Here is an 86064-nt window from a genome sequence, read left to right as displayed (position 1 = left end):
GGAATGGAGCCGGAATAAAGAAAGAACAAGTATAAACTGGATGTTTAATGTTGAATTAGCTCGTGAAAAACTTCAGAGGGCTTATGGTGCCCTCAACTAGTCAGAACTTGTGTGATGAAGTACTAGGTGCTAGGTGCTTCAAGATTGCATGGTAATGTTTAGGGTTGATAGAGCTGTTTTATTGAGAGTGAATTTTTAGTAGTGAATTTTAGAAAGTAAAAAGCCGAGCATAAGCTCGGCTTTTTGGTGTCTTTACGACTTACTCTGCAGACTGCGCGTCTTCTTGAACTTCTTCGTTTGTCGCTGGGCGACCAACTAGTTCAATATAAGCCATTGGTGCATTATCACCAGCACGGAAGCCACACTTAAGAATACGAGTGTAACCACCAGGACGGTCTGTATTACGTGGACCGATTTCGCTGAATAATTTACCAACTACTTCATTATCACGCGTGCGAGCAAACGCTAAACGGCGGTTTGCTACACTGTCAGTCTTAGCCAGTGTGATTAAAGGTTCAATTACACGGCGCAACTCTTTAGCTTTAGGCAAAGTTGTTTTGATGATTTCATGTTTCACCAAAGAACCAGCCATGTTGCTGAACATCGCTTTGCGATGGCTGCTGTTACGGTTTAATTGACGACCACTCTTACGATGGCGCATGACCCTATCCTTCTAACTAAACTAATATAGTGATTTAGATTATTCAGCTAGGCTTGCAGGCGGCCAATTTTCTAGGCGCATACCTAGAGAAAGACCACGTGAAGCTAGCACGTCTTTAATTTCAGTTAGAGACTTCTTACCTAAGTTAGGCGTTTTAAGAAGCTCAACTTCAGTGCGCTGAACTAAATCACCGATATATTGAATTTGCTCGGCTTTCAAACAGTTTGCTGAACGTACTGTTAGCTCAAGATCATCAACTGGACGAAGCAGAATAGGATCGAATTCTGGCTTCTCTTCTTTCTCTTCTGGCTCAGTTACATCACGTAAATCTACGAATGCATCTAATTGCTCAGCTAAGATAGTAGACGCACGGCGGATCGCTTCTTCAGGATCTAGAGTGCCGTTTGTTTCCATATCAATGATTAACTTGTCTAAGTCTGTACGTTGCTCAACACGGGCTGATTCAACCGAGTACGCAATACGTTCAACTGGGCTGAATGATGCATCAAGCAGCAGACGACCAATTGGACGCTCATCGTCATCAGAGGATAAACGACTAGATGCCGGCACATAACCGCGACCGCGCTCAACACGAATACGCATGCTGATCTCGCTGCTATCTGTCGTAAGGTGACAGATAACGTGATCTGGGTTGGCGATAGTTACATCACCATCGTGCTGAATATCAGCCGCAGTCACAGGGCCTACACCAGATTTAGTCAGGGTCAGAAAAACTTCATCTTTGCCTTCTAAAGTTACTGCTAGACCTTTAAGGTTTAACAGAATTTCAATGATGTCTTCTTGTACGCCCTCTTTCGCGCTGTACTCATGCAATACACCGTCGATTTCTACTTCAGTTACTGCACATCCAGGCATAGATGATAACAGTATACGGCGTAAGGCATTACCCAAAGTGTGACCAAAGCCACGCTCTAATGGTTCTAAAACTACTTTAGAACGCGTTGGGTTGATAGCGTCGATATCGACTAACCTTGGTTTTAGGAATTCGGTAACAGAACCCTGCATTTTATCCTCTCTTAACTCTTAACTTTACTTAGAGTAAAGTTCGACGATTAGTTGTTCGTTAATGTCCGCAGACAGATCTGAACGCTCAGGTAGGCGCTTGAAGCTACCTTCCATTTTCTTACCGTCAACTTCAACCCAAGTCGGCTTTTCACGTTGCTCAGCCAACTCTAGAGCAGCGATGATACGTGCTTGTGTTTTTGACTTCTCACGAATTACAACAGTATCTTCTGGAGTAATTACGTATGAAGGAATGTTCACAACACGACCATTAACTAAAATCGCTTTGTGGCTTACTAACTGACGTGCTTCAGCGCGTGTGCTAGCAAAACCCATGCGATATACAACATTGTCTAAACGTTGCTCTAAAAGCTGTAACAAGTTTTCACCTGTATTACCTTTAAGGCGAGCAGCTTCTTTGTAGTAGTTACGGAATTGCTTTTCTAATACACCGTAGATACGACGTACTTTTTGCTTTTCACGTAGCTGTAAACCGTAATCAGATAAGCGACCTTTACGAGCGCCGTGCTGACCAGGTGCAGTCTCAAGTTTACACTTAGAGTCGATAGCTCTTACGCCGCTCTTAAGGAACAGGTCAGTACCTTCACGACGACTCAGCTTGAGCTTAGGGCCCAAATATCTTGCCATGTTATTTCTCCTAACCTATTGTTAAACGCGACGTTTCTTCGGTGGACGACAACCATTATGAGGGATTGGCGTCACGTCAGTGATGTTGGTGATACGGTAACCAGCAGCATTCAAAGCACGTACAGCAGATTCACGACCTGGACCTGGACCTTTGATGAAAACTTCTAGATTTTTTAAACCGTATTCTTGAGCAGCAGTACCTGCACGCTCTGCAGCAACCTGAGCCGCGAATGGAGTAGATTTACGTGAACCACGGAAACCTGAACCACCTGCTGTTGCCCAAGATAGTGCATTACCTTGACGGTCGGTAATTGTTACAATAGTGTTGTTGAAAGAAGCATGAACGTGAGCCATACCATCAGCAACTTGCTTTTTAACCTTCTTACGACGAATTGGTGCTTTAGCCATAATCTACCCCACCTTATTTCTTGATAGGCTTGCGAGGACCCTTACGAGTACGCGCGTTAGTCTTAGTACGTTGACCACGTAGTGGTAACGAACGACGGTGACGTAGGCCACGGAAACAACCAAGGTCCATAAGGCGCTTGATATTTAATGTAACTTCACGACGAAGGTCACCTTCTACAGTGTACTTGCCAACTGCTTCACGCAATACGTCAAGTGTTTCGTCTGAAAGTTCACCGATTTTTGTGGTCTCGGCGATACCAGTCGCTGCTAAGATAGCCTTAGAGCGAGTCTTACCTATGCCATAAATAGCAGTTAAACCGATAACTGCGTGTTTATGATCAGGGACGTTAATGCCAGCGATACGGGCCACTAACACATCTCCTATATTTGAATTTGGTAATCATCTGTTTGAAAAGCCCGTAAGGATACTCAAACGAAGACCAAATCACAACTAAAAACACAGGCCGAGTAAATAACTCAGCCTGCACGACTGTTTAATTAGCCTTGCCTTTGCTTGTGCTTAGGCTCACTGCAAATTACGCGTACTACACCAGCACGTTTAATAACTTTACAGTTACGGCATATTTTCTTAACGGAAGCACGTACTTTCATTGCTCAACTCCGTAAAATGACCTTATCGACCGTAGCCTTTAAGGTTTGCTTTTTTCAGCACAGAATCATACTGATGTGACATCAGATGCGTCTGTACTTGTGCCATAAAGTCCATGATTACAACAACGATAATCAAAATTGATGTACCGCCGAAATAGAATGGCGTTTGCCATGCCATAGTCATGAATTCGGGCACCAGACAGATAAAGGTTATATACAAAGCACCTGCCAATGTCAGGCGTGTCATCACTTTATCAATGTATTTAGATGTCTGCTCACCTGGACGAATACCTGGGATAAATGCGCCAGATTTTTTCAGGTTATCTGCTGTTTCACGCGGGTTAAATACCAACGCGGTGTAGAAAAAGCAGAAGAAGATAATAGCCGCAGCTAAAACCATCGCATATAAAGGTTGACCTGGAGTCAACGTTGTAGCGATTGCTTGTAGCACATCAGCGACCGGACCTTCACCCTGGCCGAACCAGCTTGCAATTGTACCAGGGAACAGAATTATACTGCTAGCAAAGATTGGTGGAATAACACCCGCCATGTTTACTTTCAGTGGTAAGTGCGTGCTTTGAGCAGCAAATACCTGACGACCTTGTTGACGCTTTGCGTAGTTAACGACGATACGACGTTGGCCACGTTCAAAGAATACAACTAGGTAAGTAACAGCGAATACGATTACAGCAATCAATAACAGTACAAGTACATTCAGATCACCTTGGCGCGCCATTTCGGCTGTCGAACCAATAGCAGACGGCAGGTTAGCTACAATACCAACAAAAATCAGAACTGAGATACCGTTACCGATACCACGCTCTGTAATTTGTTCGCCCAACCACATTAGGAACATAGTACCAGTTACTAAACTCACTACAGCAGTGAAGTAGAAACCGATACCTGGGTTAACAACTAACCCGTCCATCATGCCCGGTAAGCTAGTAGCAATACCGATTGATTGGATTGTAGCAAGCACAAGCGTGCCGTAGCGTGTGTACTGGCTAATTTTCTTACGCCCTTGCTCACCTTCTTTCTTAAGCTCTATAAACGGCGGATACATATGCGTTAATAGTTGCGTAATAATCGAAGCCGAGATGTACGGCATAATACCCAGTGCTAACACTGAAGCGCGCTCAAGCGCACCACCGCTGAACATGTTAAACATTTCAACAATGGTGCCCTTTTGTTGCTCGAAGAAATCGGCAAGTACAGCGGCGTCAATCCCAGGGATCGGCACGAATGAACCTAGACGGTAAATAATGATAGCACCTAATACAAATAGTAATCGACGCTTCAATTCCGAAAGCCCACTTTGTGCACTTTTCATATCTTGACCTGGTTTAGCCATTAGTACTTCCTTAGTCTTCTACCTTGCCTCCGGCAGCTTCGATAGCTTCGCGAGCACCTTTAGTCACTTTAAGACCTTTAACGGTAACTGCGCGTGAAACTTCGCCAGATTTAACTACTTTAACGAACTGGATGTTCTTTTTAACTAGACCAGCTGCTTGTAACGCGTTTACGTCTACTACATCGCCTTCAACTTTAGCGATTTCAAAAAGGTTAACTTCAGTAGATACTAATGATTTACGTGAAGTGAAACCAAATTTAGGTAGACGACGTTGCATAGGCATTTGACCGCCTTCGAAACCAACGCGTACTTTACCGCCAGAACGTGATTTTTGGCCTTTATGACCACGGCCACCAGTCTTACCAAGACCAGAACCAATACCACGACCTAGACGTTTCTTTTCAGTTTTTGCACCAGCAGCAGGTGAAAGTGTATTCAAATGCATCGAATTAACCCTCAACCTTTACCATGTAAGAAACTTGGTTAATCATACCACGCACACATGCTGTGTCTTCTAACTCAACAGTGTGATTGATACGACGTAGACCAAGACCGCGTAATGTAGCTTTATGCTTCGGTAAACGACCGATAGAGCTCTTTACTTGTGTTACTTTTACAGTTTTATTAGCCATGGTTTACCCCGTGATTTCGTCAACGCTAAGACCACGTTTAGCAGCGATTGACTCTGGAGAGTTCATGTTCTCTAGAGCAGCAATCGTTGCACGAACGATGTTGATCGGGTTAGTTGAACCGTATGCTTTTGACAATACGTTCTGTACACCAGTTACTTCTAGTACTGCACGCATCGCACCACCGGCGATGATACCTGTACCTTCAGAAGCAGGCTGCATGTATACTTTAGAACCCGCGTGGCGACCCTTGATTGGGTGCTGTAGCGTGTTACCGTTAAGGTCTACACTGATCATGTTGCGACGTGCTTTTTCCATTGCTTTTTGAATAGCAGCTGGAACTTCACGTGCTTTACCATAACCAAAACCTACTTTACCTGCGCCGTCACCAACTACTGTTAGTGCAGTGAAGCTAAAGATACGACCACCTTTAACCACTTTAGACACACGGTTTACCGCGATTAGCTTTTCAGCCAAATCAGGCTGTTGTTGCTTTGCTTCTACGTTAGCCATTGTCTACTCCTAGAATTGCAGACCGGCTTCACGCGCTGCATCAGCAAGCGCCTTCACACGGCCGTGATATTTAAAGCCACTGCGATCAAAAGCAATCTTTTCGATGCCTTTGTCAGCTGCACGTTCAGCAACCGCTTTACCAACTGCTTGAGCAGCTGCAACGTTACCTGTGCCTTTAACTGTTTCGCTAATTGCTTTTTCAACAGTAGAAGCAGCAGCCAGTACAGTACCCTCAGCAGTAACTACTTGAGCGTAAATGTGACGTGGCGTGCGGTGGATAACAAGACGCGTTGTGCCTTGTTCAATATAATTTCTACGAGTGCGCTTAGCACGACGTAGACGAGCTGTTTTTTTATCCATCGTCTTACCTTACTTCTTCTTAGCCTCTTTACGGCGTACATTCTCGTCCGCGTAACGAACACCTTTACCTTTATAAGGCTCAGGTTTACGGTATGCACGGATGTTAGCAGCTGTTTGACCAACTAACTGCTTGTCTACGCCCTTAACTAGAACTTCTGTTTGGCTTGGTGTTTCAATCGTAATACCTTCTGGTACTTCGAAATTCACTGGGTGTGAGAAACCAAGAGTTAAGTCTAATACTTTGCCCTTAGCTGCTGCACGGTAACCAACACCTACTAACTGAAGTTTCTTCTCGTAACCTTCATGCGTACCAACAACCATGTTGTTGATTAGAGCGCGAGCAGTACCTGCTTGTGCCCATGCATTAGCTACGCCTTCACGAGGTAAAGTTGTAATAACGTTGTCGTTAACTTGTACTTCAACAGCGTCGTTGATTGTACGAGTTAATTCACCGTTTTTGCCTTTAACTGTGATGTCCTGGCCTTTTAATGTAACTTCTACACCGGCAGGAACATTGATTGGTGCCTTTGCTATGCGAGACATAGTTCCCCTCCGATTAAGCTACAAAGCCAATGATCTCACCACCAACGCCGGCACTACGTGCTGCGCGGTCTGTCATTAGGCCTTTAGAAGTTGATACGATAGCGATACCAAGACCACCCATTACCTTTGGTAATTCGTCACGTTTCTTATAGATACGTAGACCAGGGCGGCTAACACGCTGGATGTTTTCAATAACAGCTTTGCCTTCGAAATATTTTAAATCGATAGAAAGCTCAGGCTTCGCTTCACCGCTTACAGCGTAATCTGCGATATAACCTTCATCTTTTAATACTTTAGCTACTGCTACTTTCAGTTTTGAAGTTGGCATCGTTACTGATACTTTCTTCGCTGACTGACCGTTACGGATACGTGTAAACAAATCCGCAATAGGATCTTGCAAGCTCATAGTCTTACTCCCGTGATACTATTACCAGCTAGCCTTTTTAAGGCCAGGAATTTCACCGCGCATAGCTGCTTCGCGAACTTTAATACGGCTCATGCCGAATTTGCGAAGGTAACCATGTGGGCGGCCCGTAACGTTACAACGATTACGTTGACGTGAAGAGCTAGAATCACGTGGTAAAGCTTGTAGCTTTAATACCGCGTCCCAACGATCATCGTCAGATGTATTAACATCACTGATGATAGCTTTTAGTGCCGCACGCTTTTCAGCGAACTGAGCAACTAATTTCGCACGCTTTGCTTCGCGCGCTTTCATAGAATTCTTTGCCATAACCCTACCCTTATTTCTTGAATGGGAAGTTAAACGCTTCTAACAACGCACGGCCTTCATCATCTGTTTTCGCAGAAGTAGTGATTGTGATATCTAAACCGCGAACACGGTCTACTTTATCATAATCGATTTCTGGGAAGATGATTTGCTCACGTACGCCCATGCTGTAGTTACCACGTCCATCAAAAGACTTAGCACTTACACCACGGAAGTCACGGATACGTGGGATAGCGATTGAAACCAAACGCTCAAAAAAGTCCCACATACGCTCGCCACGTAGGGTTACTTTACAACCAATTGGGTAGCCTTCACGCACTTTGAAGCCAGCAACTGATTTGCGTGCTTTAGTGATTAGAGGTTTCTGACCAGAGATTGCTTCTAGATCCGCAACAGCGTTATCTAGGATCTTCTTGTCAGCTAGAGCTTCGCCCACACCCATGTTTAATGTGATCTTTTCGATCTGAGGGACTTGCATGACAGAGCTGAAACCAAACTTCTCTTGAAGCTCAGCAACTACTTTGTCTTTATATACTTCATGCAGTTTCGCCATCATTCTACTCCAACTATTAGATAGTTTTACCAGTAGATTTAAAGATACGTAATTTCTTACCATCTTCAATCTTGAAACCTACACGATCTGCTTTACCCGTTTCCGAGTTGTAGATCGCAACGTTTGATACGTCGATAGACGCTTCTTTCTCAACAATACCGCCAGCTTGGTTCAACTGAGGAACAGGCTTTTGGTGCTTCTTGATTAAGTTGATGCCTTCGACAAATACTCGACCAGATTCAGCAACAACTGAAAGCACTTTACCGCGCTTACCTTTGTCTTTGCCTGCTAGTACGATTACTTCGTCATCACGACGGATTTTTGCTGCCATGATAGACTCCTTATAGTACTTCTGGTGCTAGTGAAACGATTTTCATGAACTTTTCAGTACGAAGTTCACGAGTCACAGGGCCGAAGATACGAGTACCAATTGGCTGTAAGTTATCGTTTAAGATAACAGCCGCATTGCTATCGAAACGGATCAAAGAACCGTCCGGACGACGAACGCCTTTTTTAGTACGCACAACTACCGCGTTTTTAACATCACCTTTCTTCACTTTACCGCGAGGAATAGCTTCTTTTACAGAAACTTTGATGATATCGCCAACCGCTGCATAGCGACGGTGCGAACCGCCAAGGACTTTAATACACTGCACTTTGCGAGCGCCGCTGTTATCAGCAACGTCCAGCTGAGTTTGCATTTGGATCATGTTAATGACCTCCGGTGTAGAAATTACAACGCGCCTTAATTTTGTTTAAAATCAAGACATTTCGGTTAAATTCCACTCAAAAAACAAGCAAGTTGTCTCTTAAGGGCGGGCAATTGTAGCAGCAATGGCAAGGAAGTGGTAGGTTATTTTTTAATTAATTTGGAATTAATCGCAATGCTTGCATTGAGGAATTACAGCAGCTTGCTGGTTTGTTATTGATTATAAAACAAACAGGACGCAAATGCGCCCTGTTTTTGACTTTAATTAAATTTTTATTAATTACCAAATAGACCTTTTAATTTGTCTTTGATTTTATCTTTAGCTTTTTCTTTGACTTCTTCTTTAGCCGCATCACTGACATCTAGGCTATAACCAACATCATGGAATGGACCTTTGATACGCAGTGGAATTTTAAAGCCGGTACTGTCATCGGTCGTGCCTTGCCCTTCGATTGAATCAACAATCCCCGTTACCAAGCGATAGTCTACATTCGTCATAGGTAAATCAACTTTACCTGAGCCTGTAATGCGAATAAGCGGGCTAAGTAGTGATAGGTCTTTATTTTCACCAACACCGTTAGTGAATACAAAACTGCCCTGCAATGCCGAGAAGTCTGTTTGCTGTGAGTTATCAAAGCCTGTATCTAAACCTTCTGATACTGCACTCAAGTTACCTTTGATAAGCTCTTTTGCTTTACGAACCATCTCTGCAATGTTGGCCCCTTTTACCGCACCATCAGCAAACTCAAAGCCTAACTTACCATTTAAAGCATTGATAAAGCTCTTTTGGCTTTGACCTGTGGTCGTTAGATCCCAATTTAGAGAGCCTTTACCCATTAACTTATCGAAACCAGCCGCATCAGTTAGTAATGGCTGTGCATCAATTTTATCTAAAGAAAAGTTAGTACTAATTTTATAAGGTGTTTGCTTGGCGTTAACGGTTATCACACCTTTACCATTGCCTTCATAAGCAACAAACTTGTCTAGACTGATTTTTGCCACTGCATTTTTTAGGTTCACCGTTAACTGGTTTTCACCAAGGGTAATATCATTTGCTTGTAAGCCACTTGAACGCACGACTACATTTGCATCAAGTGCATTTAAGCCGCTCATATCAATTGCAGTATCATCCCAAACAATTGGTTGTGCTGGCGCATCTGCTGCAGGCTCTGCTTGCTCTTGTTTAGCTACGCCTTCTGGTAGGTAAGGGTTTAAATCAAGCATGCCCAAATCAATATCGGCATTCACAGCTAAACGTTCACCAAGCTTAATATCGCTTTTACCTTTAATTTGCAGCTCATCGAGGGTGGCAAGTAGCTCAGTAAGCTTAAACTGCTGTCCCTTTAGGTGCATCGAACCTTTTACATTAAAGGCATTAAACGCATTTTCTTTTGCATTAAGCTCAACACCTTGCCAACTCGCAATATTTTTTACTGAGTCACCACTGACAGAAAGAAGCCCTTGCACGTCATTACCCATTTCTGCAATTGCACCTTTAAAATTTAAATCGACTAAACGTGAATCAACCTCAGTGCTTACATTAAAGGTTTCGCCTTCAATCGCTTTAACAGGTGTATCTAGGGTGACATCTAAATCAAAGCGCTCACCCATATAGGTAATACCGCCTTTTAATTCTAAGGTCTTACGAAGAGAAGGTAATAAGATGGCTAACTCTAAATCGCTTATCTGTTGCTTTGCCCCGGTTTTACCATCTAGATAAGTGAAAGTACCACCGTAGATTGCTACTTCACCAAGTTCGATATCAAAGTTATCTGGTAAGTTAACAGCGCCAGAACTCTTTTGCTGCTCTGTCTGTGGTTGCTCAGCAACCGCATCAAATAATTGCCAGTTTGCTTTACCATTTTTATCGGTTTCTAACAAAATTGTTGGTTCGTTAATAACGAATTTATCGAGCTTAAACTCACCGCCAAATAACGACATCCACGGGATACGGATAGCAAGTTGCTGCATGCTTGCCATATCTTTTTGCGAGCCAGTTTGCATATTGGCAAAGTGCACATCATTCAATTCGAGTTTTAATGATGGAAATACCGACAGTTTTTTATCGCCATTAATAGTCAGACTACGACCTGTGGTTTGTTCTACTTGCTCCGATACTTTATTAAATATCGCGTCTGTAGGTATTAGGAATGGTGCTGCGACTACCAATGCAATCAGTAATACGAAGATGACACCAACAATTTTCAGTAAGGTTTTCATAATCATCCTTAAAAATGGGCAAACAATGTTCTTATCATAGCGGGAGTTAGGCGCAATTGCATTGCCGAACACACAAAAAGGTTTGTAAACAAGCTTAGGTACAAGAATATGAATCAGCGCTGAAACTTTTTGATACCTATAGGTTACAAAAAGATCTTGACCGTATGATACCCTAGGGTTACATTGATACCTGTAGGTTACATTTGAGTTTAAAATAAAAGGAAACGATTATGTCTAAGCAAGATATCAAAACGGAAGAAAAGTTTATGAGTCATAACGAATGGTTTTCAATATTCATGGGAGTCACGTTATTAATTATTAGTGTTTACCCAATGCTCAAGCAAACATCTGTATTTTTACTATTTATTGGTGTTGCCGCATTTTTAGGATCTTTCTTTATGTTTGTGATTAGAGGGGGATTTACATGGAAACTTGGTTATCGCCTTACTTATAAGGATGAATTTTTAAATACGATTGATACCATCGCTTATAAACATGTTGTGCTTGGATTACTTTTTAGCATGGGGGCTATTTTTTTATTGTCTGATGAACTTGCTTTAAATGTATCTCATAGCATGATGGCCACATTTTACCTTGCCTTGATGTGTTTGATATATGGCGTATCAATTCTTTGGCAAAGTAGAGACTAGGTATAAAAGTGCAAAATAATATCGCTAAATTCCGCAAAGAAAAGGGATTATCGCAGCAAGAACTTGCTGATGCTATTGCAGTATCACGTAAAACCATTAGCACAGTTGAAACAGGCCGCTTTATACCCTCAGTGATTATCGCGTTAAAAATCGCTGCTCACTTTGAACTCAGTGTTGAGCAATTATTTACACTCGATGACCATGATTAATAAACCACGTCAGTCGCAATCTTACTTATAAATTATCAGTAAGATTGCATCATTTCATTACTTCGGTATGATGCACGACCCTGTTGTTTTTGCACCCTGTGTACTAAAATTAAACAACCCAATTTGGTCAAAACTGGAGTATCGATTAAGCATGAAGAAACTGCTTATTTCACCGTCAAAAATGGCGCTTGGCGAGCAAGAAAGTCAAATTTATCAAAATATTCTCAAGCAAGCCTCTGATATCAGCTTAAACCTTATGGCAGTTAAAGTAGAAAACCACCCTGAAGACTTTTTAGGTTGGTGCTATGAGCTATTAAGTGCAAGCCGCGATCGCATTAACTACGATCTGTTAGAAGATAAGCAATTACCCACTCTTAAAAAACTTCATGACTTATTAATTTCTGCAATCAGCTTTTTGCAGCTAAAAACATTAAGGGTTGCGCCATGGCCTGTTATTGCAGGCTTCATCGAGCAGCATAAAGAGCTTGTAGCCCTTGATGAGCAACTACGCTTAGCTAAGTACATTGCTGCAATTAAATCGCAATCCCTAAAAGAGATGATCCCAGAAGACCGTTTAGCGTTTTCAGGTAAACACAGTGCCTCGCTTGATCCAAGTAGCTATAACTTCGACGTTGAATGGTTTGCTTCTACTAAGAACGCGAAAGGTTTCCACCAAATGTTGAGTGATTTACCAGGTGCGTTCGATGAGGCGCTTGCACACATTCCACTTGAGGGTGAAGTAACGCAAGAACATTATCAGCATTTTATGGTTGCTTACTTCATGGCATTTAATGGCAGCGATGAAAAGCCAACGCTTGCTCCTGCTACTCGCTTGCTTGCGATGCGCCGACCTGACGTGTTTACACCAATCGTAAATAGTAAACTTGATGCCCTTTGTGCGGCATTAGGCATTACTAAGCTTAATAACCGTGATTTTGAGCGCTACTGGCAAGATGTTGTCGAAGCAATACATAGCATGCCTTGGTTCAAAATGGCCAGTGCAGCAAATGAGCTTGAACAATCTCTGGTTGAAATCAAAGCCCTATTGCCTAACTTGTTTTATTATGCAGATAAAAGTACCGCTGATAACTCTAACTATATTAAGTTGTTAAACAAACCTAAGAGTACCACGAGCTCAGCAGGTAAAAAGACCGTACGCCGTGGCAAAGAATCAGCAGAGATACTGGTAGACCGAGCATTAGCAAATGATGATATCCCTGAACATATCAAAGCTAAGCGCGATTCAATCATCAGTGAAGTAGAAAAAGGCCGCAGTGTTGAAGAAACCATTAGTCTAATGCGTGCAATTTTCGGCTAAGTTACTCTCAAATAAGCAAAACCCGGTTGCTTCGCAATTGTGCAACCGGGTTATTTTTTGCACCACACATGTGCGCATGAACAATTCAAATAACCATCCTTTTCACAATTAAACAAGTTTAAAAGCCTGTTTTTAAAGCCTTTAAGCATAAAATATCCCGTTAGAAATTAACTTGGCACAACCAGTGCAATATCGTATCCAGACAACACATAGAAAATGTCCTCAAATAATAACCAGACTGCAATCTGAAAATGGGACAAAATCAACATAACAACAGGATACAGAAACATGCTAAAACTAAAAAAAACGGTCGCAGCAAGCGCCCTTGCGCTATTAACTTTGAGCTCAACATATAGCTATGCAGAAGTCACAGCAAACGCTGCGGCAACTTCAAACTACTTATGGCGTGGTCAAGAGCAAGGCGGTGGTGATGCTGCAATCCAAGGTGGTATCGACTACGCAAGTGAATCTGGCTTTTATGCGGGTACTTGGGTATCGAATGCTAGCTGGGCTGACGACATGACTTACGAGCTAGACCTTTATGCTGGTTTTGGCGGTGAAATCAATGAAACCTTTAGCTACGATGTTGGCTACATTTATTATGCATACCCAGATGCAGCGTCTTACACAGATGCAGACTTCTCAGAAATCTACGGTAGCATTAGCATGGGTAGTTTCACCTTTGGTGCAGCTGTCCTAGCAACATCAGCAGCAAGCGGTGACGGTACAGATTTTGGTGATTCACTTTATTTAAATGCTGACTACAGTTTCCCAGTTGGCAGTACCGGTGCAGAAATGGCCCTTCACTTAGGTCATTACTCAGGGGATTTCATTGGTGATGATGACATCATCGACTACGGTGTTTCAGTGTCGAAAGACGGCTTTACTTTCGGTCTTTCAGACAACGACATTGATGGTTCAGATGTAAAAGTGTACGTCGCTTACGCGGTTGACTTCACTTTATAAAGAATGTGTTACTTGCTGCAACACGAAGGGCCGTTAAGGCCCTTTTCTCATTTATATCAATACACTTATGGTACACTATGACCAGTTGAGCCTTGCCAAATGCGATACCATTGTTCACGGTTCATAGTAAGCTGCTTAGCGTCAACAGCTGATTTAACACGCTCAATATTACCCGTACCAAGTACCACAGACGGTGCACTTGGGTGCATTAACAGCCAAGCATAAACAACCTGATCAATGGCTGTGGCGCCAATTTCAGCCCCAACCTGCTCCAACACTGCACGTAAACGCACCGCTTTTTCATCTTCACTTGAGAATAAGCGACCCCCAGCTAATGGAGACCAAAGCATAGGTTTGATATCAAGTAATTGGCATTGGTCTAAGCTGCCATCATCAAGGGCTTTCATCTCGTAAGGTGAAAACTCAATTTGATTAGTCACAAGCTCAAAGTCTAAACGCGACTGCAACAAGCTAAGTTGCGATGGGGTAAAATTAGATACACCAAAGTCAAGCACATCACCATTTGCTTTTAGGGTATTAAATGCTTGTGCCATTTCATCGGCGTTCATCAAGTAATCAGGGCGATGAATAAGTAATACATCTAAACGATCAGTGCTGAAGTTTTTAAGTGACTGCTGTGCCGAGGCAATAATATGCGCGGCACTTGAATCATAATGATTTGCTTTGCCTTGTAGCCCTAGGCTTGCAAACGCAGGCTTGATACCACACTTTGTGATTATTTTGATTTCATCACGAATACTTGGTTTTAGTTTAAGTGCTTTACCAAATTCAGCTTCACAACCGTATTCACCGTAAATGTCAGCGTGATCGGTATGTGACACCCCCATTTCAATTGCATTTTCTAAAAAACTTAAGCATTGCTGGGGCGTTATCTGCCAATCTAGCAAACGCCAGAACCCTAATACCAACTCATCAATACAACGATCATTGTTATTCACCATAACGACCTACTTTTCCTAATAAATTCGACTCAAATTAACTCTTTAACCATATCACAGATTTACCAATCACAGCTGTTAACATACAGTTACAAAATAGATTGCTAATTTGTTACTAAACAGGATATTTTAGTACCTAAAAACAAATGTTATAAAACAAGGAATAAAAAATGAAATCGTCAAATGTTATGACTGCTTTGGTTGATATTTTTATCAGCCCAAGCAAAGCCTTTAATGGTTTAAAAGAAGCAAAAGGTTGGTCTTTTGTTGCCTTTATTTTACTTGCCGGCATTCTCGCTGCCAGCATGTTTGCTTTTTACAATAAGGCTGACCCGCAGTTTTTAATCGATCAACAAGTGGCAGCGGCCAGTGTTGATGCCACCATTGCAGAACAAAAAATGATTCGCCAAAGCATGGAGCAAACCATAGATATGCAAGTATGGTTTGCTATGTTTGGTGGCATTATTGGTTTGGCTGTTATTAATGCTCTAATGGCAGGCTACTACCTATTTGTATCTAAGCAAGACCCAGAAGCTAATTATGGCTATGGTGCGTGGTATGGCTTTGGTGTGTGGACTATGATGCCAATGATTATTTCAAGCCTAGGTTTACTCATCTTAGTATTAACTGCGAGTACCGACCAAATCTCACAGACGTTATTTAACTATGCTTCGATTAACCAACTTTTAATTGGTTTAGAAATTGGCCACCCATTCTACACCTTACTTGAAAGTCTCAATATCTTTTCTATTTGGGGTATTTTCATCGCAGCTATCGGTTTAAAGAGCTGGACTAATTTCACTTTCAATAAGGCGCTACTGTTTGCAGCCTTACCAAGTATTGTTATTTACGGTATTTGGACTGTAATCGCTCTCGTTTAATTCTGCTTTGAGCGGCAATATGCCGCTCTTAACTTCCAAGGAAGAAAGATGAAAAAAGCCATTATAATTGGCCTCGCTGTTACGGCATTTGTCGCTTTACTAATCTCAAAACAAGTCACAGGCAATAAAGATGCACCAGAAATGCATATTGCAGAGGTTGAACAAGGCAATATTGCCGATTCAATTTTAGCCTCTGGTAACCTAGTTTTTAACACCCAAGTGCAACTGCGCTCAGAAGTGACTGGCCGTGTAGCTAAAGTATTTGTAGAAGAAGGTGAAAGTGTCACTGAAGGCGATATTCTTATGCGCTTAGATACGACCGCGTTTGAATCTGAAGTTGCCCGCAATAAAGCCGTGCTTCGTGCGACCGAAATCGATATTAAACATAGCGAAACCCGATTAAAAAATATTGAGCGCCAATTAAGCCGCCAAAAAGAGCTTTATGAAGTTGGCCTTGCTGGCCAAGAAGTGTATGAAAACCTACAAAATGCCCGCGATTTAGCAAAAATAGATATTGAAGCAAAACGTGAAGCTTACAACCAAGCCCAAGCATCACTATTGATTGCTGAAGACCGTTTAAATAAAAGCGTGTTTCGCGCTCCAATGAGTGGCCTACTTGCTTCGGTAAATATTAAAGAAGGTGAAACCGTTATTGCGGGAACAACCAACATTATTGGCTCAGACTTGATGCTAGTAGCTGACCCCAGCGCAATATTAGCCGAACTTCGAGTGGATGAAACCGATATTGCCGGTATCAAACTAGACCAACATGCAGATATCTATGCTGCCGCTTACCCAAATCAACCTTTTACTGGTAAAGTCATAAACATTGGCACATCAGCAAAAAATCAAGCTGGTTCACAAGGCTTATCATTTAAAGTCAAGGTACTGCTTGATGCCACTGACCGCCAGCTTTATGCCGGAATGAGCTGCCGCGCAGAAATCGCCACAAGCATTGCCGAAAACGGCTTAAAACTGCCTATTGAAGCTATTCAAAAAGAGGATGATAGCTACTTTGTCTGGAAGCTTAACGCAGATAACACAGTAACTAAAACAGCTGTTACGGTAGGTATTTCTTCAGATATCGAACAAGCACTAACCAGCGGTGTTGCAAAAGGAGATCGTATTGTTATCGGCCCAGCTAGACCACTTAGCTCACTAAAAGAGGGTGATACGGTAGCCGTTAAAAACAGCCCTGAAAAAGGTGCTAGCTAATGTCTGTGGTGATCAAACTCAGTAATATCAATAAACAATACAAAATGGGCGAACAAGTTTTCAAAGCCCTTGATGATATTAATATTGAAATTGCTCAAAATGAGTATGTTGCCATTATTGGCCCTTCCGGCTCAGGTAAATCAACCCTGATGAACTTGCTTGGCTGCTTAGATACTCCCACCAGTGGTGACTACTATTTAAAAGATAAGCTCGTAAAGCGCATGACCGAAACGGAGCTTGCTCATCAGCGTAATGAAAGTGTTGGCTTTATTTTTCAAAGTTTCAATTTATTACCAAGAGCATCCGCCCTTGAAAATGTTATGCAGCCCTTAGTGTATCGATTTATCTCAGCCAAAGAGCGAAAGCAACAAGCGCTCGAATCATTACAACGGGTTGGTCTTGGCGATAAGGTGAATCACCTTTCAAGCCAACTTTCTGGTGGTCAACGTCAACGTGTCGCTATAGCTCGCGCACTAGTTACTAAGCCCCATATTCTACTTGGTGATGAGCCTACCGGTAACCTAGATAGTAAAACCACCACTGAAATCATGGCGCTGTTTGATGAGCTTCATAACGAAGGACACACCATTATTTTGGTTACTCACGAACAAGATATTGCTGATCACTGCCAACGTGTTATTCGTTTAGTTGATGGCAAAGTTGTTAGTGATACCCGCAAAGGCGAAGGAGCAAGACAACATGTTTAAATCTGCTATCGCTGTAATGGAAGGCACAAAAGCAGCACTGATGGCAATTAAAGCCAATGCAATGCGTAGTGCCCTTACCTGCTTGGGCATTATTATTGGTGTTGCTGCAGTTGTGACCGTGGTAGCAGTAATGCAAGGGTTTACCAAGCAAATTAATGATCAGCTAGCTGATATGTCTCCAGATGTCACCAATATAAAGCCTTACACTAGCGTAGAAAAAGAAATGGTAGGGCAACAAGCAAAGTTAACCTACAGCGACTTTCTAACTCTAAAAGCACGCGTGAAAGAAGCTGAAACCTTTACTGCGCTTATGTTTACTTGGCGCTTTTCGGGTGCAGCAGAGTATGGCAATAAAAGCCATGCTTCACGGGTAATGGGCACAGAGCAAGACTACCAAAAAGCTTACCGTACCTACCCAGAACTCGGCCGATTTATTCGCGCAGAAGATGATGCAAAACGCCGTAGAGTGGCGTTTATTGGCCCTTCAATTATCGAAAAGCTTAACCTGCCAGAAAACCCTGTAGGTGAATATATCAAACTCGGTGGTGAGTGGTTTCGCATTATTGGTGTTGCTGAAAAACAAGGTAGTTTATTAGGTTTTGACCAAGACGATTACATCAATATTCCGATAAGTACCATGAGTGCGCTAGAAGGCGGCAGTGTTGATACCAATGTACAAATGATGTTTCGGTTGAAAGACGATGCTAACGAAGCGCAAGTACTGGCTAAAATTCGCCGCATCTTACGTCAATTACATAAACTGAAAGACGGTGAAGATGACGACTTTGAATTTGAAACCGCCGAAAAAGCCCGTGCTAATATCGATAAATTTACCGGAAGTGCAACCGCAATTACCGCGGGGATCGTAGGTATCAGCCTGGTAGTTGGTGGTATCGGAGTGATGAATATCATGCTGGTTTCGGTAACAGAACGTACGCGTGTGATCGGCACTTTAAAAGCATTAGGGGCAACACCTGGTTTTATTATGCTGCAATTTTTAGTTGAAGCTGTGGTGCTATCACTGTTTGGTGGTTTAATTGGTTTAGCGATAGGCTACGGTGCTGCGGCACTAATTTCAGTTTTAGTGCCGAGCATGCCAGATGCCTACATACCGGGTTGGGCGATTATGCTGTCATTTGGCTTTACTTCATTGATTGGTATTGTGTTTGGCTTAGCGCCCGCTATTAAAGCTGCACGCTTAAACCCAATTGATGCACTGCGTTATGAATAACTAGTCTGGCTTATAAGGTACTTGAGCGCAGCTTATTTCAACTGTTTTCGGGTACCAAATAGGCCCAACTTGGTTTACTGCAGCTTCAGCTAAACCATTGGTGAACGACTTATAAGTGTGAACAGTTTGCCATTCGGAATCAGGGCACTCCTCTGATAAGTCTACAGGCTCTGAACCTTCGTAAAGCGCCGCGGCAAAGTTATGATGCCATTGCTCTGTTGCAGGCGCTTTATTGGCTTGTGCAGCACTGCCATTATCAAAGTAGATATTTGTGCAACCACTTAAGGTTGCCACTAACACAGTTGTTGCTAGTAGGCTTTTCATAATTGTTGCTCCTGTGCTTGTTGCTCACACCATACTTTTACTGTGTGAGGAGCATAAATTCCGAGTGTAACGAGTCCTAATGCGCCATCAGCGAATGTTTGTTGCGATTGCATTTGGGCAACTTTTTTATCTTGGCAAATAGCCTTTACATCAACGCGCTCTTCACCAACGAGGCCCCACAAAAAGAATGGGCGGCTATCTTGGTAATCAGCTTTAGTGGCTAATTTATTGGTTGTTTTTTCTGGCACTATGGTGACTGATGAACACGCTGTCACCGATAAGGCAAGCAGCATACAGGCCATTTGTTTCATGAGTAGTTCCTTTGTCTGAGTTGTTAAGCTCAGTAAGTATAAGAATATGAGTACTCATTTTGGGTAAGAAAGCGTATAGAAATTGTAGAAAATACTACAGTTTCTAACATTTAGCCTTTGAACTAAACTGAGGCTAACAACGACTAACTCTCAAGGAACCTAACTAAAGGTCATTATGACGGCATATCTGCGTATATTTTTATTACTTGTGTGTTTGAGTGTGCTGTCTTGGTATAGCTTTTCAAGCGATCCTAGCTCTGATGAGCAACAAGGTATAACCAAAACCGCTGTGAACCTTGCTAATTGCCAACAGCAGTTAGCACAAAGTCGTATGCAAACTTACGCTGAGAATTATATTTTGCCCTATCAGTTCAAGTTATTGAGTTGGAATATCTACAAAGCACAAATAGATGGCTTACTCACAGATTTGCAAAACCTAAATGCCGGTGCTGATATTGTGTTACTACAAGAAGCTATCGAAGAACCTTCGCTTACAAAGCTCAAACCCTATTGGCGCTTTGCTAAAGGGTATAAGAGTGGCGGCGTGCAATCTGGAGTTATGACACTCAGCCGCTGGCCCGCCGCGGTGCATTGTACACTCACCCATAAAGAGCCTTGGCTACGTAGTCCAAAAGCTACCAATATTGTGGAGTATGCGCTGCCTGAACAACAGTTATTACTCAGTATTAACCTGCATGCCATTAACTTTACAATTGGCGTTAGTGACTTTAAGCAACAGCTCGACGATGCCGCCGCTATTATGCGAACGCATAAAGGCCCTATTGTATTTGCCGGTGATCTCAATACCTGGAGTGATGAACGCCAAGCCTTATTACAACAAACATTAACCCAACTAGGTTTGCACGAAGCGATTTATTTAGATGATAAACGTACCAAAGCATTTGGATTAGCACTTGACCAAGTGTGGGTGCGCGGTGTCAAAATAGAGACAACCATAGTACCTGAGCTTGCAAGCTCAGATCATAACCCAATTATTGCAACCCTGACGATAGAGCATCAAACGCTATGAGATTATGTATAAGAAGATATTGGTTTATCGCGTTAATATTATTGAGCATTAGCCAATTCAGTGATGCAGCCACCCCAGAACAAGAGATAAATCACCTCATTGATTTTGTAGCTAAAAGCGATGCCGTATTTATTCGCAATGGTACAGAGCACTCAAGCCAAGATGCTGCCGAACACCTTGCTATGAAGTATCGAAAAGCAACCCGCTATGCAAAAACTGCCGAAAAGTTTATCGAAAACCTAGCAAGTAAAAGTTCATGGAGCGGTAAGCCCTATAAAGTAAGACTCAGCAATGGGTCGTTACTCAATGCAAAAGATTGGTTGAGCAATGAATTAAACGAGTACCGCCGAAACCAACATATTCAAAATTAAAATCATCAACACACAAGAAGCGAAAAGCCATGCAAGAACACAAAAATCAGCCACTCAATGACTTTATTGAGTACCCTCATGACGAGATGCTAAAACGCGCCGAAGAGTTTTTAGCCGTGAGTCAGCGTCGCCACAGTATTCGCAGTTTTAGCGACCGCCCAGTGCCAAAAGAAATAATCGAAACCTGTATTAGAGCGGCTGGCACTGCACCAAGTGGGGCCAATCATCAACCTTGGCACTTTGTAGCAATACACAGCAGCGATGTAAAAAAACAAATTCGAGAAGCCGCTGAAAAACTAGAGCGCTCATTTTATGAAGGTCGTGCGGGTGAAGAATGGTTAGATGCCTTAAAACCACTTGGCACCGATGCCAGTAAGCCCTACCTTGAGCATGCACCTTGGCTAATTGCCGTGTTTAGTCAAAAGAAAGGCGGTATTTCTGCCGATGACAAAAATACCAATTACTATGTTCATGAATCTGTTGGCCTAGCAACCGGCTTTTTAATTCAAGCACTACACAGAGCTGGCCTTGCAACCCTCACGCATACACCAAAGCCAATGAGCTTTTTAACCGAAATTTGTGGCCGCGATAAAGATAATGAGCGCCCTTACATGCTGCTAATTGCAGGCTACCCAGGAACAGATGCAACCATCCCTGAGCATGCCTTAGTGAAAAAGTCGCTAGACGAAATAGCGACCTTTATTTAGCTTTAAAATCAACAGCCAGCACATCACCCGGGTTTAAACCTGAAACGATGTGCTGCTTACCATCGAGCATTTCGCCAAGGCGAACGAAGCGACGCACTATCTGATTATTTTCAAGTAAATAGACCATACTCAATTGGCCATATTGGTGCACCCAGCTTGACTCAATCAACACCCCTTTTTCAGTGGCGAGTGGTAATTGTAATTGTGCATAAAGACCAGGCATTAACCCAGTTTGGGTATCTGTTTCTAAACGGATTTCCATACTACGCGCAGCACTATCAGCAACGGGCACAATTTCTGTCACTGTGGCAGGCATTGACGTAGATAAAGCAGGTAATTTAACCGTTAGAGTTTGCCCAACATTCAACTTAATTGCTTGTTGTTCTCTGACATTAAATGCTAATTGCAATTGTTGTGGGTTATACAGTGCGAGTAATGGCGTGCCAGGAGTTGCGGTATCGCCAGGCTCTGCAAAACGTTCAACCACAACACCTGAAATCGGCGCTTTAATTTGCGTAAAACTCAGTGCAACTTGCGCTTGTGTTTGCTGCTGCTTAGCAATCGCTAGGTTCGCTGTTAAGTTATCGAACCTTGCTTTTGCATCGTCGTATTCGCTAACAGATACCAAGCCTTGCTTGTATAAATCGTTAATACGCTTTAGTTGTTTCTCTGCTTGAGTCAGCGAGGCATTAATTGCATTTATTTGTGCTTCGCTTTGAGCAAGCCCAGCTTTAAAGTCATCTTGCTGCAAGGTAATTAACACATCACCCTGTTTTACAGTATCGCCAGCGCGTACATTTAAACGCTCAACTTGTGCCATAACCCGTGATGAAATTTGCGTATTTTGCTTTGCAATCACAGTGCCCGGTACAACTTCATCACGCGCAATATCTGCCAGTGTCACTGTCACTAACTGACCAGTGTAATCATTTGCCGATGGGTTTTTCATGCCTGCAGCTTGCTTATCGGAGAAACTGCCCGCCATGTAAAGTACCGCCACAATGATCACAGATAACGCGATGATTGAACCAATAAGTTTCGATTTACCCTGCATGAGCTTGTTCCTCTTTGGCTGCATCCTTTGCAAACACTAAATAATAAACCAGCGGCACAACAAATAATGAGAACAATGTTGATGCCACAATACCAAAAATAATTGCGATCGCTAGACCGCTAAATACCGGGTCTAGGGTGATCACCAAGTTACCTAATAAGGTGGTTCCCGCGGTCAGTAACACTGGGCGCATACGCACCGTACCTGCGGCAATCAAAGCCTGTTTAATTGCCATACCTTGGCCGCGAGCTTGATTAATAAACTCAACTAAAATAAGTGAGTTACGAACCACAATACCAGCAAGTGCAATCATGCCAATCATGGCTGTTGCAGTGAATAACACCGGCTCTGGAGCACCAGCAATGCTGCGCTCTCCAAATTGATTTAATAGCCAAAAGCCCGGCATGATCCCTATTACGGTTAATGGAATAGCCGACATGATGATCAGTGACAAACTCGCAGAGTGTGTTTGAATGCGTAAGATGATGAAAATTGCTGTTAGCGCAAACGCAAAGGCAATCCCCATATCTCTGAATACATCGATGGTAATTCGCCATTCACCTTCACCACTAAAGGTCACGTCAGTGCCTGCAGGTAATTGCCAAGCTTGGCTACCACCATTGTTGAAAAAGTGCCTACTTTGCCAATCAGTTTGGCTAAATTCGTCAGCGCTGATGCCTAAGTCGGCATTGACGTCAGCAATAACTTCAGCGGGTGTACGGCCATTTAGCTCAGCCATTACATACACAACATTACGCTGATCTTTACGCATAATTGGCTTGGCAACATCTTGATGCTGAAATTCACCTAACTCAGAAAGCGCCACCAGCGGACGTGGTGCACTTTGCAGCCCAAATTCATCACTGGTTTTTGCAAGCTCCCTATCACCACGAACTTGTAATGCCAGCAATTGAGCAAATTGGTTACGATCTTGATAAGGCAGTTGCAGTTTAATATCGACAGGGTCTGTTTCGCCGCTAACATATAACACCCCAACATTTTTCCCATGTGAGGCAATGGCTAAGGTCTGGGCAATATCTTGCGTAGACACCGCCGACAATGACGCTTTACTTTTATCGGTAACAAAACGCTGTAAGGGTGCATTGGCAGCAATACTGGTATCAACTTCAACCACATGCGGCTCTTGTTTTAACCTTGCAGCAACAGCAAGGGCTGCTTGATAGTGCGTGTCTGTATCAACAAATGGCTCACTGTAAACTTCAGCCACTAAGGTACTTAAAACAGGCGGACCCGGTGGCACTTCAACCACTTTAATTACAATGCCATCGGTTGCCAGTGGCGCTAATGCTGCTCGCAAGCGCATGACCACGCCATGAGATTGATGATCACGCTCAGTCTTATCGAGCAATAATACTCTGAGCTCAGCAAGGTTCGCTGCTTCACGTCGATAATACCCACGCACCATACCATTAAAGTCCATGCTTGATGGCTGACCAACGTAGGCTGCCGCCTCGCTTACTTCATTTAGTTGCCAAGTGATGGTTTGTACTTGTCGAGTGAAAGCGGCGGTTTGCTCCAGGCTTGTACCTTCTGGCATATCAATTAAAACTTGTAACTCGTTTTTATTATCAAACGGTAATAGCTTTAAAGGCACTGCACGCATTACGGGTAACATGGCACTGGCGACAAACAAGGCTAATGTGGTCCATAAAACGAGTTTGGCGCGGCCTTTAGACTCAAGTAATGGTGATAATATGCGCTCATATAAGCCATGCTGATTGGCATCGAGTTGTACGCTGTCATCGACTGGCGCTTTAAGTAGTTTCATTGCCAACCAAGGCGTAACAAAAAATGCCACTATGGTTGAAACCATCACACTAACCGGCACATTAAATGCCATCGGTGCCATGTACGGCCCCATCATGCCGGTGATAAATGCAAGTGGGATAAACGCCACCATAATGGTCAATGTAGACATAAACAGCGCCACACGAATTTCGCTCATGGCATCAACTATGCGCTGTTTTTTATCGCCTTTGTGGGTTAAAAAGCGACTTATGTTGTCTATCCCAGTAATGGGATCATCTACCAATAAACCTAAAGAAAGGATGAGTGCAAACAGCGTGACTCGGTTAATTGTATAGCCAAAGGCAAAATCAAGTGTCAGGGTGATGCCGTAGCAAATTGGTACCGCTAGCCCAACAACAATCGCTGGTCGCCAACCTAAAAATACGCCAACAAAAATAACCACGGTAAATACCGCAAACACTAAGCTTGAGGTAAGGTTATTTACTTTTTCGTTCGCGGTTTGGCCATAGTCACGCAGTACGGTGTAGCCCACTTCATCTGGCAATAGATTAGCCGATAAAGTGTCCATCATGCTGTGCACTTCGTTGGCCACAGCGACCGCATTGGTGCCAGCTTGTTTAGCGACACTAATTGTGACTAAAGGAAGTTGTTGCTGATTATCTGATTTAGCCAACCATTGATAACTTTGTGCTTCGCTTGGACCATCACTCACCTGGGCCACATCACTTAGGTAAACACTCTTACCGTTTACCACGTTGACAACAAGCCGTTCAATCGCAGATTGAGAACGTAAAACATCACCCACTTGTAAGGCAATTTGCTGCTTACCCTCAACAACACTGCCCACATTCACTAATTGGTTAGATACGCTAAGCGCATAATACACATCGGTTAGGGTTGTTTGATGTGCAGCTAAAGCGCTTGCATCAAGGTTAATCGTTAATTGACGAGTTCTACCAGCAATCACTTTCACTTCGCTGGTGTTTTCGATGCGCTGTAAGCTGTTAGCGATTTCGTTGGCAAAACGGGTTAGTTGATAGTCATCGTAAAGTTTTGGATCTTTACTAAATAAGCCCAGCATTACTATTGGCACGTCGTTCACTTCAACCGGACGTATTTGCCATGAGCTGATCACTGACGCCATCGTGTGTTGATAGCTATAGAGTTTAGCGTAAGTATCGAGAATGGCTTGCTCGCGATCGTGACCGACTTCGAAGCGAAGAGTAACAACAGCAGCATTACTTTGTGTAGTCGAGTAAATATGCTCAACGCCCGTTAACTGCGCTAATAACTTCTCCAATGATTCAGTTACCAGCCTGGCTACTTCTGGCGCTTCGACGTTTGGCGCTGCTACATATATATCAAGCATAGGAACCACAATTTGCGGTTCCTCTTCACGCGGGGTTTGCTTTAATGCCATTAAGCCAAGCAACACCGACATAATAAAAATAACAACAGGAAGGCGGCCGCTCAAGCTGCTTTTAACAGCATTATCGATAGCACTCACAGGTTAATTACCTTTACAAAATAAGCCATATAGAGTTGCTAGGATCGATACTACATTTTCATCAACCACGCGATAATAGATAGTTTGGCTTTCGCGTCGAGTAGCAACTATCTGAGCTTTTCTCAGCGCCGCTAAGTGTTGCGATAATGCAGACTGCGCTAACGGCACAGCTTCGTTTAATTCGCTCACGCTCATTTCACCATCTTGCAACGAACATAAGATCATCAAACGATTTTTATTCGCCAATATCTTTAGCATTTGCTCTGCTTGTTCCACATTGTCGGCCATAGCCGCAAAATCGATGTTCATAATCACACTACTCTATATTCTTAAAATACCGCTAAAGTATAGATTGATATATTAGAATTTACTAATATAGTGTTATCTAATATATTAAATACATCACCCTTTTACGAAAACTTGGCATGGAGGATTAGTATGCTGACCCCAATTCCTGACTTAATGAAAATTGTTGCCCCAAACCAGCGCCGTATTAGCGCTGACCAAGCAAAACAAGAATTAAGCGAAAACCACGGTTTATTAATAGACGTACGAGAACCTGCTGAGCACGCAACTAAAGCAGCAACAGGTGCAATTAATATCCCGCGTGGTGTACTTGAAATGAAATTAATGGAAATTGAAAAAGATCCTGCAAGGCCTATTTACTTACACTGTGCAAGTAGTGCCCGCGCCACACTAAGTGCCGAAGCACTGACTCGTGTTGGCTTCGAAAATGTCACTGTAATCACCTGTAATGCTGAACAAATTTGTCAGGTGTTTTAACTTCATAGAACAGTAACACTGGTCGGATAAGCTCGTGCTTTTCTACTTATAGGTACAGAGCAATGACTTTTACGCGCAGACGCTTTTTAAAAGCATCGGCGGCTGGTTTTGGAGCCGCCGTTTTATCTTTTGGTTTAACGGGCTGTAGTCTTAATGACGATGATGACGAAACTATAAAGCAAATCCCTGTCAGCTTTGATCACGGTGTTGCCAGTGGCGACCCGCTCGCTGACAGCCTCATTATTTGGACTCGCATAACACCTCTTGAAAACGTCACGAGTATTAACGTAGTTTGGCAAGCCTCAACAGACGCTAACTTCACAACCATTAGCCATGATGGCGAAACACAAGTAAGCGATGCAACCGACTTCACCTTAAAAGTTGATCTGCAAGGCCTCGATGCCAATACCACCTATTACTACCGCTTCATAAGTAATGGTAAAACCTCACCCACTGGAGTAGGTAAAACGCTTCCAACCGACAACATAGAACAAGTAAAATTTGCCGTTGTCTCTTGCGCTAACTATCCTGCAGGCTACTTCCATGTGTATGGTGAAATCGCAAAACAAACCGATTTAGATGCAGTACTGCACTTAGGTGACTACATCTATGAATACGGTAATACAGGTTATGCCACTGAAGATGCCGCCGAACTTGGCCGTTTATTACCTGATGACAATAGCGATGAAATCATTTCTTTAGCGGATTATCGCAAACGTTACGCCCATTATCGTAAAGACGAAAACCTGCAAGCTGCCCATAGTCATTGTGCATTTATTACTGTTTGGGACGACCATGAAATAACTAATGATACATGGCATAGTGGCGCTGAAAATCACAACGACGGCGAAGGTGAATTTAGCGAGCGCAAAATGCATGCGCTACAAGCATACTTTGAATGGATGCCTATCCGTAATGTTGCCGATAAAGAACGTATTTATCGACGCTTTGAGTTTGGTAATTTAGTTTCATTACACATGCTCGATACCCGTGTTTTGGCGCGCGACGAGCAAGTTAATTATGCGGATTTCGACTTAACCAGCAGCCAAGGACAAACTGACTTTGTTGCAGCAATTAGCTCACCTACTCGTGCTCTATTAGGTAACGAGCAACTTACATGGCTGACTGATGGTTTAACGACAGCAACAACACAATGGCAAGTACTTGGGCAACAGGTGCTGATGACCAAAATGCATTTGCCACTCGAGATTTTACAGTTACTAATGAATATTCAAGTGACTCAAGCAAACGGTGCTGATCCCTCGGCATTACTTGCTCAAGCAAACACATTATTTAGTGAGCTTGCGCAAATTAAAGGACGTATATTAGCTGGCGATCCAACGGTTACTAGTGAACAGCGAGCACGCGTAGAAACAACAGCACCTTATAATCTTGATGCATGGGATGGCTATGCTTATGAGCGCGAGCAAATACTAGGAACTGCAATTGCAGCACAAAAGAATTTAGTCGTTTTAGCTGGTGATACGCATAACAGTTGGGCAGGACACTTAGTCACTGATGCAAGCAATCCTGTTTCTGCTAAAGCCGCAGCTGGTGTTGAATTTGCAACATCTTCGGTTTCATCACCAGGTCTTGAGAACTACTTAGCGTTAAATACGCAATCGAGCGAAGCTGTCGCACAAATTGAGCAAGTCATTGCATTATTGGTTAACGACTTAGCTTACAATAACTTAGTTGAACGCGGCTACTTAACCGTCACCTTTACTCAACAGCAAGCGCTTGCCCAGTGGCATTATGTAAGTAGCGTTAAAACAGCCGATTACACACTGCTTAGCGAGCGTCAAAAAGCGCTCAGCGTACAAGCTGGTAACCCTACTTTACAAATGGTTTAACGCTTTTCATCTAATAGCGTAACTAACATTTGCTCAATGTTTTTTCCGCTATAAGTAAGTGAACGCAGCAGCTCTAACTGACTATCTTCAGGTTGATGCTCAGCTTTAGTACTGCTGCTTTGAGTCATCTCATCTTTTTGTTTTAAGATTGCCTCGCGAAACGTCTCTGCATCAACCACTCCGAGCAATGATACTAATGCACCTTGCCCTGATTGACCTGCCGTTTCAAAACTCAGTCGATAAAGACCAAATTGACGCATTAAAGGACCTTGGCTTAGTGCTACATCGGTTATTTTTTCAAGTGGGATCGATTTTTCTTCTTTAAAGAAGACACCGCGTTTTACCACTAACTTACGTGTTAACAACGTGGCTGACATCGCCGCTAAAATACGCCCTGCCACCAGCCAGATTATTAACGCAACAATGGGAATGAAAGGGATCCCTACCATACTAATCACACAGGTAAAAATACCCAGTAATAACCAATACTGTTTTACTTTTGGATCAAAGCTGGCACTCAATAAACTGGTTTCTGTCATCATAGGCTCCCTATAAACTGACTACAACGCGAACAGCTAAGGCAATAAAGATAACCCCTAACAATTTTTCGAGCCATGGATTTGTCTTGGTGAAACCAAAACGCTTTTTTGATATGTCGGTTAACAGTGCAACAACTAGATACCAGCCCGTATCAAGCACAAATACCGTTAAACACATGATTAAACCAACTTGCAAAGTCAGCTTTTCAGGATCAATAAATTGCGAAAACAGTGCTAAAAAGAACACCGCAAGTTTTGGGTTTAAAAAGGCAATAGCAAAGCCATCTTGCAATGCGCTACGAGGACTCGGCTTAGTCTGCTCAACATTCAATGTTTGCGAGCTAGGTTTAGCTAACAAAATACGAATACCCAAATATGCGAGATAGGCTGCACCACCATAGACCAGCACTTGATAAAGCGTTGGTAACTGAGTCATCAGCGCACCTAAACCTAGTAACGAGGCACATGCATAAAAGCCAACCCCAATACCGTGGCTCAACGCCGCTAACATGCCGTTCTTCATACCGCCATGTAAGCTGTGTTTTAAAACCACAGCTAAACTCGGCCCCGGCGACATTGCCCCCATCACGCAAATTAAAACTAAACTCAACCACTCAGTTAGTGTCATTATTCGTTATTCTCAATTAGTAATAAAACGGATGTTATCTGACCATAAACCCCTGTTGCTGTAGTGATGGTTTTCACTTGCCAACCTGCTTGTCCTAATTCGAACACTCGTTGATTTAATGCATCAATATCGATGCCGCCAAAAAAGCGTTTCTTTTTAAACTCTACAACTTTTTGCATGTTAGTCCGTCAGTTGGTATTCAAAGTCATAATGATGAATACCCGATTCAATTCGAATTGCCATTTTACCAGAAATACCTTCAAGTTCACCTACGCCTGAGTCTGGTACCACTTCTAAAATCAATCGGTCAGCCCCTTTATCCATGGTGCCAAAATGTTGTAGCACAAAACTGCCTTGCTTACCTTCTAAGCTACCAACAACTTGCTCTATCGCTACATAACCTGCACTGCCCTGAGTTGCAGTCATGGCACTGAGCATTTCGCCTTGGCTTGTTGCTTCTAATGGACCTGAAAACTGTTTATCAATCGACATGCGTCCCAAATTTACGCCATCTTGCCCTGTGGCATAGCCGCCAATTGGGTTTAACTTTACGGTGAATTGACCACTGATCGTTGTAGATTCCATACTAATCCCTTAATAACTGTTGATTTTTAGAGCATTGATAACCATATCTATACCCTATTCATCAACAAGAATCTAGCATGTCTACCAATAAAGAAAAGGCCGCATTTAGCAGCCTGTTACCGATTTTAGCTTTTATAAAACCCTATAAATGGATGGTGTTTACGGCCCTTGGCGCCTTGCTGCTTACGGCCGCTGTTAACTTATCACTCGGACAAGGCGTTAAATTTGTTATCGACCATGGCTTTATTGCAGGCTCACAAGCTCAGCTTCAACAAGCAGTAATGGTGTTGATTGGTTTAATAAGCTTATTAGCTGTAGGTACTTTTTGTCGCTTTTATTTAATGTCGTGGATTGGTGAGCGAGTCAGTAACGATATCCGTAAAGCCGTGTTTGATCGCATCGTTACATTACACCCGAGCTACTTTGAAGAAAACCGTAGTGGCGAGCTGATGTCGCGCCTGACCACCGACACCACCTTATTGCAATCTATCATTGGCTCCTCTTTTTCAATGGCACTACGTAGTAGTTTAATGCTGATTGGTGGCTTGGCTATGTTACTAATTACCAACTTAAAGCTGACCCTTGTCGTTGTTGCCTGCGTACCAGTAGTATTAGTGCCGATGATGATTTTTGGCCGAAAAGTAAGAAAACTAGCAAGCTCAAGCCAAGATGCCATTGCCGATATCAGCACCTATGCTGGTGAGATCATTCAAAATATTAAAGTAGTGCAAAGTTATAGCCATGAAGAACGTGAAAAAGCAGCATTTAGCGAAGAGACCAACAAGGCGTTTCAAGTAGCGAAGAGCCGAATCAAACAGCGCTCGTTTTTGATTGCAGCGGTGATATTTCTGACCTTTAGTGCTATTAGCGTGATGCTTTGGGTTGGTGGCAGTGACGTATTAGCTGGCACTATGACAGGTGGTGAGCTAGGTGCTTTCGTGTTCTATGCGATTATGGTGGCGATGTCTGTAGCAACCGTTGCCGAAGTGTATGGTGAGCTGCAAAGAGCCGCAGGTGCAGCAGCACGGCTATTAGAGCTACTTGCCGTTGAAAGCATGATCAAAAGTCCGGATACAAATCATGATGCACAACTTGAAGCAAACAAACTTAATCACCCTGCTATCGAGTTTAATGAGGTATCTTTTCATTACCCTTCAAGGCCAGATAAAGCCGCTTTAAATACGCTGAATTTACAAGTAAAACAAGGTCAAACTCTTGCTATCGTTGGCCCATCGGGGGCTGGTAAAACAACGTTGTTTGAGTTACTGCAGCGCTTTTACGACCCAAGTTCAGGGAGTATTTCGCTGGCAGGAATAAACATAAAAGCACTCTCTCTTGATTGCTTACGCCAGCAAATGGGGATGGTGGCACAAAACCCAATTTTATTTAGCTCAGACGTAATGCATAACATACGTTATGGCAACCCAAGCGCCAGCGACGAGCAAGTATATGCGGCGGCCAAATATGCCCATGCCGATGAGTTTATTAGTCAACTACCAGATGGTTACCACAGCTTTTTAGGGGAGCAAGGTGTTAGGCTTTCAGGTGGGCAAAAACAACGTATAGTTCTGGCCCGCGCAATATTAAAAGACCCTGCAATTTTATTGCTTGATGAAGCAACCAGTGCACTCGACGCACAAAGTGAGTTTCATGTACAAGCTGCCCTTGAGCATCTAATGAAAGACAGAACAACACTGATCATTGCCCATCGTTTGGCAACGGTTAAACACGCCGATGTGATTGTCGTGATGGATAAAGGAGAAATTATTGCAACGGGTACGCATCAGCAATTGTTTGAGACTAACCCATTGTATAAACAATTGTGCGAATTACAGTTTAATCGAGATTAAGAAGGGAAATGTCAGGTTTGAAAGGGCATATCAAACCTGACCACAAACCTAGATATAAAATCTAACCTTGTGTATTCGGTACGATCTGAATTTCTACGCGGCGGTTTAAAGCTCGGCCATTTGCTGAGTCATTGCTTGCCACAGGGCGTGTTTCACCATAGCCTCGTGTGCTGATACGCGCAGACATAATCTGATGATTCACTAAGTAATCTTTTACGCTTTGCGCACGTTGTTGAGATAACGTCATATTGTAGCTATCTTTACCTGTGCTGTCGGTATGACCTTCTACGCTTAAGTAGGTTTTTTCGTATTTATTCATCACCTTAGCAATCGCATCTAAGGTGCTATGAAAGCCCGACGAAATATAAGATTGGTCAGTTGCAAAAGTAATATTTGATGGCATCACTAGACGAATATTGTCGCCTTCACGAACCACTTCAACACCTGAGCCTGCTAGCTCATCGCGAAATGCTTCTTCTTGCTTATCCATATAATCGCCAACGGCTGCACCTGCTAATGCACCAATAGCCGCACCAATGAAGATACGTTTATCATCGTGGTCGCCAGTTGCTTTACCTAGAACGGCACCTGTAGCAGCACCAATCGCAGCGCCTTTACCTGTATTCGTTGTCTCACAACCTGTCAATAAAACGGCTAATACGCCCACTGTTAAAACTGATTTTGTAAAAGTCATGTGTCTCTCCATGGCAATTATTCAAATTGAATTGTTAACAATTATGAATGAACGTCTATGAACAAACTATGAAGAATGGGTTACTTATCGATTGCTACAGCAGTAACCGGAGGTAAGTTATAACTTTTGACCAATTCTGTTAAACGGCCATTGAGGACTAAGGTATTGAGGCGCTCTTGAATTTTTTCGGCTAAACTCGAGCTTGCAAACTGTTTACTTAGGGCAATGTGACCATAAATAACATCTTTATAGCGATAAGGCATTTTTACAATTTCTTGTGAAGGTCGCTGCAAAAAAACGGAGGCATGATCTGCAGTCTCTTCAACAGCAATCACTAAATCAACACGATTTTTTAATAACATCTCAAAAGCATTATGTTCGCTTAAAGCCTCGATTTTAGTGAGAGTTTTATCAGCGTCGAAGCGGGGAAAATGCGCAGCACCTCGCATTACCGCAATGCGCTTACCTACTAGGTCTTGATAATTGTTTATTTTAAGCTCGCTATCAGCTTTTGCATAAAACACGAAAGAAGACGACAGCATCATATACGGCGGGGTAAGAAACTGCATTTTTTGTTCGCGCGCTTCTGTGCGAATAAGGCCGCCCATCACATCCAGCTCATTTTGCTCAAGCATCTTTAAACAACGAGAAAATGGGCAAGCAACATACTCAAACTTAATTGGTAAGCTAGGTTGCATTTCACGCATAATATCAACAATTGCGCCACTCACTTTACCATCATCAGAAATCATGCCATAAGGGGGCGCATGATCAACAGCCACCAACACTTTCTCATAAGAGTTCGCAGATACTAAGCCACTGAAAAAAAATAACAACAAACTTGCAATGTAGTGTTTCATAGTGATACTCATGACTACGTTCACTGGTTCTGTATATTGTAGACGGCCTTGTGTCATAAAAACCACAAAAATGTCATACAATTTTGTCATAATTGAAAAAAATTACTGATGGCAAATCAATGTTATTCATCATATTTAAGCAATTCTTTTTATTAGGCTGTATGAGCTTTGGTGGCCCTGTAGCACACCTTGGTTACTTCAAACGCCACTTTGTTGATAATTTAAAATGGCTTTCTGCTGAACGCTATGCCCAACTGATTAGTCTTAGCCAAGCATTACCGGGCCCAGGTTCGAGTCAAGTTAGCTTTGCGATGGGGGTTGAAAAAGGAGGGGTATTGGGTGGCCTGTGCGCTTTTATTGGGTTTACCCTACCCTCATTTTTAATCATGTTTTTTCTGGCTCTAAGCGCTCATCAATTTGGTGATATATACTTTGCAGTAATTGCTGGGCTAAAACTCTTTGCAGTAGTGATTGTTGCCGATGCAACCTATAGCATGGCAATGAGCTTTTGCAAAAACCACTTACATAAACTTATAGCAGTGCTAAGTACTGTTGTATTGATTATTTTCTCACAATTATCGAGCCAAATTTTAGTACTTATTGCAGCAGCGGCTATAGGTTGGTGCTATCCACAACTTAAATTACCTGAAAGCCAAGAGCAAAAATCAGTGAAAATTGCTTGGTTACCACTTGGCTTATTTGCCATCTTGTTATTAATTAGTTTTTTACCTTTCGGTGAATGGCTTTCTTTGTTTGCCCCATTTTATCAAACTGGCGCTATGGTCTTTGGTGGCGGTCACGTTGTGTTACCTATTTTACAAGCTGGTGTACCGAGCCTTGAAACTGAGCAGTTTTTATCGGCTTATGCCAGTGCCCAAGCCATACCTGGACCGATGTTTACTATCGCTACTTATTTGGGAGCACAAGTTACACCAAGCATTCCACTTGTAGGTGCTATTGTCGCGACCATCCTGATTTTCTTACCGGGTTTTTTGTTGATGTTAGCCTTTATGAAAAGCTGGTTACAGTTAGCAGATAAGCCACGCTTTGCAGGCAGTATCGCAGCTCTAAATGCCGCTGTAGTGGGGTTTTTAGCCGCTGCTCTTTATTCACCGATTTGGCAATCGGCAGTGCAAAATCTATGGCAAGTAGCTTTAGTCATTGCAGCATTTACATGGCTAAGAATGGCAAAGCCACCTATTTGGTGGCTTTTGTTAGGCTTTATTACGATTAGCTTATTGATTGGTCAGCTTTAAGCTTTCTCACGTGGAGGATTAGCTACCTTGATACTAGGCTTTAAGCCAGTTTGGGCTTCGCTTGTGCTCAACTGACCCGTAACACTTTGATAAGGTCTAAGCCCAAAAATAGGCAGTACAGCAAGTAGATGATCCATGATCTCTGCTTGCAAGTGCTCGTATGAAATCCAGCGCTTATCCTCACTAAAGCAATAAAACTCAATAGGTAAACCATGATTTATTGGTTGCAGCTCTCGCACCATTAAAGTTAAATCACGATTAATTTTTTCATGTTGCTTTAAGTAACCTTCAGCATAACGTCTAAATAAGCCAAGATTTGTTACTGGGTTAGGTAAATTTGCTACTCGTATGTAGTCATGCAAAGGAATTGCATCATCAATTTGCTCTCGAAAAGCATCATCCACCAAACGAATACTATTCATATCAATGTTTAAAGAACGCTTGATACGACGACCACCTGACTCTTGCATACCACGCCAGTTTTTAAATGACCCTGCAACTAACATGTAAGTTGGAATGGTTGTAATCGTGTTATCCCAGTTACGCACTTTTACTGTATTTAAACCAAGGTCGATAACTTCACCGTCTGCGCCATAGCTATCCACTTGGATCCAATCACCGTAAGTTACTAGTCGATTTGCCGCAATTTGAATACTGGCGACAAAACCCAAAATGGTATCTTTAAATACGAGTAAGGTCACCGCCGCTATCGCACCAAAGCCAGACAAAATATAAGTTGGCGACTTCTCTAGCAAAATGCTCACAATGAGAATGGCGCAAACCATAAAGGTGATAAGTTTTACAACTTGGATCAAGCCCTGAATCGGAATATCGCGCGCAAAATCAAGCTGGTTATAAATACCACCAGCAATGCTCACCACACTACTTAAAATGAAGCCACCGTAAATGATCAGTGCAATTTGACCCACCGTTTTAAGTACTAATGCAGCGACATCATGAACTGGATAAACATAATCGAAGGTCGCTAAATAAAGTACACAGCACAATATCCCTGCAAAACGACGGTTTAACTTATTGAGCATAGGTGTGAGCGCACCAATACGCTCAGGAGACAGGCGTGTAACAACCTTTTGAATACCCGGCAATAATAAGCGACGGGTAAACATGTAAATTATTAGTAATGAGCCAACACCGATAGCTGTAGCGGTTAATGCACTTATTAGCGCCGCGTCTGGCATTGATTCAAACCAAGGCATCACCAACTCTTGTAGGTGAGTTTGCTTCATGGCGCTTCAATCTCCTTATTGATGGTAGCAAGGTACTCAGCTTGCTGAGCTTGGTGATAAGTTAGTAGCTGAGCATCTTTTTGTAACCACAACTCATTAATATGTTGTTGGAAAGCCGTTCTAAATGCACGGTCATGCTGATAATCACCAATCATCTCTGCGCTAATTGCTTGCACTTGCACTTCAACTTTAATCACGTTTAAACGGCCACGCATAAGGTTACGGCAAATATGGTCGCCCTCCCCCTGATAAATAATCGAGGTATTTAATAATGCATCAAATTGCTCACCTAACACCTCAAGAGCAAATGCTATACCGCCTGCTTTGGGCTTTAAAAGGTAAGTAAACGGACTATTTTGCTTACTGTGCTTTTGACTTGTAAAGCGCGTGCCTTCAACAAAGTTAATGATTGTTGTTGGGTGATTACGAAAATCACGACAGCTACGTTTGGTGCGCTCAACATCAAGCCCTTTCAGCTTAGGATTTTTTGCCAGTTGCGCTTTGCTCACCCGCTTCATAAAAGGCATACCCATAGCCCATGCGCCAGTGCCAATGAATGGCACATACTTCAGCTCATCTTTTAAGAAAAACTTTGGCGCGGGTAAAACATCGATTGCACTCAGAACAACAATGTCTAGCCAGCTCATATGATTAGAGATAAGTAAGTACCAACCATCTGTAGTAACTTTACCTTTAATATCAATTTCAATTACTGGGCAACCTAACCACAAGGCAAAGCGGTTACCTTTACACCAACCGCGATAAGCTAAATGAAGAATATCGCTAACCACCTTAAATGGCAGTAGTAACTTAAGCACACCAAGCAGCAGCACCAGCGTGCCCCAAATAATCACATTAGCAAACAAGACAATACTAACTAGAACGCCTGTTAACCAATTTGGTAAAAATTTCTTTAACATATGTGTGCTCTCGACTGCGTTAGCAATACTACTGCGTTTTAGCTTCTAATTCGGCTAACTGTTGATTTTTTTCTTCCCAAATTCGATTTAGCTCAGCTTGAAAGTTAACTCTAAACTCTGCATCACCGGTGTAATCACCGATTAAATTAGGGCTTACTTCCATCACTTCTACTCGCACTTCGACTTCTTTTACACGACCACTGGCAAAGTCTACAAAGCTAGGAATACCACCAGGGTAATGAATAGTAACATTGACCACTTTGGAAATTTGCTCACCCATTGCTTGCATAACAAACGCAACACCGCCCGCTTTTGGCTTTAATAGGTGCTCAAAAGGACTATTTTGGCGAGAATGCTTTTGCTCAGTAAAACGCGTACCTTCAACAAAGTTAACAATACTCACTGGCATTTCTTTAAACTTTTCACAGGCTTTGCGCGTGGTTTCTAAGTCTTTGCCACGCAATTTAGGGTTTTTCTTTAACTGGGCTTTACTCGTACGAGTCATGAATGGGAAATCCAACGCCCACCATGCAAGACCCAAGAAAGGAACGTATATCAGCTCTTTTTTCAAGAAAAAGTTTAAAAACGGAATACGGCGATTAAACAGACGTTGCATAACAACGATATCGACCCAGCTTTGATGATTCGCGATCACCAAGTACCAGTCTTTCGCTTTTAACTGCTCAAGACCTGTCACGTTCAGATTATATGAAGCAAATATGTTTTGGTTGATGCTGTTGCAACTCACCCACATAGTGGCGCATTGCTTAGCAATCCAACTCATTAATTTTTGCAATGGCTTGATTGGAATAAGCTTTATGAGGCCACAAATAAAAATAGGCACAAACCAAAAAAGGGTATTGAGGGTGTAAAATAAAAAACTGAACACACAACGGATCATCGACATTACTACTTATTCCTTTAACGCTTAATCTTCAAAATACGTATAGCCAGCAAGGCCTGCATTTAGTTCTGATAAATATTGTGCCTTAGATTGCTCATCAATTGCCAGTGAGTTGACCCGTTTTGCAAAGTTTTCAGCAAGAATCTCGCTATCATAATCAACAAACTTTAATACGTCCTTAACACTGTCACCTTTAATGGCATTCGTCAGTTGATAGCCTGCTTCTGTAAGCTCAACATGCACTGAATCTGTATCGCCGAACAGGTTATGTAAATCACCTAAAATCTCTTGATACGCACCCACTAAAAACATTGCAATATGGTATTGCTGACCTTGCTTGTACTCAGGAATAGGTAAACTACTCTCTATGCCTGTGCCTTCGACATAATCACGAATTTGCCCATCTGAGTCACAGGTAATGTCTTGAATAATAGCGCGCTGTGTTAATGGCTGATGCAAGTTTTCAACTGGCATGACAGGGAATAACTGCCCAATCCCCCAGACATCAGGGAGTGACTGAAATAATGAGAAGTTAACGAAGAGCTTATCGGCAAGTTTCTCGTTTAAATCGTCTAACACTTCTCGATGTGAACGGGCATTCTCACTAAGTGATGCACGAACACGATGTAAAATTGTGAAATACAACTGCTCGAGCTTCGCCCACTCAAGCATAGTGAGTAGGCCATGCACATATTGGTCATGGGCTTCACTGAATAGATGCATTGCATCATGATAAATTTCCAACGCCATACGCGGTGTTAAACGCTGTAAACACTGCCACATTTCATCTAGTACCAATACACTGCCTGCCTCTGGCGCCGTTGGATTTGCATGGTTTGGCGCACGTTCAACATCAATAACATCTGTAATTAATACCGCGTGGTGCGCTGTTAACGCACGGCCTGACTCGGTAATAATGGCAGGGTGTTTAAGGTCATGTTGCTGACACACTTCAGCAAACGCATTAACTACATTACGCGCATATTCTTCAACACTGTAGTTCATTGAACACGAACTACGTGACCCAGAGCCTTCGTAATCAACACCTAAACCGCCACCGACATCCACGGTATTAAGTGGTACGCCTAACTGTGTCAACTCTGCAAAGTGACGAGCACATTCACGCAGTGCGCGATGAATATCGCGGATATTGGCAATTTGCGAGCCGATGTGGAAATGCACTAGTTGCATTAAATGAAGTTTATTGCGCGATTTAAGCAGCTCAACCGCAGATAGCACTTGCCCTGCTGTTAAACCAAACTTACCTTTTTCGCCACCGGTATTCTGCCATTTCCCCTTACCAACCGAGTTTAAGCGAATACGAATCCCAATTGATGGCTCGATGCCTAGATCATCAATTTCTGCCAATAGAGTAGTTAGCTCAGAAAGTTTTTCTACAACAATATGAACCTTATGACCCATACCTTGGCCAATACAAGCTAAGCGTAAAAACTCACTGTCTTTATAACCATTACAAACGATGGTAATTGGCTCTTGTGCTACACCTAAAATAGCCATCAGCTCAGGTTTTGAGCCGGCTTCAAGGCCCACTAAACCACTTGGGTGAGCAAGTAGTTTACTGACCACAGAACGCTGTTGATTAACTTTAATTGGATAAACACAGGTATAACTACCTTGGTATTCACGGGCATTTCGTGCTTTGGTAAATGCGCTAGTCAGCGTTTCAACGCGATTTTGTAAGATATCGGTAAAACGCACTAAAACAGGTAGGGTAAGACCTTGCTTTTTAAATTGCTCAGTCAGTTCAGATAAAGACACCGCGGCTTTAGTTTGATCGCCATCAGGGTAAGCCACCAGCTCACCTTGTGCGTTAATGTCAAAGTAACCGTCACTCCAGTGAGCAACATTGTATGTTTCGCGTGCTTTATCTAAACCCCAAGTCATGGCAATGTCTTCTGTAAATTCATTAAATATAAACGCACATTTTAATACGCTAGGGCTGACCACGCTAACAAAAATTGCGCTGTATGCCAAAGTGATAAAAAATATTCGCTATACTGATTAAAATTTGATTGAGCAATTAGCCAAGCACTGGCAGAATTGCACCCCTTTTTTACCATTAACCAAAAGTGTATAAGCAAGATGGCTAATTTAGATCAAAATAACTGGTTCACTGAAATTAGTGACCGTGATGGTAGTGCCTTTTCATTACGCATTACTAAGAAGCTTGATGAACAGCAATCGCCATTTCAAAAAGTAGAAATGTACGAAACAACTGACTTCGGTAATCTGATGATTATTGACGGTTGCACTATGGTAAGTAGCCGTGAAAACTTTTTTTACCACGAGATGATCAGCCATCCGGCATTGCTTGCACACCCAAATCCAAAAAATGTTGTGATCATTGGTGGTGGTGACTGCGGTACTTTACGCGAAGTATTAAAACACCCAAGTGTTGAAAACGTAACGCAAATTGATATCGACGAAGTCGTGACACAAATGTCACTTAAATACTTCCCTGAGCTGTGTGAATCAAATCAAGATCCGCGTGCTACAGTGATGTTTGATGACGGCATCAAGTACATGCGCGAAGCAGCGCCAGAATCAATCGATGTAGTAATTGTTGATGGTACAGATCCAGTTGGCCCAGGCGAAGGTTTATTTAACCACGCTTTCTATACCAGCTGTTTAACTGCACTTCGCCCGGGTGGCATCTTAATTCAGCAAAGTGAATCGCCACTTATGCACATGCCACTTTTAGTTGAAATGCGTGATGCAATGACTGAAGTGGGCTTTGTTGACTTACAAACGCTGCCTTTCCCACAACCAATTTATCCAAGTGGTTTATGGTCTGTAACGCTTGCTCGTAAGTCAGAAGCGTTCGCTGGTTTTCGTGAAGATGATGCCAATAAACTTGCGCAAAGCACTGAATACTATAATGCAGGTATTCACCACGGTGCATTAGCCACACCTAATTATATGAAACGTGCTTTCGAGAAAAAGTAAGCGTTTTGACTAAATGAAAAAAGGGCTCATTGAGCCCTTTTTTGTTGTATTAAACCTTAAATCTATTAACTAACTGATTCAGTTCGTCAGTAAGCTGATTCATACGGTTAGCGACCTCTTGTGTTGAACTCGCTAACCCGCCTCCATGTTGGGTTTGATCGTTTAGATCAGACAGGTTTTGACTAATTTCATCTGCCACAGCAGTTTGCTCTTCAGTTGCTTGTGCTGTTTGCATCGCCATATCATTTACTTTGACCGATGATTCTTGCATCGAGTTAAGTATATCGTTAGTTTGGGTAAACGATTCTACTGCTTCATCAGCAAAACGCTTACCACTATTAATCGCCTGTAAGGATTGCTCAACACTGGCTGCAAATTGCTCAACCATAGTTTGAATATCATTAGTGCTTTCTTGGGTCCGAGTTGCTAGGGTGCGAACCTCATCTGCAACCACCGCAAAACCTCGCCCTTGCTCACCAGCTCGCGCAGCTTCAATTGCAGCATTGAGTGCAAGTAAGTTAGTTTGCTCAGCTATAGCGCGAATAACTTCAAGCACTTTAGCAATGTTGTCTGAGCTTTGTTGCAGTTCAGTGGAACGTTGGCTGGCATGTTCCATATTATCTGACAAGGCAACAATTTTTCGACTCGAGTTATCAACCGCAGCCAAGCCTTGTTTAGCCAGTTGCTGTGAGTTGTCAGCTTCATGGGATGAGTTTTGTGCCACACCTGCAACCTCACGACTTGCAACGCTCATTTCATGTACTGCACTAACTATTGATTCAGATGCTTGGCTAAGCTTTTGATTTATTTGATGGTTCTGATTAGCAAAATTATCAAGGTCACGACCTAAATTATGCAGCTCTTTAGCCTGTCCAAGTATGTCTTTGATAAGTTGTTGTAGGTTATCTAAAAACCCGTTAAAAGCCGTCGCAAGTTCTGCAAACTCGTCTTGTGTTTTTACATTGATACGGCCTGTTAAATCACCATCTCCCGACGCAATCTCATTAATTCGCTCTGTCACAAAGTTAATCTGCTTCGTGAGTTGTCGAGGTACATAATAGCTAAACCAACCAGCGACAAGTAAAACGATAGCGATCATTATCATTAGTTTAACTTTAAAGCTGATAACACCATCCATTAACTTCTCAGTTTCAGATTTTGATGTTTTATCTGCTGCTTCGCCTGCTTTATCTAAAATATCCCTCAGTGCTGAAAATGTTTGTTCAGCAATCTGCTTTTTTTCACTGTTTTGTGGGTCATTGATAAAGTTTTTTGATGCCGAATACCATGAATCAAATGCGCTATCAAAATGACTAAACCGGTCGACTACCTCGGTGTAAGGTGACATGTAAGACAAGTATTGCCCAAAGCGCTCTTTAACTTGCTCGGCATTTTCTTGATGTTCATTTAGATAAGTTTTATCTGTGTTACTGCTTGTAACAAGAGTAAGCTCGGCAACCTTTGCTTGGTAAATATCTCTATCAGCATTAACAACGACCGAAATCGCATTCAAAAATCGTTCTGATTGCGCGTCAACAGCTTGTTTTTGCAAACTGATAAGATAAGTGTAGCCTGCAATTAGAATAAGAATGGCAATGCCTAACAAAATAATCGGTAGGGAACTTTTAACGCGAATGCTTTGTAAATTCATACATTTTCCTAATTAAAAATCGAAACCAGCATGCTTATTGAATCTTAGCTGAAAAATATAAAACTGTATGAAATTAAAAGTGCCAACTCGCTGAAAGCTGAAATTGCTGCTGCGAGTTATGCTCATTAAATCCCATACCGGGTCTGTTTTGAGCGTCACTGCTCAGCACTGAATATTCAGCACCTACTTGCCACTTGGTTGACAGTTGATAACGCCAACTTGCGGTTAAAGCTTCTCCACGACTTTGGTTAGGATCAAATTGCCAATCATCATGATCGCTAACCTTGAAATAATCATACCTAATTGTGAGACGATGCTGGTCTAACTTGTGGCTTAATAAAACAAAATGGCTATAAAAATCATTGTCTACCCCACGATTTGTGCCCATCGCAGTTTTACCATCAAGGAGCTGTACAATAATGCGTGTTTGCTTATTAAATTTATACAACCATGCCGCGCTTAAAAAACGTGTATCCCACGCATATTGACCAGTACGGGTATTCAAAGCACCTGGATCGCCATTGTTGTCATAATAATAGACACGTAATTGTGATTTTTTTTGATAATCCCAATGAGCGCCAACGTAATAGCCAAAACGCCCATCGACTTCTTCGAAAGGCTCCACGTGCTCGGCTTGCTTATCTAGCTGCGACCATTCAAATGAACGTGGAACAGCAAAATCAATTTGTTCATTGAACGTAGTCTGCCTGTCATGCATAGCAAAGCCACGCCATGACAGCAACGTCCCAGCAGGATCGTTGCCTTTAAAAACCGCAGCAAAGCCTTCAAAACTATGATTACTTCTAAATTGCCTACCTGGGCGCTTAATGTTTGCCTCTAAACCAAAGGCCCGCACTTCTTCGCCAATCCAAGTATTAATCGCAGAATTAGTGTAGTTATAAGGTGACATCCAGCCATTTTGCGGGTTCTCAAGCGACATTTTGGGATAAAAGCCACCTCCTTTCACTGTCCATTTATAACGACTAGCTGTAAGAGGCTGATATTGCAAATAAGCCTGAGTTAAACCAACTGTTAGTTCTGGATCAGGATGAGCGTTAAGTACTGTGTGCGCAGACCAATCGCTATTTAACTCAAAACGACTACTCAGCATAGCTTGGGATATCACAACACCATCATGCTCTTGGTCATAACGGTATAAGCCAATTCCTTTACGCTGATAGCTCGCTAGTTGGTCACCACGCACAGCCGAAACAGTTACCAGCCCATCATGCTCAGCATATACCACTGCAGGCAACCCAAAAACACTCGCCAATAGCAAGGCTTGCCATTTATTCATAATCATCAAACTCGTCACTGCTTAGTTCTAATTTTGGTAATAAGTTTTGCTTTAACTGATAGCTCAACGACTTTGCATTGTTCGTTATCTCGATAGTTTCTGGTGTACTGATATCATTAAAGCGGTCATGCCAAACAGCCAGAGTAAACTTACTTTCAGGTAAGCTTAATTCAACCATACCTTGATCATCTGTTTGCCCATAAATCCCACCATCGACGACCACAATGTAACCCAGCATCCAGTCATGAATGTTACAGCCAAGCTCAACAACCCCCGATTGTGCAAAGTTAATCGGTTTTTCGGGTTTATCGTGGTAAAGCTTTAACTCAAATTGCTTTGTTTTAGAAAATGAATAAACGTGGTGCATGATTGAATCAAGGTTAGGAAATTCAACATTTGCCCCTTGTGGCACTGCCAGCACATGAGGCACAAAGGCACGTTCTTTTTGGCTCATGGTGTAGTGACTATCAGCTACAGCAAGCTGTTTTGAACCTTTGAGCCAAACCACGGCATTCTTGACTGGCTGATTCTGCTTATCAACTATCTGTATTTGCTGTGCCAATAAACTTTGACTAAACAATAGTAGCAACAGGGTTATTCTTATCATTTTGCTTAACCTTTTTAGGTGCTAGGCTGGATATCGCCGCGTTCACTTTGTTGAATACGTATGCAGATCTCTCGTATTAACCGGCAAGTCACTTTATGCTTTAAGGATGTATGTGAATACGTGACAACAATCCATAACCATAAGCCGCCAAGGAACAACAATGCGATTAACTGCCTTAATGTTAGCAGCCTTTTCAGGTACTTGCCTAGCACAAACCACAACCATCAGTTCACCAGATGGGCAGATCAAAGTAACTATCTCAGATGAGCAACACACACCTAGCTACGAAATCAGCTTTGCAGGTAAACAAGTCATTGCGAACTCTTCGTTAGGCCTTATTTTTAAAAAACAACCAGCAATGAGCGAAGGTTACAAAATTAGCAGCCAAACCACTGATTCGGTAAAAAGCAGCTGGGAGCAACCGTGGGGTGAACGCCAAACTGTGGTTGATAACCATAACGAAGTCGCTGTTACCTTTAAAAAACCACAACCACAAGGTGGCACGTTTACGGTACGTTTTCGCGCTTTTAATGATGGTGTAGGTTTTCGATACGAATTACCAAAACAAGCTGGCTATGATGATGTAGAAATCACTAAAGAACTTACAGAGTTTGCTATTACAGACTCATCAGATGCAACGGCTTGGTGGATCCCCGCTCGTGGTTGGAACCGTTATGAATATGTTTATAACACCACCCCACTTCATAAAGCGGCACTTGTGCACACACCATTTACTATAAAAAATAAAGAGGGTGTGCATATTAGTATTCACGAAGCCGCCCTTGTTGATTATGCAGGCATGGTTTTAAATCAACGTCGTGATGGTACTTTCCAAGCCGATCTAACACCTTGGTCAGACGGTGTAGCGGTTAAAAAGCAAGGCGCATTTAATACTCCTTGGCGTACAATTCAAATTGGTGATGAAGCCGTTGATTTAATCAACTCAGATATCATCTTAAACTTAAACGAACCAAATAAACTGGGTGATGTATCTTGGGTAAAACCAGGTAAATACGTAGGTATTTGGTGGGGTATGCACATCAATGAAAATACTTGGGGTAGCGGTAAAATTCATGGTGCAACCACTGCAAACACTAAATATTACATGGACTTCGCTGCTAAATATGGCTTCGATGGCGTGCTAGTTGAAGGCTGGAATATTGGCTGGGATGGCGACTGGTTCTATAACGGTGACGTATTTAGCTTTACACAACCTTATGACGACTTTGATATTGAAGAACTGACACGTTACGGCAAAGAAAAAGGCGTACAATTAATTGGTCACCACGAAACGTCGGGTAACGTGACCAACTACCGTAACCAAATGGAAGATGCATTTGCGTTATACGAAAAATCAAATGTAAGCCAAGTTAAAACAGGTTATGTTGCTGACGGTGGTAACATCAAGCGTATCGATGAAAACGGCATTGTACGCAAAGAGTGGCACGATGGTCAGTTCATGGTTAATGAATACCTACACAACGTAAAACTTGCTGCAAAACATAAAATTAGTATCAACACGCATGAGCCTGTGAAAGATACCGGCCTACGTCGTACATACCCAAACTGGATTGCTCGTGAAGGTGCCCGTGGTCAAGAGTTTAACGCATGGGGTACACCGCCGAACCCACCAGAGCATATTCCAATGCTAGCTTTCACGCGTATGCTTGCAGGCCCAATGGACTTTACGCCAGGTATTTTTGATATGGGCTTTAACGGTTTAGGTGCTGATACCAACCGCCCACAAACAACCCTAGCGAAGCAATTAGCGCTATACGTTGTAATGTACAGCCCAATTCAAATGGCGGCAGATTTACCACGTAATTATTTAGCGAAGCCAGATGCATTCCAGTTTATTCAGGATGTACCAACTGATTGGCAACAAAGTATTGCACTACAAGGTGAAGTTGGCGATTTCGTTGTATTTGCACGTAAAGAACGCAAGCGTGATAAATACTCAGGTAACGACTGGTATCTAGGTGCTGTTACAGACGAAAAAGCCCGCACTTTAGAAGTGAAGTTAGACTTCTTAGATAAAGGTAAAAAGTTTGAAGCGCAAATCTACCGCGACGGTGACAAAGCCGAATGGGTAAATAACCCTTACGACTTAAAAGTAGAAAAACGCATTGTTACTGCTGATGATAAGCTAACGTTAAAGCTTGCCACCAGCGGCGGCACAGCGATTCGTTTTAAAGCAATCTAAGCTAAAAGCTGTAAGTTTTAAGCTTCAAGTAAAAAAGAGCGCGGCATTTGATGTCGCGCTTTTTTATTGCCATTAAAAAGCAGCCCACTCGGGCTGCTTGAAACTTATAGCTTAAGGCTTACAGCTAAATACTTTTAAAAAGGCAAATAGATTTGCGCGCTGAGGCCACCTTCTGGGCGATTAAGTAGTTGTACTCGGCCGCCGTGCATATCGACAATACGTTTAATTATCGCAAGCCCTAAGCCACTGCCTTCGCTACCGCGAGCGGCATCACCTTGTTTAAACGGTTCAAATACAGTTTCAAGTTCGCTTTCTGGGATCCCCGGACCGTGATCGTTAACCACAACTATGGCAAACTTTTTATTACTGCTCACGCGGGTTTCAACCTCTATATCACCATCTGAATAGCGAATTGCGTTTTCAATCATATTAGTAACAACACGCTTTATTGCCACCATACTCACTGGCACTTCACTTAAGCTCGGATTCTCTTTAAAGGTAATAGTGCGGTGATGTTTTTGTTCAGCTTCGACAACTTCTGACACAATCGCGTTTAAATCTTCTAGCTCAAGTTCTTCACGTTTGTGGTGGCGTAAATATTCAATGAATTGGTCGATAATGGCATTCATGTCTTCAATATCATGAATGATCCCTTCACGCAGGTAATCTTCATCGTCCGACATCATTTCGGTGGCAAGGCGAATTCGTGTAAGCGGCGTGCGCAAGTCATGAGAAACACCTGCCATTAATAACCGACGGTCGTTCTCAAGAGCTGCAATACCACGCGACATTTGGTTAAACGCACGGGTTACTTCAATGACTTCTGTAGAGCCTTGTTCTTCTAATTTGGTAGAAAAGTCACCTACCCCTACTTTAACAGCGGCTTGTTGCAGTGCTTTTAAAGGTCTATTTAGATGGCGGGCAAACAACCACCCACCGAGCACACTTAAAAAGCCAATACTCGATAAATAAAAGGTTAAGAATTTTAGGTTGTTTTCTTGCAGGCCGGTGAGCGGCACGCGTACCCAATAACCCGGTGCTTGTGGAGCTTCAACCCAATAAACAAGTGGGTCGGTTTGGCTAATACGTACCCGAGCAGAACCATTGAGCTCTTTCGACATGCTTCGCGATAGCATTGAGTACTCACGAGTTTCAGCCAAACCTTGACTCATTGCTTGGCGCTGGGTCATGACCTCAATGCCGGTGATCTCAAAAAACTTATCAGAAGCTTCCTTGCTAACCTCAACCCCTTCTTCCCATTCAATAAACACGGTTTTCACCTGTTTAGATAGGATCAGGTTTACTTGTTCTATAGTTGGTTTAACAACATAAAAACTGACCGTAATATAAGAGACAATTTGATTGATTAACAGCAGAGCCGCAACCAAAAATACCGTTTGTCCAAACGCACTACGTGGAAACATGCCCATTACTGTTATTTTTCACCGTCTGGCACAAATACGTAGCCTAAGCCCCATACTGTTTGTATATAACGTGGATTAGCGGCATCCACTTCAATCATCCGACGTAAGCGTGAAACCTGCACATCGATACTGCGCTCAAGCGCACTGTAATCTCGGCCGCGCGCTAAGTTCATCAGTTTATCGCGACTAAGCGGTTCACGAGGATGAGTCACTAACGCTTTTAATACCGCAAACTCACCACTGGTTAACGACATTGTTTTATCACCATGGCTCATTTCGCGGGTCGCAAGGTTTAGTGTGAAATCACCAAAGCTAATTTCGTTTTCTTCGGCAGCAGGCGCACCTGGTACTTCTTTCGCACGACGACGTAAAATTGCTTTAATACGCGCCAACAGTTCACGTGGGTTGAATGGTTTAGGAATGTAATCATCAGCACCAAGCTCTAAACCGATTATGCGGTCAACTTCATCGCCTTTGGCTGTAAGCATTACAATTGGAATGTCATTTTCTTTTTGACGTAAACGACGGCAAATTGATAACCCATCTTCACCTGGTAACATTAAATCTAATACAATCAAGTGGAAGTTCTCGCGCTCTAATAAGCGATCCATCTGCTCTGAATTTGCTGCTGAGCGAACAATAAAGCCTTGTTCTACAAGGTAACGCTCTAGCAAGCTACGTAAGCGCATATCGTCATCAACAACCAATACTTTTGTCGTTTCGTGTCCCATAACTTTCATTCTTTTTTTAATATGTTACTTATTAATATAAATGAAAAAGTTAAGAATAAAAAACGAATTACGCGCTTAGATTGTTACTGAACATTTCAAAATCCCACTCGACAAAGGTAAAAGACTTTTATACCTTGCGGCTGGTTTTCTTTTTAGGCTGAATAAAATGGCAAAGACAAATTTAATAACCCGAGAAGGGTATCAGCAATTACAACAAGAACATGACTACCTATGGCATGAAAAGCGCCCTGAAATCACCAAAATTGTGACTTGGGCAGCAAGCTTGGGCGACCGTTCTGAAAACGCAGATTATCAATTCAACAAACGTGTTTTACGACAGATAGATCGCCGCGTACGCTATCTTCGTAAACGCATGCCAGATCTTAAAATTGTTGACTACAACCCACAGCAAGCAGGAAAAGTGTTTTTTGGTGCTTGGGTCGAAATTGAGAATGAACAAGGCGAAACAAAGCGCTTTCGTATTGTTGGCCCCGACGAAATTTACGAGCGCAAAGATTATATTTCGATTGATGCACCTATGGCTCGAGCGCTACTTGGCAAACAGGTTGATGATGACTTTTCGGTGAACACACCTGAAGGCGCAAAAGAATGGTATATCAATGAGATAACTTATCCGGATGCGAAATAACTTTTGCCAGAAAATTCAGAAAGCGTTAATTAGTGATTGTTTAGTCTAAAAATGTGATCTATAACTAAAGTTACTCAAGATAAATCATTACTTGAGTTTTAGAAGGTAGTAAGTATGTCAAACGCAATACAACGCATAATGAATAATGCCATTGTATTCGCACTATTAATTAGTGTGAGTTTGATATCTTATGCCAGTGATATAGAGAGCCATTCAGACAGTGTTACGCCAACCGCTCACTTTATTGCGTGTGATAGTGCAGACCCTGCTAACTTAGATACCGACCTCGATAAACATACTCCTGCGTTCATCACTAATGTAGCCCAACCACTGCAAGATGCGCCTGTTGTTTCGTATGTTCCCCCTTGTAATAAGGTGTCTGTTTATAGCGCGCACCAGCGAGGACCACCTGTTTTTTAATTAACTCAAATTTTCTATTTCAGTTTTATTAAAATGTATGGTGATCAAAATGAATAAATTCAAAGAATTACGTCTTCAAGACATTTCTAATGGTGCTTTATCTAATACTGTAAACGAAGTTGAACCAACCCTCGACTTAACTTCTCCAGCGCTAAAAGTATTAAATAGCTTTACAAGCAAAGACCCTGTGCGAGCACATCATGATTTGAGTATTGTCGATGCACTTAAAAAAACCAGCAGTCGTTGTTCTGACTTTATTTTAGTCGTAGATAATGACGAAAAGCTTATTGGTATTACTTCAAGTGCTGACTTACAAAGCTCTAAAATCATGATTCTTGCTCAGCGCCTCAATTTACATCGCAATGAAGTTACTTTGCAGCATGTAATGACACCACTTAGCAGCTTAGCTGGTGTAAGCTTACAAAGTATTAGCTATGCATGCATTGGCGATGCACTGCAAACTATGGAACACCAAGGTATGATGTTCCTTTTAGTAACCAGCGCTGAACATGAAATTTGTGGTTTGATTTCAGCCCGTGAAATTGCTAAAAAATTACATATTCCTGTTAATATCAACCCAATTGCTAATGGCTTCAGCGAAGTATTACAGCAGGTTGATCACCCGCACTAAGCGTTAAAACCCGCGTTGTGTAAGACTATTTTTGCAGGCCTTAAAAGCAGTGCTTTTAAGGCCTTCTTATTGTGATATTATTCAGGCAATTAATCTTCAGTTTTACTGATTTTCTATTTTTAAAAAGGGTTATGCATGAGCAATATCTCTGCACGCTTAGCAACTGAGCTAAGTGCCCAGCAACCACAAGTTGTTGCTGCAATCAAATTACTTGATGAAGGTGCCACAGTTCCTTTTATCGCCCGCTATCGTAAAGAAGTAACTGGTGGCTTAGATGACACGCAATTACGTTTACTTGAGCAGCGTTTATCGTATTTACGTGAATTAGAAGAGCGCCGCAGCTTTATCCTTAATACTATCGAAGAGCAAGGCAAGTTAACTGCTGAGCTAAGTGCTGATATTAATAACGCTGACAGTAAAACTGAGCTTGAAGATTTATATCTGCCTTTCAAACCTAAGCGCCGTACAAAAGGACAAATTGCCATTGAAGCGGGTATTGAGCCGCTTGCCGATGCGCTATTTAACAACCCTAGCCTCGACCCTGAACAACAAGCAAGTGACTACATTAATGCCGATGCAGGCTTTGCAGATAATAAAGCGGTACTCGATGGCGCTAAGTTTATCTTAATGGAGCGTTTTGCAGAAGACGCCAAACTACTTGCTAAATTCCGTAGTCATATCGCACAACATGGTCAGATTGAAAGTACTGTAATCGCTGGTCAAGAAAATGAAGGCGTAAAGTACCGCGACTACTTCGAGCATCAAGAACCACTTAAAAAAGTACCATCACACCGTGCACTTGCTATGCTGCGTGCGCGTAATGAAGGCGTCTTACAACTTAGTATCAACCCAGAGCCTGGCGCAGAAAATCCGGCGCAAGTGTGTGCACAAATGATTGCCGATCATTATCGCTTAGATGTTAGCAATTCTGCTGCAAGTAGTTGGTTAATGGGCGTAGTGCAATGGGCATGGAAAATTAAGTTAAGCCTTCACCTTGAGAATGAATTTTTAGGTGCAATGCGCGAAAAAGCAGAAACCGGCGCAATTGACGTTTTTGCTAAAAACTTAAAAGATTTATTAATGGCCGCTCCTGCAGGTCCACGTACTACGTTAGGTCTCGATCCTGGCCTGCGTACTGGTTGTAAAATTGCCGTTGTCGATAGCACTGGCAAGCTGTTAACAACACAAACAATTTTCCCGCACGCACCACAAAATCATTGGGATAAATCACTTCGTACTCTTGAGCAATTATGCCGCCAACATAAAGTTGAGCTAATCGCTATTGGTAATGGTACGGCTTCACGTGAATCTGACAAGTTAGTAGCTGAACTGATTAAAGCCAACAGCGAACTTAAACTCAATAAAATTATGGTCAGTGAAGCGGGCGCTTCTGTTTATTCAGCGTCTGAGTTTGCCGCCAATGAATTCCCTAACCTTGATGTTTCACTACGTGGTGCTGTGTCTATCGCGCGCCGCTTACAAGACCCACTTGCTGAGCTGGTAAAAATTGAGCCTAAATCAATCGGTGTAGGTCAATATCAGCACGATGTATCGCAAAGCCAACTTGGTCAAACGCTAACATCTGTGGTTGAAGACTGTGTAAACTCAGTGGGTGTAGACTTAAATATGGCGTCGGTGCCGCTATTGACTCGCGTGTCTGGCTTAAACAAAACATTAGCGCAAAATATTGTTAGCTACCGTGATGCGAATGGCTCATTTAGCAAACGCTCTGAGCTTAAAAAAGTTGAACGTTTAGGTCCAAAAGCCTTTGAACAAGCGGCCGGTTTCTTACGTATCAGCACAGGCTCAGATCCTCTTGATAACTCGTCAGTTCACCCTGAAGCCTACCCAGTTGTTAAGCGTATCTGCGAGAAGAACAGCTTAGATGTTAACAGCCTAATTGGTAACTCTGACATCCTAAACAAGCTCGTTGCGAACGACTACACAGACGAAAAGTTTGGTTTACCAACGGTTACCGACATTATCAAAGAACTTGATAAACCGGGCCGCGACCCGCGCCCTGAGTTTAAAACAGCTGAATTTAAAGCCGGTGTTGAAACCATTAATGACCTAAAACCGGGTATGATTTTAGAAGGTGTAGTGTCTAACGTTGCTAACTTTGGTGCCTTTGTTGATGTGGGTGTACACCAAGACGGTTTAGTGCATATTTCTGCGATTACTAACAAGTTTATCTCTGATCCACGTGAAGTGGTTAAAGCGGGCGATATTGTAAAAGTAAAAGTAGTTGAAGTAGATGCTGCCCGTAAACGTATTAGCTTTACCATGCGTTTAGACGATGATGTTGATACCAGCAATAAAGCCGCATCAGCTAGCAAACCTAAGCCAGCTGCGAAAGCGAAAAGTGCACCTAAACAAAAACGCGAATTTGGCAATGTTGCCATGGGTAATGCCTTTGCTGATGCATTTGCCAATGCAAAAGTGAAAAAATAATAGGCTGTAGGCATAAGTCGAAAAAAACCGCGTAAGTGTAAACTTACGCGGTTTTTTATTTTAGAAACTTAAATAAAAGCAGAGAACTGATTTTGATTAGTTGGCGAGGTCGCTGCTTGATAAAAATTAGCAATACGTGCAGCGCGCTCATCTACTTCAACGTCACGCTTTGCTGTTTTGGTTTCGCTAGTTTGAGTAGCGCTATCTTCACCATACTCACTGTTTATTTTGAAGGTCGATTTACCTGAATCAACATCGCCATCGGCTGATTGACTGGCGAGCTCAGCTTGCGCTGCCATCAGCTTTTGCGTGGCATCTGCGGCAATTGAACGATCAGCACTCGAAGGCTCTTGTGGTGCAAGTGCTGCAGCACGCACCGTCTGCATTTTTTCAATTGTGGCTTTTGGGTCGCCTTCAATTACAGCAACATCAATTTGCACCTCGCCGCCCACAGCATAGTTCGTACCATCAGGACCGCGTTGATATTCATAGCTTGGTGAGCCCGCATATTGCCCCCCCACTGATGCATGAGCTTGCTCATGAATACGTACTTCGGTATCGCGGGCTTTTAGCTCTTTAATTTGCTCAGCATCTTGCTGCTCTTGCTGGGCAACCTTTTGCTCTTTTTGCTGCTCTTGTTTAGCTTCTTGTTGTTCTTGCTCTGATTGTTCAGGCTCTTCTTGCTCACCACCTTGCTTACGTTCTTCAATCACCTTGTCTTCAGCCAGACGCCCTTTTGCATCATACGTACCCGCCTCAGAACCCGGCTGCTTGGTTTTGTCGCCATCATTCAGGGTTTTATTTTCTGCGTTACTCGGCTTGGTAGCGGCAGGTGGCGGGATCACTTCACGTAACTGATTATCACGGCGAGCACTTTCGGTGTGCACGTTCGCCGTGTTGATATTAATCGAAGGAAACGGAGTGACGATATTCATAAGTTTTTAAACTTTAATATCTATTAATGTGCCGAGCACTTCATCAGCAGTCTGAATCGTGTTGATATTGGCTTTTGCATTAAACTCTTCAACTTTTAAGTTAACAAGCGACTCATCAATTGGGGCAGGTTGTGAAACTGGCGGAGTTACAGCTTCATTTGGAGTCGCCGCTTGTAATTGGCGTTGTTGAGCTAATTGGGCATCATCTTGCTGATCAATTGAGGCACGGCTAATCTCAGCGCTTGCCTTTTCGATACCTTGGCTTGCACGGTTATAACCTTCTACCGCATTATTAAAAACAGAACTGATTGGCATAACACCCTCCAACAGTGAGATCTACCCGGTAAGTATCGCTCATAAAACGAGCAAAATAAAGCTAAATCCCGCTATTTTTCTGGCCTCTCAGCGAGTTTTGCTTAACACATTGATTTCAGTGCTGATATAAATGCTGCTTTATGAGAAATAAAAGGCGCATGTGAAGCTTTATCTAAAACCTCATATTCAAACTGGGGTTGTATGGCATGCATTTTTTCAATCGCACGATACGGTACTAATGAATCTAAGCGACCGAAAATACCACGCACAGGTACGCTAAGGTTAGCGAATAGTTCCCGTAAATCATCCTGCTGTAAAATGTCTAAGCCCGCACTTAAAGCTTGCTCTTGAGGCGCAGGGTATTGGTTTAAAAGTGCTTTAAGTTGCTTAATATCATCCCGAGCTGATTCACTGCCCATCGCTTGTATCGCTAAAAACCGTTCTATCGTTTTTTCTCTGTGACTAACTAGCTGATCTTTAAATGCATTTAATACGTCAGGTTTGATACCCGGCCATTCGTCGGTTTGCGCAAAAAAAGGCGTTGAGGCAACCAACACAACCTTTGCTACTTTGTCAGGCCAATGTGCTGCAATATACAAGGCAAAAAGCCCGCCCAACGACCAGCCAACAAGAATAGACTGATCATTTAGCTGTGTACTTAGTTGCTCAGCCGCAGCGTGCAAAGTGTAAGGTATGGGAATAGACTGTGCGTTACCAAAGCCAGGTAAATCGAGACAACGGACTTCACCATCATGAAAAAACTCAAGCTCAGGTTTGATCACTTGCCAAACCCCTTGGTTCATTCCCCAGCCATGTAATAGCACCATCTCATTTTGCATAATTTGTATTTCCCAACCACACTTAGCGCTCATAATAGCGTTTAAAGGAATGAATGCAATGTCTCACTTACCTCATGCCTTAAAACTAGGGCTAGACGCACTATTCCCCAACTTTTGCATTAGCTGCCAGAATCACATACAGGCTGATCAAGCTTTGTGTCAGTATTGTTTAGATGACCTTAATTTATTTGACCTTACACGCCATCCAAATCTGTTACACCGACCAGATATATGTGATGCATTTCCTGATAGTAATTTTGACCATTTAATTGCCTGTGCGTGGTATCAAGCACCTTTTAAACTTTGGCTCAAGCAATTGAAATTTAATGACCAACAATATTTTCGTGTGGCACTACAACAAGTGATAGGGAAACAGCTGCAATTAGCTCGTCAAGTTAATGCAAATTGGCCCGACCTTTTTATTGTGCTGCCTCTGCATAATCAACGCTTTTTAGCACGCGGCTTTAATCAGGTAAGCCAAACTTGGCTGCCTGTTTTAAAAAACCAGCAATGTACTGTTAGCTCAGCTCTTTACAAGCAAAAAGCAACCAAAGCACAATCACAGTTAAGTAAAGCGAAAAGAGTTAAAAATCTACAAAATGCATTTGTTTGTCAGCAAGATTTAACAGGGAAAACCGTGGCAGTTGTTGATGATGTGATGACCTCTGGCGCAACTTTAAATGCTGCGACAGAAGCCATAAAAAATGCAGGGGCGAAGCAAATATGGGCTATGCTCACTTGCCTAACAGGGTTAGGCAACCTGCATTATGATTAAGTGTGATTATTTATCACCAGAGGCATGAAAGGCATTACCAAAAAATAAGGCATTGCTTAGTAATCGACTCGTGCCGTACCAGTAACCACGGAATACTGGGTTATCTGTCATGCCTATCACACTGCCTTTGCCATATGAATGCGCAATGAGGCCAGCAGCACCCGCTACTTGCTCTACGTTTACGTCATCAGTAAAGCCAGCTAAAAGCGGTTTATCTGTGTAAGTAAGCACATTAACAAATGGGGCATCTGACTTCTCAAGTAGCCAAGTGCTATTCTTAAACACAGGTAATGTATTACGATTCAGCGAATAGGTAAGTGGATGAGATAAATCCACTGAGGTATTAAAAATAGCCCCTGCAATACGCTGACGGCCTGCTAAGTCATCTTTATCAGCATAGCTAAGCCCTGTGGTATCAAAGGCACTCGCTACATCACGACGAGATAAGTAATTGGCTTTTAGTAGCTGCTGATCGGCTAAGAACTTAGCACCGCCTTTGTGACCCCAAATAACACCGCCTTTACGCACCCACGACTTAATAGCCACTTTAGTCGCATCATCAAGACGATTGAAATTTCCGTGCGCTAAAATAATATGGCTGTAGTTTTCAAGGTCGATGTTACCTAAACGTTCCATTTCGATAATGCTTGGCGCTGTACCAACAAAACGATCTAAGTAGTACCACACTTCTCCCAGCTCATACTGGCTAGTTCCTTGACCACCCACTAGCAATACTTTAGGCGCTTTCACAACCGCCATTGCACGAGAACCTAAATCAGCCCCCTTCACCGTTAAGCCCGAACTAATGGGTGTAATTTCAATGCCAAACTCATTCTGTGCTTGGTTTAAATAACTAACCCAGTTGCTATCAGTTTGCAGACCAGCAGGAACAAGAATACTACCTGGCTCAAAAGCGATTTCACCTGATGGTGTTTTTGCTGTTAGTGGGCTTAATGCCACACGTGCTTTCACGCCTTGCTCGAGTAAGCTATTAAGCATTTTTGGCGCTAGGTAGTCATCCCATTTGAATGCGTAAGCATAGCTTTGCGGTAATGCTGCAAAGCTTGACTTAACACTTTGCTGCCAAGGCATTTTTGCCACATTTAAACCCCAGTTGCTGCTTACCTTTGCAAATTCTAGGTTGAAGGCATGAGCAAGTGTCCAGCCAGATACATCATAAAACGTATTATCAACAAAACGCTGCTGCTCACTGAAAATTGCTTTAATTAAACGAAATTGTGGCTGTGCTAATGGCACATAATAGCTCTGCTCAGAAAAGCTTTGACCGTTTACTTTTAACGGCTCTTCTAACATGTACGCATTGATTTGATGTTGTCTAAGTAAATCAAGGAAGTATTGCATGCGGCTTTGATCAGCGCCGCCTTTAACTACATACCCTTTAAAGTCTTCATCACCAGCAAGATCAACTGCTTTGTTGTAAAATTTTGCTTGATAATCAAGTAAGTCTGTACGGTTATCAATCGCTGCTTGGAATGTCGATAAGCTAGTTAATAACTGATTTTTAATTGTAAACGGGAAGCTTAACGGACCGTTGATCGTTTCTTGTAAGTGACCACGCGAGCTCGCTTGTTCAAATAAGATGCCTACACCGCCATTGACGTCTGGGTAAGTTGAGCCTTTACCATAGTAAAAGTCATCAAAGCTTTCTTCAGTGAAGTAAAGTGCGTTGTGCTCATCAAGTGTCTTTGCATGATAGTTTGCAATTGCTTTAGTCAGCGTGACATTTTCTTCAGGCGTGATTGGGTGCTTACGAGTTGGGATCCCTGGTTGGAAAAAATAAGTGCTGTTTGGGCCCATCTCATGGAAGTCAGTTAGGATATTCGGTTTCCATTGGTGAAACTGTGCAATACGTGCACGTGATTCAGGATGTTGTAGTAATAACCAGTCGCGGTTTAAATCAAACAAGTAATGGTTAGTACGGCTACTAGGCCAACTTTCGATATGCTCACGAGTTTGCGGATCTGATGATAACTTCATGCCACGGTTGCTGTTTGCCCAATTTGCAAAACGCGCTAAGCCATCAGGGTTTAATGATGGGTCGAGTAAAATAACCGTGTTGTTAAGTAAGGCGTCAATTTCTGGGCCCTGTGCAGCTGCAAGGTAATACGCAACCAGTAACGACGCATTGCTACCTGATGATTCATTACCGTGAACACTGTAACCCATCCAAACAACCGCTGGCTGCTTACTTGAGTCACTTGCTTCACCATTTAGGCGAGCTAAGTGAGCCTTACGAATTTGCTCAACTTGGCCAAGTTTGTCGGACGCTGTAATTGTTAGCATCACCAATGGACGCTGCTCATGAGTACGACCGATTACTTTAAAATTCATTCGGTCACTTTTTTCAGCAAGAATTTGCATATATTGCACAAGCTGATCGTGACGTACATGCCACTCACCCACTTCGTAGCCTAACACCTGTTCAGGAGTCGGAATACTTGGGTCAAATTTCACATCTTGTTCAAAGTAATAAGAAAGAGGTTTTGCTAATGCGCTAACGCTCACTAGCATGGTTAATATTGTTATTATGAAACGCATAGATAGCACCCGTAATTATTTGATGTTTTAACGCTACCATTCGATAAAATAGATGCAACTTTTTACGCTCAACACTGGCGACAACACGATGAGCGGAGTATGATACACAGTATCCGAGTAATTTAGTCAAGTATAGTCCGTTTTATGATCTCTATTTCTGAATCTGCACAATCTCATTTTGCTAAACTTTTAGCAGACCAAGCTGAACAAACAAACATTCGTGTATTTGTAGTAAATCCAGGTACTTCGCAGGCTGAGTGTGGTGTATCTTACTGCCCAGAAGACGCCGTTGAAGCGACTGATATTCGTCTACCATTCAATGGTTTTGATGCCGTTGTTGATGCAGAAAGCGCCCCTTTCTTAGAAGAAGCTGAAATCGATTTTGTAACTGACAAAATGGGTACTCAGTTAACGCTTAAAGCACCAAACGCAAAAGCACGCAAACTTAGCGATGATGCGTCACTACAAGAGCGTGTTCAACACATGCTTGAAACCGAAGTTAATCCACAGCTCGCAAACCACGGCGGTCAAGTAAGCCTAGTAGAAATTACAGCTGACGGTATCGCGGTACTGCAATTTGGCGGTGGCTGTAACGGTTGTTCAATGATTGACGTCACACTTAAAGAAGGCATCGAGAAAGAAATGATCGCCAAGTTTGACGAAATCAACGGTGTAAGAGACATTACTGATCACCAATCTGGTGAGCACTCTTACTACTAACCGGTATCTAAAGCATGCTTCAAAAATGGGTATTTCGCTTAGGTAGCGATCCCAAATTAAGCTTAAAACGCTTTCTTCGCGGCCTAGCACTGTTTGTGCTAGCCGTGATTTTTATTGCCATAGGTTATTATGGGCCCGCACTATTTCAATTAATTGGCCTAGTCATACTCGCAGTGGCTTTATTCTTTGCTGGTTGGGGCTATTTAGGTATTTTTGCCAACCGCTTCGCGCAAGTTTTAGAGCGCTCTTCACCCAAAAATCACGACCCTGATTTGTGGAAGTAATTTAATCTAATAATTGCTGATTATTGACAATTTTACGGTAGCGAAACCACAGCGTTAACCCGCGCATCAGCATAAAGCTGGTCATCGCAAACCATAAACCATGATTTTGCCAGCTACTCACTAACCAAAACAGTCCAAAAAAGCCCACTAAAGCACTAAATAGCATAGTATTACGCATATCTTTAGCACGGGTTAAACCAACAAATATGCCATCAAATAAGAAGCAGCCCATCGCCGCGATAGGCAATATAATCACCCAAGGAAGGTAAACCGTTGCAAGACTGATAACTTCGGGCACATCGGTAAGTAAGCGAATAATTGCCTCACCAAATAATAAAAATATAAAGCTATAAAACAGCGCAAATAACCCGCCCCAAAATAGGCTCAAGTTAACCCATAACTTAATCTGCTTAGCGCTGTGCTCACCTTTCGCTTTACCGACCTTAGCTTCACTCGCATAAGCAATACCATCAAGCGCAAAGCTCACCAACATTAAAAAGTTTAGCAATACGGCATTAGCCGCTAAAGTTGTTTCGCCGATCCGTGCGCCATAAAAAGTCATAAAACTAAAACACAGCTGGAGTGCTAGTGAGCGAATAAAAATATCGCGATTTAAGCTCACCAAATCAAGTAACTTAGCAACACTTAACCAGGCTTTCACGGCAAGGTTGACACCTTGCTTTTTGGCGAGCTGAGCAACTAACATAAGTGCAAAAGCAAGGGCGATATAATCAGCAATTAAAGACGCCCACGCAGCTCCAGCCACACCCCAATCAAGAAACACCACAAAATAAATATCAAGCACGATATTGGTAATATTGGTGATTAGTAATAAATAAAAAGGCCCGCGGCCATAATGAACACCTAGCATCCAACCAAGTAAAACCAAATTACATAAAGCAGCGGGCGCACTAAAAATACGAATAGAAAAATAGCTATTTGCTTGTTCTAAAACAGCTTCATTAGCATTTGATAAATATGCCATTAAGGATTGAATAGGTATACTCAGCGCTATTAATAACAGCGCAACCGCTGTTGCTAGTAACAAGCTGCGCTTTAATAGCTCAGCGAGCAAGGTATGATCGCTTTTACCATAAGCTTGGGCAACCAAACCTGTGGTACTCATGCGCAAAAAGCCTGCTAGCCAAAATAATAACGAGATAACTGCTGAGCCCAGCGCTATACCAGCCAAATAGTGAGCGCTTCCTAAGTGGCCGATTACAGCAGTATCAACTAAACCTAACATTGGCACGGTAATATTTGATAAAATCATCGGACCGGCTAATAACAGTAAACTTTTATGGTGTGCCTTATGACGTTTAAGAAAATGTTTCATGTAGTATTTGCAGTCCTGTTAGGTTTATCTTTGCGCGCCCATGGTGCAGTCATTCTACAGTATCACCACGTCAGTGAAAGCCTTCCTGCGGTTACCAGTGTCAGTAGCGAAACATTCACTGAACATATGCAATATTTAAAAGATAATAACTTTAACGTTATTCCATTAGATGAACTCATTACCTCATTACAAACAGGCCAACCGCTAACAGATAAAACCGTCGCGATTACCTTCGACGATGGCTACAAAAATAACTATGAAGAAGCAGCGCCCATCTTAGAAAAATTTGGCTATCCGTACACTATTTTCGTCAATCCCGAGCTAATTGATGAAGGCAAAAGCTATGTAATGACTTGGCAGCAGTTAAAGGAGCTATCGAAAAAAGGTGCCTTAATTAGCAACCATACGCAAATTCATAATTACTTACATCGCAAACAACCAGGCGAGAGTGCAGAAGCATGGCTTGCACGTACTAAAAAAGACATTTTATCTGCCCAGCAGCGAATTAAAGAAGAAATTGGCCATGATTATAAATACCTCGCTTACCCTTATGGCGAGTTTAATAATTCATTGCAACAACTAGTAAAATCGCTAGGCTTTGTTGGTATAGGTCAGCATTCGGGTGCTGTTGGTATCCACTCTGACTTTACCCGATTACCACGTTTTCCAGCATCGGGCTTTTATTCAAAGCTTGAAACACTTGCCACTAAACTCGACTCTCAAGCATTCACTATCAAACAGCTCACCTACTCAGATAGTGTGACAGACGAAAACCCACCTAGTTTAACGATGCAATTTGATATGCAGGACTTTCATAAAAGCCAGTTTGCTTGTTATGTATCAGGTATTGGTCAAGCTGATTTAACCTGGCTTAGTAAAGATACGGTGAAGATCACATCACCTGAAAAACTGAAAAAAGGCCGCTCTCGCTTTAACTGCACGGCCCCTTCTATCGCGAAGAAAGGTAGCTATTATTGGTTCTCTCAACCTTGGGTTATTGTACCTTAACTGCTTGTTTTAGCATTTGCGCTGTGACCTTATCAAGGCGAACCACTTCATTAGCCGCATTGAGTTCGACTGCGGCTTTTGGCATGCCCCATACCACTGACGATAATTCATCTTGCGCGATGGTGTAAGCTCCTGCTTGATTTAATGCGAGCATGCCTTTTGCGCCATCGCTGCCCATACCGGTCAATAACGCAGCCACAACCGCTTTAGGGCAAGCCACAACCAAGGAGTTAAATAGCACATCAACCGCTGGGCGATGGCGATTAACCAACTCATTAGTATCAAGCTGGCAGTATAGGCCGCCTGCTTTTTTCACTACACTTAAATGCTGATCGCCTGGCGCAATGTACGCCCAACCTGACTGTAACTTATCGCCATGTTCAGCCTCCTTAACACTAATTTTGCAGGTTCTATCCATGCGCATCGCAAACGAAGTACTAAAAACCGGCGGGATATGCTGTGTAATCACTATCGGTGGACAGTTTTCTGGCATGCGCACAAGCACTTCTTTAATTGCTTCTGTTCCACCTGTTGAAGCACCAATTGCAAGTACACTATTGGGCTTAAATTGCAGTGCTGTTAAGGCGCTATCGTCTTCAATTTTTGTTTCTTTAAATGCACGTATTCTTGCACCTGCGGCTGTGCGTACTTTTTGCTGAAGTAAATGTGCATATCGCTGCAAGTTTTCTGTTACATTGATAGTTGGTTTAGCAATAAAATCAACAGCACCAATTTCGAGGGCTTCCAGTGTAATGGGTGAGCCTTTTTGAGTCAGTGTTGAAATCATCACAACTGGCATAGGACGAAGGCGCATCAAGTTTTTTAAAAAGCTTAATCCATCCATTTTCGGCATTTCGATATCCAGCGTTAAGACATCAGGATTGAGGCGCTTAATTAAATCTCGGGCTTGATAAGGATCTTCTGCCGCGCCAACAACTTGAATGTCTTCTGCTTGCTCGAGTACTTCCTTGAGTAAACCACGGATCAAAGCAGAATCATCAACTATGAGTACTTTGATCATTTGCTCTCCTAAAATAATTCAATATCCGTTTCTGCATCTTGCTGTTCGATATCGTGTAGGTATTTGATTTCACGTTTTTCGAGCTTATCTGAATGCAGTTCACGCATTTTTTTTACTTGGGCTTTACCTGTTTGAGGATCAAACATCACCTTTCGGGGCCAAGGCCCACCGACATCATGAGATACTAAATCTAAACCTTCCTCAAGTATATAAGCATTTGCAAAACGAATGTTGCCAACACCAATATCAGTCATTGAGCGGATTATTTTCCCTCCGCCAAACAGTTTTACTTTGAGATTGCGCCTAGAAGCACCGTTTTTAAGGATTTCATTGATCAGATATTCCATTGCCCAGTTACCGTAACGACAATTAAGACTATGAGCATTACTAGGATCGACTCCTTTTTCTGCAGGCAACATAAAGTGATTCATGCCGCCAATTCCTAGGCCTTCATCATAAATACATGCTGCAATACATGAACCAAGCACTGTCGTGATCAATTCATCAGTTTTAGAGACATAAAACTCGCCAGGTAATACCTTAGCAATTACCTTCCCACGACGATTATCCCAAAACCGTTTCACATGCTCAAAGCCAGATATAACAGGCCGGAAGTGACTATTCATGATCCGCCCCTTTGGTAAATAGTCTGGCCTAAGTTTTTAAATTCCTTATGATCCTTCCCTAATGTCTCTGAATGCCCTAAAAATAAGTAGCCAGTGTTAGTCAGTAAGTCGTGATAGCGTTTAAAAAGTTCGTCTTTGGTTGGCTTATCGAAATAGATAACAACATTACGACAAAAAATCACATCAAACGGTCCTTTCATAGGCCAGCTCTGTAATAAGTTTAGACGCTTAAAAAAAATGTTCTTTTGTAGTTCGGGCTTTACTTTATAAAGTTCTCCATCGTGGCTTTTCAAAAACCAGCGCTTAAGATGGCTTTTGTCTAGTCCATTCACATTTGCTGCGGTATAGGTGCCAGCCTGCGCTTTTGCGAGTACATTTGAGTCTAAATCGGTGGCTAAAATTTTCACATCCCAATCGGGTGGAAATAAACCATGCAATGTCATAGCAATCGTATAAGGCTCTTCGCCAGTGGAACAGCCAGCTGACCAGACCCTTACCCGCTTTTGTTTTGCATTACCAACCAATAGTTTTGGCACTATAGTATTTTTCAGGTAATTAAAGTGATGGGGCTCACGAAAAAAAGAAGTCAGATTAGTGGTTATAGCATTAATAAATTCACTGAACTCTTGCTCTTTATTCTCATCAAGAAAACCTAAGTACTCCCTAAAACTCTTTAGCTTGTGATGGCGGATACGTCTTGCTAAACGCGAGTAAACCATTTCACGTTTATGCTCCGCCAATACAATGCCACACGCATCGTACACCTGAGAAGAAATAGCCTTGAAATCATTATCCGTTAATAAAAACTCTTTCATGTGTTAGACCCTGCAGCTGTAACAGTCGGTGCAATTAACTTATTAGAATAAAGTCGGGAAGAGTTTAAAACTCTTCCCACTCGTCACTGGGATCAACAAAATTGTTGCCTTTTGGTGCCGAGCGCACTGGTGAGCTTGGCTGTTTAGCTGCAGGCGCTGAACTAGCGCTGTTTGAAATATCAACTTCGTTATTTGATAACGAGAAGAAGTTTAACAAGCGGCGCATATCATTTGCTTGTTCAGCCATTGATTCGCCCGCAGCTGATGCTTCTTCAACTAAAGCTGCATTTTGTTGAGTCATTTCATCCATTTGAGCGATGGCTTTATTAACTTGCTCAATGCCAGAGCTTTGCTCTTCTGATGCTTGGGCTATATCAGAGATCATTGCCGTAACTCTTTGTACTGCTGTTACTATTTCTTGCAATGTTGAACCTGATTCATTAACAAGTAATGTACCATCTTCAACTTTGCCAACACTGTCTCGGATTAATTCTTTGATTTCTTTTGCTGCGGCGGCTGAACGCTGTGCTAAGTTACGGACCTCACCAGCAACAACAGCGAAACCTCGGCCTTGCTCACCTGCTCGTGCAGCTTCGACTGCAGCATTCAACGCAAGTAGGTTTGTTTGGAAAGCTATTTCATCAATCACACTAATGATGTCAGCAATTTTCTTACTCGATTCATTAATTGCCGACATGCTGGTTACGGCGCGATTGACAACTTCACCACCTTTTTGCGCTTTTGTACGCGTTTCTTCCGCAAGTTCATTCACTTCTTTTGCATTATCAGCATTTTGACGAACCGTACTGGTCATTTCTTCCATGCTTGATGCTGTTTCTTCAAGTGATGAAGCTTGCTCTTCAGTCCGTTGACTTAAATCTGCATTACCTTGCGAAATTTCTTCTGCACCACTGGCAACGAGCGTTGCAGAGGTATTAATGCGATTAATCACTTCAGTAAGCTTATCAGCTGTGGCATTTGCATCACGTTTTAACTTATCGAATGAACCTTGGTACTCTTGTTCTATTCGTTTTGATAAATCACCATTTGCCATGGCATCAAGCATATTGCCCGTGTCTTTTACTGCATCATCGACGATACTAACTAGGCTATTCAAGCCCTGCGCTAGACGTAAGAAGAATCCTTGTTTGCCCGCTTCTTCAACACGCGCTTCTAAATCACCATTCCCGGCAGCAGCAACAAGGCCTGCAATTTCTTTTTCAATCGCCACTTCAGCTGTTCTATCTTCCCACTCTACAACCGTACCAATTCGTTCGTTTTCTGGCGTAAAGATAGGGTTTGCAACTAATCCAAATGTTCGACCACCAACATATATTTCAGTGCTATATGTGCTACTCAGCTTCGCCAGCATATTGCGCTGATGTGCTGGGTTTTTATGGAACACATCAATATTTTGACCAATGAGGTTACTACTGTTGAAATTAGGTAAGTCTTTACGTAAATCACTTTCAGCTGCTTTCATCATATTTAAAACAGCTTCGTTCATGTAAATAATATTATTGCCGGCATCTGCAATCATGGTATTGGTTGCCACACGGTCTAACGCGCGTCGAACACGAAGATTCTCTTCTGCTTCACGTTTTTCAGCTTCCGCTTTTGCCACGCTATCAGTGATATCTTGCCATTCAACAATTGTTCCTAGACGACTTCCAGATACACTGAGCCACGGCGTTGCTATTAAACTAAATATTAAATCCGCAATTTTAAGCGTTGTTTTAAAAGGCTCGGTCAAGGTTCTTAGTACTTCACGCTGATGAGATGGTTGCTTATGAAAGTCATCAACACAGGTGCCAACTAAGCTATCAACCGAGAAGTTTGGCAGCACCTCTTTTAAAGCTTCTTCACGAAACTTAAGCATTTTTTGTACTTGGTCGTTAACAAAAATAATTTCTAGGTCATTATTAGCAATCATCACATTGGCTTGGCAGACCCGAAGCGCGTTTGACAGATCTGCATCACGCTTAGATTTTTTTTCTAGCTCTTTTTGCGCTGTAATATCACTGGCAAACTTAATAACTTTAACGACATTGCCATTACTATCAATAATTGGGTTATAGGTAGCTTGAATCCAAATTTCTTTACCATTTTTGGCAAACCGCTTGAATTCATCTGACATAAATTCACCTGTGCGCAAGCGCTGCCAGAACTGTTGGTATTCAGGACTTTGAGTTTCTTGGTCATCAACAAAAATTGCGTGATGTTGCCCTTGAATTTCTTCAAGTCGGTAACCCATGGCATTCAAAAAATTAGCATTCGCAGTGATTATGTTTCCACTTGGTTCGAACTCAATAACTGCCAGCGATTTGTTCAGTGCTGCAACAACTAAATCATTATTTGACTCAACGTTTTTAGGACTACTAAACCATCCCATACCCTTCACCTTCTTGTTAATCTACCCAATTAAATGTCCATTGTTTTTTGTAGGTCTAGTAACGCGACCATCTTTTCACCCACATTGACTAAACCCGCAACAAATTGAGTGTTGTCTGAGTCAGACAAGTGCGGCACCGCTTTCGCTTCATGCTCTGCAATGCTATAGACATCCGACACGGCATCAACCACGATACCCATAATTTTACATGTGCTCTCTAGTTTAACTTTCAGTACAATAACGACAGTTAACGGTCCATAAGTGACAGCGGGCAAGCCAAAGCGCAGCCGTAAATCAATAATAGGAACTATAGTGCCGCGCAAATTTATAACGCCTTTAACAAAGTCAGGTGAGTTTGGAATTTCAGTAATTTCTTCCCAACTACGAATTTCCTGTACCGTAAGAATATCTACACCGTACTCTTCATCAGCCATGAAAAAGGTTAAAAACTGTTTAATATCTTCGTCTTGCCCGATATTCAGCTTACTTTGTAGGTCATCGTGCTCAACAATCATGACGCCTCCAAATTAGCTTTTGATTCAATAATTAACTCTTGGCTTCCTGGCTTCCTTAAGCCTGACAATTTAATTAAGCCGCTGATATCTATAATTAAAGATACTCTGCCATCTCCTAAAATTGTCGCTCCTGATACACCATCAACTTTTTGATAATTCGCCTCTAAACTTTTAATAACCACTTGTTGCTGTGATAATAAATCATCAACCAACAAACCAACTTTTTGATTATCGCTCTCAACAACAACCAACAAAGTTCTATCAAGCGTTTCTATCGCACCTTTGTGATTAAAAATATTGTAAAGCCTTAAAATTGGGATGTACTCATCTCTCAAACGAAGTACATCTAAATCTTTACCGACGCGACTGACTTTGCTGATATCAATTTGTAGTGACTCAATAATAGAAATGAGTGGAATAATGTATGTATGCTGGGCAACTTTAACCAATTGACCATCCAAAATAGCTAGAGTAAGAGGTAACCGGATGGTGAAGGTTGAACCGACACCTGGCGCTGAAGCCACCTCAACCGAGCCACTGAGCGCTTCGATATTACGCCTAACCACGTCCATACCAACACCGCGGCCAGATAAGTCACTCACTTGATCCGCTGTCGAAAAGCCAGGTAAAAAGATAAGCTCATTAATTTCGTTATCGTTTAAATCCTCACTTTCAGAGATCAAGCCATTTTTTATCGCCTTTTCTCTGATCTTTTGCGTGTTGAGCCCCTGACCATCATCCATAATTTCGATAACAATATTACCGCCTTGATGAAATGCATTAAGCGTAACAGTGCCAACAGGGTCTTTGCCCGCAGCAACACGCTTATCAACTGTCTCTAAGCCATGATCTAAGGAATTTCTCACTAGATGCACCATAGGATCAGAAAGCTTCTCCATCACCGTTTTATCTAGTTCTGTTTGTTCACCAAGCAATTTAAGCTCAACTTGTTTATCCAACTTTTGCGAGATATCACGAACTAACCGAGGGAAGCGACTAAATACAAAGCTTATTGGTAACATGCGAATACGCATGACATTTTCTTGTAAGTCACGAGTATTATGTGCCAGTTGCGCTAAGCCCTCTTGTAACGAGGCGATGGTTGCTTCGGTGATTTCTTGCTCACCTAACTGGCTTAACATCGCTTGAGTAATAACTAACTCACCCACCATGTTGATCAATGAATCAACTTTGTCGATACCAACCCTGATTGAGGTTGACTCTGCATTGGCTGTGGTCGCTTTAACGGGTACTGGTTTTTTCGTATCAGTAGTTGGTTTAACTGGAATAGGCTCGGCTTCTTTCTTTGGTTCGACAACTGCTGTAGCCGTTTCAGTCGTTGTAATTTCTTCATCACCAAACAAGCCACCGCACAATGTGATAGCAATGTCAGCGTCATCCTCAACCCACTCAAAAATTTCTTCTATGCAACTTTGCTCTTTGTCTGTGGTTAAGAAAAAACGCCATGATAAGAAACAGTCTTCGGGGGCAAGGTTAGTAATATCGGGGACATCATCTTGAAAGGCTTGTGTTTCTAGCTCACCCAACTCAGCAAGTTCACTGATCATGTACAGTGGTTCATTGCCAGTTTTAAATAAATGATGATGGGGTTTGAAGTCAATTTGAAAGGTATTTTTTATGTTAGTTTCGTTACTAACTGCCTGCTGCTGAACAACTTTGCTCTTAGAGCGCATGCCCAGAATTTCTTCAAATTTAACCCGTAACTCATCAGCCTCTGTTAAGTCTGGCTGCTGCTCCGCTTGTAATGTTCTTAACAACGCTCTTAAGCAATCAACCGACTTGAGAAGTAGATTAACGTGTTCTGCGGTTAAGGTACGAGAGCCTTCACGGATTTGATCTAACAAAGTCTCAAGTACATGAGTAAAGTCAGCAACGGCGCTGAAACCAAAGGTACCACTGCCTCCTTTTATTGAGTGTGCAGCACGGAAAATTGTATTTATCGTTTCCAAGTCTTCTTCGCCTGGCACCAAGTTCAATAACTCGGCTTCCATTGCATCAAGACCTTCGAAGCTTTCTTCAAAGAAAACCTCAAAAAATTGGCTTAGATCTATACTCATGCCCCGCTCCTATTATTAGCGAATCACTTTTTTCAATACCGCTAACAATTGCTCAGGATTAAATGGTTTAACAATCCACCCTGTTGCTCCAGCAGCTTTACCTTCTGTTTTTTTATCAAGCCCTGACTCTGTAGTCAGCATTAGTAGTGGTGTAAATTTATAATTAGGTAAGCTACGCAGCTCGCGAATAAGAGTAATGCCATCCATGACAGGCATATTCACATCAGAAATAACCGCATCAAAACCTTGTTGCTTAGCGATATTTAGTGCTTCGCTACCATCTTTTGCTTCTGTTACATCGAAGCCTGCTTTTTTTAGTGTAAAGCTGACCATTTGGCGCATTGATGCAGAATCATCGACAGCTAGAATTCTCTTCATAAAAACCTCTTAATTGGCATTTTCAAGCACAAGATAATGGCTTAAACCCAAACTAGTAATTGCTTGTTGCAAAGGCTTGCTTTCACCAACCCATATGATTTTGTGTTGTACTGAAAGCAAATGTTTTTGCAGCGCACATAAAAGCTGAATTGACGCCGTATCAGCTCGTGTCACTTCACTAATATCAAGACAAATATCGTCATTCGCAGACAATTCTTGTAGCAAATCTTGATGGAGTGTTTCGACCTGAGTAATGGCTAATTCAATAGGGAGCTTTAACATTATTTGAATCTTCCCTGCTTAAAACAATTCATAATAAAAGCTTAGACTGACTAAACGAAATTGCCATAAATTGCTTTAAAAAATAGTAAATTTTTTTAGTAGCTTAGCGAGTTATGGCAAAAAATGTATTTACTATTGTTAGCTAATATCGCAAGGCAAATGCTTTATTCTGCATAATAGTCTGCTATTAACTTAAACTCCTCCGTTAACTTGCTAGCATCTACTAATGGCACATTACCTTGCTTAAATTGTGGTTTAAAAATAGCTCTAACAGAGCCTGTAGGATCAACTAAAACAACTGATGCACTATGATCAACTGCGTATTCTTGCTGATCGCTATCGTTAATTGCGTAAATTAAGCCTAACTCTCTTATAAATGGAAAAAGTTGTTTATGCGGACCTGAAACAGCAAGAAAGTTAGGATTAAAGTAATCAATATAAGCTTTACGCTTTTCAGTTGTGTCACGCTTTGGATCAACAGCAACAAACCATACTTGTACTTTGTAATCTTGACTTAACTGTTTTTGAATCGCGGTTAGTTTTGCTAGTGTCATTGGACAAATATCTGGGCAACTGGTGTAACCTAGAAAGACCAAATTCCAATGATCCATAAATTGGCTGTTATCTGCAGGCGCACCATGTTGATCAGTTAATAAAAAAGGACTAATCGGTTTCGCTTGCTCATAAACCAGCGCTTCCACCTCAGGGACGCTATTATTTTTTTCACATCCAGCAATAAATAACACCAAGCCCATAAATAATAAAGCGACTATTCGCGTCATAAAACTAACCATTTATCAATAAATAAGACAATAAAGAGTAGCATTAAATGCACAATTGAAAAACGAAATAAGTCCATTGCCGTATCATCTTTAGGTGCTATTTTCAGCTTCAGCGCCTTATAAATGAAAACAGCATTTAGTATGCTCGCCCCAAGCAAATAAATTAGCCCTGACATACCAATTAAGTAAGGGAGTACACACACTAACGCGAGTAAAATGCTGTAAGCCACTACACATGTTTTACAAAATTCAATACCGTGAGTAACTGGCAGCATCGGAATTTTTGCCCGCTCGTAATCACTTTTACGTGCAATCGCTAATGCCCAAAAATGTGGTGGGGTCCAGGTAAATATAATCATCACCAATAACCATGGTGCAGCAGCCATATGGCCAGTTTCAGATACCCATCCTAACAGCGGTGGCATAGCTCCAGCCAAACCACCAATAACAATATTTTGCGGTGTGGCACGCTTTAAAAATGAAGTGTAAATAAAGGCATAGCCAACAAGCGCAAACAAAGTAAGAATGGCTGTAAGTGTATTCGCCCAAATCACAAGCATCATAAAACCTATTACGCCAATCACTCCAGCAAAGCTCAAAGCGTGCTGTTTACTGAGTCGACCTTTTGCCACAGGGCGATGGCGCGTACGTGCCATTTTACTGTCGATTTCACTATCAACAACATGATTGATCACAGCAGCTGCGGCCGACAGCAAACCAATGCCTAGCAAGCTTGCTAGTTGCACAAATACTCCTCGCCCAACATCAGGAGCTAATGCCAGACCAACCCATGCTGTGAGTACAAGCATGGCAACCACTTTAAATTTACTGATAGCTAAGTAATCTTTAAGTAACTCTGAGCTTTGAATAAATAATGATTTTTCTGAGCTTAGTAATAATGCCATCACAGCCTCCTAGGTTCTTATTTTTAAGTGGAAGCATAGTCTTACCATGCTAAGCAGTAACAATGCGGCCATTAGGTTGTGCGCAAGCGCAACACTTAATGGAAAGTGCCAGTGCACAACAGCTAGACCTAAACAGATTTGGCACAACAAAGCGATTAATACAGTGACGGTACAGTGCTTAATTTTTCGTGAGTAACAGCGTGAATATATGCGCCACATGATCAGCGCTAACACTACACAAGTAACCAGCGCCCAAATACGATGCAGCAAATGAATAGACATACGCGCTTGCTGCGATAGCACACCATATTCATAGGTACTGTGCTCGAGCGGTAATTGAAAAACGCTCTTCAAAGAAAACGGTTGTCCGTAGCTACACAGCGGTAAGCCATTGCAATGTGGAGCTGCATAATTCGCCGCAAGCCAGCCACCCAATGCAATTTGCAGTATAAGCACCACCAAGCCCACCAGCGCTAACCGGTAATATGGCTTTGCGCCGCTATCACTGCTAGCAACAGGTTCGGTCTTTAAACGTAGATACAATAAAAACAGCAACGACAAAATACTAAAACCGCCGAGCAAATGCCCCATTACAACTAAAGGTTGTAGGTTCATAGTGACAGTCCACATGCCCAATACGGCTTGGAATACCACCAGTAATAATAGTGCTAATGGCAGCTTAACCGGCATATTTGGATATTGACGTTTTAAAAATGCAAAAACAAACAAAGCTAAAATTAATAGGCCAAGGGCACCGGCAAAATAGCGGTGGATCATTTCTTTCCATGCTTTTGCAGCCTCAAACATCATATCAGGGTAGTTTTGCTCAACATGTAACAGAGCAGTTTCATGTTTTGGCACGGTTAAAAATCCATAGCACCCAGGCCAGTCAGGACAGCCAAGCCCAGCATCACTCAGCCGTGTATAAGCACCAAGCCCAACAACTAAGATTGAGAAGAAAACGGTAATTAAGACTAAATATTTATAATTTTTATACATCTTTATCCCCTTAATGAGGTTTAACTTGAACGCGCATAGTTAAGTAGTTTCTTTAAGTCTTTAAGTAAGCCTTTTTGAATCAGTCTGTTTTGTTCTGGCTCAGCCGTGTAGGGGTAATGCAAAACCACTAAGCCCATGTGATCAACTAAATATAGGTCTCCCGCTTTGAGTGCAGGACTTACTGCTAATTGACGCCAATTTGCCGATACCTGCTGTTGATTTGTCAGTACCGCCACATCCACTTTTTGCTGATTTTTACCTAAAGCGACATATAGGTTATCTAGACTGGCTAATTGGCTTGCACAAACATCAGTGCACTCTTTTGGATAATTAAGCGCAATAGTCCATTGTTTAGGTTCGCCTTGTTGCCAATCAACTAGCTTCACTTCTTCACTTAAAAGCTCACCATGATTACTCGAACCACTCGGTAACCACTCAAGCTTTAATGCTGCATATGCAAGTGCCAACGGCACAAAACAGCATAAAACGAATAAACTAAGCGGGTTTATTTTCATAACCTCTCCTTCTCATCGCAAAATAAGCAATAACAACACACGCTAAGCCGATTAATAACCACTGCACGGCATAGGCGTAATGTTTATCTGGCCCCATCACGACACTCTGGTAATGCGGGGTTGCAATACCATCTGCTTCATTGCGATAACCAATAAAGTCTTGTAAGGGCTTTGCTAATTGAGCACTAAAAATTGCTAAGTCGATGCCTTGAATACGCTTAGGCCAGCCTTGCTCTGCACCAATCTCATCGGCAAGTGTGAAGCCTTGTAAGTTGCCTTGTTTCAATTGCACAGTAGCCGTAAAGCTTGTTGATTCTGGCCACACAACGGTTGGCAACTGGCTACGGTTTGTTGGAGCTTTTAGCCAACCAAAGTTAACGATTAAAGGCGCGGTTTCACCGGTAATTGTCATCGCTACTAGTAAGTCATAGCCCACTTGCCCCTGATAAATTTGATTATCAAGAAGCCAGTACTGTTGTTTATTTACCTCGCCAGAGACTTTGACTTGCAAGCCCGTTTTGTTCAGCTCTTTAGGTAAATTTTGCAGCTCTTGCCAATTCAAAACTCCTTGCTCTTTCGAAACGGCTAACTGGCTTAGTTGCTGCTGTTTTTGCTCGCCTCGCTGGTATTGCCAAACGCTGAGTCGTAAACAAATAAGCACTGCAAGTATCACAACGCAAATTGCGATAATTGAGCTAAGCTTTTGTTTGCGCCATAAAATTAACTGCATTTGGAATACCTAATATGATTAAAATCATTATTGTTTTGTTATTACTTTATATTCTGTTCAACCTGTTTAGAGCGCTGTTTGTGATGATGTCAGCAAAAGAGCACTCGAAACCCATGTCGCATTACTTAGGTCGTCGAGTGCTGTTTTCAGGTATTGTGCTGGTGCTCATCATTGCCGCAATGAAATTGGGCTTTATTCACACCAACCCGTCGCCGCTTCACAAAGCTACAGCACGTAAACAAATACAAATAAACACAACCACACCACATCAACAAAGTGCCAATACCAAGCAGCCGCTTGAAAGGCAAAATGCTTTTCACTCGTGAAGTGGCCTTTAAAAATTCTTAGTAGCACTACAAATAAAATAATGGTTCCAAGTGTCACGTGCATACCGTGAAAGCCCGTTAACAAGAAAAAGGTATTCCCATAAACGCCCGCATCTAAGGTCAAACCTAGATCTTGATAAGCATGCATATACTCATAAACTTGTAAGCCAAGGAAAATCACACCTAATAGCACGGTTAAAGATAAAAACACCTTCAGGGCGCCGCGCTTATTGTTTTCAATAGCAACATGGGCAAAGTGAATTGTGACCGATGAGGTAAGTAGAATAAGCGTGTTGATCAATGGTAGACCTTGCCAGCCCATAGCTTGTGTGGTCTCGCCCGCTGGCGTAGTTAATAGCGGCCATACGGCTTCAAAGGTTGGCCAGAGTACTTCATTGGTCATAGCATTATTACTTGCGCCACCAAGCCAAGGCACCGAAATCATACGGGCGTAAAATAGTGCGCCAAAAAATGCCATAAAGAACATAACTTCAGAGAAGATAAACCAGCCCATACCTTGTTTGAATGAACGATCCATTTGCGCTGAATAAAGCCCTTTATGAGACTCTTCAATAACGTTTTTAAACCAGCTAAAAACCATATAGATTAATATGGCAATGCCTAGATACAACACATACTGGCCACTACTGCTCTCACCACTTACTTGCATCACTGTTAAACCAGCACCAACAGCAATTAAAAACATCGCGATGGCGCCAACTATTGGCCAAGGACTCTCGGCTGGAACATAGTATTTTTCATAATTTTGATTCATTTTGTTTGCTCCCAATTAGCAATTAGCTTGGCGGCTTTTAATCGTTTTTAGCCACAACATGCCCGCTAATATCAAACACGGTATACGACAACGTCAGTTCCTCAACATCGTCGGGTAACTCAGTATCAACATAAAACAACAAGGTAAACTCCATTTCTTCACCGGCTTTCATTGGCTGCTGATCAAAGCAAAAACAGGCGATTTTATGTAAGTACTTTGCCGCTTTACCCGGTGATACTGATGGAATTGCTTGCATGACTTTGTCTTCATTACTGGTGTTTTTCGCTGAGAATTTAACTTCACGCATGGCACCAGGTTGTACTGCCACACTGTATTGCTCAGACTGCACCTTAAATGGCGCTCCGCTTTGAGCGTGAGTGGTAAAGCTGACATCAACTTGACGCTGTGTATTTATTGATTCACTCGCGCTCGCTTTTTCTAATGATGGCTTACCATTCAACCCTGTAACGTCGCAAAACACGTCGTAAAGCGGCACCATTGCAAAAGCAAAAGCAAACATGAGCAAGCATGTAATCAGCAGTTTTTTTAGCAAAGGTGCATGGTTCATTACTTAATCTCCGGCGGTGTTTCAAAGGTATGATAAGGTGCTGGAGAATCGACTTCCCACTCTAAACCTTCAGCTCCATCCCATACTTTGGCAGGCGCTTTTTCGCCCCCTCTGGCACATTTAAATACCACCAACACAAACAACAGTTGCGATAAGCCAAATGCAAAACCACCAATACTGATAATGGCGTTAAAGTCAGCGAATTGCAGTGCATAGTCAGGAATACGACGCGGCATACCGGCAAGGCCAACAAAGTGCATAGGGAAGAACAACACGTTGACACTGATTAGCGATAACCAAAAATGCCATTTCGCCAGCGTTTCGTTATACATGTTGCCGGTCCATTTCGGTAACCAGTAGTAGGCCCCCGCCATAATTGAGAACACAGCTCCTGTCACAAGCACATAATGGAAGTGTGCCACCACAAAATAGGTATCATGATATTGAAAATCTGCCGGTGTAATCGCAAGCATCAAGCCAGAGAAACCACCTAAGGTGAATAACACAATAAAGGCGATGGCAAACATCATCGGAATTTCGAAGCTAATTGAACCGCGCCACATGGTGGCCACCCAGTTAAACACTTTAACGCCCGTTGGCACCGAAATGAGCATGGTCGCGTACATGAAAAACAACTCGCCTGCCACAGGCATCCCAGTGGTAAACATATGGTGTGCCCAAACGATAAAACTTAGCAGCGCAATCGATGAAGTTGCATACACCATAGACGCGTAGCCAAATAGCTTTTTGCGCGAGAAGGTAGGTACGATAGTCGATATAATGCCAAAGGCTGGTAAAATCATGATGTACACTTCAGGGTGACCGAAGAACCAGAAAATGTGCTGGAACATCACAGGGTCGCCCCCACCGGCTGCATCAAAAAAGCTGGTTGCAAAGTATTTATCGGTCAACACCATAGTGACCGCCCCTGCTAAAACAGGCATAACAGCAATTAACAAAAATGCAGTGATTAACCATGTCCAAACAAATAGCGGTAGCTTCATCCACGTCATACCCGGCGCTCTTAGGTTGACGATGGTCACGATAACGTTAATCGCCCCCATAATTGAGCTGATACCCATGATATGTACAGCAAATACAAACAGTGCGGTGTTGTCGTTACTGTAAGTTGTTGATAGTGGTGCGTAGAAAGTCCAGCCAAACGCAGGACCGCCACCCGGCATGAGTAACGAAGCTAAGAGGATTAAAAATGCGAAAGGCAATATCCAAAAGCTCCAGTTATTCATACGTGGTAAGGCCATATCCGGTGCGCCTATCATCATAGGTACCATCCAGTTTGCAAGCCCAGTGAACGCGGGCATAACGGCACCAAACACCATGATCAAGCCATGTACGGTAGTCATTTGATTAAAAAAGTGCGGATCGACTAACTGTAATCCAGGCTGAAACAGTTCAGCGCGGATCACCATTGCCATTGCTCCGCCAATTAAAAACATGGTGAGTGAAAAAATCAGGTATAAACTCCCGATGTCTTTATGATTGGTGGTGTAAAGCCAACGCTTAAAACCTTTAGCAGGGTGATGATGGTCGTGATGCGCATGCCCAGTTGCTTGCTCGTTAATAACGTTACTCATTAGTTCGCCTCCGCTGCTGCATCAATCGCGGCTTGAATTTGACTCGGTTGGATAACATCGCCGGTGTCATTACCCCACGCATTTCGCTTATAAGTAATAACCGCAGCAAGTTGCTTGATTGAAAGCTGTTTATCAAACGCTTGCATTGCTGTGCCAGGCTTACCGTGTAACACAATATCTATGTGATCTTTTACATCACCTAATACAATCGGGCTGCCTTTAAGTGCTGGAAATACGCCAGGTAGGCCCATACCGGTAGGTTGGTGGCATGCAGCACAACTAGCCATGTAGACTTGCTCACCCAAGGTCATAAGCTCTTCTTTCGGTAATGTTTGATCAAGCAAAGCAGCATCTGCTGCGGCCGCATTGGCTTTTTCTTGCTTAGCATCTGCAAGCCAATTAGCAAACTCATCTTCAGGTAAAGCTTTCACCACTACAGGCATAAAGCCATGATCTTTACCGCATAACTCAGCACATTGGCCACGGTACACGCCTGGCTCGTTAATACGTGTCCACGCTTCATTGATAAACCCAGGATTTGCATCCTTTTTAACCGCAAAATCAGGCACCCACCATGAATGAATTACATCGTCTGAAGTCATTAAAAAGCGAACTTTTTTATTGATAGGAAGTACTAGCGGTTTATCTACTTCAAGCAAATAATGTTCAGTTTTCTCTGCTTGGTTGTCTATTTGATCTTTAGGAGTAGATAGAATCGAGTAATAGGCAATGTCTTCACCCATGTACTCGTAATGCCACTTCCATTGTGAGCCCGTCACTTTAATGGTGATATCGGCTTTAGAGGCATCTTCCATGGCAATTAAGGTTTTTGTGGCAGGCACAGCCATGGCGATTAAGATGACAAATGGAATGGCAGTCCAAAGTATTTCAACTTTTGTACTTTCATGAAATTGGGCAGGCTTGGCCCCTTTGGATTTACGGTGGTGTATTAAAGCCCAAAACATCACCGCAAATACGATGATGCCGATTACACAGCAGATAATAAATATCGTCATGTGTAACTCATAAACATTATTACTTATATCGGTCACCCCTTTACGCATATTGTATTGGCTATTTGCCAATGCAAGCTCAGGAAGTGCAAACAATATAAGCCACAAGGCGTAACGCAGTTTACCCATGTGACGGCTCCTTTAGATGCTATTGCAAGACGCAAAGCGAAAAGGCGATACAACAAGGTGCCCATTCGTTTTTCTTATTGTTCAGAGCGACTACGTATCATTTTGACCCACTTATGATACCGACCCCTTGACTAACACCTCGCACATTTTTGTGTCTTTTTATTAATTAGGTGTTAATACAGTGTATTAACCAATTAGTTAAAAAATGACCAATAAGCAAGTTTTAATGATAATAAATGTTTATTTTGGTGCAGAAATAACAACTATAATCAGCGCGTTATTTAATGTTTAGGAGTAAGAACGAAATGTAAAAAGAGAGGAAAACTGCGCCATATAAGGCTTTAAATGAAGAGTAAGGATTCACAAATCCTAAGTAAGTAGTAAAATTTCAGTGGCGCACCAAATTGAGTCAATTTGATGCACCAAATTGGGAACGTTTACATCCAGTCAGCGTTACGAATAACACCTACCGCTAACCCCTCGATGTTGAACGACTCATGCTCAAGGTCAACCTCAATAGGCGAAAACTCTTCGTTCTCAGCGTGTAAAAGTACTTTGCGACCCGCTTTTTCTAGACGCTTAACTGTTACATCTTCATCGACTCGAGCTACAACTACTTGCCCGTTTTCAGCAACTTGTGTTCTGTGTACTGCAAGCAAATCGCCATCCATAATACCAATGTCTTTCATACTCATACCATTTACACGCAGTAAGAAATCGGCTGCAGGTTTAAATAATGAAGGATCAACTTGGCAGTGACTTTCAACATGCTCTTGCGCCAAAATAGGTTCACCAGCTGCAACACGGCCAATTAAAGGTAAGCCTAGTTGCTCTGGCTCATCTTCTTCAATTAACTGAATACCGCGACTCGCCCCAGGCTTCATTTTGATCATGCCTTTTTTAGCCAGTGCTTTTAGGTGTTCTTCAGCAGCGTTGGCACTTTTAAAACCTAATGTTTGAGCTATTTCAGCACGCGTAGGTGGCATGCCTGTATCTTTAATAAAGACTTTAATTAGTTCTAAAATTTGCGATTGGCGTTTAGTTAATGGGCGCATACAACTGGTTTTCCATACAGTACATTTAACTGTGAGTATATACAGTTATTTGAAAATCGCAAATTTAAATTAACCCCATCATATTGCTACAAAACTAACATTGAACCACACCGAAAGATGCCATAAGGTATTAGCTTTAATTAGCAGGCTAAGGAAACACAATGAGTATTTGGCACCACCCAATCACGTTAGAGCTTTGCAAAGAGCTAGAACAAGGGATCACCGGTCAAGGCACTTTAATGAAAACTATGGGCATTGAGGTGACTGAAATTGGTGATGATTATTTAATGGCAACTATGCCTGCTATTCCTGAGCATCATAACCCTATGGGTATGGTTCATGGCGGAGCAAACGTTGTATTAGCAGAGACAGTGGCAAGCTATGCAGCCAATTTCGTGGTTGATTTCAATAAGTTCTATGCTGTTGGCCAAGAAATTAATGCCAACCACATGAAAGCGTCACGCAAAGGAACGTTAACAGCAACAGCAAGACCGCTGCATTTAGGTAAGCGAACATCTGTTTGGGATATTAAAATTACCAATGCCGCAGGAGAGCTTTGCTGCGTATCAAGAATGACCGCAGCTGTTGTAGAGCGATAAATTCTGGCTATTTTTCGACAGGATAAATAGTAATTTCAATCCCTGCGCCAATTGCAGAGATACGTAACAAGGTATCGGCATGCAGGGGTTGGTTAAAGCATTTAGGCGAATTACCTGATTCAAAGCCTATATCAAATGTACGCTTTGAGCACGATAACCACTGTTTTAATGCATTGCGCGAGCATGACTCAATAAGCTCGCAAAGCTGGTTAATGGCTTTATCTGGAGAGCTGATATCTGCGGTTGCTTCAATACGTGCTAGTTGGCGGTATTCATCTTGGTCATAATGTAAAACCATGGCGTTTTTCTTCAAATCAGCAACAAGCGCACTAATATCGTGCTTTGATTCAAGCTCCAGATCTACATTTAAAAATTGAATTTCCGACATACTCTCGTTTTTACCCTCTATTGATATCGACTGAAACTTTAACTCAGTTTTGTATATATACCAAATCTAGAATACAGTTAATGCGACATTATGCCGCATTGGCAATCTAGCTAAACAACCTAAAATAGCGCCCACATAACAATAATAACGGGGTAATTATGAATAAACGCCTGTTTAAGTATGCTCGTAAAGGGCATAAATGGCTTGGTTATTTACTTGCTTTACAGATCTTTTTTTGGCTTTTAGGTGGGCTTGTGATGAGCTCATTACCACTTGAAAAAGTGCATGGTAAGCATCTGGCTAATCGCAGTTTAAGTAGCCCATTTTTATTGTCGGACTACCCTGCTTCAATTGATAAAATAACAGCGCAATTTGAGCAAATCGAAGGTATTAAATATAGCCATTTTTTAAATACCCCGATTATAGAAGTTACATCCTCTAGCGGTACGTTTACTTTTGATGGCAGAACAGGTGCTAAAATGCCTGCACCGAGTAAAGCGCAAATCATTGAAAATGCGCAAGCTCACCTGCTTATTGACGCAAAAATAACGCAAGCGCAGTTATTAACAAAAGGGCCAAGAGAGGTCGGCCGCAAAGCCAATGTTTGGCAAGTTAGCTTCGATGATTGGTTAACAACAACCTTATATTTAGATAGCCAAACCGGTAACCTTATTACTGTGCGCAGCACCCTGTGGCGGGTTTTCGACTTTTTCTGGATGCTACACATTATGGATTATGATGAGCGTGAGAACTTTAACAATCCACTACTCATCAGCTTCTCGGCCACCAGCGTACTATTTTGTATTACAGGAGTTCTCTTGTTACTACAAAACGTTCGAATTAAACGTAAAAAGCCAGCTACACGTGTTGGTCAATCAAAATAGGATTGCCATCTGGGTCGGTGATAATAAAACTCGCGTCACCGGCCTTTTGTATTTCTAATCCTTGTTGCTGAAATTGTGCAGCTAATTGCTCAAAGGTTGCAAATTCATCCAAAGCTTCAGCATTTTGATCCCACCCTGGGTTAAAGGTCAGCATGGTTTTGTCGAACATACCTTGAAACAAACCAATTAAATGTTCACCGTTTTTCATAATTAGCCAATGCTGTTCTATCTCCCCAGCAAACTCGTTGAAACCTAGCTTTTCATAAAACTGCTTTGAAGCACGAATATCTTTGACATTTAAACTCACTGAGAAGGCACCTAATAACATAGTTGTAATTCCTTTAATTAAAACGGCCTAACAACTATAGCTGAGTTGAAAAACTTTTCATTTTTAGAATAGTCGCTCTAAAATAGCGCTTCCTGTAGTTCACTGATGTGATGGATATGCGTTTATTTCTATACTTAGCCCTGTGTTTTATTTTCACTTTCCCTATATCCGCTAAAGAATTTTCGAGCTTTTACAGTGCCAAAAAGCATTTAATTAAGAATCTACCAAGCAACAGTAAAAGCTTATATTGTGGTTGCGACATAAAGCGCCAAGGTAAAAAACTTGTGCCAGATCCTGATGCGTGTGGTTATATTCCTAGAAACCCTGTCACCCGCTCAGGAAAAGAGAATGCCCGCGCAAAAAGAATAGAGTGGGAGCATATTGTGCCTGCCTGGGAGTTTGGTCATCAATTACAATGCTGGCAAGATGGCGGTCGTAAAAACTGTAAAAAGGTCAGTGCGAAATTCCGTCAAATGGAAGCCGATATAAATAACCTTGCCCCTGCTATAGGCGAGATCAATGCTGACCGTTCAAACTTTCGCTACGGCATGGTGTCAACATCAAGTGCAAGTTACGGAGCATGCCCTGTAAAAATCGACTTTAAGCAGCGCGTATTTGAGCCACCCATTTATGCAAGAAAGCAAATAGCCGATACCTATTTTTATATGCAAAAAACCTATGGCTTAAAAATATCAGACAAACAACGCAAGCTATTTGAATCGTGGCAAAAGCTTGAAATAGCTGAAATGAGCAATCGTAAGTTACTCTAATAGTGAAATTTTTATGGGCTTCTAAAGTACAAAAAGAGCTCCGTATTTCACTTCCTAATCTAGAGTGCGAAGTTAACTAACAAAAAGGCGCAGCTCAAGCTGCGCCTTTTACATCATAGGCTTTGGTGAGGGCCAAACACCTCGTAGTGAATGCGTTCACTTGCAACCCCAATACTTAGTAGTTGCTCTTTTATCATTGCCATAAATGCGATTGGGCCACACAGGTAAAAGTCACCTTTGCTTATTGGTAAGCTTTCAGCGATGTGGTTTACATCCATTAAGCCCGCAAAATCGCCCCCCTTGCCATCTTTAAACCAGGTAACACAATGTAATGAAGCGTGCGCTTGCTGTTGCTTAAATAAATACTCTTTAAAGGCAAACTGCGTCTCACTGTCGCAAGCATGCAGGTAATGGATTGACTGGTTAGGTTGATTACTTAATAGTGTTTCTAGCATCGCCATCATTGGGGTTTGACCAACACCCGCAGAAATCAATACAACAGGCGAGTCGATTTCGCGAAGCACAAAGTCGCCTGCAGGTGGGTAAATTTCTACCTCATCCCCCTCAGTTAAGCTGTGTAGGTAGTTAGATACCAAGCCTTCTTCTTTCACGCTAATTCGGTAACTGTGGCCATTACTTTGCTGCGATAAAGAGTATTGCCTAACTTGCGTTAAATCACTGTTTGCTGGCGTTACTTTAATTCCTAAATATTGGCCCGGTAAATACGCCACAACAGGCTTTGCATCGGCAGGCGTTAATATGAAACTGCAAATTTGCGATGACTCCATACGTTTTTCTGTAATTGTGAAAGTACGAGTACCAAACCAACCTCCCGCTGCCTTTTTGGTTTTTTGATATAGCGACATCTCCTCATTGATACATACATCCGCTAATAATGAATAGGCTTCACGCCATGCATACTCGACCTCAGGAGTAAATTGTTCTGGCAATAACTCTTTTAAAGTCGCAATCAGATGTCCACCAACAATAGGATAATGCTCTGGCAAAATATGGTAACTGGTGTGTTTATGATTAATGCGCGCAAGCGCACCTTTTAACACTGCCAAGTTATCAATATTTGCCGCGTAGGCAGCTAAGGCATTAAATAGCGCAAATTGCTGAGAGCCCGATTGCTGATGCGTCATATTAAAAATATTTTTAAGCTCTGGGTTGTAGCTAAACATACGATCATAAAAATACTCAGTCACTTGAGGGCCTGCTTGTGCAAGCAACGGCAAAGTACTTTTAACAATCTGGATCGTTTTTTCAGATAACATAGTTTTTCCTATTGGAGAGATTAACCGCGGCGACCATCAACACGACGATTCACTAAGATGGGCGCACAATGAAATAAAAATAAGCTAAAGCCAGCAACCCACAGCAACGCACTTAACTGCCATGCAAGGTGATGACCTAAATAAACGGGAAGTAACGAACGTACAATGGCAGCTATCAAAATGAGTACAAATGCCAAACTAATGTACGCAGGGGCTTGTAATGCGCGCCCAGTGTGACCATGAGAGACACGTACCATCATGGCGATGATCATCACACCTATGGTGCCAACAGTGATCAGATGAAGCGCATCTTTGAATAAGATAATTGGGATGAAATAGCTCAGCGCGACGAGTATTAAACCAACCGATAAAGCCCAATAAGCCACATGTAATGACCATAGCAAAGGCACTTTTAGAATGCCTTTATGCCACCACAAAACACACCGGGCTGAATGTAAACAAGCAAGCCAAGCAAAAACCCAACCGGTGCTCATTGCGCTAAAAAATAGCTGACTCATAAAAAACCACGCAATGGCGAAAAATGAGCTAAATACGACTAATTTATCGAGCTTGGGGGTTCTAACTTGTTCACTTAGGTTAAGGCCGCGCGCGGTAAAAAATGGCACAACTCGCCCAGCCACAACACCAACTAGCAGTGTCATGATAAGTACAGCGGTATCAACAACCCCCAGTGCCAGCGACATTTTATTAAGTACAACTAAGCTCAAAAAAATCACATTGAGCGCACAGAGCAAAGATGCGATGACAACAAATAAGTAGTTATGGCTGCTTTTTGCCTGTATCAGCATGTCAGCTAGAATAATAATTCCAGCTAGCCACCAAACGAGTTGTAGCGCACTAACAATATAAAGGTTTAGCTGCTCGAACCCTGCAATCTCAATAAAAAAACTAAACCTTGCAGCAAGCCAAATCATGCTAAGCAAACAAAGCTTAATACCACTTACACTCGCCACACCTGTCCATGTTTGTGCGGCGGTTAGCAAAAAGCCCATGGCAACCACGCCTGCAAAGCCAAACAGCATTTCGTGAGCATGCCAAAGCGTTGCGGGCATTGTTAGGTGCCACTGTGCATAGCCCGCCAAGATTAAAAACCAGTAACTCATAGCAAATACAGCTAAGGCACCTGCCGCCAAGAAAAAAGGCCGAAATGCTAATGCCCATAACGGCCACTGGCTGAGTTGATAAAATTTGATCTTAGTTGGCATAGGTTCAGTTAAATTAATGACTTTCATTCGTGCTCTCAGCGTTTAATTTCCCCAGCTATTGCACAGTTCAAGCCAAAAATAAAAACCATTAAATATCAATGCATTAAATTTGGACACTTGATAAATAAGTCAAAATGACACACCATTAAAAGCATCAATAAAACACATTCAGGTCAAATTGACATGATGCTCAAAAAATCCCTTCTTGATGTTGCACTAGCACTTACCAAAGCAAGCAGTGTTGATCATAATTTCAGTTATCTGTTGAGTTGCATTAATGATTGGCTTGAATGTGATGCAGTTGCCTTATTATTGAAACAAGGCGATGTGTTAAAGCCCGTAGCCCTTCATGGGTTGTCGGACGATACGTTAGGAAGACGCTTTAAAATAGCGGAGCATCCGCGCTTATTTGAAATATGCCGTGGCAGTGAACCGCTAAAATTTGCCAAAGACTGTGGCCTACCCGACCCCTACGATGGTTTATTACAAAGCCAGCATGGCGACTTTCCTGTTCATGCCTGCATGGGCGTGCCGCTGCTGAGTAGCAAAGATAACAACGAACTATTGGGTGTTTTGACCTTTGATAGTTTAGATGAACATGCCTTTGACGCTTTAGCAATGAACGAGCTCAATCAACTAAAACAGCTAGCTGCAGGCTATGTTGAGCATGCCCTAACCTTGCAGCATTTTATGCAACACGCACAGCACAGCCATCAAGTTGCGCAGCAGCTTAACCTTGAGGCACTAACACGAGAAGGTGTCGAAATTATTGGTAATAGCCAAGCAATGCAGACCCTTAAAAATGATATTCAGCTGGTGGCTGCCTCAGAATTTAGCGTTTTAATACAAGGTGATACAGGCGTCGGTAAAGAACTCGTTGCGCGCAATATCCATTTAAACTCAAAACGCCGTGACATGCCGTTGATCCACTTAAACTGCGCATCGTTACCAGAGAACTTAGCCGAAAGTGAATTTTTTGGTCACAGTAAAGGCGCATTTACT

96 protein-coding genes (1 of these 96 cut by a window edge) are annotated in these 86064 nt (G+C 42.3%); 30 read left to right on the top strand and 66 right to left on the bottom strand.

Translation table 11 applies throughout. The features are described 5' to 3' along the window. Positions 1 to 259: 259 nt before the first annotated feature. The 18 genes from rplQ to L1266_RS12870 all read right to left on the bottom strand — a co-directional run bounded on the left by rplQ (position 260) and on the right by L1266_RS12870 (position 10960). On the bottom strand, positions 260 to 661 hold the full coding sequence (rplQ, locus tag L1266_RS12955) for a 50S ribosomal protein L17 (protein WP_004589197.1): 402 nt from the start codon (positions 659 to 661) through the stop codon (positions 260 to 262). Positions 662 to 700: 39 nt separating this feature from the next. Next, the gene (locus tag L1266_RS12950) at positions 701 to 1687 is read right to left on the bottom strand and encodes a DNA-directed RNA polymerase subunit alpha (RefSeq protein WP_004589198.1); all 987 of its coding nucleotides are present in this window, start codon (positions 1685 to 1687) and stop codon (positions 701 to 703) included. 24 nt (positions 1688 to 1711) lie between these two features. Continuing rightward, positions 1712 to 2332, bottom strand: coding sequence for a 30S ribosomal protein S4 (gene rpsD / locus L1266_RS12945; protein WP_036974007.1), 621 nt, complete (start codon positions 2330 to 2332; stop codon positions 1712 to 1714). Positions 2333 to 2353: 21 nt separating this feature from the next. Then, entirely contained in the window at positions 2354 to 2740 is a 387-nt protein-coding gene (gene rpsK, locus L1266_RS12940) for a 30S ribosomal protein S11 (RefSeq protein WP_036974009.1), read from the bottom strand. Between the two features lie 13 nt (positions 2741 to 2753). After that, entirely contained in the window at positions 2754 to 3110 is a 357-nt protein-coding gene (gene rpsM / locus L1266_RS12935) for a 30S ribosomal protein S13 (protein WP_036974011.1), read from the bottom strand. Positions 3111 to 3238: 128 nt separating this feature from the next. Continuing rightward, positions 3239 to 3352 (bottom strand): 50S ribosomal protein L36, encoded by a 114-nt coding sequence (rpmJ, locus tag L1266_RS12930; protein WP_002959476.1) that lies wholly within the window; start codon positions 3350 to 3352, stop codon positions 3239 to 3241. A 22-nt stretch (positions 3353 to 3374) separates the two neighbouring features. After that, on the bottom strand, positions 3375 to 4703 hold the full coding sequence (gene secY / locus L1266_RS12925; protein ID WP_036974013.1) for a preprotein translocase subunit SecY: 1329 nt from the start codon (positions 4701 to 4703) through the stop codon (positions 3375 to 3377). A 10-nt stretch (positions 4704 to 4713) separates the two neighbouring features. Beyond that, positions 4714 to 5148, bottom strand: coding sequence for a 50S ribosomal protein L15 (gene rplO, locus L1266_RS12920; protein WP_054554386.1), 435 nt, complete (start codon positions 5146 to 5148; stop codon positions 4714 to 4716). 4 nt (positions 5149 to 5152) lie between these two features. Beyond that, entirely contained in the window at positions 5153 to 5335 is a 183-nt protein-coding gene (rpmD, locus tag L1266_RS12915; RefSeq protein ID WP_016710201.1) for a 50S ribosomal protein L30, read from the bottom strand. A 3-nt stretch (positions 5336 to 5338) separates the two neighbouring features. Beyond that, on the bottom strand, positions 5339 to 5845 hold the full coding sequence (gene rpsE, locus L1266_RS12910; RefSeq protein WP_036974018.1) for a 30S ribosomal protein S5: 507 nt from the start codon (positions 5843 to 5845) through the stop codon (positions 5339 to 5341). Between the two features lie 9 nt (positions 5846 to 5854). Further along, on the bottom strand, positions 5855 to 6205 hold the full coding sequence (gene rplR / locus L1266_RS12905) for a 50S ribosomal protein L18 (RefSeq protein ID WP_036974021.1): 351 nt from the start codon (positions 6203 to 6205) through the stop codon (positions 5855 to 5857). 9 nt (positions 6206 to 6214) lie between these two features. Then, the gene (gene rplF / locus L1266_RS12900; protein ID WP_054554387.1) at positions 6215 to 6748 is read right to left on the bottom strand and encodes a 50S ribosomal protein L6; all 534 of its coding nucleotides are present in this window, start codon (positions 6746 to 6748) and stop codon (positions 6215 to 6217) included. Between the two features lie 13 nt (positions 6749 to 6761). Continuing rightward, positions 6762 to 7154, bottom strand: a complete 393-nt coding sequence (gene rpsH, locus L1266_RS12895; protein WP_054554388.1) for a 30S ribosomal protein S8 — start codon at positions 7152 to 7154, stop codon at positions 6762 to 6764. Between the two features lie 21 nt (positions 7155 to 7175). After that, positions 7176 to 7481, bottom strand: a complete 306-nt coding sequence (gene rpsN, locus L1266_RS12890) for a 30S ribosomal protein S14 (protein WP_054554389.1) — start codon at positions 7479 to 7481, stop codon at positions 7176 to 7178. Between the two features lie 10 nt (positions 7482 to 7491). Continuing rightward, complete coding sequence (gene rplE, locus L1266_RS12885; protein ID WP_058586187.1) at positions 7492 to 8031, bottom strand: 50S ribosomal protein L5; 540 nt, start codon at positions 8029 to 8031, stop codon at positions 7492 to 7494. A 16-nt stretch (positions 8032 to 8047) separates the two neighbouring features. Further along, positions 8048 to 8362 carry a 50S ribosomal protein L24 gene (gene rplX / locus L1266_RS12880; RefSeq protein ID WP_054554391.1) on the bottom strand — a complete coding sequence of 105 codons (315 nt, stop codon included), beginning with the start codon at positions 8360 to 8362 and terminating at the stop codon, positions 8048 to 8050. Positions 8363 to 8372: 10 nt separating this feature from the next. Then, positions 8373 to 8741 (bottom strand): 50S ribosomal protein L14, encoded by a 369-nt coding sequence (gene rplN / locus L1266_RS12875; protein WP_010378257.1) that lies wholly within the window; start codon positions 8739 to 8741, stop codon positions 8373 to 8375. Between the two features lie 275 nt (positions 8742 to 9016). Continuing rightward, positions 9017 to 10960 carry an AsmA family protein gene (locus L1266_RS12870; RefSeq protein ID WP_138618378.1) on the bottom strand — a complete coding sequence of 648 codons (1944 nt, stop codon included), beginning with the start codon at positions 10958 to 10960 and terminating at the stop codon, positions 9017 to 9019. Positions 10961 to 11190: 230 nt separating this feature from the next. Here L1266_RS12870 and L1266_RS12865 point away from each other — a divergent pair, with 230 nt between their 5' ends. The 4 genes from L1266_RS12865 to L1266_RS12850 all read left to right on the top strand — a co-directional run bounded on the left by L1266_RS12865 (position 11191) and on the right by L1266_RS12850 (position 14103). Continuing rightward, complete coding sequence (locus tag L1266_RS12865; protein ID WP_138618380.1) at positions 11191 to 11610, top strand: hypothetical protein; 420 nt, start codon at positions 11191 to 11193, stop codon at positions 11608 to 11610. An 8-nt stretch (positions 11611 to 11618) separates the two neighbouring features. Then, positions 11619 to 11819 (top strand): helix-turn-helix transcriptional regulator, encoded by a 201-nt coding sequence (locus tag L1266_RS12860; RefSeq protein ID WP_138618382.1) that lies wholly within the window; start codon positions 11619 to 11621, stop codon positions 11817 to 11819. A gap of 151 nt (positions 11820 to 11970) precedes the next feature. Next, a complete protein-coding gene (locus tag L1266_RS12855) occupies positions 11971 to 13137 on the top strand; it encodes a hypothetical protein (protein WP_235377658.1) in 1167 nt (388 codons plus the stop codon). A gap of 288 nt (positions 13138 to 13425) precedes the next feature. Beyond that, positions 13426 to 14103, top strand: a complete 678-nt coding sequence (locus tag L1266_RS12850; RefSeq protein WP_054554395.1) for a TorF family putative porin — start codon at positions 13426 to 13428, stop codon at positions 14101 to 14103. Positions 14104 to 14168: 65 nt separating this feature from the next. On the opposite strand, the gene L1266_RS12845 is transcribed toward L1266_RS12850, so the two are convergent. Then, positions 14169 to 15062 carry an aldo/keto reductase gene (locus L1266_RS12845; protein ID WP_138601069.1) on the bottom strand — a complete coding sequence of 298 codons (894 nt, stop codon included), beginning with the start codon at positions 15060 to 15062 and terminating at the stop codon, positions 14169 to 14171. A gap of 170 nt (positions 15063 to 15232) precedes the next feature. Between L1266_RS12845 and L1266_RS12840 the strand changes: the two genes are divergently transcribed. From L1266_RS12840 to L1266_RS12825, 4 genes are read left to right on the top strand one after another with little or no spacing between them, the layout of a single operon-like run. Further along, positions 15233 to 15943: a YIP1 family protein gene (locus tag L1266_RS12840; protein WP_054554396.1), complete on the top strand. Its 711-nt coding sequence runs from the start codon at positions 15233 to 15235 to the stop codon at positions 15941 to 15943. A 48-nt stretch (positions 15944 to 15991) separates the two neighbouring features. Next, the gene (locus L1266_RS12835) at positions 15992 to 17158 is read left to right on the top strand and encodes an efflux RND transporter periplasmic adaptor subunit (protein WP_054554397.1); all 1167 of its coding nucleotides are present in this window, start codon (positions 15992 to 15994) and stop codon (positions 17156 to 17158) included. Beyond that, positions 17158 to 17865, top strand: coding sequence for an ABC transporter ATP-binding protein (locus tag L1266_RS12830; protein ID WP_138618388.1), 708 nt, complete (start codon positions 17158 to 17160; stop codon positions 17863 to 17865). The genes L1266_RS12835 and L1266_RS12830 overlap by 1 nt, the downstream gene beginning before the upstream one ends. Continuing rightward, positions 17858 to 19096, top strand: a complete 1239-nt coding sequence (locus L1266_RS12825; RefSeq protein WP_138601053.1) for an ABC transporter permease — start codon at positions 17858 to 17860, stop codon at positions 19094 to 19096. Before L1266_RS12830 ends, L1266_RS12825 begins: the two co-directional genes overlap by 8 nt. On the opposite strand, the gene L1266_RS12820 is transcribed toward L1266_RS12825, so the two are convergent. Continuing rightward, on the bottom strand, positions 19097 to 19420 hold the full coding sequence (locus L1266_RS12820; protein ID WP_054554400.1) for a Bor/Iss family lipoprotein: 324 nt from the start codon (positions 19418 to 19420) through the stop codon (positions 19097 to 19099). It abuts the gene before it with no gap. Beyond that, positions 19417 to 19731, bottom strand: coding sequence for a Bor family protein (locus L1266_RS12815; protein WP_054554401.1), 315 nt, complete (start codon positions 19729 to 19731; stop codon positions 19417 to 19419). The genes L1266_RS12820 and L1266_RS12815 overlap by 4 nt, the downstream gene beginning before the upstream one ends. A 175-nt stretch (positions 19732 to 19906) precedes the next feature. On the opposite strand from L1266_RS12815, the gene L1266_RS12810 reads away from it, so the two are divergent. The 3 genes from L1266_RS12810 to L1266_RS12800 are packed head-to-tail and all read left to right on the top strand — an operon-like array spanning position 19907 to position 21839. After that, positions 19907 to 20761 carry an endonuclease/exonuclease/phosphatase family protein gene (locus tag L1266_RS12810; protein ID WP_235377657.1) on the top strand — a complete coding sequence of 285 codons (855 nt, stop codon included), beginning with the start codon at positions 19907 to 19909 and terminating at the stop codon, positions 20759 to 20761. Further along, positions 20758 to 21132 (top strand): DUF5329 domain-containing protein, encoded by a 375-nt coding sequence (locus tag L1266_RS12805; protein WP_209327877.1) that lies wholly within the window; start codon positions 20758 to 20760, stop codon positions 21130 to 21132. Before L1266_RS12810 ends, L1266_RS12805 begins: the two co-directional genes overlap by 4 nt. Before the next feature lie 29 nt (positions 21133 to 21161). Beyond that, complete coding sequence (locus tag L1266_RS12800) at positions 21162 to 21839, top strand: nitroreductase family protein (RefSeq protein ID WP_055198623.1); 678 nt, start codon at positions 21162 to 21164, stop codon at positions 21837 to 21839. On the opposite strand, the gene L1266_RS12795 is transcribed toward L1266_RS12800, so the two are convergent. From L1266_RS12795 to L1266_RS12785, 3 genes are read right to left on the bottom strand one after another with little or no spacing between them, the layout of a single operon-like run. Continuing rightward, complete coding sequence (locus tag L1266_RS12795; RefSeq protein ID WP_235377656.1) at positions 21832 to 22893, bottom strand: efflux RND transporter periplasmic adaptor subunit; 1062 nt, start codon at positions 22891 to 22893, stop codon at positions 21832 to 21834. The two genes, L1266_RS12800 and L1266_RS12795, sit on opposite strands and share 8 nt — an antisense overlap. Further along, a complete protein-coding gene (locus L1266_RS12790; protein WP_235377655.1) occupies positions 22883 to 26170 on the bottom strand; it encodes an efflux RND transporter permease subunit in 3288 nt (1095 codons plus the stop codon). Before L1266_RS12790 ends, L1266_RS12795 begins: the two co-directional genes overlap by 11 nt. Positions 26171 to 26173: 3 nt before the next feature. Continuing rightward, the gene (locus L1266_RS12785; RefSeq protein WP_054554407.1) at positions 26174 to 26479 is read right to left on the bottom strand and encodes an ArsR/SmtB family transcription factor; all 306 of its coding nucleotides are present in this window, start codon (positions 26477 to 26479) and stop codon (positions 26174 to 26176) included. Positions 26480 to 26608: 129 nt separating this feature from the next. On the opposite strand from L1266_RS12785, the gene L1266_RS12780 reads away from it, so the two are divergent. Together L1266_RS12780 and L1266_RS12775 are read left to right on the top strand one after the other, a co-directional pair. Beyond that, positions 26609 to 26953: a rhodanese-like domain-containing protein gene (locus L1266_RS12780; protein WP_235377654.1), complete on the top strand. Its 345-nt coding sequence runs from the start codon at positions 26609 to 26611 to the stop codon at positions 26951 to 26953. Positions 26954 to 27015: 62 nt separating this feature from the next. Continuing rightward, the gene (locus tag L1266_RS12775) at positions 27016 to 28806 is read left to right on the top strand and encodes an alkaline phosphatase D family protein (RefSeq protein ID WP_235377653.1); all 1791 of its coding nucleotides are present in this window, start codon (positions 27016 to 27018) and stop codon (positions 28804 to 28806) included. Here the strand turns inward: L1266_RS12775 and L1266_RS12770 are convergent. Genes L1266_RS12770 through L1266_RS12755 form a run of 4 tightly spaced genes read right to left on the bottom strand, consistent with a single transcriptional unit; the run spans position 28803 to position 30558 of the window. Beyond that, the gene (locus L1266_RS12770; protein WP_235377652.1) at positions 28803 to 29345 is read right to left on the bottom strand and encodes a PH domain-containing protein; all 543 of its coding nucleotides are present in this window, start codon (positions 29343 to 29345) and stop codon (positions 28803 to 28805) included. The genes L1266_RS12775 and L1266_RS12770 overlap by 4 nt on opposite strands. Positions 29346 to 29355: 10 nt before the next feature. Continuing rightward, entirely contained in the window at positions 29356 to 29973 is a 618-nt protein-coding gene (locus L1266_RS12765; RefSeq protein ID WP_199528402.1) for a LysE family translocator, read from the bottom strand. Continuing rightward, positions 29973 to 30152, bottom strand: coding sequence for a DUF4177 domain-containing protein (locus L1266_RS12760; RefSeq protein WP_054554414.1), 180 nt, complete (start codon positions 30150 to 30152; stop codon positions 29973 to 29975). Before L1266_RS12760 ends, L1266_RS12765 begins: the two co-directional genes overlap by 1 nt. Position 30153: 1 nt before the next feature. Further along, the gene (locus L1266_RS12755; RefSeq protein WP_235373247.1) at positions 30154 to 30558 is read right to left on the bottom strand and encodes a DUF3224 domain-containing protein; all 405 of its coding nucleotides are present in this window, start codon (positions 30556 to 30558) and stop codon (positions 30154 to 30156) included. A 77-nt stretch (positions 30559 to 30635) separates the two neighbouring features. Between L1266_RS12755 and L1266_RS12750 the strand changes: the two genes are divergently transcribed. Next, positions 30636 to 32408 (top strand): ABC transporter transmembrane domain-containing protein, encoded by a 1773-nt coding sequence (locus L1266_RS12750; protein ID WP_235373248.1) that lies wholly within the window; start codon positions 30636 to 30638, stop codon positions 32406 to 32408. 61 nt (positions 32409 to 32469) lie between these two features. Here the strand turns inward: L1266_RS12750 and L1266_RS12745 are convergent, their stop codons facing one another. After that, complete coding sequence (locus L1266_RS12745; protein ID WP_054562840.1) at positions 32470 to 33102, bottom strand: OmpA family protein; 633 nt, start codon at positions 33100 to 33102, stop codon at positions 32470 to 32472. Positions 33103 to 33182: 80 nt separating this feature from the next. Then, positions 33183 to 33962 carry a substrate-binding periplasmic protein gene (locus L1266_RS12740; protein ID WP_235377651.1) on the bottom strand — a complete coding sequence of 260 codons (780 nt, stop codon included), beginning with the start codon at positions 33960 to 33962 and terminating at the stop codon, positions 33183 to 33185. Positions 33963 to 34081: 119 nt separating this feature from the next. Between L1266_RS12740 and chrA the strand changes: the two genes are divergently transcribed. Continuing rightward, positions 34082 to 35218 (top strand): chromate efflux transporter, encoded by a 1137-nt coding sequence (gene chrA, locus L1266_RS12735; RefSeq protein WP_235377650.1) that lies wholly within the window; start codon positions 34082 to 34084, stop codon positions 35216 to 35218. On the opposite strand, the gene L1266_RS12730 is transcribed toward chrA, so the two are convergent. The 4 genes from L1266_RS12730 to speA are packed head-to-tail and all read right to left on the bottom strand — an operon-like array spanning position 35215 to position 40194. Continuing rightward, positions 35215 to 36465, bottom strand: a complete 1251-nt coding sequence (locus L1266_RS12730) for a mechanosensitive ion channel family protein (protein WP_054554419.1) — start codon at positions 36463 to 36465, stop codon at positions 35215 to 35217. The two genes, chrA and L1266_RS12730, sit on opposite strands and share 4 nt — an antisense overlap. After that, a complete protein-coding gene (locus L1266_RS12725) occupies positions 36462 to 37385 on the bottom strand; it encodes an acetyltransferase (protein ID WP_138618418.1) in 924 nt (307 codons plus the stop codon). Before L1266_RS12725 ends, L1266_RS12730 begins: the two co-directional genes overlap by 4 nt. Positions 37386 to 37413: 28 nt before the next feature. Further along, positions 37414 to 38292, bottom strand: coding sequence for an acyltransferase (locus L1266_RS12720; RefSeq protein ID WP_235377649.1), 879 nt, complete (start codon positions 38290 to 38292; stop codon positions 37414 to 37416). A 21-nt stretch (positions 38293 to 38313) separates the two neighbouring features. Beyond that, complete coding sequence (gene speA / locus L1266_RS12715; protein ID WP_054554514.1) at positions 38314 to 40194, bottom strand: biosynthetic arginine decarboxylase; 1881 nt, start codon at positions 40192 to 40194, stop codon at positions 38314 to 38316. Between the two features lie 198 nt (positions 40195 to 40392). On the opposite strand from speA, the gene speE reads away from it, so the two are divergent. After that, complete coding sequence (speE, locus tag L1266_RS12710; RefSeq protein ID WP_054554422.1) at positions 40393 to 41256, top strand: polyamine aminopropyltransferase; 864 nt, start codon at positions 40393 to 40395, stop codon at positions 41254 to 41256. A gap of 49 nt (positions 41257 to 41305) precedes the next feature. Here speE and L1266_RS12705 read toward each other — a convergent pair whose 3' ends face one another. The 3 genes from L1266_RS12705 to L1266_RS12695 form a co-directional block, all read right to left on the bottom strand. Then, positions 41306 to 42907: a methyl-accepting chemotaxis protein gene (locus L1266_RS12705; RefSeq protein ID WP_138618420.1), complete on the bottom strand. Its 1602-nt coding sequence runs from the start codon at positions 42905 to 42907 to the stop codon at positions 41306 to 41308. A 73-nt stretch (positions 42908 to 42980) separates the two neighbouring features. Beyond that, entirely contained in the window at positions 42981 to 44210 is a 1230-nt protein-coding gene (locus L1266_RS12700; RefSeq protein ID WP_138618422.1) for a hypothetical protein, read from the bottom strand. Further along, complete coding sequence (locus L1266_RS12695) at positions 44197 to 44811, bottom strand: methylamine utilization protein (protein ID WP_054554425.1); 615 nt, start codon at positions 44809 to 44811, stop codon at positions 44197 to 44199. The genes L1266_RS12700 and L1266_RS12695 overlap by 14 nt, the downstream gene beginning before the upstream one ends. A gap of 160 nt (positions 44812 to 44971) precedes the next feature. On the opposite strand from L1266_RS12695, the gene L1266_RS12690 reads away from it, so the two are divergent. Further along, a complete protein-coding gene (locus tag L1266_RS12690) occupies positions 44972 to 47014 on the top strand; it encodes a glycoside hydrolase family 97 protein (RefSeq protein WP_235377648.1) in 2043 nt (680 codons plus the stop codon). Positions 47015 to 47148: 134 nt separating this feature from the next. On the opposite strand, the gene envZ is transcribed toward L1266_RS12690, so the two are convergent. Continuing rightward, positions 47149 to 48444 carry a two-component system sensor histidine kinase EnvZ gene (gene envZ, locus L1266_RS12685; RefSeq protein WP_054554427.1) on the bottom strand — a complete coding sequence of 432 codons (1296 nt, stop codon included), beginning with the start codon at positions 48442 to 48444 and terminating at the stop codon, positions 47149 to 47151. A 5-nt stretch (positions 48445 to 48449) separates the two neighbouring features. Then, positions 48450 to 49169: an osmolarity response regulator transcription factor OmpR gene (ompR, locus tag L1266_RS12680; RefSeq protein ID WP_054554428.1), complete on the bottom strand. Its 720-nt coding sequence runs from the start codon at positions 49167 to 49169 to the stop codon at positions 48450 to 48452. 166 nt (positions 49170 to 49335) lie between these two features. Here ompR and greB point away from each other — a divergent pair, with 166 nt between their 5' ends. The 4 genes from greB to L1266_RS12660 all read left to right on the top strand — a co-directional run bounded on the left by greB (position 49336) and on the right by L1266_RS12660 (position 53320). Then, positions 49336 to 49818, top strand: coding sequence for a transcription elongation factor GreB (greB, locus tag L1266_RS12675; protein WP_054562853.1), 483 nt, complete (start codon positions 49336 to 49338; stop codon positions 49816 to 49818). Between the two features lie 114 nt (positions 49819 to 49932). Then, positions 49933 to 50238, top strand: coding sequence for a hypothetical protein (locus L1266_RS12670; RefSeq protein WP_235377647.1), 306 nt, complete (start codon positions 49933 to 49935; stop codon positions 50236 to 50238). Positions 50239 to 50287: 49 nt separating this feature from the next. Continuing rightward, the gene (locus tag L1266_RS12665) at positions 50288 to 50869 is read left to right on the top strand and encodes a CBS domain-containing protein (RefSeq protein WP_235377646.1); all 582 of its coding nucleotides are present in this window, start codon (positions 50288 to 50290) and stop codon (positions 50867 to 50869) included. Positions 50870 to 51004: 135 nt separating this feature from the next. Beyond that, a complete protein-coding gene (locus L1266_RS12660; RefSeq protein WP_054554432.1) occupies positions 51005 to 53320 on the top strand; it encodes a Tex family protein in 2316 nt (771 codons plus the stop codon). A gap of 68 nt (positions 53321 to 53388) precedes the next feature. Here the strand turns inward: L1266_RS12660 and L1266_RS12655 are convergent, their stop codons facing one another. The 3 genes from L1266_RS12655 to bioH form a co-directional block, all read right to left on the bottom strand. Further along, positions 53389 to 54255, bottom strand: coding sequence for a putative metalloprotease CJM1_0395 family protein (locus L1266_RS12655; RefSeq protein WP_138601025.1), 867 nt, complete (start codon positions 54253 to 54255; stop codon positions 53389 to 53391). 6 nt (positions 54256 to 54261) lie between these two features. Further along, entirely contained in the window at positions 54262 to 54570 is a 309-nt protein-coding gene (locus L1266_RS12650) for a hypothetical protein (protein WP_054554434.1), read from the bottom strand. A gap of 101 nt (positions 54571 to 54671) precedes the next feature. Beyond that, a complete protein-coding gene (bioH, locus tag L1266_RS12645; protein WP_187490153.1) occupies positions 54672 to 55409 on the bottom strand; it encodes a pimeloyl-ACP methyl ester esterase BioH in 738 nt (245 codons plus the stop codon). Positions 55410 to 55467: 58 nt separating this feature from the next. Between bioH and L1266_RS12640 the strand changes: the two genes are divergently transcribed. After that, positions 55468 to 56184, top strand: a complete 717-nt coding sequence (locus L1266_RS12640; protein ID WP_138601023.1) for a ComF family protein — start codon at positions 55468 to 55470, stop codon at positions 56182 to 56184. Between the two features lie 6 nt (positions 56185 to 56190). On the opposite strand, the gene L1266_RS12635 is transcribed toward L1266_RS12640, so the two are convergent. Then, a complete protein-coding gene (locus L1266_RS12635) occupies positions 56191 to 58743 on the bottom strand; it encodes a M14 metallopeptidase family protein (protein WP_187490152.1) in 2553 nt (850 codons plus the stop codon). 144 nt (positions 58744 to 58887) lie between these two features. On the opposite strand from L1266_RS12635, the gene nfuA reads away from it, so the two are divergent. Beyond that, positions 58888 to 59463 (top strand): Fe-S biogenesis protein NfuA, encoded by a 576-nt coding sequence (gene nfuA, locus L1266_RS12630; RefSeq protein WP_054554437.1) that lies wholly within the window; start codon positions 58888 to 58890, stop codon positions 59461 to 59463. Between the two features lie 14 nt (positions 59464 to 59477). Then, on the top strand, positions 59478 to 59747 hold the full coding sequence (locus L1266_RS12625; protein ID WP_235377645.1) for a hypothetical protein: 270 nt from the start codon (positions 59478 to 59480) through the stop codon (positions 59745 to 59747). Position 59748: 1 nt separating this feature from the next. On the opposite strand, the gene dinF is transcribed toward L1266_RS12625, so the two are convergent. Beyond that, a complete protein-coding gene (dinF, locus tag L1266_RS12620; protein ID WP_235377644.1) occupies positions 59749 to 61083 on the bottom strand; it encodes an MATE family efflux transporter DinF in 1335 nt (444 codons plus the stop codon). Between dinF and L1266_RS12615 the strand changes: the two genes are divergently transcribed. Continuing rightward, positions 61060 to 62091 (top strand): polysaccharide deacetylase family protein, encoded by a 1032-nt coding sequence (locus L1266_RS12615; protein ID WP_235377643.1) that lies wholly within the window; start codon positions 61060 to 61062, stop codon positions 62089 to 62091. The genes dinF and L1266_RS12615 overlap by 24 nt on opposite strands. Here the strand turns inward: L1266_RS12615 and L1266_RS12610 are convergent. The 13 genes from L1266_RS12610 to L1266_RS12550 form a co-directional block, all read right to left on the bottom strand. After that, on the bottom strand, positions 62078 to 63112 hold the full coding sequence (locus tag L1266_RS12610; RefSeq protein ID WP_187490151.1) for a protein-glutamate methylesterase/protein-glutamine glutaminase: 1035 nt from the start codon (positions 63110 to 63112) through the stop codon (positions 62078 to 62080). The genes L1266_RS12615 and L1266_RS12610 overlap by 14 nt on opposite strands. Before the next feature lie 8 nt (positions 63113 to 63120). Continuing rightward, positions 63121 to 63738 (bottom strand): chemoreceptor glutamine deamidase CheD, encoded by a 618-nt coding sequence (gene cheD, locus L1266_RS12605; protein ID WP_235377642.1) that lies wholly within the window; start codon positions 63736 to 63738, stop codon positions 63121 to 63123. Then, entirely contained in the window at positions 63735 to 64553 is an 819-nt protein-coding gene (locus tag L1266_RS12600; protein ID WP_054554442.1) for a CheR family methyltransferase, read from the bottom strand. The genes cheD and L1266_RS12600 overlap by 4 nt, the downstream gene beginning before the upstream one ends. A 64-nt stretch (positions 64554 to 64617) precedes the next feature. After that, the gene (locus L1266_RS12595) at positions 64618 to 66945 is read right to left on the bottom strand and encodes a methyl-accepting chemotaxis protein (protein WP_138601015.1); all 2328 of its coding nucleotides are present in this window, start codon (positions 66943 to 66945) and stop codon (positions 64618 to 64620) included. Positions 66946 to 66974: 29 nt separating this feature from the next. Beyond that, positions 66975 to 67460, bottom strand: coding sequence for a chemotaxis protein CheW (locus tag L1266_RS12590; protein WP_054554444.1), 486 nt, complete (start codon positions 67458 to 67460; stop codon positions 66975 to 66977). Then, entirely contained in the window at positions 67457 to 69538 is a 2082-nt protein-coding gene (locus tag L1266_RS12585) for a chemotaxis protein CheA (RefSeq protein ID WP_187490150.1), read from the bottom strand. The genes L1266_RS12590 and L1266_RS12585 overlap by 4 nt, the downstream gene beginning before the upstream one ends. Positions 69539 to 69553: 15 nt before the next feature. Then, positions 69554 to 69916, bottom strand: a complete 363-nt coding sequence (locus L1266_RS12580; protein ID WP_054554446.1) for a response regulator — start codon at positions 69914 to 69916, stop codon at positions 69554 to 69556. A gap of 9 nt (positions 69917 to 69925) precedes the next feature. Then, a complete protein-coding gene (locus tag L1266_RS12575; protein WP_054554447.1) occupies positions 69926 to 70198 on the bottom strand; it encodes an STAS domain-containing protein in 273 nt (90 codons plus the stop codon). 164 nt (positions 70199 to 70362) lie between these two features. Further along, entirely contained in the window at positions 70363 to 70980 is a 618-nt protein-coding gene (locus L1266_RS12570; protein ID WP_235377641.1) for an SCO family protein, read from the bottom strand. Continuing rightward, the gene (gene cyoE, locus L1266_RS12565) at positions 70977 to 71885 is read right to left on the bottom strand and encodes a heme o synthase (RefSeq protein WP_054554449.1); all 909 of its coding nucleotides are present in this window, start codon (positions 71883 to 71885) and stop codon (positions 70977 to 70979) included. The genes L1266_RS12570 and cyoE overlap by 4 nt, the downstream gene beginning before the upstream one ends. A gap of 9 nt (positions 71886 to 71894) precedes the next feature. Continuing rightward, positions 71895 to 72884, bottom strand: coding sequence for a COX15/CtaA family protein (locus tag L1266_RS12560; RefSeq protein ID WP_054554450.1), 990 nt, complete (start codon positions 72882 to 72884; stop codon positions 71895 to 71897). Positions 72885 to 72904: 20 nt separating this feature from the next. Then, positions 72905 to 73399: a hypothetical protein gene (locus tag L1266_RS12555; protein WP_054554451.1), complete on the bottom strand. Its 495-nt coding sequence runs from the start codon at positions 73397 to 73399 to the stop codon at positions 72905 to 72907. Next, positions 73380 to 74129 (bottom strand): SURF1 family protein, encoded by a 750-nt coding sequence (locus tag L1266_RS12550; RefSeq protein WP_235377640.1) that lies wholly within the window; start codon positions 74127 to 74129, stop codon positions 73380 to 73382. Before L1266_RS12550 ends, L1266_RS12555 begins: the two co-directional genes overlap by 20 nt. A 14-nt stretch (positions 74130 to 74143) precedes the next feature. On the opposite strand from L1266_RS12550, the gene L1266_RS22415 reads away from it, so the two are divergent. Further along, positions 74144 to 74455: a DUF2909 domain-containing protein gene (locus L1266_RS22415; RefSeq protein ID WP_328260340.1), complete on the top strand. Its 312-nt coding sequence runs from the start codon at positions 74144 to 74146 to the stop codon at positions 74453 to 74455. On the opposite strand, the gene L1266_RS12540 is transcribed toward L1266_RS22415, so the two are convergent. The 5 genes from L1266_RS12540 to lexA form a co-directional block, all read right to left on the bottom strand. After that, positions 74355 to 75230, bottom strand: a complete 876-nt coding sequence (locus tag L1266_RS12540) for a cytochrome c oxidase subunit 3 (RefSeq protein ID WP_138601007.1) — start codon at positions 75228 to 75230, stop codon at positions 74355 to 74357. The two genes, L1266_RS22415 and L1266_RS12540, sit on opposite strands and share 101 nt — an antisense overlap. 37 nt (positions 75231 to 75267) lie before the next feature. After that, the gene (locus tag L1266_RS12535; RefSeq protein ID WP_054554454.1) at positions 75268 to 75798 is read right to left on the bottom strand and encodes a cytochrome c oxidase assembly protein; all 531 of its coding nucleotides are present in this window, start codon (positions 75796 to 75798) and stop codon (positions 75268 to 75270) included. After that, positions 75798 to 77393 carry a cytochrome c oxidase subunit I gene (gene ctaD / locus L1266_RS12530; protein WP_054554455.1) on the bottom strand — a complete coding sequence of 532 codons (1596 nt, stop codon included), beginning with the start codon at positions 77391 to 77393 and terminating at the stop codon, positions 75798 to 75800. Before ctaD ends, L1266_RS12535 begins: the two co-directional genes overlap by 1 nt. Further along, complete coding sequence (gene coxB, locus L1266_RS12525) at positions 77393 to 78535, bottom strand: cytochrome c oxidase subunit II (RefSeq protein ID WP_138601005.1); 1143 nt, start codon at positions 78533 to 78535, stop codon at positions 77393 to 77395. Before coxB ends, ctaD begins: the two co-directional genes overlap by 1 nt. 437 nt (positions 78536 to 78972) lie before the next feature. Beyond that, positions 78973 to 79590 (bottom strand): transcriptional repressor LexA, encoded by a 618-nt coding sequence (gene lexA / locus L1266_RS12520; protein ID WP_054554457.1) that lies wholly within the window; start codon positions 79588 to 79590, stop codon positions 78973 to 78975. Between the two features lie 161 nt (positions 79591 to 79751). Between lexA and L1266_RS12515 the strand changes: the two genes are divergently transcribed. Further along, positions 79752 to 80189: a PaaI family thioesterase gene (locus tag L1266_RS12515; protein ID WP_054554458.1), complete on the top strand. Its 438-nt coding sequence runs from the start codon at positions 79752 to 79754 to the stop codon at positions 80187 to 80189. 7 nt (positions 80190 to 80196) lie between these two features. Here the strand turns inward: L1266_RS12515 and L1266_RS12510 are convergent, their stop codons facing one another. After that, positions 80197 to 80577 carry a hypothetical protein gene (locus L1266_RS12510; protein WP_054554459.1) on the bottom strand — a complete coding sequence of 127 codons (381 nt, stop codon included), beginning with the start codon at positions 80575 to 80577 and terminating at the stop codon, positions 80197 to 80199. A gap of 158 nt (positions 80578 to 80735) precedes the next feature. On the opposite strand from L1266_RS12510, the gene L1266_RS12505 reads away from it, so the two are divergent. Continuing rightward, a complete protein-coding gene (locus tag L1266_RS12505; protein ID WP_166341145.1) occupies positions 80736 to 81461 on the top strand; it encodes a hypothetical protein in 726 nt (241 codons plus the stop codon). Here the strand turns inward: L1266_RS12505 and L1266_RS12500 are convergent. Continuing rightward, the gene (locus tag L1266_RS12500) at positions 81436 to 81789 is read right to left on the bottom strand and encodes a VOC family protein (protein WP_054554461.1); all 354 of its coding nucleotides are present in this window, start codon (positions 81787 to 81789) and stop codon (positions 81436 to 81438) included. The two genes, L1266_RS12505 and L1266_RS12500, sit on opposite strands and share 26 nt — an antisense overlap. Before the next feature lie 116 nt (positions 81790 to 81905). Between L1266_RS12500 and L1266_RS12495 the strand changes: the two genes are divergently transcribed. Continuing rightward, entirely contained in the window at positions 81906 to 82559 is a 654-nt protein-coding gene (locus L1266_RS12495) for an endonuclease (protein ID WP_166341147.1), read from the top strand. Between the two features lie 113 nt (positions 82560 to 82672). Here L1266_RS12495 and hmpA read toward each other — a convergent pair whose 3' ends face one another. Next, on the bottom strand, positions 82673 to 83836 hold the full coding sequence (gene hmpA, locus L1266_RS12490) for an NO-inducible flavohemoprotein (RefSeq protein ID WP_235377639.1): 1164 nt from the start codon (positions 83834 to 83836) through the stop codon (positions 82673 to 82675). Positions 83837 to 83856: 20 nt separating this feature from the next. Then, positions 83857 to 85089 carry an NnrS family protein gene (locus tag L1266_RS12485; RefSeq protein WP_235377638.1) on the bottom strand — a complete coding sequence of 411 codons (1233 nt, stop codon included), beginning with the start codon at positions 85087 to 85089 and terminating at the stop codon, positions 83857 to 83859. Positions 85090 to 85245: 156 nt separating this feature from the next. On the opposite strand from L1266_RS12485, the gene norR reads away from it, so the two are divergent. After that, positions 85246 to 86064: the 5' portion of a nitric oxide reductase transcriptional regulator NorR gene (gene norR / locus L1266_RS12480; RefSeq protein WP_235377637.1), read on the top strand. The gene runs 744 nt beyond the window's last position; only the first 819 of its 1563 coding nucleotides appear in the window; it begins with the start codon at positions 85246 to 85248; the stop codon falls past the right edge of the window.

Origin of the sequence: Pseudoalteromonas sp. Cn5-37 (genome assembly GCF_021532495.1) — a bacterium.
Lineage (GTDB): Bacteria > Pseudomonadota > Gammaproteobacteria > Enterobacterales > Alteromonadaceae > Pseudoalteromonas > Pseudoalteromonas simplex.
Note: the sequence above shows the minus strand (reverse complement) of the source record. Positions and strands in the feature narration are given on the sequence as shown.

Coding starts and splice junctions, on each gene's coding strand:
- cyoE (WP_054554449.1), bottom strand. CDS start 71,885: ATGGCATTATTACTAAGCTCAGAAAAATCATTATTTATTCAAAGCTCA.
- rpsK (WP_036974009.1), bottom strand. CDS start 2,740: ATGGCTAAAGCACCAATTCGTCGTAAGAAGGTTAAAAAGCAAGTTGCT.
- L1266_RS12795 (WP_235377656.1), bottom strand. CDS start 22,893: ATGCAGGGTAAATCGAAACTTATTGGTTCAATCATCGCGTTATCTGTG.
- L1266_RS12865 (WP_138618380.1), top strand. CDS start 11,191: ATGTCTAAGCAAGATATCAAAACGGAAGAAAAGTTTATGAGTCATAAC.
- bioH (WP_187490153.1), bottom strand. CDS start 55,409: ATGCAAAATGAGATGGTGCTATTACATGGCTGGGGAATGAACCAAGGG.
- L1266_RS12840 (WP_054554396.1), top strand. CDS start 15,233: ATGAAATCGTCAAATGTTATGACTGCTTTGGTTGATATTTTTATCAGC.
- L1266_RS12650 (WP_054554434.1), bottom strand. CDS start 54,570: ATGCCAATCAGTTCTGTTTTTAATAATGCGGTAGAAGGTTATAACCGT.
- nfuA (WP_054554437.1), top strand. CDS start 58,888: ATGATCTCTATTTCTGAATCTGCACAATCTCATTTTGCTAAACTTTTA.
- hmpA (WP_235377639.1), bottom strand. CDS start 83,836: ATGTTATCTGAAAAAACGATCCAGATTGTTAAAAGTACTTTGCCGTTG.
- cheD (WP_235377642.1), bottom strand. CDS start 63,738: ATGAATAGTCACTTCCGGCCTGTTATATCTGGCTTTGAGCATGTGAAA.
- L1266_RS12665 (WP_235377646.1), top strand. CDS start 50,288: ATGAATAAATTCAAAGAATTACGTCTTCAAGACATTTCTAATGGTGCT.
- L1266_RS12835 (WP_054554397.1), top strand. CDS start 15,992: ATGAAAAAAGCCATTATAATTGGCCTCGCTGTTACGGCATTTGTCGCT.
- L1266_RS12635 (WP_187490152.1), bottom strand. CDS start 58,743: ATGCGTTTCATAATAACAATATTAACCATGCTAGTGAGCGTTAGCGCA.
- rpsD (WP_036974007.1), bottom strand. CDS start 2,332: ATGGCAAGATATTTGGGCCCTAAGCTCAAGCTGAGTCGTCGTGAAGGT.
- L1266_RS12745 (WP_054562840.1), bottom strand. CDS start 33,102: ATGACTTTTACAAAATCAGTTTTAACAGTGGGCGTATTAGCCGTTTTA.
- rplF (WP_054554387.1), bottom strand. CDS start 6,748: ATGTCTCGCATAGCAAAGGCACCAATCAATGTTCCTGCCGGTGTAGAA.
- L1266_RS12760 (WP_054554414.1), bottom strand. CDS start 30,152: ATGCAAAAAGTTGTAGAGTTTAAAAAGAAACGCTTTTTTGGCGGCATC.
- L1266_RS12810 (WP_235377657.1), top strand. CDS start 19,907: ATGACGGCATATCTGCGTATATTTTTATTACTTGTGTGTTTGAGTGTG.
- rpmJ (WP_002959476.1), bottom strand. CDS start 3,352: ATGAAAGTACGTGCTTCCGTTAAGAAAATATGCCGTAACTGTAAAGTT.
- L1266_RS12855 (WP_235377658.1), top strand. CDS start 11,971: ATGAAGAAACTGCTTATTTCACCGTCAAAAATGGCGCTTGGCGAGCAA.
- L1266_RS12695 (WP_054554425.1), bottom strand. CDS start 44,811: ATGATAAGAATAACCCTGTTGCTACTATTGTTTAGTCAAAGTTTATTG.
- rplE (WP_058586187.1), bottom strand. CDS start 8,031: ATGGCGAAACTGCATGAAGTATATAAAGACAAAGTAGTTGCTGAGCTT.
- L1266_RS12615 (WP_235377643.1), top strand. CDS start 61,060: ATGACGTTTAAGAAAATGTTTCATGTAGTATTTGCAGTCCTGTTAGGT.
- L1266_RS12610 (WP_187490151.1), bottom strand. CDS start 63,112: ATGATCAAAGTACTCATAGTTGATGATTCTGCTTTGATCCGTGGTTTA.
- rpsN (WP_054554389.1), bottom strand. CDS start 7,481: ATGGCAAAGAATTCTATGAAAGCGCGCGAAGCAAAGCGTGCGAAATTA.
- L1266_RS12725 (WP_138618418.1), bottom strand. CDS start 37,385: ATGTTAAAGAAATTTTTACCAAATTGGTTAACAGGCGTTCTAGTTAGT.
- L1266_RS12585 (WP_187490150.1), bottom strand. CDS start 69,538: ATGAGTATAGATCTAAGCCAATTTTTTGAGGTTTTCTTTGAAGAAAGC.
- L1266_RS12775 (WP_235377653.1), top strand. CDS start 27,016: ATGACTTTTACGCGCAGACGCTTTTTAAAAGCATCGGCGGCTGGTTTT.
- L1266_RS12755 (WP_235373247.1), bottom strand. CDS start 30,558: ATGGAATCTACAACGATCAGTGGTCAATTCACCGTAAAGTTAAACCCA.
- L1266_RS12780 (WP_235377654.1), top strand. CDS start 26,609: ATGCTGACCCCAATTCCTGACTTAATGAAAATTGTTGCCCCAAACCAG.
- L1266_RS12750 (WP_235373248.1), top strand. CDS start 30,636: ATGTCTACCAATAAAGAAAAGGCCGCATTTAGCAGCCTGTTACCGATT.
- L1266_RS12830 (WP_138618388.1), top strand. CDS start 17,158: ATGTCTGTGGTGATCAAACTCAGTAATATCAATAAACAATACAAAATG.
- L1266_RS12670 (WP_235377647.1), top strand. CDS start 49,933: ATGTCAAACGCAATACAACGCATAATGAATAATGCCATTGTATTCGCA.
- rplQ (WP_004589197.1), bottom strand. CDS start 661: ATGCGCCATCGTAAGAGTGGTCGTCAATTAAACCGTAACAGCAGCCAT.
- speE (WP_054554422.1), top strand. CDS start 40,393: ATGGCTAATTTAGATCAAAATAACTGGTTCACTGAAATTAGTGACCGT.
- L1266_RS12720 (WP_235377649.1), bottom strand. CDS start 38,292: ATGTCGATGATCCGTTGTGTGTTCAGTTTTTTATTTTACACCCTCAAT.
- L1266_RS12600 (WP_054554442.1), bottom strand. CDS start 64,553: ATGAAAGAGTTTTTATTAACGGATAATGATTTCAAGGCTATTTCTTCT.
- dinF (WP_235377644.1), bottom strand. CDS start 61,083: ATGAAACATTTTCTTAAACGTCATAAGGCACACCATAAAAGTTTACTG.
- L1266_RS12640 (WP_138601023.1), top strand. CDS start 55,468: ATGTCTCACTTACCTCATGCCTTAAAACTAGGGCTAGACGCACTATTC.
- L1266_RS12850 (WP_054554395.1), top strand. CDS start 13,426: ATGCTAAAACTAAAAAAAACGGTCGCAGCAAGCGCCCTTGCGCTATTA.
- rpsE (WP_036974018.1), bottom strand. CDS start 5,845: ATGGCTAACGTAGAAGCAAAGCAACAACAGCCTGATTTGGCTGAAAAG.
- L1266_RS12815 (WP_054554401.1), bottom strand. CDS start 19,731: ATGAAACAAATGGCCTGTATGCTGCTTGCCTTATCGGTGACAGCGTGT.
- L1266_RS12535 (WP_054554454.1), bottom strand. CDS start 75,798: ATGAACCATGCACCTTTGCTAAAAAAACTGCTGATTACATGCTTGCTC.
- L1266_RS12660 (WP_054554432.1), top strand. CDS start 51,005: ATGAGCAATATCTCTGCACGCTTAGCAACTGAGCTAAGTGCCCAGCAA.
- rplR (WP_036974021.1), bottom strand. CDS start 6,205: ATGGATAAAAAAACAGCTCGTCTACGTCGTGCTAAGCGCACTCGTAGA.
- L1266_RS12560 (WP_054554450.1), bottom strand. CDS start 72,884: ATGTATAAAAATTATAAATATTTAGTCTTAATTACCGTTTTCTTCTCA.
- secY (WP_036974013.1), bottom strand. CDS start 4,703: ATGGCTAAACCAGGTCAAGATATGAAAAGTGCACAAAGTGGGCTTTCG.
- L1266_RS12785 (WP_054554407.1), bottom strand. CDS start 26,479: ATGAACATCGATTTTGCGGCTATGGCCGACAATGTGGAACAAGCAGAG.
- rpmD (WP_016710201.1), bottom strand. CDS start 5,335: ATGGCTAATAAAACTGTAAAAGTAACACAAGTAAAGAGCTCTATCGGT.
- L1266_RS12505 (WP_166341145.1), top strand. CDS start 80,736: ATGAATAAACGCCTGTTTAAGTATGCTCGTAAAGGGCATAAATGGCTT.
- L1266_RS12595 (WP_138601015.1), bottom strand. CDS start 66,945: ATGGGATGGTTTAGTAGTCCTAAAAACGTTGAGTCAAATAATGATTTA.
- envZ (WP_054554427.1), bottom strand. CDS start 48,444: ATGGGCATGTTTCCACGTAGTGCGTTTGGACAAACGGTATTTTTGGTT.
- L1266_RS12590 (WP_054554444.1), bottom strand. CDS start 67,460: ATGATTGTTGAGCACGATGACCTACAAAGTAAGCTGAATATCGGGCAA.
- L1266_RS12700 (WP_138618422.1), bottom strand. CDS start 44,210: ATGATTATGAATAAATGGCAAGCCTTGCTATTGGCGAGTGTTTTTGGG.
- L1266_RS12500 (WP_054554461.1), bottom strand. CDS start 81,789: ATGTTATTAGGTGCCTTCTCAGTGAGTTTAAATGTCAAAGATATTCGT.
- L1266_RS12740 (WP_235377651.1), bottom strand. CDS start 33,962: ATGAAACACTACATTGCAAGTTTGTTGTTATTTTTTTTCAGTGGCTTA.
- coxB (WP_138601005.1), bottom strand. CDS start 78,535: ATGGGTAAACTGCGTTACGCCTTGTGGCTTATATTGTTTGCACTTCCT.
- L1266_RS12515 (WP_054554458.1), top strand. CDS start 79,752: ATGAGTATTTGGCACCACCCAATCACGTTAGAGCTTTGCAAAGAGCTA.
- L1266_RS12820 (WP_054554400.1), bottom strand. CDS start 19,420: ATGAAAAGCCTACTAGCAACAACTGTGTTAGTGGCAACCTTAAGTGGT.
- L1266_RS12730 (WP_054554419.1), bottom strand. CDS start 36,465: ATGAAGCAAACTCACCTACAAGAGTTGGTGATGCCTTGGTTTGAATCA.
- L1266_RS12690 (WP_235377648.1), top strand. CDS start 44,972: ATGCGATTAACTGCCTTAATGTTAGCAGCCTTTTCAGGTACTTGCCTA.
- L1266_RS12495 (WP_166341147.1), top strand. CDS start 81,906: ATGCGTTTATTTCTATACTTAGCCCTGTGTTTTATTTTCACTTTCCCT.
- L1266_RS12825 (WP_138601053.1), top strand. CDS start 17,858: ATGTTTAAATCTGCTATCGCTGTAATGGAAGGCACAAAAGCAGCACTG.
- L1266_RS12870 (WP_138618378.1), bottom strand. CDS start 10,960: ATGAAAACCTTACTGAAAATTGTTGGTGTCATCTTCGTATTACTGATT.
- L1266_RS12485 (WP_235377638.1), bottom strand. CDS start 85,089: ATGAAAGTCATTAATTTAACTGAACCTATGCCAACTAAGATCAAATTT.
- rplN (WP_010378257.1), bottom strand. CDS start 8,741: ATGATCCAAATGCAAACTCAGCTGGACGTTGCTGATAACAGCGGCGCT.
- L1266_RS12805 (WP_209327877.1), top strand. CDS start 20,758: ATGAGATTATGTATAAGAAGATATTGGTTTATCGCGTTAATATTATTG.
- ctaD (WP_054554455.1), bottom strand. CDS start 77,393: ATGAGTAACGTTATTAACGAGCAAGCAACTGGGCATGCGCATCACGAC.
- L1266_RS12950 (WP_004589198.1), bottom strand. CDS start 1,687: ATGCAGGGTTCTGTTACCGAATTCCTAAAACCAAGGTTAGTCGATATC.
- L1266_RS12655 (WP_138601025.1), bottom strand. CDS start 54,255: ATGAATATCGTCACTCCGTTTCCTTCGATTAATATCAACACGGCGAAC.
- L1266_RS12765 (WP_199528402.1), bottom strand. CDS start 29,973: ATGACACTAACTGAGTGGTTGAGTTTAGTTTTAATTTGCGTGATGGGG.
- L1266_RS12580 (WP_054554446.1), bottom strand. CDS start 69,916: ATGAAGAGAATTCTAGCTGTCGATGATTCTGCATCAATGCGCCAAATG.
- lexA (WP_054554457.1), bottom strand. CDS start 79,590: ATGCGCCCATTAACTAAACGCCAATCGCAAATTTTAGAACTAATTAAA.
- rplO (WP_054554386.1), bottom strand. CDS start 5,148: ATGCATTTGAATACACTTTCACCTGCTGCTGGTGCAAAAACTGAAAAG.
- chrA (WP_235377650.1), top strand. CDS start 34,082: ATGTTATTCATCATATTTAAGCAATTCTTTTTATTAGGCTGTATGAGC.
- speA (WP_054554514.1), bottom strand. CDS start 40,194: ATGACTTGGGGTTTAGATAAAGCACGCGAAACATACAATGTTGCTCAC.
- L1266_RS12705 (WP_138618420.1), bottom strand. CDS start 42,907: ATGAATTTACAAAGCATTCGCGTTAAAAGTTCCCTACCGATTATTTTG.
- L1266_RS12540 (WP_138601007.1), bottom strand. CDS start 75,230: ATGAATCAAAATTATGAAAAATACTATGTTCCAGCCGAGAGTCCTTGG.
- ompR (WP_054554428.1), bottom strand. CDS start 49,169: ATGGGACACGAAACGACAAAAGTATTGGTTGTTGATGACGATATGCGC.
- L1266_RS12625 (WP_235377645.1), top strand. CDS start 59,478: ATGCTTCAAAAATGGGTATTTCGCTTAGGTAGCGATCCCAAATTAAGC.
- L1266_RS12555 (WP_054554451.1), bottom strand. CDS start 73,399: ATGAAAATAAACCCGCTTAGTTTATTCGTTTTATGCTGTTTTGTGCCG.
- L1266_RS12800 (WP_055198623.1), top strand. CDS start 21,162: ATGCAAGAACACAAAAATCAGCCACTCAATGACTTTATTGAGTACCCT.
- L1266_RS12570 (WP_235377641.1), bottom strand. CDS start 70,980: ATGACGCGAATAGTCGCTTTATTATTTATGGGCTTGGTGTTATTTATT.
- rpsH (WP_054554388.1), bottom strand. CDS start 7,154: ATGAGCTTGCAAGATCCTATTGCGGATTTGTTTACACGTATCCGTAAC.
- rplX (WP_054554391.1), bottom strand. CDS start 8,362: ATGGCAGCAAAAATCCGTCGTGATGACGAAGTAATCGTACTAGCAGGC.
- greB (WP_054562853.1), top strand. CDS start 49,336: ATGGCAAAGACAAATTTAATAACCCGAGAAGGGTATCAGCAATTACAA.
- L1266_RS12575 (WP_054554447.1), bottom strand. CDS start 70,198: ATGTTAAAGCTCCCTATTGAATTAGCCATTACTCAGGTCGAAACACTC.
- L1266_RS22415 (WP_328260340.1), top strand. CDS start 74,144: ATGATTAAAATCATTATTGTTTTGTTATTACTTTATATTCTGTTCAAC.
- L1266_RS12550 (WP_235377640.1), bottom strand. CDS start 74,129: ATGCAGTTAATTTTATGGCGCAAACAAAAGCTTAGCTCAATTATCGCA.
- L1266_RS12510 (WP_054554459.1), bottom strand. CDS start 80,577: ATGTCGGAAATTCAATTTTTAAATGTAGATCTGGAGCTTGAATCAAAG.
- L1266_RS12770 (WP_235377652.1), bottom strand. CDS start 29,345: ATGACAGAAACCAGTTTATTGAGTGCCAGCTTTGATCCAAAAGTAAAA.